Here is a 115343-nt window from a genome sequence, read left to right as displayed (position 1 = left end):
ATCAGGCGAACCGCGGCGCGAACCGTCTATCAGGCAAGAAGTAAAAGAAAAAGCGCCCCATCCTGAGAGCCCCCCCGGAGAGCCATTCGACATGCGCACGACCATCACGCTTGCCGCCAACGAAGCGGTAACGATCACCGAAAAAGAAGCCGGCCACAGCGGCACCTACGCCGAAATCACGCTGGGCCAATACTCGCATTTGATCGTGGACGGGGCCGAAGTGGCCTTCAAGCACATCACGCTGGAACGACTGGGCAGCCGGGTCATCGAGTTGCGCAATGGCGCGCAGCTTCAGGTGGGCGCGCTGGGCTTTGCCAGCATGGGCGCCAGCATCGTGTACCGCATCGGCGAGGGCTGCGCCCTGACCTTCGACGCCAGCCAATGGGACCCGGAAGTGGTCGCCAACACCACCTTCGACTTCGCCAGCCAAGGCAGCGGCGCGCTGAAATATTTTCCGTTCATCAACCCGGAATGGCTCGACTGCCCCAACGTGACCGGCTATTCGGAAGGCGACCTGCTTGAGATCGCGGGGCAAGGCAACGCGCAGCGCTTCCAGGTGCGCGACGGCCGCATCGTGGCGGGCGCCCGTCAGGCGTAACGCGTTGGGCGGCGAATGGCGGCGCAACGCACCGCCATCGGCGACCGCCCGTTCAAAGACTTATTCCTTCGCCAGCGACGCCAGCGCCTCACGCGTGCGCGTCAGGCGCGCATCTGCATCGCCTTGCGCGGCAGCAGGCGCTTCGGCCACCGTCACGCCATCGATGACGGCAGCGTAGCCTTCGCCCGAGGCTTGCAGCACGTCGGCAGCCGGTTCCTCTTGCAGGCGGCGCATCAGCGCGCCCGCTTGCTTGGGATCGGCGAAGCGCTGCGACAACAGCAATTCTTCGCCATCGGCGGCCAGCAGACGGAAGCGGAAGCCGCCCGTTTCATCGCGGAAGCTGACGAAACGCGCGCCCTTGTCCTTGTCTTTCTTGCCTTGCTTGCCCGCCACCGCGCCCGCATTCAAGTTGCGCAGGCCAACCGCCACGCGCAATTCCTGCATCAGCGGCAAGGCCTGCTTGCGCGCCTTGTCGGCGCCGGCCTGAAGAATGTCTTCAATGCGGCCAGGGTTGGCAATCAGGTCCACGTACTTTTCGCGCATCGGCGCCAACTGGTTTTCCAGGTGCTCGTACAGTGCCTGCTTGGCGTCGCCCCACCCCATGCCGTCTTCCAGCTGCTTGCGGAACAAGGCGGATTCGGCGGGCGTGGCGAACGCACGGTACAGCGTATACAGATGCGAGTTTTCGGCGTCTTTGGCTTCGCCCGGCGCGCGCGAATCGGTCACGATGCGCATCACCGACGCGCGCAGCGCCTTGGCGCCGCCTTCGAACAGCGGAATGGTGTTGTTGTAGCTCTTGGACATCTTGCGGCCATCCAGGCCGGGCAAGGTCGCCACGTCCTCTTCGATGGCCACCTCGGGCAGCGTGAAGTAATCGCGGCCGTAAAGATGGTTGAAGCGCTGGGCGATGTCGCGCGCCATTTCCAGATGCTGGATCTGGTCGCGGCCCACCGGCACGCGGTTGGCGTTGAACATCAGGATGTCGGCCGCCATCAACACCGGATACGAGAACAGGCCCATCGTGATGCCGTCATCCGGGTCCACGCCCTTGGCCACGTTCTGATCCACGGATGCCTTGTAGGCATGCGCGCGGTTCATCATGCCCTTGGCGGTGACGCAGGTGAGCAGCCAGCTCAGTTCGGGGATCTCGAGGATGTCGGATTGGCGATAGAACGTCACGCGTTCGTGGTCCAGGCCCACCGCCAGCCATGTGGCGGCGATCTCAAGGCGGGAACGCGCCACGCGGGCCGGGTCGTCGCACTTGATCAGCGCGTGATAGTCCGCCAGGAAGAAGAATGCGTCCACGCCGGGCTGCGTACTGGCCTGCACGGCGGGCCGGATGGCTCCCGCATAGTTGCCGAGGTGGGGGGTGCCAGTGGTGGTAATGCCGGTAAGGACGCGGGTATTCATAAGGCGAAGAGGCGTGTGCTGGGGGAAACGAGCAGTGTAACGTGCGCCGGCGACGCCGAGGGCTGACGGGGCGGCAAATCCCGCCCAGGCGCGCGACCGCGCGATCGCAATGTCGCGCGCCGCTTGAGAGCGGAACCGCCTACGGCAGATCAGGTGTCTGGAGAAAGCCTGCACCAGGGCTGTCGCGGGCCGCCTGTTTTCCGAGCTGCCGAGCGCGGATCAGCACGCTACAGAACAGCCAGCACCGGCGCGGCCAGCGCGCAGATTCCGCCCGTGGTCAGCGCGGCGCGCGGGCGGAAGGTCAGGAACCAGATCAGCAGCAGCCCGGCGATGCTCAGGATGCCGATCCATTCCACGGTGCCGTAGCTCCAGCCCCAGACCGTGGCCGACGCATACAGCGACAGGGCCAACGCGATCCAGCCAAAGAGGCGCAGCGGCACCCGGTGACGGCGCGGCATGGCGCGGTCGAAGAGGTCTTCGTAGTGACGATCCATGCCCAGGCACAGCGCGGAAAAGCCCGCGTAGGCCAGGCAGAAAGCGGCGAGCGTCATGGCGTATCCCCTTGCGTTTCGTATGCGACGGCAGAGACTGCTACAGGCTTGTCGGCCGCCCCGGCAACCGCCGGGGACGACGATTTGGCGGCAAGTGCCGCAACGGGTTCCGGCGCGCCGCTTGCGGGTGCCGGTGACTTGGCTGGCGTATCGGCCTGTCCTTGGGCCGCCCCCTTGGCAGGCCCTCGGCTTGCGTTGTGCGTCCCTTTGCCGGCCCTCTTGGCAGGCGCATGGCGCGCACGCGCCGCCTTGCGCGACATCCAGAAGAACAGCGCGGCGCTGGCCAGGCAGGTCAGGTCAAACCCGGCCATGACCCAATCCCCCTCGGGCAGCGACACGCCAAGATGACGCGACGTCGTCAGGGCGTTGACGACAGGCACCAGGGCCAGCGCGGCGGCAGCGGCAGCCAGCAGGTCCTGCCACTTGCGGCGCTGAAACAGGAAGGCGTAGATCAAGGACAGCGCCCAGGCCGTGAAGAACGCGCGCGATTCCCACAGCTGGCGTCCCGGCATATCGGTCGGGATCAGGCGGTTGGCCAGGAAGAAGACGGCCACGCCCAACACCACGCCCGCGATGGTGCCGGCATTCAGGCCGTCCACCAGGCGCAGCGAAAAGGCTTCGCGCGCACCCTGCGGACGCGCCTTCTGACGCCTCTTGGCGATCCACAACACCAGCCCCGTACCCACCATGCCGGTCCCGGCCAGGCTGACCAGGAAATAGAACCAGCGCAACAGCGGCTCGGCGAACAGGCCCAGATGCAGCCCCGTCACCGTGCCGGCCGTTCTTGCCGTGGCGCCCAATTCGCCCTGGCCCTCGATGAATTTGCCGGTGACGCCATCGAATCGCTGCCACGGCGCCATCAGACCGTAGGACACGCCATCGGCCGCCGCGCGCACCAGCGTCACCGTCGCGCCGGCGTCGCCCGGATTATTGACAGTGACGCGGCCCAGCCGGCCTTGCCACTCCCGCTGCGCCTGTTCGACAAGCGGCGCAAGCTGCACCAGCGGCGCGGGCTCGCCGCGGGGCGGCGTGACCTTGAACGACTTGAAGACATCGTCCGTGTATTGGCGCGGATTCTCGTAGACGGCCTTGATGCCGGCGGGCATGAGCATCACCATGAACAGCACCAGGCCGCTGAAGGTGATCATCAGGTGAAACGGCAGCCCCAGCACCGATAGCACATTGTGCCCATCCATCCAGGCGCGCTGCCCGCCCTTTTTCGGCCGGAAGGTAAAGAAATCCGTGAATATCTTTTTGTGCGTAATGATCCCGCTGATGATCGCCACCAGCATGAACATGCCCGCGATACTGGCCAGCCAGCGCCCCCAAGGGAACGCGGTCTCGAGTTCGAAGTGGAAGCGATAGAAGAATTCGCCGCCGCGCGTTTCTCGACCCTGCACCGCCTGGCCGGTGGCCGGATCCAGCTTCACCCGCACGAATCCGCGCTCGCCGGGCTTGGGCTTGGGCACCTGGTAAAGCAGCAGGATCAACGGCTCGCGGCTGGAGGACGGCGTAATGAACCAGCGCTTGGCATCGGGAGCATGCTCTTCCAGATAGCGCTGCGCGATCTGCACCGATTGCACGGCGGGCGCCTGCTGCACCTGGATTTCAGGCTGCATCCAACGCGTGATCTCCGGCCGGAAGAACGCCAGCGAACCGGTCAGGAACATCGCAAACAGCACCCAGCCGAATATCAATCCGGCCCAGGTGTGCAGCCACGACATCGACTGGCGCAGGCCTTCTTCGCCCTGCGCTTTGACTTTTCCTGCCTTCATGCCATCCCCATCGCGCGGCTGGCCAGGAACAGGCCGCCAAGCAAGGCGGTCGGCACAAGAATGCCGATCCAGGCGCGCCACGCATTGCGCGTGGCGAACACCCAGATCACGCCGCAGGTATAGACGACGAAAGACAACATCAAGGCCGTGGTGACAGCGTCCGCCCGCCCCATGGGCAGCCAGACCGCCAGGCAGGCCGCAGCCGCCGAGGCCAGGGCATAGCCGCCCAGAATGGCGGCGGCCGCCCTGGAAAATACGGCCATGCGATAGCGCATCATGCCTGCGCCGGCTGCGGGAGCTTTCACGGATTCACATTGAAGGTCAGGGTGGAGACGTAGCGGATCTTGGCGTAGGACTTGCCGTCCGCCTCGCCCGCCTTTTCTTGCACGTGCGCGGCTTCCAGCACGTATTGGCCGGGCCACGGCGTGGTGATTTCGATGCGCCCGTTCTCATCGCTCCAGAAGCGCTTTTCCCATTTCGGCGGTCCGAAGACGGTCACTTCCGTCTTGGCCAGCGGCTTGCCTTCGAAATTCAGAACGAAGCTGTTGGCGCCAGCGGCGGTCGGCACGAGTTCCAGGTCCAGCTTGGCTTGCGTGTCGGTGCGGCCAACCTTGGCGCCGTACTTCACCAGCGTTTCCTTGAACTGAATGGGCTGGGCCAGCCGCACGTCGCCCTTGCCCGTCGTCGCGTACTCGAAGAAATCCGCGCCCTTGCCCGAGGCTTTCAACACCGTGCCGTCGGCCGCCGTCACGACCGGCGACACGAGGACCTTGCCCAGCAAGCCGTCCTGCTTTTCGCGCAAGTCATCGGCCCATTCGCCGAAATACACCTTGGCCGGGCCTTCACCCCCCCGTTCCAGCCAAACAAAGTGCGCCTGCGCGGCGCCCGCGCCACCCATCAGGGCGATCGCGACCAAAGTCCTTGCGAATGTCATTGGTTATTTCCTTTAGTCCGATGAAGGGATCAGGTCAGCCCCGCAGCTGATGCCTGTTTTTCATCGGCCTGAATTATAACCATTCTCACTATCAGGCACATCCAAAATCGGGACAGGGCTGACAAACGCTGGTTAACCCTCATTCCTTTAGTTCGTGAATTAAATATATTAGCCATATATTGAAAGCCACCCACCCTACGTCAACCTTGGAGTTCTTCATGACGCACCCTCGTTGGACAGGCATCTTTCCCGCCATCACCACCAAATTCCACGCCGATGAAAGCATCGACGCCGAAGGCACCGCCAAGCACATCGATTTCCAGATCCGCAACGGCATTCATGGCATGGTCACCTGCGGATCCCTGGGCGAAGCCAGCACCTTGACGCTGGAAGAAAAACTCGAGGTCACCAAGATCGCGCTGGACGCCTCGGGCGGACGCGTGCCCGTGCTGGCCAACGTGTCCGAGACCAGCACGCGCGAAGCGTTGCGCTTCATCGAAGGCGCCAACAAGCTGGGCGTGGCCGGCTTCATGGTCATGCCCTCGCTGATCTACGTAGCGGACGCGCGTGAAGCCATGCTGAACGTGCGCACCATGGCCGAGGCCGCCCAGCAGCCCATCATGGTCTACAACAATCCGATCGCCTACCGCGTGGATCTCACCCCCGCCCACATGGCCGAACTGGCCGATTGCAAGTGGATCGCCGCCGTCAAGGACAGTTCTGGCGACACCCGCCGCGTCACCGATCTGCGCAATGTCGTGGGCGATCGCTATCAGATCTTCCTGGGCGTGGACGATCTTGCCTATGAAGGCCTGGCGCTCGGTTGCGACGGCTTGCTAGCCGGCGTGGGCTGCGCGTTTCCGCGCGAGACCGTCGCGCTTTACGACCTGATGAAAGCCGGCAAGTACCCCGAGGCGTTGGCGCTCTATCAATGGATGACCCCGCTGCTGCACCTGGACGTTTCCACCAAGCTGGTGCAGAACCTGAAACTGATCGATGCGCTGGTTGGCGTGGGCACCGAACACGTGCGACGCCCTCGCCTGCCGGTGATCGGCGAAGAGCGCGCGCTGATCGAACGCGTCGTCGCGCACGCCCTGGCCACGCGTCCCGCGCAATATCGATCGGTGCCCTGATCGCCTGGCTTCGTGGGGCGTAGAAGTAATCAGATAACACCAAGGAATTGCCTTCAATGTCATGGAGTTATCGCTGAAACGCCCTATGAAAAAAATGCGTGACGTTGCGGTCACTACGACACGACGCCACGCATTTAATTGCCTAGACTAGCCCGTTGATTCTCGTTCGTTCGCTGGCAAGCCATGCGCTGTCAGGCCGCTTGCTCGCTGCACGTTTTCAACCCCTGCACACAAGGCGCGTCAATGAAGCAGATCCGTGTCATCGACTCCCATACCGGTGGTGAACCCACCCGGCTTGTTGTCTCCGGCTTTCCCGATCTCGGCACGGGCGACATGGCCGAACGGCAACGTCTGCTTGCGGAACGGCACGACGCCTGGCGCGCAGCCACCGTCCTGGAACCGCGAGGCAGCGACGTCTTGGTGGGCGCCTTGCTTTGCGCGCCGCAGAACCCCACCAACGCCGCCGGCGTCATCTTTTTCAACAATGCCGGGTACCTGGGCATGTGTGGACACGGCACCATCGGCCTGGTCGCCACCCTCGCCTACCTGCGCCGTCTCAAGCCCGGCGTACACGGCATCGAAACACCGGTCGGCACCATCCGCGCCACGCTGCACGAAGACGGCTCGGTCAGCGTGCGCAACGTGCCCGCATATCGCTTGCACCAGGCCGTATGCGTCAATGTGCCGGAATACGGCGAGGTCGTGGGCGACGTGGCCTGGGGCGGAAACTGGTTCTTCCTGGTAGGCCAGCACGCGCAACGCGTCGCGCCGGACAACCTCGACGCACTGACCCATTACGCCTGGGCCGTACGGCAAGCGTTGCAAGCGTCGGGCGTCACCGGCCACGACGGCGCTGAAATCGACCACATCGAACTGTTCGCCCCCGATCCCAACGCCGACAGCCGCAACTTCGTGCTGTGCCCCGGCAAGGCCTATGACCGCTCGCCCTGCGGCACCGGCACCAGCGCCAAGCTCGCCTGCCTTGCCGCCGACGGCAAGCTCGCGCCCGGGCAGGTCTGGCGTCAAGCCAGCGTCATCGGCAGCACCTTCCAGGCGAGCTACGAAATGGCAGGCACGCAAGTCATCCCCACCATTCGCGGGCGCGCGCATGTGTGCGCCGAATCCACCTTGCTGATCCAGCCCGACGACCCCTTCGGCTGGGGCATCCGGCTCTAGCGGCCCATGAAGAGCATCGCCATGCCACACCCTCATAAAGACGTGGTGGTCGTCGGCGCCGGCATCATCGGCGCCGCCTGTGCCCATCAATTGGCAAAAGCCGGCCTCTCGGTGCATGTATTGGACGCCCGCCTCGGCGGCGCCACGCAAGCAGGCATGGGACATCTGGTAGCCATGGACAGCAATCCGGCGGAACTGGCATTAAGCGCCGCCTCCATGGAAGCATGGCGGCAATGGGGGCCACGCATGAACGCCACGGACCCCGGTTGCGCTTACACCGAGTGCGGCACGTTGTGGGTCGCCACCGATCGCAACGACATGGCCGAGGCCGAGCGCAAGCACGCCCGCCTGCACGATTGCGGCATATCCGCCACGCTGCTTACCGCCTCGCAGCTGGCGAATGCCGAACCCGGCTTGCGTGCAGGTCTGGCGGGCGGGCTGCATGTGCCCGGCGACGGACTGGTATATGCGCCCAGCGCGGCGCGCTGGCTGCTCACCCACGCGCCCCCGGGCGTGTCGTTCGAGGCCGCGCAAGTCTGCACGATCGACGAAGAAGGCGTCGTCCTTGCCGACGGGTCCCGGCGTAATGCGCAAGCCGTCGTGCTGGCGGCAGGCATGATGGCCACCCGCCTTTGCGACGACCTGCCGCTGCATCCCAAGAAAGGCCATCTGGCCATCACGGACCGCTACCCCACCGGCATCCGCCACCAACTGGTCGAGCTCGGCTACATGGCCAGCACGCATCAGCGCGACGGGGCAGCCGTCGCCTTCAATGTGCAGCCCCGTCCCACCGGGCAACTGCTGATCGGATCTTCCCGGCAGACGGGGCCATCCGATGCCAGCATCGATTCCCTGCTGTTATCTCGCATGCTCAAGCGGGCCATCGAATTCCTGCCGGGCCTTTCCGGCATGAACCTCATCCGCACCTGGACCGGTATCCGCGCCGCCACGCCCGATGGCTTGCCCCTGATCGGCCCACATCCCACGCGTCCGAAGCTCTGGCTTGCGCTGGGCCATGAAGGGCTGGGCGTCACCACCGCGCCCACCACCGCCGCACTGCTGACCGCCTTGATGAGCAACGCGGCCACGCCACTGGCGGCCGCGCCATTCGCACCGTCCCGTTCATTCGACGAGGTCACGCCATGACGTTTCTGCGATCTTCCCCCCGCCTGCGCATCCGCGTCGATGGCCAGCACGTAAGCGTGGTCCCGGGCAGCAGCGTCGCGGCCGCACTGGCCGCACGCGCGCCCGGCAACTCACGGGTATCGGTATCCGGCGAAAAGCGCGCGGCGTTCTGCGGCATGGGGGTCTGCCATGAATGCCGGGTCCTGATCGACGGCCATCTCCGCCTGGCTTGCCAGACCCGCTGCCAGGAAGGCATGTCTGTGGACACGGTCCTGGAATACACCCGCCCAGCCGGTGGCGCCGACGCGCAGAACGGCGATGCCACCGCCTGCGACCTGCTCATCATCGGTGCCGGGCCCGCCGGCATGGCAGCCGCGCTGGCGGCCGCCCCCAGTGGGCGCGCCATCGTACTGGTCGACGACAACGCCGCTCCAGGCGGGCAGATCTGGCGCGATGGGCCCGGCGTCGCCCTGCCAGCCCCTGCCCGCCGCATGCGTGAACAACTGACGCGGCATTCCAATATCACGCTGCTCTGCGACACACGCGTGGTGGGCTTGGCCGGTTTGCCAGGCAAACCCGCGCTGATGCTGGAAGACGCGCGGCGCGGTTGGCCGCAACGCTATGGCGCGCTGATCCTGTGCACGGGCGCTCGGGAACTGCTGCTGCCGTTTCCAGGCTGGACGTTGCCCGGCGTCACGGGCGCGGGCGGACTGCAAGCGCTGGCGAAGGCGGGCGTTGCGCTGCGCGGTCAACGCATCGTCATCGCGGGCACGGGGCCGCTGCTGCTGGCCGCCGCACATTCCGCGCGCAAGGCGGGAGCGCGCGTCGTGCGCATCGCCGAACAAGCCGATTGGCGCACGCTGCTGCGCTTTGCCTATCGCCTGCATCGTTGGCCCGGCAAGGCTCTGCAAGCCGCCACGCTATTCAGCCCGCACTACCGCAGCGCCAGTCACGTACTGGAAGCCACCGGCGACGGACGCCTGCAACACGTGCGGCTGCGCCGTGGCGACGGCGAAGAACACATCGCATGCCATCGTCTGGCCTGCGGTTTCGGCCTGGTGCCCAACATCGAACTAGGCCAGATGCTCGGCTGCAAACTCGACGCGCGGGGCGGCCTGCGCATCGACGACATGCAGCAAACCTCGATACCGGGTGTTTTCGCGGCGGGCGAATGCACCGGCATCGGCGGCAACGAGCGCGCGCGCGTCCAGGGAGCCAGGGCGGGCCATGCAGCGGTCGGCCAACTGACCCAGGCCGCACGCCTGTCGAACGAACTCACGCCGTGGCAGGAATTCGCCGATGCGCTGCGCGCGCCCTTCGCGCTGAACGCGTCGCTGTTGTCGCTGGCTCGACCCGACACCTTGATCTGCCGCTGCGAAGACGTGTCCCAATCCGCGCTGGCCCCGCATCAAAGCTGGACAGACGCCAAGGTGCATACGCGTTGCGGCATGGGCGCTTGCCAGGGCCGCATCTGTGGGGCGGCAACCCGCGTGCTTCATGGGTGGCAGCCGTCGCCCCCCAGGCACCTGCTTGCGCCCACTCGCATCGACACGCTGGCCGACATGGCTCGTTCATCCGGCGACTCTTCCGCATAAGGACTCATCATGACGAACACCCTGGACGCCCACATCGTTTTCGCGCAACGGCTGGCCCAAGAAGCTCGCCAGATGTACGCACCGTACCTGCGCAACGTCGTCAGCGTCGAGGCGAACGTTGGCATGGCCGTATCAACAGCCGTTGGCATGGGCGACGGCACGAGCGACCGCACGCCCCACCCCACGAACGGCGCCATCGACTTGCCCGGCGACGCCCACGCGCACGCCGCGCGGCCCAGCCTGCCGCACACCGAGATCAAACCGGATCGCAGCCTCGTCACGGCGCTGGACCACGCCATCGAAACGCACCTGCGCGCACGTATCGAAGCCACCTATCCGCAGCACGGCATCTACGGCGAAGAAGAAGGCACCGTCCGACTCGATGCCGAACACGTCTGGGTGCTGGACCCTATCGACGGCACGGCGCCCTTTCTTGCCGGCGTGCCCGTCTTCGGCACCCTGATCGCCCTGCTGCAACACGGCACGCCCGTATTGGGCGTCATGGACTTTCCCGCCACCGGCGATCGCTGGGTGGGCGCAACCGGCCGTCCCACACTGCATCACGGCACCCCGTGCAGCACACGTTCCTGCGGCGAACTGGGCGATGCGATGCTCAGTACGAGCAACCCCGATTTCTACGCCCCCGACGAACTGCCCGCGTTTCAAGCGCTGCGAGAACGCACCCGCTGGCGCATCTACGGCGGATGCTGCCTTGCGTATGGCCTGTTGGCCTCGGGCCGCACCGACATCGCCATCGACGCGCGCCTGGCGCTTTACGACTACGCGCCATTCATCCCCGTCATTCAGGGCGCGGGGGGCGTCATCACCGATTGGGACGGCCGCGCGCTCGGACTGCACAACCCCGCCTCGCGCATCCTCGCCGCGGGCGACCCCGCACGCCACCGCGAAGCGCTGCACCTGGTTCGCCGCGCGATGGCTTGATCCTTGCACCCACACTTTCCTTTCGCACCAGGAGCCCCCGGGCATGGACATCCGCATTGAAAACCTCTGCATTTCGTATGGCAATCAGCGCGTCATCGACGGACTAAACCTGGCGATTCCTCCGGGTGCGTTCTTCACCTTGCTCGGCCCCAGTGGTTGCGGCAAGACCACGCTGCTTCGGGCCATCGCGGGCTTTACGCCGGTTGCCTCCGGCAAGCTGCTCTTTGGCGGGCAGGACGTGACCCGCTTGCCGGCGCACCAACGCAACATCGGCATGGTCTTCCAGGATTACGCGCTCTTTCCCAACCGCAGCGTGTTCGACAACGCGGCCTACGGACTGCGTGCAAGAAAGGTGGCGCCCGCCCAGATCAAGCAGAAGGTCACCTCGGCCCTGGAGCGCGTCGGCCTGGGTCCCTATGCGGCAAGGCTGCCCGCCGAACTGTCGGGCGGGCAGCGCCAACGCGTGGCGCTTGCACGAGCGCTGGTCATTCAACCCCAGGTGCTGCTGATGGACGAACCCCTGTCGAACCTGGACGCCAAACTGCGCATCCAGGTGCGCCAGACCATCGCCGAACTGCAACGCGAGGCCGGCATCACCACCGTCTTCGTCACGCATGACCAGGAAGAAGCCCTGGCCCTGTCCGACCAGATCGCGGTCATGCAGCAAGGCCGTGTGGCGCAGCTGGGCACGCCACGCGATATCTACAGCCAGCCGGCCAGCGGATACGTGGCGGACTTCATCGGCGCGGCCAACCTGCTGCCGGTGCAATGCCACGCTTCAGAAAAGGGCCCGGTGCACCTGCACGTGGACGGACACGCGGTGGCGGCGCATGCCCCCGCGCCGCTGGCGGGCGAGGCGGTCCTGGTCGCGCGTCCCGAAGACATCCTGCTGTCCACGACGCCGGGCGCTGGCGTGCCTGCGCGGATCCTGGCGCAACAGTATCTGGGAATCAAGACGAACTACCGGGTCGAACTGCCCAGCGGTCGCCATCTGAACGTAGACGTACACGGCGACACAATCGGGGCCCTTGCGCGTGACGCGCGCGTCGACCTGGTATTCAACCCGCAAAAAACCCTGGTGCTGGCGTCATGAAACGAATGATTCCTCTGCTGAGGTCGCCGTGGACCTGGCTGTCGCTGGCGGTGCTTGCCGTACTGCTGGTGTTCCTCGTCTGGCCGGTGCTGAACATTTTGTCGGCCAGCGTGCTGGCCCGCAACGATGAAGGCCTGTCCGGCTGGCAGGTCATGCTGTCGGATCCGCGCTACCTGCGCGCGATCGGCAACACCTTGCTGCTGGGCATGGGCGTCACGCTGCTGGCCGCCTGCATCGGCGTGCCGCTTGCCTACCTGACCGCGCGCCACCGCTATCCAGGCAAGGCGCTGGTATCGATCCTGCCCTTGATCACGCTCATCATTCCCGAGGTGATCGGCGCGCAGACCTGGCTGATGATCCTGGGCAATAACGGCGTGCTGACGCGCGCGCTGCGCGATGGGCTGGGGCTGGATCCGCCGTCGTTCTATGGCTGGCCGGGCCTGCTGACGGTCATGACCTTCACCTATTACGCGTATATCTACATCGGTACGCTGGCCGCCATCCGTGGGTTTGATGCGCAGCTTGAAGAGGCCGCTCAAAGCCTGGGCACGTCGCCGCCCGTGTCGCGCCTGAAAGTGATGGCCCCGGTGGTGATGCCCGCCGTCCTGGCCAGCGCGCTGCTTGTCTTCACCATGGTGGTGGGCAACTTCGCCACCTCGATGATCCTCGGCCACCGTGTCGAACTGCTATCCGTTCTGACCTATCAAGCATCCGTATCGGAAACCGGCAGCGACCCGGTCATGCAAAGCACGCTGGCCACCACCTCGATCTCGCTGGTGATGCTGGCCCTGTTCCTGCAACGCTGGATCGTGTCTCGCGGGCGATATGAAATCACGCAGGGGCGCGCCGCGCCCGAGACGCCGATACGCGGTCCGGGTGGGTGGGCGATGGCGGTCTCGGCCCTGGCCGTGATGGTGCTGTCCATGCTGCCGCTGGGCACGCTGGCCGTAGGCGCCTTCACGCGCGCCAATGGCCCTGTCATGCGCTGGGGAGAATGGACGGTGGGGCATCTGGAGCGGGTGCTGATCAACGCGCCCGGCCCGGTCTTGAACTCCGTCATGCTGGCGGGCGCGGCAACGCTTATCGCCATCGCCTTCAGCACATTGGCCAGTTATCTGATCGTCAAGAAGCGCAACGCACTGACGCCCTGGCTGGACTATCTCAGCTCCATCCCGCTTGCGCTGTCGGGCACGGTCATCGGTATTGGCCTGTTGATGACCTTCGGCCACGGGGCATTCGATCTGTCCGGCACAGCATCATTGATCGTGCTGGCCTACATCGTGCGGCGGCTGCCCTTCGGCGTGCGCAACGCCTCATCCACGCTATTCAATCTGCCCGATTCCATCGAAGAGGCTTCCATCAGCCTGGGAGTACCGCCGCTGGCGTCCTTCCTGAAGGTGGTGCTGCCGCTGATGGCGCCCGCCATCGCGGCTGCCGCCGTCCTGACCTGGACCACCACCGTTTCTGAACTGAGCGCGTCAGTCATCGTGTATTCGCCAGGCCACGAAACGCTGCCCATCCAGATCTTCCGCCTGATCGACAGCGGGCTGATGGCGCAGGCATCGGCCTACGGCCTGGTGCTGATCACAGTGATCCTGGCGCCGGTGCTGCTGGCCACCCGTGTCTTCAACATCCGGCTCTTTGCCTGAGACCGGCTCATCTCCCCCCTCAACGACCAAGGAATCAACATGATCGCGTCGCCCTCCCTTAATCGCCGTCAGGCGCTCAAGCTGCTGGCCGTCACGGCCGGCATCGGCGCGCTGCCCAGCCAGGTGCTGGCCCAGCGCACCGAAAAGGTGGTGCTGTACACCACGCTGAACGCGCAGTCCGTCGAGACGGCCAGCGACATCGCGCGCGACCTGCTGCCCCACATCAAGCCCAGCACGGTGGCGGGCGGCAGCAGCCAATTGCTCAAACGGATGGAAGCGGAAGCCGGCCAGCCCAAGGGCGATCTGTTCTGGACGTCCAGCGCCAACGTCATGCACGGCTACCGCGACCTTTTCGAACCCTACCGTTCGCCCCAGGCCGCCGCCATTCCCGAGGCCCTGCACGGACCCGATGACCTGTGGATGGCCGCCAACCTCCATATCGTGGTCGGCATGGTCAACGCGCGGCATCTGCCGGGCGCCGCTCCGACGTCGTGGGCAGACCTGACCGACCGCCGCTTCAAAGGCAGGATCATCATTGGCGACCCCGGCAACAGCTCCACCGCGTTCACGGCCTTGTGGGGCATCGAACGCGTGCTGGGCACCGAGGGCCTGCGAGCGCTGGCGCGCAACGTCACCGTCTCCAGCGCGGCCTCCCATGTCGTGCGCAGCGTGGGTCAGGGCGAGTACGCGGTAGGCATTACGTTTGAATCGACCGCCTACCCGTACGTGGCAGGCGGCCAGAAAGAGATTGGCATCATGTACCCCATCGACGGCACCTTCACTGTGGCCGACAACATGGCCATGGTGAAGAACTCGCCCAATCCGCAGGCCGCCAAGCGTATGTATGACTTGCTGCTGTCGCGCGAGATGCAGCTGGCGCTGTTGCAAAACGCCTATCGCCGGCCCAGCCGCAACGATATCGACGTCAGCAAGCACCTGGACATGCCGCCGCTTGCCGACATCCGTATCGTGCCGGTCGACGAAGCCGAAGCATCCGCTGGCCGCGAATCGTTTCTGTCGCGGTGGCGAGCCTTCGTAGCAGCGGCGCGCAGTACTTGATGCGCGGGGGGGGCTGGAGTGGCCCGAGGGGGGCGGCAGATTTGAGTTGCGGGTCTCGGCTCACCGATCCCCGCTCACCGCAAGCACCCCTACAACGTCGCCGTCAGCCGACGCTCGGATTCCAGATATTCACGCGATTGCATTTCAAGAATGCGCGACACGGTGCGATGGAACTCGTTGGCCAGCGCACCTTCCGTGTAGATCTCTTCGGGCTCGCATTCGGCCGACATGATGAGCTTGACGCGGTGGTCATAGAACACGTCGATCAACCACGTGAAGCGACGCGCCTCGGAAGCTTGCCGGGGCCCCATGCGGGGTACACCCGACAGGATCACCGCGTGAAACCGGTTGGCCAGTTCAAGGTAGTCGTTCTGCGAACGCGGGCCACCGCAAAGCGTGGCGAAGTCGAACCACACCACCGAGCCGGCCAGCGCCAGCGCGCGGATTTCCCGATGCTCGATGTGCAGCACAGGCTCTTGCGGCGGCGTGTCGGCCAGGCTGTCGAACGCCTTCTTCAACGCGGCCTGCGCGTGCTCGTCCAGCGGCGAGTGATAGCACTGCACCTGTTCCAGCGAACGACGGCGATAGTCCACGCCAGCGTCCACGTTCATCACATCCATGCGCGACTGGATCAGCGCAATGGCGGGCAGCACGCGGTCGCGGTGCAGGCCGTCGGTATACAAGGTGGACGGTTCGTAGTTCGAAGTCATGATGAACGACGTGCCGTACTCGAACAGCTTGAGCAGCAGGCGGTGCAGGATCATGGCGTCCGCCACGTCCGACACGTGAAACTCATCGAAGCAGATCAGGCGATAGCGCTTGGCGACACGCTTGGCCACTTCGTCCAGCGGATCCTGCATGCCCTTCACTTCTTCCAGCTCGCGATGCACGCCACGCATGAACTCGTGAAAGTGCAGCCGCGTCTTGCGCACCACCGGCACGGTGGCGTAGAAGGCGTCCATCAGAAAGCTCTTGCCGCGTCCCACCCCACCCCACAGATACACGCCGCGCGGCACGTCGGGCCGATTCAGCAGCTTTTTCAGCGCGTTCGAGCGCATCGACTTGAACTTGACCCACTCGTCGTAATAGCGCTGCAAGCGGTCGATGGCCAGCTTCTGCGCGGCATCGGGCTGGTAGCCGCGTTCGGCCAGGGCGTGTTCGTAGTATTCGCGGACGTTCATGGGGCTTTGCTCAACCAACCAAAATGAAAAAAGGGCGGGTTCTTGAACCCGCCCCCTGTCTAGCTCAGTTCAAGCACGCTTAGAAGTTCAGTGCGCGCTTGTCCACGGCCAGAGCGGCTTCCTTCACGGCCTCCGACAGCGTCGGGTGCGCGTGGCAGATGCGGGCGATGTCTTCAGCGGCGCCACGGAATTCCATGATGGTCACGGCTTCCGAAATCAATTCCGAAGCCATCGGGCCCACGATGTGCACGCCCAGGACTTCGTCGGTCTTGGCATCGGCAATCACCTTGGCAAAGCCGGTGGTGTCGCCCAGCGCGCGAGCGCGGCCGTTGGCCAGGAAGGGGAAGCTGCCGGCCTTGTACTCGCGGCCTTCGGCCTTGAGTTGCTGCTCGGTCTTGCCGACCCAGGCGATTTCCGGCGACGTGTAGATGACCCACGGCACGGTGTCGAAGTTGACGTGGCCATGCTGGCCGGCGATGCGCTCGGCAACCGCCACGCCTTCTTCCTCGGCCTTGTGCGCCAGCATCGGGCCGCGCACGACGTCACCCACGGCCCAGACGTTCGGCAGATTCGTCTTGCAATCGCCGTCCACGGCCACGAAGCCGCGTTCGTCCAGCTTCAGGCCCACGGCGTCGGCGTTCAAGCCGCCGGTGTAGGGCACGCGGCCGATCGAGACGATCAGCTTGTCCACCACCAGCTTCTGCTCGGCGCCCTTGGCGTCGACGTAGGGCACGGTCACCGACTTGGCGGTGGCCTTGATCTCGCCGATCTTCACACCCATCTGGATGTTCAGACCTTGCTTCGTGAATGCCTTGAGCGCTTCCTTGGCCACCTGGCCGTCAGCGGCGGCCAGGAATTCCGGCATCGCTTCCAGGATGGTGACGTCCGAACCCAGGCGGCGCCACACGCTGCCCATTTCCAGGCCGATCACGCCAGCGCCGATCACGCCCAGCGTCTTCGGCACGGCGCCGATGTTCAGCGCGCCGTCGTTGGACAGGACAACCTTTTCGTCGAACGGCAGGCCCGGCAGCTCACGCGCCGACGAACCCGTTGCGACCACCACGTGCTTGGCGATCAGGTCTTCTTCGGCGGTGCCGGTGACCTTGATGGCCCAGCCGCCTTCCACTTGGCCGCTGAAGGCGCCCTTGCCATGGAAGAAGGTGACCTTGTTCTTCTTGAACAGGTACAGGATGCCGTCGTTGTTCTGCTTGACCACCGTGTTCTTGCGGCCGATCAGCGTATCCAGCTTCAGGCTCACGCCCTTGACTTCGATACCGTGTTCGGCGAAGTGGTGGTTGGCTTGTTCGTAGTGCTCGGACGATTGCAGCAGCGCCTTGGACGGGATGCAACCGACGTTGGTGCAGGTGCCGCCAGGAGCCGGGCCGCCTTGGCCATTTTGCCAGGCGTCGATGCAAGCGACCGACATGCCCAGCTGGGCTGCGCGGATGGCGGCGATGTAGCCGCCAGGGCCAGCGCCGATCACGACGACGTCAAATTGTTTGGACATAGTGTTCTCGCGGATGAGTGTGGGGTGGAACACGCCCCGCCCGACGCTTGTGAGCCGGAGGCCGGCGAGGGCCGGCCGGGGCGCCGCGAGCCGGAAGGTCCGGTGCGGCGCCCGCGCGAGGCGTCGAGATTACAGGTCCAGCAACAGACGCTGCGGATCTTCCAGCGCGTCCTTCATGGCGACCAGGCCCAACACGGCTTCACGGCCGTCGATGATGCGGTGGTCATAGGACAGCGCCAGGTAATTCATCGGGCGGATGACGATCTGGCCGTTTTCGACAACAGCGCGATCCTTGGTGGCGTGCACGCCCAGGATGGCCGATTGCGGCGGGTTGATGATCGGGGTCGACAGCATCGAACCGAACACGCCACCGTTGGAGATCGAGAACGTACCGCCGGTCATTTCTTCAATGCCCAGCTTGCCATCAGCGGCGCGACGGCCGAAGTCGGCGATGGTCTTTTCGATTTCAGCGATGGACAGCTGGTCGGCGTTGCGCAGGATCGGCACCACCAGGCCACGCGGGCTGCCGACAGCGATACCGATGTCAAAGTAGCCGTGATAGATGATGTCCTTGCCGTCGATCGACGCGTTGATCAGCGGGTACTTCTTCAGGGCGGCAACGGCGGCCTTGACGAAGAACGACATGAAGCCCAGCTTGATGCCGTGTTCCTTTTCGAACTTGTCCTTGTACTTGCTGCGCAGATCGATGACCGCTTGCATGTTCACTTCGTTGAACGTGGTCAGGATTGCGTTTTCTTGCTGCGATTGCAGCAGGCGCTCGGCGATGCGGGCGCGCAGGCGGCTCATCGGCACGCGCTGTTCCGGACGGCCGTCCAGCGACAGCGTGGTCGGGGCCGGAGCAGCCGGGGCCTTGGCCGGAGCAGCCTTGGCGGCGGGAGCGCCAGCAGCCAGGGCGTCGCCCTTGGTCACGCGGCCGTCGCGGCCGGTGCCCGACACGGAAGCGGCGTCAACGCCCTTCTCGGCCAGGATCTTGGAAGCGGCAGGCGATGCCACGCCGGCAGCGGCCGACGAGGCCGGGGCAGCAGCGGCGGGTGCTGCGGCGGGAGCCTGTTCAGCAGCCTTGGAGGCTGCGGCGGGTGCGGTCGCGGCGGCGGCGGCCTTGCCAGCGGTGTCGATGCGGGCCAGCACTTCGCCCGAGGTCACGGTGCTGCCATCGCCCTTGACGATTTCTGCCAGCACGCCCGAGGCGGGGGCCGGCACTTCCAGCACAACCTTGTCGGTTTCGACTTCGATCAGGATTTCGTCCGCTTCAACGGCAGCGCCCGGCTGCTTCTTCCAGGTCAGCAGGGTCGCTTCGGAGACGGATTCGGAAAGTTGGGGGACGACGACGTCGGTAATAGCCATTTTGTTTGTTCCGTAAAGTGTGTGTTCTGGTCACGCGGCGCGGCAAGGTTCGAAACGAGGTTCCAAAACGCTTGCCGCGCGCGGCGCGTGCATCAAGTCAGGGTTACTTCGTCAACATGACCTTGAACTTGGGCGCGAAAGCCGTTTCGATCAGGGCCTTCTGCTGCTCCTGGTGCTTGGCCAGGTAGCCCACGGCCGGCGATGCCGACGCGGCGCGGCCGGCGTAGCCCAGCTTCTGGCCTTCCACCATGTTCTCGTACACGTGATGCTGAACGTAGAACCAGGCGCCTTGGTTCTGCGGTTCGTCCTGAACCCAGATCACTTCGGTGGCCTTCGGGTACTTGCGCAGTTCGGTTTCGAACGACTTGTGCGCAAACGGGTACAGCTGCTCGACGCGGACGATGGCGACGTTGTCGGCGCCACGCTCGCGGCGGGCGTTGATCAGGTCGTAGTACACCTTGCCCGAGCAAGCCAGAACGCGCTTGACCTTGCTGGCGTCGATGGCCTCGTCGACTTCGCCGATCACCGGTTGGAAGCTGCCACCGGCCAGGTCGGTCAGGGGCGAACCTGCATCCTTGTTACGCAGCAGCGACTTCGGCGTGAACAGCACCAGCGGCTTGCGGAACGGGCGGATCATCTGGCGACGCAGAACGTGGAAGATCTGCGAGGCAGAGGTCGGCTGGACCACTTGCATGTTGTTGTCGGCGCACAGTTGCAGGAAGCGCTCGATGCGGCCCGACGAGTGCTCGGGGCCTTGGCCTTCGTAGCCGTGCGGCAGCATCAGGGTCAGGCCCGACTGGCGGCCCCACTTGGCTTCGCCGGAGCTGATGAACTGGTCGATCACGACCTGAGCGCCGTTGACGAAGTCGCCAAACTGGCCTTCCCAGATGGTCAGCGTGTTCGGTTCGGCGCTGGAGTAGCCGTATTCGAAGGCCAGCACGGCCTCTTCGGACAGCACGGAGTCGATGACGGTGAACGGAGCCTGGCCTTCCGAGACGTTTTGCAGCGGAATGTAGGTGCCGTCGTTCCAGCGTTCGCGGTTCTGGTCGTGCAGCACGGCGTGGCGGTGCGTGAACGTGCCCCGGCCCGAATCCTGGCCGGTGATGCGGATGGCGTAGCCCGAGGACACCAGCGTGGCGAAGGCGAGGTGTTCGCCCATGCCCCAGTCCAGGTTCAGTTCGCCCTTGGCCATCGTGCGGCGGTCGTTCAGCATCTTGGCGACCAGCGGGTGCACCGTGAAGCCTTCCGGAACCGTCGTGATGCGTTCGCCGATGCGCTTGAGTTCAGCCAGCGGCACGGCGGTGTCGGCCTGGTCGGTCCACTTGGCGCCCAGGAACGGCGACCAGTCGATCGCGTACTTGCTCTTGTAGTCGGTCAGCACCGGCTCGATCGTGCGCTGGCCGTCTTCCATCAGCTGACGGTAGTCCTTGACCAGTTGATCGGCTTCGCCTTCGGCCAGCACGCCTTGCGTGGTCAGCTTGTCGGCGTACAGCTTGCGCGTACCGGGGTGATGGCCGATGCGCTTGTACATCAGCGGCTGCGTCAGCGACGGGGTGTCTTGCTCGTTGTGGCCCAGCTTGCGGAAGCAAACGATGTCCACGACGATGTCGTGACGGAATTGCAGGCGGTAGTCCAGGGCCAGCTTGGTGACGAACACCACGGCTTCCGGATCGTCGCCGTTGACGTGGAACACCGGCGCTTCGATCATCTTGACCACGTCGGTGCAATACAGCGTCGAACGCGAGTCGCGCGGGTCGGACGTGGTGAAACCGATCTGGTTGTTGATGACGATGTGCAGCGTGCCGCCCGTGCCGTAGCCGCGGGTTTGCGCCAGGTTCAACGTTTCCATGACCACGCCTTGGCCGGCGAAAGCCGCGTCGCCGTGCACCAGCACCGGCAGCACTTGCTTGCCTTCGGCGTCGCCGCGGCGTTCCTGGCGAGCGCGCACGCTGCCTTCGACCACGGGGTTCACGATTTCAAGGTGGGACGGGTTGAACGCCAACGACAGGTGGACCGGACCGCCACGGGTGGACAGGTCGCTGGAGAAGCCGTTGTGGTACTTCACGTCGCCGTCGGTCAGGCCTTCGGCGTGCTTGCCTTCGAACTCGGCGAACAGGTCGCCAGGCATCTTGCCCATGATGTTCACGAGCAGGTTCAGGCGGCCGCGGTGGGCCATGCCGACCACGATTTCCTGGACGCCGTTTTCACCGGCGTGGTTCACCACTTCGTCCATCGAGGCGATGAAGCTTTCGCCGCCTTCCAGCGAGAAGCGCTTCTGGCCGACGTACTTGGTGTGCAGGAAGCGCTCGAGGCCTTCGGACTCGGTCAGCTGCTGCAGGATGTGGCGCTTTTCTTCGGCGGTGTAGGACGGCGCGCCCAGCGTGGTTTCCAGGCGTTCCTGGATCCAGCGCTTGGCGGCGGGGTCGGAGATGTGCGTGAATTCAGCACCGATGCTGCGGCAATACGTGTCGCGCAGCGCCTTCAGGATGTCGCGCAGCGTCATGGTGCTGGCGGTCGTGAAGTAGGTGTTGGTAGCCGAGTAGGTCTGGTCCAGATCGGCTTCGGTCAGGCCGTAGAAGGCGGGATCGAGTTCCGGGATCGGGGGACGTTCCTGGCGCTTGAGCGGATCCAGGTCGGCCCAGCGCGAGCCCAGCGAGCGGTAGGCGGCAATCAGCGATTGCACCGAAACCTGCTTGCTGGCGACGCTCAGGTCGGGTTCGGCTGCGCGTTGCACGAAGGCATTGGCCTTGGCGCGTTGGGCGAACGATTCGACGATGGGAGCGTGGGCCTGGTCGCGAGTGGATTCCTGGCCATCGGTTGCGGGAGCGTGCTGCAACTGGTCGAAATATTCGCGCCAGTTATCAGGAACCGAACCGGGGTTGTCGAGGTAGGCTTCGTAAAGCTCCTCAACATATGGGGCGTTACCCCCAAAGAGATAAGACGTGGATAGAGATTCTATTTCCGAAGACATATCGCTTCACCTTTACGAGTGCTTCACTCGACACGATGCAGGAAAACCTTCCGCGACACGGGCTTCCCGTTTAGCGGATAGCAGGGGCAGAAGGCGCGTACAAGCCTTGAAAGCCGTATGCCGAGCAGTATAACCCTTTGAGTTTACGGGCGTCTTCCCGCTTTTTTGTGCCGCAAAAAGCCCATTCGGAATGCCTGCATGCGGCCGTGGAATGTCCGGCGAACCCCTGACATCGAGCCGTCTACGCGCCATCAATTTCTGCCATTCCAAAATGCCGCAGTGCGTCATTGTTGAGCAGTGTGCAACGCGAGTGTTGTGCTTTAGCCTCGTCAGACCGGCAAAGCCGTGGTCGACAAGATCTCTTTCAACACAAAAAAGGTGCGAATCTGGCGTACGCCAGGCAGCTTGATGATCTCGCCCGCATGCAGCTTGTTGAAGCGTTCCAGGTCGCGGATGCGCAGCATCAGGAAGTAATCGAATTCGCCTGCCACCAGATGGCATTCCAGGCAGCCGCTGATGCCGCGCGCCGCTTCCTCGAAGTCGGTGAAGGAGTCGGGCGTGGAGCGGTCCAGCACGACGCCCACGATGACCAGCGTGGCCATGTCGACGTCGGCCGGCTCAAGTAGCGCCACCGTCTTTTTGATGACACCTTCCGCCTTCAGCTTTTCCACGCGCCGCAAGCAGGCGGCCGGACTCAAGTGAACGCGCGCGCTCAAGTCCAGGTTGGTGATCTGGGCATCCTCTTGCAGAAGGCGAAGGATGTGGCGGTCAATGCGATCAAGCCCGGCGAGTGCGCTCATTTAATGCGTCCCTAAAAATAATATCTCGTTATTTCTTTTATCGTGAAAATAATAAATGGAAATTTATAAACTCAGCTAATTCTAAATGCGCCGATTCTAATAAATACGCAATTGACCACCCATGCCCTTGATTCCTATGATTTTCCATCCGCGCCTGACCTGCCGGCCGGACTCATCATCAGGAGCTCGCATGAATCTGCAACGCTTTCCCCGACATCGCCTGACCTTCGGCGATACCCCCATCGAAAAGCTGGAACGCTTGTCCGCGCACCTGGGCGGCAAGGTCGAGGTCTACGCCAAACGCGAAGACTGCAACAGCGGTCTGGCGTTTGGCGGCAACAAGCTGCGCAAACTTGAATACCTGATTCCGCAGGCGCTGGAGCAAGGGTGCGACACGCTGGTCACCATTGGCGGCATTCAGTCCAACCACACGCGCATGGTCGCCGCCGTGGCCGCCAAGCTGGGCCTGGCCTGCGTGCTGGTCCAGGAAAACTGGGTGGACTATTCCGACGCCGTCTACGACCGCGTCGGCAACATCATGATGAGCCGCCTGATGGGCGCCGACGTGCGGCTGGTGGACCAGGGCTTCGACATCGGATTCCGGCGCAGCTGGGAAGAAGCGCTGGACGACGTGCGCAAACGGGGCGGCAAGCCCTACGCCATTCCGGCTGGCGCGTCGGACCATGAGCTGGGCGGCCTGGGTTATGTGGGCTTTGCAGAAGAAGTGCGGCGCCAGGAAGCCGAGCTCGGCTTCAAGTTCGACTACATCGTGGTCTGCGCCGTGACGGGCAGCACGCAGGCGGGCATGGTGGTGGGATTCGCGGCGGACGGCCGGGCTGACCGCGTCATCGGCATCGACGCGTCGGCCACGCCCGAGCAGACGCGTGCGCAGATTCTGCGGATCGCGCGCCGCACCGCCGACATGGTCGGGTTGGAAGCCGGCATTGCCGACAGCGATGTGGTGCTCGACACGCGTTACGCCTATCCCGCGTATGGCCTGCCGTCGGCAGAAACGAACGAGGCCATCCGCACCTGCGCCCGGCTGGAAGGCATGATGACCGACCCGGTGTACGAAGGGAAATCCATGCAAGGCATGATGGACATGATTCGTCGCGGCGATATCCCGGCAGGCTCGAAGGTTCTGTATGCGCACCTGGGAGGGGTGCCGGCGATCAACGCCTACAGCTTTCTGTACCGCAATGGCTGACGCCGACGAACCGCCCACGGGCTTCGGATCCGTGGGCTGGCCCGCCGGCGATCTGCGTTGACGCGCCCTGCCCGGCTAGCGGGTCTTGGCGCCGGCCTGGAACCAGGCGCCGATCAGCGCGCGTTCGTCATCGGTCATGCCGGTGGAATTGGCCATCGGCATGATTTTCGACACGACCACTTGCTGGTACACGGCCTGTGCATGGACGGCGATCTGCTCAACCGAGTCCAGCCGCACATTCTTCATCTGCACCTGCTCGCCATGGCAAAGCAGGCAGCGCTGATCCAGCACATGGCGCACCTGGGCGAACGCCACCTCGGCCGGCGCCGCCACCGCCGCCGAAGCCGGCACGGGCGCGGGCCGCATCCATACGATGGTCAGCCCCAGCACCGCCACGCCCAACAACATATACGGCACGGGATTGCGCGCATTGCCCAGCTTGAAGCGATGGCGCACCACGAAGAACTGCCGGATCGCCGCGCCGCCCAGCATGATCAGCAGCAGCACGACCCAGTTGTACTGATGGGTATAGGTGAAGCTGTAGTGGTTGCTCATCATGGTGAACACCACCGGCAAGGTGAAGTAGGTGTTGTGCACGCTGCGCTGCTTGCCGCGCTGGCCATGGACGGGATCGACGGGTTTGCCCGCCCGCATCGCGGCAACGTTCTTGCGCTGGCCAGGGATGATCCAGAAAAAAACGTTGCCGCTCATGGTGGTGGCCATCATCGCGCCCACCAGAAGGAAAGCGGCGCGTCCGGCGAACCAGTGGCAAGCCAGCCACGACGCCAGGGCGATGAACACGGCCACCAGCACGCCGACGATCGTGTCGCCATGTTTGCCGCGACCGAACAAGCGACAGATGCCGTCGTAGACGATCCAGAACACGACGAAGAAAGCCAGCGCCACCGCCACGGCCGTGCCGGGCTGCCAGTCCATCTTCGACCGATCGATCAGGTAGGTGCTGGCGTTCCACAGGTATGACACCGTGAACAGCGCGAAGCCGGTCAGCCAGGTGCTGTAGCTTTCCCAGAATGACCAATGCAGGTGGTCGGGCAGCTTCTTGGGCTGGACGGCGTATTTCTGCATGTTGTAGAAACCGCCGCCGTGCACGGCCCATTGCTCGCCGCCCACGCCTTTGTTCAGCGATTCGGCGTCTTGGGGCTTTTCAAGGCTGTTGTCCAGCATCACGAAATAGAACGACGTGCCGATCCATGCGATGCCGGCAATGATGTGGGCCCAACGCAGCAGCAGGTTGACCCAATCCAGGTAATAACTTTCCATACACGCCCCCAGTGGGCGGGCCTTGATAGGCTCCGCCGCACTGCCTACCACCGCGGGCGCTGTAAGCAGAAGATAGATCGCGCACAAGGCTGAGTAGGCCCCGCACCGCTGCGATCAAGATCTGCGAAATTGTATGCAGGTTTTGTCTACAAGGCTATGAATCGCAGCCGCTCGGGCATCAGGAAAACCCTGATTCGGCAAGGTCAGAGACCGGGTTCAGGAGCCGCGATACGTCGAATAACTCCATGGGCTGACGAGCAGCGGCACGTGATAGTGCTGATCCGCGTGCGCCACGCCAAAATCCAGGCTGACAAGATTCAGGAAGTTGGGCTCGGGCAAAGCCACGCCCCGACTCTTGAAGTACCGGGCCACATCGAAGACCAGCCGGTAAGTGCCCACTTTCAAATCCCCGTCGGCAAACAGCGGCTTGGCGCTGCGGCCATCGTGGTTCAAGGTGAATTGCTGGATCAGTACGGCGCTTGCGTCTTGCGTCGCGTATAGCGCCACGGCCATGCCCTCTGCCGGGCAACCGTTCATGGTGTCCAGTACGTGCGTGGTCAGTCCCATGTTGTCTCCTGTAAGGCCAGCCGGGCGCCAGCCGATCTCATGGTTATCCTTAATGATGTACATAAATTGTATACAGCTAATTGCTTTCCAGCTATTGTTTAGCCCATCATGAAACCGTCCGCCCATTCGCGCCTGCCCGACCCCACCGCGACCCGCAGGCTCGCGCGCCGACGTGTACCGCAAACCGCCCTTGGCCTTGTGTCCCGTCAGTCATGAACACCTACGATTCCACGCTGCCCTACCCCCGCGACCTGATTGGCTATGGCCGCAATCCTCCGCATGCGCAATGGCCCGGCCGCGCCCGCATCGCCGTGCAGTTCGTCCTGAACTACGAAGAAGGCGGCGAGAACAGCGTGCTGCATGGCGATGCGGGTTCCGAACAATTCCTGTCGGAAATGTTCAACCCGGCCAGCTACCCCGATCGCCATCTCAGCATGGAAGGCATCTACGAATACGGCTCGCGGGTTGGCGTCTGGCGCATCCTGCGCGAATTTGAGAAACGGCAATTGCCCTTGACCGTGTTCGGCGTGGGCATGGCGCTACAGCGGCATCCGGAATTGACGGCGGCATTCACCGAGCTGGGCCACGAAATCGCCTGCCACGGCTGGCGCTGGGTGCACTATCAGAATGTGGACGAAGCCACCGAACGCGAGCACATGCGCGTGGCGATGCAGGCCATCACGCAATTGACCGGCACACGCCCGCTGGGCTGGTACACCGGTCGCGACAGTCCCCGCACGCGCCGGCTGGTCGCCGACTACGGCGGTTTCGAATACGACAGCGATTACTACGGCGACGACCTGCCCTTCTGGATGCAGGTGCAAAAGAGCGACGGCGAGGTCGTCCCGCAGTTGATCGTGCCCTACACCCTGGACTGCAACGACATGCGCTTCGCCTTGCCCCAGGGTTATTCGCACGCCGATCCCTTCTTTCAATATCTGAAGGACAGTTTCGACGTGCTCTATGCCGAAGGCGACGACGCGCCCAAGATGCTCAGTATCGGCATGCACTGCCGGCTGTTGGGCCGACCGGGGCGCATCACGGCGCTGCAACGCTTCCTGGACCACATCGCCCGTCACGACCGCGTCTGGGTATGCCGCCGCCTGGACATCGCCCGGCACTGGAAAGCCACCCATCCCTTCCTTCCCCCACGTTGAGCGCGACCACCATGCCCCACACGCTGGAACAACTCAATGCCGCCACGCCCGATGCGGCGCTGGCCATGCTTGACGGCCTGTACGAACATTCGCCCTGGATTGCGCGCCAGGCGCTTGAGGCCCGTCCCTTCAAGTCGCTGGCCCACTTGCAGGATCAGTTGCGACAGGTGCTGGACCAGGCCGATATCGAAGCCCAGCTGGCGCTGATCCGCGCGCACCCGGAACTGGCCGGCCGCGCCATGCAGCAGAACAGCCTGACTGCCGAGTCCACGAACGAACAGGACCAGGCGGGGCTGACGAATTGCTCTGCCGACGAGCTGGCGCGCCTGCAACAACTGAATGCCGACTACACCGCCCGTTTCGGATTCCCTTTCATCCTGGCCGTGCGCGGCGCGCGCGGCACGGGTCTGCCGCGCCAACAGATCATCGAAGAATTCGCGCGGCGGCTGGATAACCACCCGGACCTTGAACTGCGCGAAGCGTTGCGCAATATCCATCGCATCGTCGAAATTCGCCTGGCCGATAAATTCGACCGCGACCTGACGCTGGGCAACGACATCTGGGACTGGCACGAACGGCTCAGTATCCACAGCGATCCGGGCTATGCCGAAAAAGGCCAGCTGACCGTCACGTACCTGACCGAAGCGCACCGCGCCTGCGCGCAGCGCATCTCGCACTGGATGCGCGACTGCGGTTTCGATGAAGTCGAGATCGACGCGGTGGGCAACGTGGTCGGCCGCTACCGGGCCCAACAGCCCGACGCCCCCACACTGATGACGGGCAGCCACTACGACACCGTGCGCAACGGCGGCAAGTACGATGGCCGGTTGGGCATCTTCGTCCCGATGGCCTGCGTACGCGAACTGCATCGCCAAGGCCGCCGCCTCCCCTACCACCTGGAAGTCATCGGCTTTGCCGAAGAAGAAGGCCAACGCTACCGCGCGACCTTCCTCGGTTCGGGTGCGCTGGTCGGCGACTTCAAGCCCGAATGGCTGGACCAGAAAGACGCCCAGGGCATCACCCTGCGCGACGCCATGCAGCATGCGGGCCTGTGCATCGACGACATCCCCAAGCTGCGGCGCGACCCGTCGCGCTATCTGGGCTTTGTCGAGGTCCACATCGAACAGGGCCCCGTGCTGTTCGAGATGGGCCTGCCGCTGGGCATCGTCACGTCGATCAACGGCAGCGTGCGCTATCAGGCGCAGATCTTCGGCATGGCCTGCCATGCCGGCACCACGCCAATGAACCGACGCCGCGATGCCGCCACCGCCACCGCCGAACTGGCGCTGTATATCGAACAGCGCGCCGCGCGCGACGGCGATTCAGTCGGCACCATCGGCATGCTTGAAGTGCCCAGCGGGTCCATCAACGTCGTGCCGGGCGAATGCCGTTTCAGCCTCGATCTGCGCGCCCCCAGCGATGCGCAGCGTGATGCGCTGGTGAACGATGTACTGGCCGAGCTTGACGCCATCTGCCAACGGCGCGGCCTGCGCTACGCACTGGAAGAAACCATGCGCGCCGCCGCCGCCCCCAGCCACCCTGCCTGGCAGCAACGCTGGGAACGCGCCGTACAGGCCGTGGGCGTGCCAGTACACCGCATGCCCAGCGGCGCCGGCCATGACGCCATGAAGCTGCACGAAGTCATGCCCCAGGCCATGCTGTTCGTGCGCGGCCAAAACCATGGCATCAGCCACAACCCGCGCGAATCCACCACCCGAGACGACATCCAGCTGGCCGCGCAGGCCATGCAGCATCTGCTGGACGACCTTGCCAATGACATCAAACGCTAACGCCATGACCGACTACACCCGACTGGACGCCTGGGTCGATGCCCATTTCGACGAACAGGTGAGCTTCCTGCAATCGCTGGTGCGCGTGCCCACCGACACCCCGCCCGGCAACAACGCCCCGCACGCGGAGCGCACCGCCGAACTGCTCAAGGCCATGGGGCTGGACGCGGAAGCGCACCCCGTGCCGGCGCAAGCCGTCCAGGACTACGGCATGCAATCCATCACCAACCTGATCGTGCGTCGTGAATACGGCCCCGGTCGGCGCGTGGCGCTGAACGCCCACGGCGACGTGGTGCCCCCCGGCGACGGCTGGCAGCACGATCCCTACGGCGCAGAAATCGACAACGGCAGCCTGTACGGCCGCGCCGCCGCCGTCAGCAAAAGCGATTTCGCCAGCTTCACGTTCGCGGTGCGCGCGCTGGAAGCGGTCGCCAAGCCGACGCATGGCGCGGTCGAGCTGCACTTCACGTATGACGAAGAATTCGGCGGCTTGCTCGGGCCGGGCTGGCTGCTGTCGCAAGGGCTGACCAAGCCCGACCTGATGATTGCCGCCGGCTTCAGCTATGAAGTCGTCACCGCTCACAACGGTTGCCTTCAGATGGAGGTCACCGTGCACGGCAAGATGGCGCATGCCGCGATTCCGTCCACGGGCGTGGATGCGCTGCAAGGCGCGGTCAAGATTCTGAATGCGCTGTATGCGCAGAACGCGCTGTATCAGCGCATCACGTCAGACGTCCCCGGCATCGAGCATCCTTATTTGAATGTCGGACGCATTGAAGGCGGCACCAATACCAACGTCGTGCCGGGCAAGGTCAGCTTCAAGCTGGACCGCCGCATGATTCCCGAGGAAAACGCCGTTGAAGTCGAAGCGGATATCCGTCGGATCATTCAAGAAGCCGCCGCCTCTACCCCGGGCATCACGATCGACATCAAACGGCTGTTGCTGGCCAATTCGATGCGGCCGCTGCCCGGCAACAAGCCGCTGGTCGACGCCATCCAGAAGCACGGCGAAGCGGTGTTCGGCGAGCCGATCCCGGCGATGGGCACGCCGCTCTATACCGACGTGCGCCTGTATGGCGAAGCCGGAATTCCCGGCGTGATCTACGGCGCCGGCCCGCGCACCGTGCTGGAATCGCACGCCAAGCGCAACGACGAGCGTGTCGTGCTTGAAGACCTGCGCCGCGCCACCAAGGTCATTGCGCGCACGCTGCACGACCTGCTGCAACCGGCTTGATCCCAAGGCCGGCTTGATCTCAAGGCCGGCTTGATATCAAGACCCGCTTGATCTCAAGACCCGCCTGACGCCCCCCGGACGTCAGGCAGTCCTGGCTCGCCGCTCGAGCCAGGAAGGACGCGCTTGCGCCGCAGCGCGCATCGGCGTCAGCGGCAACGCGCAGCCGTGCATTTGCCATGTGCCGCCATGCTCTTGGCGCGTTGTCCTTCCCCCCCTCTCTCGCATTCCTGACACCCCGAACATTCCTACATATAGTAACTATATATGTCTATTTGATGCGGGTTTTCCTCTATTTCTAGGAACCCCTGCGCCTGTATACAGTCCTCGTACACAAGAGCCGCTTTTCAGGATTTTCCCGACCGACATCCCACTCCGCCAGGAGACTCTCCCATGCAGGCTGCATCGCCCGCGCCCACCGGCGCGTCTCAAGACCTTCACCCCGTTGACCAGCGCCTGCCCTCCGGCAAGCTCGCGGCGCTGGGCCTGCAACACGTGCTGGTGATGTACGCCGGCGCGGTGGCCGTACCCTTGATCGTCGGACGCGCCTTGAACCTGACGCCCGACGAAGTCGCCATGCTGATCTCCGCCGACCTGTTCTGTTGCGGGCTGGTGACGCTGATCCAGACGCTGGGCGCAACGCAGTGGTTCGGCATCAAGCTGCCCGTCATGATGGGCGTCACGTTCGCGGCGGTTGCCCCCATGGTCGCAATGGCCAACGCCAACCCGGGCCCTGGCGGCGCGCAACTGCTGTTCGGCACCATCATCGGGGCGGGCATCATCTCGATGCTGATCGCGCCGATGATCAGCCGCATGCTGCGGTTCTTCCCGCCCGTGGTCACGGGCACCATCATCACGGTCATCGGCATCACGCTGATGCGCGTCGGCATCAACTGGGTATTTGGCAACCCGTCCGGCCCGACCGCGCCCGTCATCGTGGATCCCATCTATGCCAAGTGGCTGGCGGACGTCACCTCGCCGGGCAGCGCCATCCCGCCCGTTCCGCAGGGTTTCGCCATCATGCCGTCGATGCCCAACCCGCGTTATGGGGACCTGACCGGCTTCGGGATCGCCGTGCTGGTGCTGGCCTCGATCCTGCTGATCGTCAAGTTCACGCGTGGCTTCATCGCCAACATATCGGTGCTGCTGGGCATCATCATCGGCGCCGTCGTGGCATCGGCCACCGGCATCATGACGTTCGAGAAAATCGGCCAGGCGGATTGGTTCGACATCGTGCTGCCCTTCCACTTCGGCATGCCCACGTTCGACCCCATGCTGATCATGAGCATGGCGCTGATCATGGTGGTCGTCATGATCGAGTCGGCCGGCATGTTCCTGGCGCTAGGCGAAATGACCGAACGCGAGATCAGCCAGGAGGACATGGCGCGAGGCCTGCGCACGGACGGCCTGGGCACCTTGATCGGCGGCATCTTCAACACCTTTCCGTATACGAGCTTTTCGCAGAACGTCGGGTTGGTCGCGGTCACCGGCGTCAAAAGCCGCTTCGTGTGCGTCGCGGGCGGCATCATCCTGCTGGTGCTGGGCTTGCTGCCCAAGATGGCCGCGCTGGTGGAATCGCTGCCCACCGTGGTGCTGGGCGGGGCAGGCATCGTCATGTTCGGCATGGTGACGGCCACGGGCATCCGCATTCTGTCCGGGGTGGACTTCAAGACCAACCGGCACAACTCGATGATCGTGGCCGTGTCGATCGGCATCGGGATGGTGCCGCTGATCGCGCCGAACTTCAAACAGTGGATGCCGCATTCGCTGCACACGTTGATCGAATCGGGCATCTTGCTGGCGTCGCTCTCGGCGGTTCTGTTGAACCTGTTCCTGAACGGCGCGACGCACGACCAGCGCGCCATCGTCGCCGCAGCGCTGCAAGCCGATGAGCATTGATGTCAGGTTGACGTCGCGGCCGGCCAGCGCAATCGCGGGCGGGCCGGCGCAAGCCGTTCAAGCGCGGGAATGATGAGACAGCCGGCCTGCCTCGGTAACGACGAGACGGCCGGCCAAGCGCAATGGCGCTGAGGCCGGTCGCGAAGGCGACTGCGCCAAAGGCCTATCGCGACGAGGACGGCTGCATCAAGGCAGGCAGCCAGAAGGCCGGCGACGCTGCGCCGGCCTGCTTCGGTTCAGCGCCTCAAGCCAGACGCATCACGCGTCGCCAGAACAGCACCGCCACTAGAACAAAGACGGCCAGTCCCAGATACGAGGCCGTTACCGCGAAACCTTCGCCCGCAATCGCCAACGGGGCATCCGTGCCCGCCGCGCCGATGATGCCGGCCATCAGCACGCCTACCAGGCTTTCGCCCACGATCAGGCCCGAGGCGATCAGCACACCGCGCCGGTTTGCCGCGTCGGCAAATTGTTCGTAGGGCTTGCCGGCCGCAGCGGCGCGGCGGCGCAAAGCGCGTTCCAACAACCACGCCAACACCGCGCCCGCCACGATGGGCGCCGCCACGGTGGGCGGCAGATAAATGCCGATGCCCACCGCCAGCACCGGGATGCGCGCCACGCGGCAGGTGCGTTTCAGCACTTCGTCCACCACGATCAGCGCCACGCCCACGGCCATGCCGATGAGGATCATCGTCCAGTTCAACTGATGCGTGAAGATGCCGCGCGTAATGGCCAACATCAGCGTCGCCTGCGGCGCTGACAGGGCCTGCGCGGGGTCCATGTCCGCACGCGGCATCGCATCCGCGAAACCATAGGCGTTGTAGAGCAGTTCCAGCACCGGAGAAATCACCGCCGCACCGACCACGCAGCCGATCAGCAAGGCCACCTGCTGGCGCCACGGCGTCGCGCCGACGAGCCAGCCGGTCTTCAGGTCTTGCAGGTTGTCGTTGGAAATGGACGCCACCGCCACCACCGCCGACGTGCTGAAGATCGACAGCGCGATCGCCATCTGCACGCCGTTCTGCGCTTGGAGCAATTCGCCGCCCAGCGCCAGCATCAGCAGCGACACCAGCACGATGGCCACGATGCCCACGCCCGAAATCGGGCTGGTCGACGAGCCCACCAGGCCCGCCATGTAGCCGCAGGCCGCCGCCACCAGAAAGCCGAACACGAACGCAAACAGCACGGCATACGCCACCAGCTTCCAGATCGCGGCGGCCGAGATCGGCGCGCCCGACAGGAACACCTGGAACGTAATCACCAGGACCGCCACCAGCACCAGCGTGACGATTGAAATCCAGCCCGCTGACAGGTCACGCTCGGTTCGGGGCGCCTGCCCGGCCCGGGCGGCGCCCGCATGCGTCAACGCCGAAAACGAGGCTTTGACGCCGCGCGCCATCGGCATGAACAGGGTTGCCAAGGTCCAGATAGCGCCGACGCCGATCACGCCCGCGCCGATGAAGCGAACTTGCGAGGCCCACAGGCCGGTGGCGTATTGCGCCAAGGACTGTCCTGCCGGCATGTCGCCCATCGCGGTCAGGATCGGCACGGCGATGCCCCAGGAAATGATCAGGCCCGTCAACATGGCCAGGCCCGCCACGATGCCGATCAGGTAGCCCGCGCCCAGCAACGCCAGCGAAAAGCCCATGGGCAGCCGGAACACCGCGCCCCCAAGCGCGAACCATCCACTGACGCTATCGCCCAGCACCCGCAAGCCGCTGGCCGCGAAACTAACCACGGCCGCCGCCAAGCCGCCCGCGACGATATCGCCCATGCCGGTTGCCGGTGGCTTGGCCGCCGACCGTGCCGATGCTGCGCTCGCACTGGCGTTCGTACTTCCGGCCGCGCTGCCTGTCACAGGGCCGGCCGCATCGCCGCCCGCACTCTCAGCCGCATCCTGCGCCCGCTCGGCACTGCCCACCCGCAGGATCTCGGCCGCCGCCACGCCTTCGGGATAGGGCAGATCGCTTTGCACCACCATCACGTGGCGCAGCGGGATGGTGAACATCACGCCCAGCATGCCGCCGGCGGCGCAGATACCCAGCGTCTGCCAAAAGGGAAACCCCTGCCAGTGGCCCATCATGACCAGCGCCGGCAGGATGAAAATGATCGAAGACAGGGTGCCCGCCGCCGACGCCTGCGTCTGCACCATGTTGTTTTCGAGGATGTTCGCGTCCTTGAACAGCCGCAATACCGACATCGAGATGACGGCGGCCGGTATCGCGGACGAAAACGTCAAACCGACCTTCAGCCCCAGGAAAACGTTGGACGCCGTGAAGATCACGGTGATCAGGGCGCCAAGCAGGATGCCCCGGAACGTAAGTTCGGGCAGCGTGACGTTTGCCGGGACGCTGACGGGTTGAGTCATTGAAGTCTCCCGTTATGGATACGGATAAACGGCGCATTCTAGCGCTTTGGCGTCCACCCAGTGGTCACCACGAGTAAGCGCGCTTAGACCGCAGAAGCTGCTGGCAAGAGAAATATCGGCAAAAGATTATGCTGAAATCTCGTGGGTCTTCCCCGCAATTTGATGACTCATGCCATCCACACAGGTCTAGGATGGAGCGATAACAGGAGACGACAACCCATGCGCGACCAGAGCCAACCCGCCCCAGGACATGACCGGCCCATCGATGCCGACCCTGCGGAAACCGCCGAATGGCGCGATGCCTTGCAATCGTTGGTCGAGGCCGACGGCGCCGGCCGCGCGGGCTACGTGCTGGACAGCCTGCTGGGGCACGCCGCGTCTCTGGGCCTGCGCGCCAACAGCCAGACGCGCACCGCTTACCTGAACACCATCCCCGCCGACCAGGAACCGCCCTTCCCGGGCAATCTGGCTGTCGAAGAACGCATCGCCCGCATCAACCGCTGGAACGCGTTGGCCATGGTGGTGCGGGCCAATCAGGCCCACGGCGAACTGGGCGGCCATATCGCCAGCTACGCCTCGGCAGCGGACCTGTTCGAAGTGGGCTTCAACCACTTCTTCCGCGCGCAATCTCCCGACGGCCTGGGCGACCTGGTCTACATGCAGCCGCATTCCGCGCCCGGCGTGTACGCCCGCGCGTTCCTCGAAGGTTTCCTCAGCGAAGACGACCTGGCGCACTTCCGCCAGGAAATCACCGCCACCACGCGCGGCCTGCGCGGGCTTTCGTCTTACCCGCATCCCTGGTTGATGCCCGACTTCTGGCAGTTTCCGACGGGCTCGATGGGCATCGGCCCCATCAACGCCATTTACCAGGCGCGCTTCATGCGCTACCTGGAACACCGGTCCCTCGTGCCCGCCAGCGACCGCAAGGTCTGGGGCATATTCGGCGACGGCGAAATGGACGAACCCGAATCCATCGCCGCGCTCACGCTGGCCGCGCGCGAAAAGCTCGACAACCTCGTATTCGTCGTCAACTGCAACCTGCAACGGCTCGACGGGCCGGTGCGCGGCAACGGACGCATCATCGACGAACTGGAAACGCTGTACGCGGGCGCTGGATGGAACGTGATCAAGCTGGTCTGGGGCAGCGACTGGGACGCGCTGCTTCGGCGCGACACCAACGGCGCACTGGCGCGCGCGTTCGCCAATACCGTCGACGGCCAGTTCCAGACCTTCGCCGCCAATGACGGCGCGTTCAACCGCGCACACTTCTTCAATCAGAATCCCGAGCTGGCCGCGCTGGTGGCCGACTGGACCGACGAAGCCATCGACCGCCTGCATCGGGGCGGCCACGACATGGTGAAGATCCACGCCGCCTACCACCGCGCGGCGCGGCACACCGGGCAGCCCACCGTCATCCTGGCGCAGACCAAGAAAGGCTTCGGCATGGGCGCGGCCGGCCAGGGCAAGATGACCACGCACCAGCAAAAGAAGCTGGATGACGAAGCGCTCCTGGCCTTTCGTGACCGCTTCGCCCTGCCGATTTCCGACGCCGACTGCCTGGCGCTCAAGTTCTATCGCCCCGCGCCGGATAGCGCGGAACTGCGCCACCTGCAAGCACGTCGCGAGGCGCTGGGCGGCCATATTCCCCGCCGCCGCACCGAGGCGCCCCGCCTGGCCGCGCCGGCCGTCGAACAATGGGCCCGCTTTGCGCTGGCCGCCGACGGCAAGGAAATGTCCTCGACCATGGCCATCGTGCGGATGCTGACCGCGTTGCTCAAGGACGGCGAGGTGGGCTCGCGCATCGTGCCCATCGTGGCCGACGAAGCCCGCACCTTCGGCATGGCCAATCTGTTCCGCCAAATCGGCATCTATTCCGCGCAGGGCCAGCTGTACGAACCCGAGGACATCGGCTCAGTGCTGTATTACCGCGAAGCGCGCGACGGGCAGATCCTGGAAGAAGGCATTACCGAAGCCGGGGCGATCTCGTCGTGGACGGCCGCCGGCACCAGCTATTCGGTCAACGGCCTGCCGATGCTGCCCTTCTATATCTATTACTCGATGTTCGGCTTTCAGCGCATCGGCGACCTGATCTGGGCCGCCGCCGACCAGCGCACGCGCGGCTTCCTGATCGGCGCCACATCGGGCCGCACCACGTTGGGCGGCGAAGGGCTGCAACACCAGGACGGCTCCAGCCACATCATGGCGGCCGCCGTGCCCAACTGCCGCGCCTACGACCCGGCCTATGCGTATGAAGTCGCCGTCATCGTCGAACACGGCATGCGCCGCATGCTGGACGAGCAGCGCGACGAATTCTTTTACCTGACCGTCACCAACGAAAACCTGGCGCAACCGGACATGCCGGCCGACCCCGGCGTGCGCGAAGGGATCCTGCGCGGCCTGTACCGGCTGCGCCCCGCTCGCAAAGAAGCGCAGGTCCGCCTGCTGGGCGCCGGCCCCATGCTGCGCGAGGCCGAAGTGGCAGCCGAGCGGCTGCACGCCGACTACGGCGTGGATGCCGAAGTCTGGAGCGTGACCAGCTTTTCCGAGCTGGCCCGTGATGGACGCCAGGCCGAACGCGCCCGCGTGCTGGGCCTGGACACGGCCGGCCAAGCGGACTGGGTACGGACCTGCCTGGGCGCGAGCGACGCCCCGGTCATCGCCGCCACGGACTACGTGCGCGCCGTGCCCGAACAGATCCGCGCGTGGGTGCCAGCCTCATACCGCACACTGGGCACCGATGGCTTCGGCCGCAGCGACACGCGCGCCCAACTGCGGGACTTCTTCGAAGTCAGCGCCGACTGGATCGTGCTGTACGCGCTGGACAGCCTGGGCAAAAGGGAAGCCGCTGACGCGCTGCGTCTGCGCCTGAATGCGGCCACGCGGCAGACCCCACCTTGGAAGTTGTAGGCCTGGCGCTGGGGCCTTAGAACAATCCGACGGGTTTTTGACTAAACGCGCCTGATCGCTGCACTGCAACAACCAAGCGCCCGCGCTTTCTGGTGAAATACGGGTGTTCCCTAAGCATTTCGCAAAGAAACCGGCGGGCCGCGAGCCCGCCGTTTGTCATCCCGTTTTCTTTCTCAGTTAGTGCCTCAGAGGCCCCGATCCCATGGACGAAATTCTTACCAAAATGGCGTTGGATTACCACGCCTATCCCACCCCCGGCAAAATCTCGGTCGTCCCGACCAAGACCCTGGCCAACCAGGACGACTTGTCCCTGGCCTACTCGCCCGGCGTGGCGGCAGCTTGCATGGCCATCTTCGACCAGGGTGAAGACGCTGCCTCCAAGTACACCTCGCGCGGCAACCTGGTGGGCGTGATCACCAACGGCACCGCCGTCCTGGGCCTGGGCAACATCGGTCCGCTGGCCGCCAAGCCGGTCATGGAAGGCAAGGGCTGCCTGTTCAAGAAGTTTGCCGGCATCGACGTGTTCGACATCGAACTGGCCGAGAACGATCCGGACAAACTGGTCGACATCATCGCGGCGCTGGAACCCACGCTGGGCGGCGTCAACCTGGAAGACATCAAGGCGCCCGAGTGCTTCTACATCGAGAAGAAGCTGCGCGAGCGCATGAAGATTCCCGTCTTCCATGACGATCAACACGGCACCGCCATCATTTCGTCGGCCGCCATCCTGAACGGCTTGAAGGTCGTGGGCAAGGACATCGGTTCGGTCAAGCTGGCCTGCTCCGGCGCCGGCGCCGCCGCCATCGCCTGCCTGGACCTGCTGGTTCACCTGGGCGTCAAGCGCGAGCACATCTACGTGGTGGATTCGCGCGGCGTCATCTGGGATGGCCGCGACGAAAACATGGAAGCCAACAAGAAGCGCTACGCGCAGAAGACCGACGCGCGCACGCTGGCCGACGTGGTCAACGGCGCCGACGTGTTCCTGGGCTGCTCCACCGCTGGCGTGCTGACGGGCGACATGGTCAAGACCATGGCCGACCGTCCGCTGATCCTGGCGCTGGCCAATCCGGAACCGGAAATCCGTCCTGAAGTGGCCAAGGCCGCCCGCCCGGATTGCATCATCGCCACGGGCCGTTCGGACTACCCGAACCAGGTCAACAACGTGCTGTGCTTCCCGTTCATCTTCCGCGGCGCCATGGATGCCGGCGCTTCGCGCATCACGGAAGAAATGAAGCTGGCGTGCGTGAAGGCTATCGCCGAACTGGCGCAAGCCGAGCAGAACGACGAAGTGGCCCGCGCCTACGCTGGCCAGGAACTGTCGTTCGGTCCCGACTACATCATTCCCAAGCCGTTCGACCCGCGCCTGATCTTCCAGATCGCCCCCGCCGTGGCCCAGGCCGCCGCCGACTCCGGCGTGGCCGCGCGTCCCATTGAAGACATCGAAGCCTACCGCCAAAAGCTGATGGGCTTCGTGTACCACTCCGGCCAGCTGATGCGTCCGCTGTTCGCCCAGGCCAAGAAGGCGCCCAAGCGCGTCATCTATGCCGACGGCGAAGACGAACGCGTCCTGCGCGCCGTGCAAACCGTGGTCGATGAAAAGCTGGCCCGTCCGATCCTGATCGGCCGCCCGTCGGTCATCGAAATGCGCATCACCAAGGCCGGCCTGCGCCTGGTCGCGGGCGAGCACTTCGAGATCGTTGACCCGGAAGACGACAGCCGCTTCAACGAAACCTGGAACGCGTACTACCAGTTGAAGGGTCGTGAAGGCGTGACGCCGGCCATCGCCAAGGCGATGATCCGCAAGCACAACACGCTGATCGGCGCGATGCTGCTGCGCCGTGGCGACGCCGACGCGCTGCTGTGCGGCGTGGCCAGCAAGTACGACAACCAGCTCAAGTACGTCGATGAAATCATCGGCAAGAAGGAAGGCCAGACGTACGCCGCGCTGAACGTGTTGATGCTGCCCGACCAGACGCTGTTCGTCACCGACACCCACGTCAACGAGAACCCGACGGCGGAAGAAGTGGCCAACATCACGATCCAGGCCGCGGACGAAATGCTGCGCTTTGGCGTGGTGCCGAAGATCGCGCTGCTGTCGCACTCGAACTTTGGCAGCCGCGTCACGGAATCGTCCAAGAAAATGGCCGCCGCCAGCAAGCTGGTGCAGGACCGCGCGCCCGACCTCGAAGTGGACGGCGAAATGCACGCCGACGCCGCCCTGTCGGAAAAGATCCGCGTACTGGCCTACCCGGACAGCACGCTCAAGGGTCGCGCCAACCTGCTGGTCATGCCGAACCTGGACACGGGCAACATCACGTACAACATGCTGAAAATGACGGGCAGCAATGGTGTCGCGATGGGTCCGATCCTGCTGGGCGCAGCGCGCCCCGTGCACATCCTGACGACCAGCGCCACCGTGCGCCGCATCGTCAACATGACGGCCCTGGCCGTTGTGGACGCACAGCAGGAAGCCGCCGACGCCGCCAAGAAGCGTCGTTGATCGCAGGCCTGTCTTGACGCATAGGGCGCCCTTCGGGGCGCCCTTTTTCATGGCGCGTATTTGTCGCCGTGGTCTTTATTTCATGAGGTCCGCGCGTCGTCACGACATCGGCCAATGGTAAAACCATGCTTGACCATTTCTCAGGAGTCGACATGCTGGCCGATGCCCTATACGCCTGGTTCCATTACCTTGCGATCTTTGTACTGGTGGTGGTGCTGACCGCCGAAGCGGTATTGCTGCGCCCCGACCTGAACGCCAACGGCGTCAAGCGTCTGGTGATCTACGACCGCCTGTACGGCATCAGCGCTGTCCTGGTGTTGATCACCGGCGTGCTGCGTTTGACGCAAGGCGTGAAAGGCGCCGCGTTCTACATGAGCAGCCCCTGGTTTCACGCGAAGATCACGCTGTTCGTCATCATCGCGCTCTGTTCGATCCCGCCGACGCTGGCGATCTTCCGTTGGGCGAAACAGTCGCGCCAGCAGGCCGGCTTCGTGCCCACCCTGCCCGAGATCAAGCGGGTACGCCGCTGGGTGATGATCGAATCGCACCTGTTCATTTTCCTGCCGCTGTTCGCGGTGCTGATGGCGCGCCACATCAGCGTGTAGCGCCTTCGCCCGTCAACGGGCCGGGTCACTGGCCTGCAAGGGCGCCTGCCAGCCTTGCGCCAGGCATTCGATCAGATAGTCGACGAATGCCCTGGCGCGAGCCGGCAGCAAGCGCGTTTCGGTCACGACATGTACGGGAAACGGCCCTACCGCCCAGTCGGGCAACACGCGGCGCAAATTACCCGATTGTTCAAGCTCGGTTTGGTCTCCGCCCAGCGCGGCAATACCCGCGCCCAACATCGCCAAGCGCCTCGCCATGCCGACTTCGTTCACGGAAAACCGGCTGCCGGGGGCGACGCTGAATTGCTCTGTTCCGCGAACCAGTGGCCAACGGGTGGGCGCGCCATTGGCCTGCGCACGAAATCCGATGCATTCGTGGGCGGCCAGCTCGGCAGGATGCGCGGGCGCTCCGTGCGCCGCCAGATAGTCGCTGGACGCGTACAGATGCACGTGCAGCGCGCCCAGACAACGCGCGATACGCGACGAATCCGGCAGTTGGCCGATCTTGATCGTCAGGTCGCAAGGATCGGCGACGCGATCCGCATGTTCCAGGCTGGCCAGGTTCACATGAAAGGCCACTTCAGGATGCCGCCGCGCAAACCCCATGAAGATATCGGCCATGACATCGGTGGCAAAGGTGGCCGGCATATTCACGCGCAGCAGGCCCGACGGCGTGGCGGTCAAGGCTTGCAGTTCTTCATGCGCCACCTCGGCCTCTTGCACGATGCGCAGACAGCGCTCCAGGTACAGCTCGCCCGCGCCGGTAAGTTCTACCTTGCGGGTGCTGCGGTTCAGCAGGCTCAGGCCGACTGAACGCTCCAATTGCGCCACGCGGCGCGACAGTGTTGATTTGGGCAGCCCCAGCACAAGCGCCGCGCGGCTGAAGCTGCGGGCCTTGGCCACCTCTGCAAACAGCTGCATGCTGTGCAGGCTTCTCACGACGCTCTCATCCGGGGTCACTCCGTCAACAGGTTGACCGGCGCGACACCTCGGCCGGAACAACGCATTGTCGGAGCAGACTTTTAAGAATTTCTTAACGCGCGCCGCGAGCACGGACGCAAATCCGAAGACACCACGCCGCTACGGACAGCGTGCCCTCGCCGCAGCCTTGGGTTCCTCGTTGCCGACAACGAAGGTGGCAAATTTGAAGACGCCGACTTCGTCATTCGTCACGACGCCAGCCAGCGTGCCATCGAACGCCTGCATGACCGACATGCCTTCGGGCACGTCTGCATGGCCTTCATGCCGGGCCACCTGCCCTGCGGACGGACTGAACACCAGCACACCGGGAAACGGTTCGCGTTGCCCATCCTTCACCCGCCTGACGGTCTTGACCTGCGTGCCCTCGGCATAGTCGAACGCGCCCAGGCGCGCGCGGCAGGCAAGCTCTGCGTCGCTGACTCGCAGCAAGTGCCGATCAGCATCCAGGTATAGGCGAGGCTCGCTCAACATCAGTCCGAACACCTTCACGGCGACAGGGTCCTTGATTTCAACGCGCCAGCGGTCAGGGTCGCGCGATCCGTCCACATACACCGTACCGTTCGAGCCATACAGCACCGAGCCCGCCTGGATTGCAATGCCATCGATCGTGTTGCCGCGCCCAAGCTGGCACTGGCTCAGGGCCTTCATCGCGCCGTCGGGCTCGGTATCGAATTCGATGTCGTGCGTACTGTCGCAGCGCCATCCCTGCACGTCCTGATCGCCCTCGCCTGTCAGGATGATGCTGCGCGGATACCGGCGAACCAGCGCATACGTGTCCTTCTCGTATTCAGTGTCCAGATAGCGCCGCGCCCGCTTGGCCTGCACGCCGAAGATGGCGGTGGGCGTGGGGAATTCAGCCTCGACGTAGGTGTCCAGTTGCCCTTCGTCCTGCAATGTCAGCCGGGTGCCCGCCGGCATGGCGACGCCGCCCAGGGTGGCCGCGTGCTCCAGCGTCACATGGCGCGCGGCCTCGGCCCGCTCGCTCTCGCGCTCGATCTGCCAGACGATGGTGTGCACCCACGCGAAGAAGGCAAAGGGCACCGCCAACACCACGAACAGCGCGGCCGACTTCTTCCAGTGCTTGCGAACCGTGCGGCGATGGCCGGGGCTGAAGGCCAGCAGCAAGCCCCAGGCGGCCAGCACAACGCCCGCAATCAGGCCCAGCAAAAGCAGCAGGTAGAAATTGACCGACGGCAATGAAATGGGAATCATGGGCAGCATGATATCCGGATATGCATCGCGTGCCGACCGCTTGCGCGCAGGCAATAAAAAACCGCCCGAAGGCGGTTTTTTGTCGAACGGAAAAGCGGATTAACGCTTGTCCATCGGGGGCACGTCGCGGGTGACCGAACCCGTGAACAGCTGGCGCGGACGGCCGATCTTGTAGTCGGGATCCGACAGCATCTCGTTCCACTGGGCAATCCAGCCCACCGTGCGGGCCAGCGCGAAGATGGCCGTGAACAGCGAGGTCGGGATGCCGATGGCGCGCTGGACGATACCCGAGTAGAAGTCCACGTTCGGGTACAGCTTGCGCTGCACGAAGTACGGATCCGACAGGGCGATGCGTTCCAGTTCCATGGCCAGCTTGAACAGCGGGTCGTTTTCCAGGCCCAGGGCCGAGAGCACTTCCTTGCAGGTTTCCTGCATCAGCTTGGCGCGCGGGTCGTAGTTCTTGTAGACGCGGTGGCCAAAGCCCATCAGGCGCACGCCCGAGTTCTTGTCCTTGACCTTCTCCATGAACTCACCGACCTTGTCGATGCCGCCATTGGCTTGCAGCTCTTCCAGCATTTGCAGGCAAGCTTCGTTGGCGCCGCCGTGAGCCGGGCCCCACAGGCAAGCCACGCCAGCCGAGATGGCCGCGAACGGGTTGGTGCCCGACGAACCGCACAGGCGCACGGTCGAGGTCGATGCGTTTTGCTCGTGGTCGGCGTGCAGGATGAAGATGCGGTCCAGCGCGCGTTCGACGACTTCGTTGACCTTGTAGTCTTCGCACGGCGTGGCGAACATCATGCGCAGGAAGTTGCCCGTGTAGGACAGGTCGTTCTGCGGATAGATGAACGGCTGGCCTTGCGAGTACTTGTACGCCATCGCAACCAGCGTCGGCATCTTGGCGATCAGGCGGATGGCCGAGATGTGGCGATGCTGCGGGTTCGTGATGTCGGTGGAGTCGTGGTAGAACGCGGACAGCGCGCCAACCAGACCCGTCAGCACGGCCATCGGGTGCGCGTCGCGGCGGAAGCCACGCAGGAAGAAGTGCAGCTGCTCGTTGACCATCGTGTGATGGGTCACTTGCGAATCGAAATCGGCCTTCTGTTCCTGGTTCGGCAGTTCGCCGTTCAGGATCAGGTAGCAGATATCCATGAAGTCGCAATTGACGGCCAATTGCTCGATCGGGTAGCCGCGATACAGCAGTTCGCCCTTGTCGCCATCGATGTACGTAATGCCCGATTCGCACGCCGCGGTGGACATGAAGCCGGGGTCAAACGTAAACATGCCCGTCTGGCCATACAGCTTGCGGATGTCGATCACATCCGGACCGACCGTGCCCTTGTAGACAGGGAACTCAATGGGTGCGCTGCCATCCGAGAAGGATAGAGTGGCTTTTTTGTCAGACAGGTTCATGTTTTTTCCTCTCACATTAATCAGAGTGCGCGCATCTGGCCAATAATGCCCCGAAGCCTGGGGGTATCCAGGTCGCCTTCGAGTTCCTTGCGGGCCAGCAGCAGGTCGAGAAGATCGTTGTCTCCCATCTCGAACAGCTGGGTCAATGCGGCAACATCATCATCGGTAAGTTCAGCCTCGTAAGCGTCAAGGTACCGAGTGATGATCAAGTCGTTTTCGAGCAGGCCGCGGCGCGCCCGCCAACGCAGACGCGCCCGCTCCAGTTCAGTTAGCCTGCTCATCGTTACACCATAAAAACAAAAGTCTTCACACCAGAAACTAGACCGTGCGACGAACCATCAGTTCCTTGATCTTGCCGATCGCCTTGGTCGGGTTCAGGCCCTTGGGACAGACGTCGACGCAATTCATGATCGTGTGGCAACGGAACAGGCGGTACGGATCTTCCAGGTTGTCCAGACGCTCGCCGGTGGCTTCGTCGCGGCTGTCGGCGATGAAGCGGTAGGCTTGCAGCAGGCCGGCCGGGCCGACGAACTTGTCCGGATTCCACCAGAACGACGGGCAGGACGTGGAACAGCATGCGCACAGAATGCACTCGTACAGACCATCCAGTTCTTCGCGCGCCTCGGGCGACTGCAGGCGCTCTTTTTCGGGCGGCGGCGCGTCGTTGATGAGGTACGGACGGATCGAGTGGTACTGGTTGAAGAAGTGCGTCATGTCCACGATCAGGTCGCGGATGACGGGCAAGCCCGGCAGCGGACGCAGAACGATGGGTTCTTTCAGTTCACGCAGGTTCGTCGTGCAGGCCAGGCCGTTCTTGCCGTTGATGTTCATGGCGTCCGAACCGCACACGCCTTCACGGCACGAGCGGCGCAGGGCCAGGCTGTCATCGACGTCGTTCTTGATGCGCACCAGCGCATCAAGCAGCATCTTGTCGGTGGGCTGGAGTTCGACGTCCAGCTTCTGCATGTAGGGGCGCTCGTCCTTGTCCGGATCGTAGCGGTAGATTTCGAACTTGACGATTCTCTTGGTGCTCATAATGGGCTCTATCCGGACTTAGAAGGTACGCGCCTTGGGCGGGAAGGACTCAACCGTCAGCGGCTTCATCTGCACAGGCTTGTAATCCAGGCGGCTGCCTTCGGAATACCACAGCGTGTGCTTGAGCCAGTTCTCGTCGTCGCGCGTCGGGTGGTCGTCCAGCGCGTGAGCGCCGCGGCTTTCCGTACGGGCTGCGGCCGACTTGATCGTGGCACGGGCCACTTCGGTCATGTTGGCCAGTTCCAGCGCTTCGACGCGCGCGGTGTTGAACACCTTGGACTTGTCCTTGAAGTAGATATTGTCGGCTTGCTTGGCCAGATCTTCGATCTGCGTCACGCCTTCGTTCAGCAATTCCAGCGTGCGGAACACGCCGCAGTGGCGCTGCATCGAGAAGCGGATGGCGTTGCCGATGTCTTGCGTCTTTTCGCCCGAGGTGCGCGTTTCCAGCTTGTTCACGCGATCCAGCGAGTACTCGACGGCTTCCTTCGGCAGATCCTGGTGAGCGCGCTGGCGCTCGGGATGCGAATTGACGATGTGGTTGCCGGTGGCGCGACCGAACACGATCAGGTCCAGCAGCGAGTTCGTGCCCAGGCGGTTCGCGCCGTGCACGGACACGGCGGCGCATTCGCCCACCGCGTACAGGCCGTTGACGATCTTGTTCTCGCCATTGACGCGCGAGAGCACCTGGCCGTGGTAGTTGGCCGGAATGCCGCCCATCTGGTAGTGGATGGTCGGAACGACGGGGATCGGTTCCTTGATCGGATCGACGTTGCCGAACTTGATGGCGATTTCGCGGATGGAGGGCAGACGCTTGTTGATGACGTCGGCGCCCAGGTGGTCCAGCTTCAGGACGACATAGCTGCCGTCCGGACCGCAACCACGGCCTTCCTTGATTTCCTGGTCCATCGAGCGGGACACGAAGTCACGCGGAGCCAGATCCTTCAGCGTGGGCGCATAGCGCTCCATGAAGCGCTCGCCATCCTTGTTCAACAGGATGCCGCCTTCGCCACGCACGCCTTCCGTGATCAGCACGCCCGCGCCGGCCACGCCGGTCGGGTGGAACTGCCAGAATTCCATGTCTTGCAGCGGGATGCCGGCGCGGGCAGCCATGCCCAGGCCGTCACCGGTGTTGATGAAGGCGTTGGTGGACGCGGCCCAGATACGGCCGGCGCCGCCGGTGGCCAGCACCGTGGTCTTGGCTTCCAGGATGTAGATTTCGCCCGTTTCCATTTCCAGGGCGGTCACGCCGACGACGTCGCCTGCTTCGTTGCGCAGCAGGTCCAACGCCATCCATTCGACGAAGAACTGGGTGCGCGCGGCAACGTTGCGCTGGTAGAGGGTGTGCAACAGCGCGTGGCCGGTGCGGTCGGCGGCGGCACAGGCGCGCTGCACCGGCTTTTCACCGAAGTTGGCGGTGTGGCCGCCGAACGGACGCTGATAGATCGTGCCGTCGGGGTTGCGGTCGAACGGCATGCCGAAGTGCTCGAGCTCGTACACGGCGTTCGGCGCTTCACGGCACATGAATTCGATGGCGTCCTGGTCGCCCAGCCAATCCGACCCCTTGACGGTGTCGTACATGTGCCAGTACCAGTTGTCTTCGCTCATGTTGCCCAGCGAGGCGCTCACGCCGCCTTGCGCGGCAACGGTGTGCGAACGCGTGGGGAACACTTTGGACAGCACTGCAACGGACAGGCCCGCTTGGGACAGTTGCAGCGAACAACGCATGCCGGCTCCACCGGCGCCAACGACCACCACATCAAACTGGCGGCGCGGCAAGGATTTCATGACAGAGACCACGGCTTAAATGCTCCAGAGGATTTGCGCGAAGTAAACGACCGTACCGACCAGCCAGAGGATCGTCAGCACTTGCAGCAGCAGGCGCAGGCCCACCGGCTTGACGTAATCCATCCAGATGTCGCGCACGCCAATCCAGGCATGCCAGGCCAACGCAATGAATGCAAGGGAGGCCAGGATCTGGCCAACCGGAATGATGCCCACGTAGAAAGTGAACAGCTTGACCCAGTGTTCGTACGTGAAGGCGGGCATCATCAAGATGCCAACGAGCAGCACCAGCGTATACACGGCCATGATGACGGCGGTGATGCGCTGGACGATGAAGTCCATGACGCCATAGTGAGCGCCTACGACCAGGCGCTTGGGTCCGTAGTTTTTAGCGGCGGCCATTTACAGCACTCCGAACAGTTTGAGACCGAACACCAGCGTCAGCGCCAGGCTGACACCGAAGACCACGCCGGCGCTTTTCTTGGCCGACAGCTTGTCGATGCCGATGTGCAGGTCCAGCAGCAGGTAGCGGATGCCGGCACAGAAGTGATGCAGGTAGCCCCACATGAGGACCAGGAAGACAAGCTTGACGATCGGGTGGGTCGCAATGGCGGCGATCCAGGCAAACGACTGCGGTGCGGTCACGCTTGCTGCGAACAGCGGCACGATGACCAAGGGCAAACAGAGGAACAGCAAAATGCCGCTGATGCGGTGCAGGATGGACAGCTTGCCGGCCAGGGGCAGGCGATAGGAGAACGCAACTTGGGCAAGCCCAATATTGCGAAACTGCGGACGTGGCTTGGCAGCGGTGTCGGACATGACGGCCTCGGTGTTTCGGAACTAGGGAATCGTGACGGCGAAAGTGCCGTTGCCCTTTCGGGCAAACACGCTATTTTCGCCCAGAGATTGGGTTGGTATCAAATCGTAGTTAAAAAGCTCATCAATTCAGACTATTGCGGTAGTGGTATCGATCGGTCAAGTACAAACCCCGGCGGATTTCCATGGGGCGGTCACCATAGGTGTAAGACACCCGGTCTACCTGCAACAACGGCGTGCCGGCCGGAACATTAAGCAGGGGACAGACTTCAGCCGGCGCGATCACCGCGCGCAGCTTTTCGTCCGCCCGCACCATGCTGACGCCGAACTCGGACTCAAACAGCCCATAGAGCGGCGCCTTGTTGGCGGTCAGCAGTTCAAGGGTGAGGCCACGGAAAATGGAACCGGGCAGCCAGATGTCGTCCACGACGGTGGGCGTCTGCCCCATGGACAGCAGGCGGCGGATCATCACGACGGTTTCGCCGGCGCGCAGGTCCAGGGCGCGCGCAATCTCGGCGGGCGCTCGCAGCCGGCGGCATTCCAGGATGCGGCTTTCGGCGCGACCAGCCTCGCCTTCGTCATCGGCGGCCAGGCGCAGGAAGCGATAGCGCACGCGGGCTTCGTGGTGGGTGGCGACAAAGGTGCCCTTGCCCTGGCGGCGCAACAGCATGTGCTCGGCGGCCAACTCATCGACCGCCTTGCGCACCGTGCCCTGGCTGACCTGGAAACGGGCAGCCAGATCGATTTCGCTGGGGATGAGTTCGCCGGGCTTCCATTCGCCGCGTTCAAGGCTTTGGACAAGCAGATCCTTGATCTGGCGATAGAGCGGACTGAAAGCGGCCCCCTCGCCCGTTGCACGGGCGGCGCGATTGCGTAAGGAGGTTTCGGGCCGGGGCTCTGCCATGGATCTTCTTGAAAGTGTCATGTTCATCCGGATGATGGATGGGCAGCGTGGAAACCTGCGCCTCGCCCACATCCAAAATGCGCGGAAAATAAGGGCATCAACAACTGCCCGCAACGCATTCGAATAAACGCTCTATTGTGGCATATCGGGCCAGACGCTGTCCAACGTCTTATGTCTTATATAAGATAGAAGAGCGTTTGACGGACCCCCGAAATCGTTCTAGGATTCACGGCTGTCAGGGCCCCGCGCCGCCTCCTGCGCACGCGCTGTTTTTGATGCCCCGCCCGATTACACTGATCGGTGAGATTTTTCTCGCCAAACCATTACGGAGAACGTCCATGTCCAAGCCTGCCTTGCGTGTCGCCGTCACCGGCGCCGCCGGCCAAATCGGTTACGCACTGCTATTCCGCATCGCCTCCGGCGAAATGCTGGGTAAAGATCAACCCGTCATCCTGCAACTGCTGGAAATCCCCGACGAGAAAGCGCAAAAGGCCCTGAAGGGCGTCATCATGGAATTGGATGACTGCGCCTTCCCGCTGCTGCAGGAAGTGACCGCCCACAGCGATCCGCGCACCGCCTTCAAGGACGCCGACGTTGCCCTGCTGGTTGGCGCCCGTCCGCGCGGCCCCGGCATGGAACGCAAGGACCTGCTGTCGGTCAACGCCCAGATCTTCACGGCGCAGGGCAAGGCCCTGAACGATGTGGCCAGCCGCAACGTCAAGGTGCTGGTCGTCGGCAACCCCGCCAACACCAACGCCTACATCGCCATGAAGTCGGCCCCGGATCTGCCGGCCAAGAACTTCACCGCCATGCTGCGCCTGGACCACAACCGCGCGCTGTCGCAGTTGTCGGCCAAGTCGGGCAAGCCGGTCGCCGACATCGAAAACCTGATCGTCTGGGGCAACCACTCGCCCACGATGTACCCGGATTTCCGCTTTGCCACCGTCGGCGGCGAATCGCTGACCAAGCTCATCAATGATGACGCCTGGAACCGTGACACGTTCATCCCCACCGTGGGCAAGCGTGGCGCCGCCATCATCGAAGCCCGTGGCCTGTCCTCGGCCGCTTCGGCCGCCAACGCCGCTATCGACCACGTCCGTGACTGGGTCCTGGGCAGCAATGGCAAGTGGGTCACGATGGGCGTTCCGTCGGACGGCTCCTACGGCATCCCGGAAGGCATCATCTACGGCGTGCCGGTCACGACCGAAAACGGCGAATACAAGCGTGTCGAAGGCCTGGAAATCGACGCCTTCTCGCGCGAGCGCCTGGACTTCACGCTGAAAGAGCTCCTGGAAGAGCGCGACGGCGTCAAGGACCTGCTGAAGTAAGCAGCGCTTGAATCAGAATTGGGCCCGTTCATGCGGGCCCAATTCTTCTGTACAGCGATCATGCCGAAACATAAATCTGTCTCTTGGCCCGGCCGCGCCGGGATTGTCGCGTAGGGGACAGATTTATATTCCGGACCCGCGATAAGGTCGTGGGCTAGCCATAAGAACGGAGACCTCCATGTCCAGACCCGAATCGCCCGGCGCCCTCTTCCGCCGCGCCCTTGCCGAAGAAAGCCCGCTGCAAATCATCGGGGCCATCAACGCCAACCACGCGCTTCTGGCCAAGCGCGCCGGCTATCGCGCCATCTACCTGTCGGGTGGCGGGGTCGCGGCGGGTTCGCTGGGCCTGCCCGATCTGGGCATCAACACCATGGACGACGTGCTGACCGACGTGCGCCGCATCACCGACGTGTGCGACGTGCCGCTGGTGGTGGACATCGACACCGGCTTCGGCCCGTCGGCATTCAACATCGCCCGCACCGTCAAGAGCCTGATCAAGTTCGGCGCGGCAGCCTGCCACATCGAAGACCAGGTCGGCGCCAAGCGCTGCGGCCATCGTCCGGGCAAGGAAATCGTCACCACCGAAGAAATGGCCGACCGCGTCAAGGCCGCGGCCGACGCGCGCACGGACAGCGACTTCTACCTGATCGCCCGCACCGACGCCATCGCGTCGCACGGCGTGGATGCCGCCATTGAGCGCGCGCTGGCCTGCGTGGAAGCGGGCGCGGACGCCATCTTCGCCGAAGCCGCCTACGACCTGCCGACCTACGATCGCTTCGTCAAGGCCGTCAAGGTGCCGGTGCTGGCCAATATCACCGAATTCGGCAAGACGCCGCTGTTCACCGTTGAAGAGCTCAAGAGCGTGGGCGTGGGCATGGTGCTGTATCCCCTGTCGGCCTTCCGCGCCATGAACAAGGCCGCCGAGGCCGTCTACACCGCCATCCGCCGCGACGGCCATCAGAAAAACGTGGTCGACCTGATGCAGACGCGCGAAGAACTGTACGACCGCATCGGCTATCACGAATTCGAATCCCGGCTGGACGCGCTTTTCCAAAAGGGCAAGGCGTAATTCCGCAGCCTGTCGGTATCCGGCGTTGCGACACCCTCGCAACGCCAAGCTAGTCCCCCATTGCATCGACCACCGCGAAAGGAAAGGAGTAGAGACATGAGCACGGCTCCCAAGAAGCAAGAAGCCAAGCCGGACGCCAAGCCGGAAGAAAAAGCCGGTTTTAAACCCAAGAAGTCCGTTGCCCTGTCGGGCGTGGTCGCGGGCAACACCGCGCTATGCACCGTGGGCCGCAGCGGCAACGACCTGCACTATCGCGGCTACGACATCCTGGACATCGCCCACACCAGCGAGTTCGAGGAAATCGCCCATCTGCTGGTCCACGGCAAGCTGCCCAACAAGGCAGAGCTGGCCGCCTACAAGCAAAAGCTCAAGAGCCTGCGCGGCCTGCCCGCGCAATTGCAGGTGGCGCTGGAAGCGTTGCCCGCCTCCAGCCACCCGATGGACGTGATGCGCACCGCCGTGTCGGTGCTCGGTTGCGTGCTGCCTGAGAAAGACGACCACAACACCCCGGGCGCGCGCGACATCGCCGACCGCCTGATGGCCAACCTGGGCTCGGCCCTGCTCTATTGGTATCACTACAGCCACAACGGCCGCGTGATCGACGTGCAGACCGACGACGACAGCATCGGCGGCCATTTCCTGCATCTGTTGCACGGCGAAAAGCCCAGCGACGAATGGGTCAAGGCGATGCACATCTCCTTGAACCTGTACGCCGAACACGAATTCAACGCGTCCACGTTCACGGCCCGCGTCATCGCCGGCACGGGCTCGGACATGTTCTCGTCGATCGCCGGCGCCATCGGCGCGCTGCGCGGCCCCAAGCACGGCGGCGCCAACGAAGTGGCGTTCGACGTGCAAAAGCGCTATGACTCGCCGGACGAAGCCGAAGCCGACATCCGCCGCCGCGTCGAGGCCAAGGAAGTCATCATCGGCTTTGGCCACCCGGTCTACACCGTGTCCGACCCGCGCAACAAGGTCATCAAGGAAGTGGCCAAGAAGCTGTCCAAGAAGGCCGGCAGCACCAAGATGTTCGACATCGCCGAACGCCTGGAAACGGTCATGTGGGACATCAAGAAGATGTTCCCCAACCTGGACTGGTTCTCGGCTGTCAGCTATCACATGATGGGCGTGCCCACGTCGATGTTCACCCCGCTGTTCGTCATCGCGCGCACAGCGGGCTGGTCGGCCCACATCATCGAGCAGCGCATCGACAACAAGATCATCCGCCCCACCGCCAACTACGTGGGCCCGGAAGATCAGAAGTTCGTGCCGCTGGACAAGCGCAAGTAAGGCGGTTGCCACCAGAACGAGAACAAGGCGCGGCATGGCCACCTGTATTCACTTCTTCGCTAAGGAGGGTTCGCAATGTCCGCCCCAATCTCAAACGTACGTCCCGATCCCGATCAGGTCCTGGTCGATATCGCGGACTACGTTCTCAACTACGAGATCAAGAGCAGCCTGGCGTATGAAACCGCCCGCAACTGCCTGATCGACACGCTGGGCTGCGGCCTGGAAGCACTGGAATACCCGGCATGCAAGAAGCTGCTGGGGCCGATCGTGCCGGGTACGGTGGTGCCGCATGGCGCCAAGGTGCCCGGCACCTCGTTCCAGCTCGACCCCGTGCAGGCCGCGTTCAACATCGGCACGATCATCCGCTGGCTCGATTTCAACGACACCTGGCTGGCCGCCGAATGGGGCCACCCGTCCGACAACCTGGGCGGCATCCTGGCGACAGCGGATTGGTTGTCGCGCACCGCGGTGGCAGCCGGCAAGCCGCCGTTGACGATGCGCGACGTGCTCACGGGCATGATCAAGGCGCATGAAATCCAGGGCTGCATCGCGCTGGAAAATTCGTTCAACAAGGTCGGGCTGGACCACGTCGTGCTGGTCAAGGTGGCGTCCACTGCCGTGGTGGCGCAGATGCTCGGACTGGACCGCGACGAAGTCATCAACGCCGTGTCGCTGGCCTGGGTCGATGGCCAGAGCCTGCGCACGTATCGCCACGCCCCCAATACCGGCAGCCGGAAAAGCTGGGCCGCGGGTGATGCGACCAGCCGCGCGGTGCGCCTCGCGTTGATCGCCAAAACCGGCGAAATGGGTTATCCCTCCGTGCTGACCGCCAAGACCTGGGGCTTTTACGACGTGCTATTCAAGGGCCAGCCGTTCAAGTTCCAGCGGCCGTATGGCAGCTACGTGATGGAGAACGTGCTGTTCAAGATTTCGTTCCCTGCGGAATTCCATTCGCAGACCGCTGTGGAATGCGCGATGCAGATCCACGCAACGCTCAACGCGCGGGGCTTGCGGGCGGAAGACATCAAGGCCATCACCATCCGCACGCATGAAGCGTGCATCCGCATCATCGACAAGAAAGGTCCGCTGAACAATCCGGCCGACCGGGACCACTGCATCCAGTACATGGTGGCGGTGCCCGTGCTGTTTGGCCGCCTGACGGCCGGCGACTACGAGGACGATGTGGCGCGCGACCCGCGCATCGACGCCTTGCGCGACAAGATCGTGTGCGTGGAAGATCCGGCCTTCACCCGCGACTACCACGATCCGGACAAGCGCTCGATCGCCAACGCCTTGACGGTGGAATTCGTTGACGGCTCCAAGCTGGATGAAATCGTGTGCGAGTACCCCATCGGGCACAAGCGCCGCCGCGCCGAAGGCATCCCCTTGCTGGAGGCCAAGTTCCGCACGAATCTGGCGCGCATGTTCCCTGCCAGGCAGCAGCGCCGCATTCTTGATGTGTCGCTGGACCAGAAGACGCTTGAAGCCATGCCGGTGCACGAATACGTGGACCTGTATGTGATCTAGCGGGCGGCGGCGGGCGACCATCCCGGCGGCCTTACAATGCGGCTTTCCTCGATTGGACACCCGCCATGGCCATGCTTTGGGTCAAGAGCTTTCACATCGTCTTCATCGCTTCCTGGTTCGCCGGGTTGTTCTACCTGCCCCGCATTTTCGTGAATCTGGCGCAGCAGTCCGACGCGTCCGTGCAGGCCACGCTGCTGGGCATGGCTCGCCGGCTGTACCGGTTCACCACCATCCTGGCCGTGGTCGCCATCGTGTTCGGCATGTGGCTGTACCTGGGTTATCGCATCGGCGTCGGCCCGGGCAACGGCTGGATGCACGCCAAACTCTTTTTCGTCCTGCTCGTCATCGGCTACCATCACGCCTGTGGCTTGATGCTGCGTAAATTCGAACAGGGTAAAAACACCCGTTCGCATAAGTTCTATCGCTGGTTCAACGAAGTTCCCGTCTTGCTGCTCTTGGTGGTGGTGGCGCTGGTCGTCGTCAAACCCTTCTGATTCCCCCTACCTTTGCACATTCGCCAGGATTCGTATGTCCTCTGATGAACAGGACCGCCCGCGCAAGACGCTGACGATCAAAAAAACGGCGCGTGACGCCCACGCCGAAGAGGCGCCCAAGCGTACGCGCACGGGCGCTCGCGCCAAGCTCGTCGCGCAGATCTCGCGCACGAAGGAAAACGTCGAACGCCAGAAAGATCCTGAAGGCTACCAACGCCGCCAGGAAGAAGAGTCGCGCCGCAAAACGGGCGCTGGCGCCCGGGGCCAGGCGCCTCGCGGCGGTGGCCAGTACGAGCGGGGCCAAACCGCTCGAGGCGAAGGTCGCGGCCCTGGCGGCCGTGGCGGCGCGGATCGCGGCATGCCTGAAGGCGGCCGATCGGAACGCGGCAGCTATGAGCGCAGGACCGACCGCCCGCCGACGGCTCGCACCCGTGCCGAGGACTCCCACCGCGACGCCGCGCCCAGCGCGCGCTCCGGCCGCACGCCGCAACGCGCACCGCGCCTGCGGGATGACCAATACATTGCGCCGGCCACGCCGGCAGGCCGCTTCTACGATCCGTTCGAGGATGACGGCCCCGCGCCCGACTTCCACGCAGAGCAGCCCGAACAGTCCGTAGAGCCGGACTACACCGAAGAGCGCGAAGACCATCAAGACCGCGCGCCCCACGTCGAAACCCGCAGCCGCCGCCCACGCGAGACCCGCCAGGCGGAAATCTTCACCGTCTTCGCCCCCTGCCCCCAAGGCCTGGAAGAGGCGCTGACGGCCGAAATGCAGGCGCTGGGTTACGAAGACGCCCAGGCCGGCCGCGCGGGCTGCTCGTTCACCGCCGATTGGGCGGGCGTGCAGCGCGCCAATCTGTACTCGCGCCTGGCCACCCGCATCCTGGTGCAGGTGGCGCACGCCGAGATCTCTCACGAAGACGACATCCTGGACCTGGCCCGCGATACCCCCTGGGAACGCTGGTTCGGCGCGGAACAGACCTTGCGTGTGGACACCTCGGCCATCAAGAGCCCGGTGCAAAGCCTGCAATATTGCAATCTGCGCGCCAAGGACGGCATCTGCGACCGCCTGCGCGAGCTGGAAGGCGAGCGCCCCAGCATCGATACGGTGCGCCCCGACGCGCGCGTCCACCTGTTCCTGACCGGCCATACCGCCACGCTGTACCTGGACACCTCGGGTGAATCCCTGTTCAAGCGCGGCTGGCGCCTGGACAAGGGCGAAGCCCCGCTGCGCGAGAATCTGGCGGCCGGCATGCTGGCCCTGGCGGGCTGGGACCCGGCTGCGCCGCTGCTGGATCCGTTCTGCGGGTCGGGCACCATCCTGATCGAAGCTGCCTGGATTGCCTTGGGCGTGCCCCCGGGCATTTCCCGTCCCTTCGGCTTTGAACGCCTGCGCGATCACGACGCCTACCGCTGGCGTGACTTGAAGGACGACGCCCGTTCGCGCATCCTGCCGCAGCTGGACGCACCGCTGGTGGGCTACGATCTGGACCCGCAAGCCATTGAATTTGCTCAGAACAACGCCGAGCGCGCCTGGCTGACCGCCGATTCGATCCGCTTTGAAGTGGGCGACGCGCGCGAGATCACGGCGCCCGCCGACCACGGCTGGATCGTCACCAACCCGCCCTATGGCGAGCGCATGCTGACCGAGCAGGACGCGGACCTGTGGCGCGACTGGGCGACCTGCCTGAAGCGCAACTTCGCCGGCTGGCAGTTGCACGTCATCACCAGCGACATGACGCTGCCCAATCAAATGCGCTTGAAGCCCAAACGTCGTGTGCCGCTGCACAACGGCGCGCTGGATTGCCGCCTGTTCGGGTTCGAACTGGTCGCCGCCGGCTACCGCGACGCCTGAGCAAGACCCCGCCCGGGCGGTTCTCGCCCGGGCAATCCCCCTCCCATGGCCGCTGCGGCGCGTTGTAAAAGCGCCGCAACATCGCGCCGGTATCTTTGCTTATGGTGCCCGGCCGCCCGGTTTTGGGGCATCATCAGCACCAAGGTGTTGCCATGTTGCACCCACTTGCATCTGCCACTTGCACAGTTTCAGGGTAAACCCCTATAATTCGGGTTATCCCTAGTAGCTAAACAACTGAGCAAGCCCGTGGAGGCTATTGTGATCAACCCGAACAACACCATCCGCCTGACCGACGAACTCGAGCGCCAACTGATGCTCCAGGCAATTGAAGAACAATTCCGTCCGCACCCGATGCGGGCGTTGGCCTCCGGCCTGCGTAAGCTGGCCCACGGCGTGAAGGCCCTGGTTGGCAAGACGAGCGCCAAGAACGCGCACTCCGCCGCCTGAAGCTGGATCTGGGCCTGAAGCCTCGGCCCGAACGATTTTCCCCTTGGGGGCTGCATAGCCCCTTTTATAGACCCGCCCTTACCGGCGGGTTTTTTTTTGCGCTTGGAAAGCCTGGATGCGGCGCACCGTGGGGACCACCTTCCCCCGCCGGGCCGTCCCAAGGGGGAAGCGCCCCCTCGGGGGGCAGGAAGCCGCGCAGCCGCGCACCGTGGGGGTCACCTTCCCCCGCAGGGCCGCCCCAAGGGGGAAGCGCCCCCTTGGGGGGCAGGAAGCCGCGCAGCGGCGCACCGTGGGGGCTCCCTTTATTGGATAATGGCGACCCATGACGACCGACGCCTTTCTCGACCAGACCCCCAATCGGCTGCGCCGATTCGCCTGCATGATGTATGAGGCCGTGCTGCTGTTCGGCGTCGTATTTCTGGCGGGCTATCTGCTGGACACCCTGACGCAGAGCAAGAACGCGCTGGAATTGCGGGCGGCTCGCCAAGCCTGGCTGTTCGTGGCGATCGGGGCCTATTTCGTATTGTGCTGGCGCCGACGCGGCCAGACGCTGCCGATGAAGACCTGGAATATCCGGCTGGTGGACCGCGACGGCAACACGCCTGCGACGGCCCGCCTCGTGCTGCGCTATGTGCTGGTCTGGCCGCTGGTGCTGGCCGGTGCGGCCGTGGTGTGGGGCGCCGCGAGCCTGACGGGCTGGGCGTCGATGGACATGTTCATCGTGGCCGCGCCGTTCACGATCTTCATCTGGTCCTGGTTCGATCCGGATGGCCAGTTCCTGCACGATCGCCTGCTGGGCACGCGCCTGCGCAACGCACCGCAACGCCAGAAGGCGCGCTGACGCGATACCTGTGCAGGGCGCCACAGCGCCCCAGCCCCGGCGCCGAGCCCCTGCCAGCGCCTTTGCTCCAGCAGCCCTACCAACGCCCTCCTCTCGCCAGCCCCCACCGTCACAACAGCGTCACGTTAGCTTCACACGCCCGTCATCGCCGGATGATTTGATTCCAAGGCATGACGACAGCCCACATGGAAGCGACCGTGAACGAGATCCGCCCCGCGCACTGGCGTGCCCTCTGGATTTCCGACATACACCTGGGCACTGCCGGGTGCAAGGCGGAATTCCTGCTTGATTTCCTGGACCACAACGACTCGGACACCCTGTATCTGGTGGGCGACATCGTCGACGGCTGGCAGCTCCGTAAGCACTGGCACTGGCCGCGCGCGCACAACGACGTCATCCAGCGCATCCTGCGCAAAGCCCGCAACGGCACGCGCGTCGTGTTCATTCCCGGCAACCATGACGAATTCGCGCGCGAATTCGCCGGCTACGCCTTTGGCGACATCGAGATCCTGGATGAAGACGTGCACGTGACCGCCAAGGGCCTGCGCCTGCTGGTGCTGCACGGCGATCAGTTCGACGGCGTGATCCAGCACAGCCGCTGGCTGGCTCACCTGGGAGACGGGCTCTATCAACTGGCCTTGTGGATCAACCACCATTTCAACCGGCTGCGGCACCGACTCGGTCTGCATTACTGGTCTCTGTCGCAATTCTTGAAGCACAAGGTCAAGAACGCGGTGTCGTTCATCACGGACTTCGAAGAGGCCCTGGCAGGCGAAGCGCGCCGCCGCGGACTGGACGGGGTGGTGTGCGGCCACATCCACAAGGCGGAATTGCGCGACGTCGGCGGCATCCTGTATTGCAACGACGGCGACTGGGTGGAAAGCCTGTCGGCGCTGGCCGAAACCCACGAGGGCCAGTTGCAGCTCCTGGACTGGGCCGCCATCCAGGCCGAACGCCAAGCTGAACCGTCTGCCCGCCCGCCGCGCTCGCTCTCTCTGCCGGCCTTGCCCTCAGCGCTTCGTCGTCAAAGCAAACACCCGTGATAACCCGTATGCGTCCCCATTACGCAACGGGGATATTGCAGTTCACGGCCCTCTAGGTCATGCTTGCAACTGAGCCAACGGGCGAGCCGCCCCGTTCACGCAGCTGCAACATGCTTACAACATAGGGCCATGAACGACCAATATCAGGCGCTCTACCAATCATTCCGCTGGCTGGTACCCACCCAGTTCAACATCGCGGAAGCGTGCTGCCACCGCTGGGCATCCAGTAGTCCGGATGCGCGGCGCATCGCCATCTACTATGAAGACGAGTCGGGCAACCGCGAGGTCTGGACCTATGCCCGCCTTGCCGAAGCCGTCAATCAACTGGCCAACGGCCTGGTGAAGATGGGCGTCGGCCGGGGCGACCGCGTCGGCGTGGTGCTGGGACAACGGCCCGAAACGGTCGTGGCCCATATGGCCATCTACACCGTGGGCGGCGTCGTTCTCCCCTTGTCTGCGTTATTTGGCCCCGAGGCCTTGGAAAGCCGCTTGCGCGATTCCGAAACCCGGGTCGCCATCGTGGACCATGCTTCCAGCGCCAACCTGCTGGCGGTCAGCGAAAACTGCCCCAACCTGCAACAGATCATCGGCATTGGCTTTGCGGACGAACGCGTGCTGCCGTGGCGCAGTCTGCTGGCCCGCCAGCCCAACGAATTCAAGGCCGTCGCCACGCGCTCATCGGACCCGGCCATCCTGCTCTATACGTATGGCACCACTGGCGCCCCCAAGGGCGCATTGCTGCCGCACAGTGTGCTGATCGGCAACCTGCCGGGCTTCGTCGCCTCGCAAGACTGGTTTCCCAAGCCCGCCGACGTGTTCTGGTCGCCGGCCGACTGGGCATGGACCGGCGGCATGATGGACGCGCTGTTGCCGACCCTGTATTTCGGCCATCCGATCGTCGGCACGCGCGGTCGCTTCTCGCCCGAGCGCGCCTTCGAGCTCATGGAGCGCTACCAGGTCACCAACACCTTCCTCTTTCCGACCGCGCTGAAAATGATGATGAAGGCCGTGCCCGAGCCTCGCAATCATTACCAGCTGGCGCTGCGCTCCATCATGAGCGCGGGCGAAAGCGTCGGCGAAACGGTCTTTGAATGGTGCCAGTCGGCGCTGGGCGTGACGCCCAACGAGATGTTCGGCCAGACCGAAATGAATTACGTGGTGGGCAATAGCCAGAAGCGCTGGCCCGCCCGGCCTGGCAGCATGGGCCGTCCGTATCCCGGCCATCAGGTGGCGGTGCTCAACGACGACGGGCAGCCGGTGGCGCCGGGCGAGACCGGCGAAATCGCCGTCAACCGACTGGACATCCACGGCTACCCCGACCCGGTCATGTTCCTGGGCTACTGGCGCAACGAAGCCGCCACCCAGGCCAAGTTCAAAGGCGACTGGTGCCTGACGGGCGATCTGGCAAGCGTCGATGCGGACGGCTACCTCTGGTACGCCGGGCGCGCAGACGACGTGTTCAAGTCTGCCGGTTATCGCATCGGCCCCGGAGAAATCGAAAGCTGCCTGATCGCTCATCCCGCCGTGGCCAACGCCGCGGTGGTGCCCAAGCCGGATGCGGAGCGCGGAGCCCTGGTCAAGGCGTATGTCGTGTTGACCCCCGAGTTCGTTGGCCGTGATCGCAGCGACATCATCGAAAACCTTCAGGAACATGTCCGCGAGCGCCTCGCGCCCTACGAATATCCCAAGGAAATCGAATTCGTCGACGAATTGCCGATGACCACCACCGGCAAAATCCAGCGTCGCATCCTGCGTCTGCGCGAACAGGAACGCGCCCAGGCCGTGGCTCCGGCGCCCGCGCCAGTCGCCCCGCCCGCGCCAGTCGCCCCGCCCGCGCCAGTCGCCCCGCCCGCCCCCGTCGCCCCTGCCGCCCCGGTTGCCCCGGTTGCCCCGGTTGCCCAGGCGGAGCCGGCCGCACCGGGCCCAGAAAAATTATCGGAAACCTAGGCAATGCCCATCTACCAGCTTGACGACCTGATCCCCCGTATCGACCCCGCCGCCTATGTCGCCGACAGCGCCGACATCATCGGCAACGTCACGCTGGAGGCGGGCGTCAGTATCTGGTCGCATGTGTCGATCCGGGGCGACAACGACGCCATCCTGATCCGCCATGGCACCAATATCCAGGAATCCAGCGTCCTGCACGTGGACAGCGGCTGTCCCATGACCATCGGCCCGAACGTCACCGTGGGCCATCAGGCGATGCTGCATGGCTGTACCATCCATGAAGGGGCGCTGGTGGGCATGCAGGCCATCGTGCTGAACAACGCGGTGATCGGCCGCAATTGCCTGATCGGCGCAGGCGCGATCATTCCCGAAGACCGCGTCATCCCCGACAACTCGCTGGTCATCGGCATCGGCAAGATCGTGCGCGAACTCTCGGAAGAAGAAATCGCCAATCTGCACAAGAACACGGCCCACTACGTGGCGCGCGGCCAACACTACAAGACGGCGCTCAAGCGCCTGGCTTGAACGCCCTGGCCACTAGCCGAACCCCTGCTGTCAGCAGGGGGAATTGGCTGCCCTGATCGGCTAAGATTCTCCCCATGACCGATCAGCTCAAAAAATATCTCACCGAAGACCGCAGCGTCCGTATCCAGGCCGTACGCCTGGACGCGACCTGGAAGGCCGTCCAGGCCAACCACGACTATCCGCCCGCCATCACCCACTTGCTGGGCGAACTGGTGGCCGCGTCCACCCTGCTTGCCGCCAACATCAAGTTCGATGGCTCGCTGGTGCTCCAGATCCAGGGCGACGGCCCCATTGCCCTGCTGGTGGTGGAATGCCGCTCTGACCTGAGCCTGCGCGCCACCGTCAAGGTGCGCGAAGGCCACGAAGTCCCCACCGACGGCACCATGCAAAGCCTGCTGAACCCCGGCGGCAACGGGCGCTTCATCGTGGTGCTGGATCCGCAGCGCAAGCTGCCGGGGCAGCAGACCTACCAGGGCATCGTGCCGCTGGAAGGCGACACCGTGGCGCAGGCGTTGCAGCACTACATGAAGGCCTCCGAACAGCTGGACACCCGCTTGTGGCTGGCCGCCGACGCCGATCACGCCGCCGGCATGCTGGTGCAGCGCCTGCCCTTCCACGGCGGCACCGACGCCCCGCTCCTGACCGAGCAGAGTGCCGCTGAAACCTGGGACCGCGTGGTCGCCTTGGCCAGTACGCTCAAGCACGAAGAAGTGCTCGAAGCCGAGATCGACACGCTGATCCATCGCCTGTTCTGGGAAGACACGCTGCTGGCGTTCGACGCCGCGCCCGTCAGCTGGCATTGCCCCTGCACGCGCGAACGCGTGGCCAGCATGCTGCGGTCGCTGGGCGAAGAGGAAGTCAACAGCGTCCTGGCCGAGCGCGGCCAGGTGGATGTGTCCTGTGACTTCTGCGGCAAGCCGTATACGTTCGACGCGGTCGACTGCGCGACCCTGTTCTCGCCCACCCAGCCTGCTGCCGACGACGCACCGCCCACGGTGCACTGACAGCCTGCGTCCCGCCAGGCGGGACGCTTTCGTCACACCGGCTTGTCCCAATCGACAGGCGGTCATGCCCGCGCCAGACTGCGCAGCCATGACCGCCTTTTTCTTTGCCGCCTCGCGCCAGCGCGGAGCCGCCGCCATTGAATTCGCCGTGGCCGGCGCCATGGTGCTGCTTGTGGGCCTGCTGGGCATCGAAGCGGCCCGCTGGCAAGCCGTGCGCCAGATGGCGCAGGTGGCGCTGATGCAAGCCGCGCGCGCGGGCATCACGGCGCATGCTGATCCCACCCGCATGCACGATGCGTTCCTGCAAGGCTTGCTGCCACTGCACGCCGACGCCCAAGGCGAGGCCGGCGCGCGGCGCAGACTGAACCGCGCACATGCCGACATCACCTCGGCGACGGGCCTGACCGCATGGCGAATCGAAGTGCTGCTGCCTGACGCCCGCATGTTCCGGGAGCACGGCCGCACCGGCTTGCGCGTACGAGCGGCGCCCGGCCGACGCGCCATCGACAACGACTACCAGGACCTTCAGCACGCGCGCCGGCCGCCACTGCCCGGTCGCTCCACCATCTTCGAGGCGAATACCCTGCGGCTGCGCCTGACCTATCTGCACAAGCCCTGGCTGTTCCCCGCGCGCGCAGTGCTGGCCGCGTTGGGACGCAACGACGCCAGCTATGCGGGCGTGGCCCGCCAGCATGGCTTGCTGCCGATTCAGGTCGAGCTGGAAATGGAAATGCACTCGCACCCCGTCGATTGGACAGGGGCTTCGGGAACACCAGCGGAAATCGTCGCCCGCGCGTGCCGCGAGGCACATTGCCAACGACGCTAAACGTCAGTGGCGAGGCGTGGTATTGGCAGAGTTGGCAGCCGGCTTGGGCGCGGCATTGGCGCGATTGGCCGGAGGTTTAGCGGCCGGCGCGCTGGTGCGCGCGGGCGTGGCCGGCTTGGCGGCGGCATCGGTCGCCAACGAAGCGCCGGCGGCCGGAGGCTGGGCGTTCTGCGGCAGGATGTGAACGAAGACTTCGCCTTCGCGCATCATGCCGAGCTCACCCCGGGCACGTTCTTCGATGGCGCCGGAACCGCCTTCAAGATCTCGCACTTCGGCCTCCAGCGCCGCATTGCGCGCGCGCAGGCCTTCGTTGGTCTCGCGCTGCTCGGCCACTTGGCGTTGCAGATCCCAGACCTTGAACCAGCCACCTTTACCCAGCCAGAGCGGGTATTGGATCAAGCCGACCAGCACGAACAGCACCAGGAACAACAGGCGCATACGCGAGAACCCTCAGAGCAGTCGTGGCGCGGATGCGATGGCGGCGCCAGGCGTCGCCATCGCGCTTCCCATCAACGCAGGTTGTAGAAAGCTTCCAGGCCAGGATACGACGCCACTTCAGCCAGCTCTTCTTCGATACGCAGGAGCTGGTTGTACTTGGCCATGCGATCCGAACGGGACAGCGAACCCGTCTTGATCTGCATGGCGTTGGTCGCCACGGCGATGTCGGCGATGGTGGAATCCTCGGTTTCGCCCGAACGGTGCGACACGACGGCGGTGTAGCCGGCGCGCTTGGCCATTTCGATGGCGGCGAAGGTTTCAGTCAGCGTGCCGATCTGGTTGATCTTGATGAGGATCGAGTTGGCGACGCCCTTCTGGATGCCTTCGCGCAGGATCTTGGTGTTGGTGACGAACAGGTCGTCGCCCACCAATTGCACCTTCTTGCCCAACTGGTCGGTCAGCAGCTTCCAGCCGTCCCAATCGTTTTCGGCCATGCCGTCTTCGATGGAAATGATGGGGTACTTGTCGCACCAGGTGGCCAGCAGGTTGGTGAATTCCTGCGACGACAGCGAGATGCCGCCTTCGCCGGCCAGCGTGTACTTGCCGTCGCGGTAGAACTCCGAGCTGGCGCAATCCAGGCCCAGGGCGATCTGCGTGCCCGGCTCGTAGCCGGCTTCGGTGATGGCCTTCAGGATCAGCTGGATGGCAGCTTCATGGCTGGGGACGTTGGGCGCAAAACCGCCTTCGTCGCCGACAGCCGTGGACATGCCCTGGCCGTGGATCAGCTTTTTCAGCATGTGGAAGACTTCAGCGCCCCAACGCAGGGCTTCGCGGAAGCTGCCCGCGCCCACCGGCAGGATCATCAGTTCTTGCAGGTCCAGCGTGTTGTTCGCGTGCGCGCCGCCGTTGATGACGTTCATCATCGGCACGGGCATGCTCATGGGGCCGCTGCCGCCAAAGTAGCGATACAGCGACAGGCCCGATTCGTCGGCGGCGGCGCGAGCCACGGCCATGCTGGCTGCCAGGATCGCGTTGGCGCCCAGGCGTTCCTTGGACTCGGTGCCATCCAGCTCGATCAAGGTGCGATCGACGAAGGTCTGTTCCTGGGCATCCAGGCCCATCAAGGCTTCGGAGATTTCCGTGTTCAGGTTTTCAACGGCGCGCAGCACGCCCTTGCCCAGATAACGGCTCTTGTCGCCGTCGCGCAGCTCGATGGCTTCGCGGGCGCCGGTGGACGCGCCGGACGGCACTGCCGCGCGGCCCATGGCGCCGGATTCCAGCAGCACATCGCATTCCACGGTGGGGTTGCCGCGCGAATCCAGAATCTCGCGGCCGATGATGTCGACGATTGCACTCATGACTTTACATTCCCTGAACGATAAACATATTCATGACGGCCGCGCCCTCGCGGGCGTTGCGGGCACGGCGGTACTGCCAGGAGTCGTAGAAGGCCTGGGCGGCGGTCATGGACGGAAACTCCATGAGGACGGTGCGGCCAGGCTTACGGCCCTCAAGGTGCTTGGTCTCGCCGCCTCGCACCAGGACCTTGGCATCGTACGCGCGCATGGCGAGCGTGGACAGACGCTTGTAATCCTCGTATTGCGCAGGCTTGGTCACCGTGACTTCGGCGATGATGTAAGCACTCATGGGGTTCCTTCAGAGCAGTGGCGTTGAAAGGGGTGGGCCGGATACGGCAAGGCCGCCAGTGTCGCGCAAGGCGCCCTGGCGACACATATCCGATGCTAATTGGTTGTATCCGAAAGAAGCGCCGCCGCATAGGGCGGCGCTGGGAAAACGGCCCGCGGCCCCGAGGATCCGCTTACGGAACTCGAGACCGCGAAACCGCATTACGCCCCCTGACCGCGGCGAGACTTCTGCTCGATGGCGGCGCGGATATAGCTGGAGAAGAGCGGATGGCCGTCACGCGGGGTTGACGTGAACTCCGGGTGGAACTGCACGCCCACAAACCACGGGTGGTTGGGCAATTCCATCATTTCCGGCAGGTTTTCGGTCGGCGTACGGGCGCTGATCACCATGCCGGCCTCTTCCAGGCGCGGCACGTAGACGTTGTTGACCTCGTAGCGGTGACGGTGACGCTCGTTCACTTCGTCGCCGTAGATGGTCTGGGCGCGGGTGCCCGGCTTGATCGGCACGCGCTGCGCGCCCTTGCGCATGGTGCCGCCCAGGTCGGACGAGTTGTCGCGCTTTTCGACCTTGCCTTCGCGGTCCATCCATTCGGTGATCAAGGCCACGACCGGGTGCGGCGCGGACGGATCGAATTCGGTGCTGTTGGCGCCGCCCAGGCCGGCGACGTGGCGCGCGAATTCAATGACGGCCAACTGCATGCCCAGGCAGATGCCCAGGTACGGCACGCCGTTTTCACGGGCGTAGCGGATCGCGGCGATCTTGCCCTCGGTGCCGCGCTTGCCGAAGCCGCCCGGAACCAGAATGGCGTCCAGATGCTTCAGTTGGTCGGTACCCCGGGTTTCGATATCTTCCGAGTCGATGTATTCGATATTGATCTTCGAGCGCGTGTGGATGCCGGCGTGAACCAGGGCTTCGGTCAGCGACTTGTACGATTCGGTCAGGTCGACGTACTTGCCGACCATGCCGATCGTCAGCTGATGCTGCGGATGCTCCAGCGCTTCGACCAGGTTGTCCCACATGGACAGATCGGCCGGCGGCGGGGTCAGGCCCAGCGCTTCGCAGACGATGTTGTCCACGCCCTGCTTGTGCAGCATGGCGGGAATCTTGTAGATGGAATCGGCATCCCACACGGAAATGACGGCATCCAGCGGCACGTTCGAGAACATCGAGATCTTGGCGCGCTCGTCGTCCGGGATGGGACGGTCGGCGCGGCACAACAGCGCGTTCGGATAGATACCGATTTCGCGCAGCTTCTGGACCGAATGCTGCGTAGGCTTGGTCTTCAGCTCGCCGGCGGACGCGATGAAGGGCACCAGGGTCAGATGCACGAAGGCCGCGTTGTTGCGGCCCATGCGCAGGCTCATCTGGCGAGCGGCTTCCAGGAAAGGCAGGGACTCGATGTCGCCCACGGTGCCGCCGATCTCGACGATGGCGACGTCCGTGTTGCCGTTCCAGCCGGCTTCCGCGCCACGGGCGATGAAGTCCTGGATTTCGTTGGTGATGTGCGGAATCACCTGGACAGTCTTGCCCAGGTAGTCGCCACGCCGTTCCTTGCGCAGCACCGATTCGTAGATCTGGCCAGTGGTGAAGTTGTTCACCTTGTGCATGCGAGCGGAAATGAAACGCTCGTAGTGGCCCAGGTCCAGATCGGTTTCGGCGCCGTCTTCCGTGACGAACACTTCACCGTGCTGGAAGGGGCTCATCGTGCCCGGATCGACGTTGATGTACGGATCGAGCTTCAGCATGGTGACCTGCAAACCACGCGACTCGAGGATGGCGGCGAGCGACGCAGCGGCGATGCCCTTGCCCAGGGAAGACACCACTCCGCCGGTGACAAATACGTATTTGGTCATCGTAATGAGCACCCGGGACGAGCGGGCGCGTGCGGGAAATTTGGATTATAGCCGGGAGGCGGAAGTTATTTGGGTTTTCCCCTAGCGATGACGCGTAACATTTGGCAGCACTCAAACCGGCGCGGTGGCGCGGCGCTCACACGTGGGCCAAGAGCGCCGTGCTATGTTCGATCCCTAATTTTCGACTGCTGTTTTTTCTCAACATTCATCCCACCGTCGATGAGCCTACCCTCCCCGTCCGATACTCCTTCTCGCGCCTCGCTGGCATGGCGTCTGGCGCTCGTTGCCGTCGTGGTCCGCCTGCTTTACGGCGTGCTGGTGCAAAGCTACACGATGCTGGCGCTGCCGCAGTCAGACCAGATGCGCGAGGTCTACAGCCAACCCCAGTACCTGATGCCCATGTTGGCGAACCTGGCGGCCTCCGTGCTCATGGTGGGCATGACCGTGTGGGGCACGATGCACGGCTGGTTGCGCCGCAACGACACGACAGCGGTGGACGAACCGCGCAAGCTGTTCGGCACGTTCGTCGCCTTGCAGCTGCTCTACACCTTGATGACCTCGGCCGCCACCGCCTACCTGCACAGCGAGGGGATGCAGTACCTGATGACGCATCGCGGCGAACTCACCGAGCGCTTCGGGCTTGAGCTGACGGGCCAGTTCCTGGCCATGGCCATCCTCTTTCGCATCGTCTACATCGCGCTGGAAATCATCGGCATGGTCGTGGTCGTGCGGATCGCCGCGTGGATGGTGCAGCGCCAGGGGCCATATGGTGCGCCCGCCTATGATCGACGCCACGCGGCCTGGATCGCCGGCCTGACGGTGCTGGCCTGGCAGTTGACGGTATCGATCGCGCTGGGCGGCTATCTGCAATTGCAGTATCTGAATGCGGGCTGGCCGTCGTTCGTGCTGGGGTATCTGGCGCTGCCGCTGCTGCTGTCGCTGCTGTGTGCGCTGGCTTGCCTGAAGATGCTGCCGCGCCATATTGGCGGCGCGCGCATGGGCCGAGCCGTCGCGCACGGCAGCTTGGCCTTCTGGCTGACGCAGGCGGCGGGCATCGGCTTGGGCTATCTGGCGATCCGCTCGATGAGCTGGCGCGACCTCGCACGCGCCGGGGAATCTTATGTCGCAGGCGTGACGACGCTGGCCATCTACGCCGCGCTGCTCGTCCTGGGCTGCCTGCTGGGCAGATGGGCGCTGTACCGTTCGGCCAAGCCCGCCACGGTTGGCTGATCGACCAGTGTGAGACAGGAACGGCAACCCGATCTGGCCGCGTGAATGACCGGAACGGACGCGTCAGCGCAACGCTCGCGCTGACGCCTCGACGCCCTTTTACCTACGCGCTGATCGGCGCGGTGCTGCGTTCAAGCCAGGCCAGCGCCTCGCCTTGCACCATCGGCGACAAGCGCTCGAACACGGTCTGGTGATAGTCGTTCAGCCACGCGATTTCATCGGCGCGCATCAGCGACGTTTCGATGCAGCGCGTGTCGATCGGGCACAGCGTCAGCGTTTCAAAGCACAGGAATTCGCCCAGCTCGGACGTCAGCCAGCTACGGTTGGCGACCAGGTTTTCGATACGCACGCCCCAGCGGCCAGGACGATAGATGCCCGGCTCGTTCGAGGTGATCATGCCCGGTTCCATCGCGGTATGCGGGCCCGGCATCGCGCGGTACGAAATGACCTGCGGGCCTTCGTGCACGTTCAGGAAATAACCCACGCCGTGGCCCGTGCCGTGGCCGTATTCCGCCCCGCCTTCCCAGATCGGCGCGCGCGCGATGGCGTCCAGCATGGGCGACGGCGTGCCGCGCGGGAACGACGCGCGCGACAGCGCGATCATGCCCTTGAGCACCAGCGTGAAATCCACCTTCTGGTCCGCGCTGGGCGTGCCCACCGCGACCACGCGCGTGATGTCGGTCGTGCCGCCCAGGTATTGGCCGCCCGAATCGATCAGCAGCAAGCCGTCGCCTTCGATGGTGGCGTGCGCCTGCGGCGTGGCGCGGTAGTGCGGCATCGCGCCGTTGGCGTTGAAGCCGGCGATGGTGGCAAAGCTGGGGCAGACATAGTTCGGACGGCGCGCTCGGGCCGCCGTGATCTGCTCGTCGATCGTCAGTTCGGTGATGGGCTGCTTGCCCACCGCGCCTTCGAACCAGGCAAAGAATTCACAAAGCGCCGCGCCGTCCTGCGCCATCGCCTGACGCACGTGCGCCAGTTCGGCGTCCGTCTTGCGTGACTTGAACAAGGTGGACGGGTTGATCGCTTCGATGCGCGGCACGGCGGGATCCATCGCGTGGAACACGCCGCAGGTCACGCGCGCCGGATCGATCAGCAACGTCTGGTCCAGTTCCAGCGAGGCCAGCGCGTCGGCGGCCTGGGCGTAGTCCGCCACTTCGACGCCATCGGCGGCCAGGGTGGCGCGCAGCGCGTCGTCGATCTTGCCGTCCGCCACGAACAGCGTGGCGTGGTCCAGGCCGATCAACGCGTGTCCCACGAACACCGGGTTGTATTCCACATCGGCGCCGCGCAGATTCAGCAGCCAGGCGATGTCGTCCACGGTGCTGATGAAATGCACGTCGGCGCCGTGCGCGCGCATGGCGTCCCGCACCTGGGCCAGTTTGTCCGCGCGGGCCACGCAGGCCTCGGGCGCGACGTGTTCGTAGATTTTCGCGTCGGGCAAGCCCGCGCGGTCAGTCCAGATCTCGTCCAGCAGATCTTCCCGGATTTCCAGCGTGGCGCCGGACTTGGCGGCAGCCGCCGACAAGGCGCGGAACGCGCCCAGCCCCAGCACCTGGCCGTCGACGCCGATGACGTCGCCCGCGCGGGTGTTGGCGGCCAGCCAGTCGACGTGGCCCGGCGTGGACGCCAGCGCGATCTTCATCAGCTGCACGCCGGTGCCGGCCAGTTGCGCCTCGGCCTGCACCCAATAGCGGCTGTCCACCCACAGGCCGGCGAAGTCGGCCGTGACGACCAGCGTGCCCACCGACCCCGTGAAGCCCGACAGCCAGCGCCGCCCTTGCCAGCGAGCCGGCAGGTATTCGGACAGGTGCGGGTCCGAAGACGGAACGATATAGGCGGACAGGCCGCGGCGGCTCATGGCCTGCCGCAGTTGGGCAATACGGGCGTCGGTGCTAGACATGGGGGATGGGATCCTTAGCGCAACATGAAAGACATGGCGGCCAGGCTGTTCAACGTGCGGACGGCCGACTGCATGCTATCCACGGTGAATCGCAAGGTGACGCCGTCCACGCGTTCCAGCGTGGGCCACATGCAGAACAGGTCGGCCAACGCCGCGCTCTGTGTCTGCAACCGGCATTCTATAGGGGCGGGAATACGGAAAGGAACGGGTTTCGGATCGGAGGACGAGCCGGCCTTGCTTTGCAGCTTGCGCACCGCGGTTTCGGCCGCTGCGGCGATGGCGCGGCGCGAGGCGGCGGGCGACAAGGTCACGCCGCTGCCCTGGCCGTGCGCCACTTTGGTCTGTACCCATTCCGCCCCGAGAAAGGTGTCGCGCGTTTCCGAGATGAACACATCGTCGCCCGTCGCCAGGATGACGGGCACGCCCATTTCGCCGGCCAGCGCGCCATACAGGCCCGCCTCGCCCAGCTCCATGCCGTTGATCAGCACGCGCGCGAACGCAAAGCTGTTGATGGTGTGTGCCAGGATGCCGCGGCCTTGCGAGCGCGAGTGATAGCCGATCATGAAGACGGCGTCGCAGCCCTCTTCCAGACCGCCCATCATGCCCAGGTAACGCGGTTTGCCCAGCACCAGGCGCGCGCGTTCGTCCAGGCCGTCGGGCAGCAGGTTGCGAAAACCGCCGTGCGAATCGTTGACCAGGATTTCTTCAGCGCCGCCGGCAATCGCGCCTTGCACGGCCGCATTGGCCTCGGCGGTCATCCAGGCGCGGGCGCGCTCATATTCGCCGTTGCCGGCGCGGACTTGTTCTGCATGGAAGACGCCGGCGACGCCTTCGATATCGGTGGAAATCAGGATCTTCATGGGATCAGCCTTCAAGAAATTCAGAATGCGGTGTCGGACAACCAGCGTCGCCATTGCGGCGCGGCTTCGCGGATGGCGGCGCGGTGATGGCCGTCGCGCCCGGTCACGCTGTCGGCGTGCCACAGCGCGGCAATGATGGCTTGTTCGCAGGCCTCGGCGGCCGCTTCGAACAGCGGGTCGATTCGGGTTTCGTGCAGCATCGCCAGCGCCGGCATGGGCTGTTCGGCCAACTGCGGCACGGTGTAGGCGGTGGAAAAGGCCAGCGCGATATCGCCGCTGCCATGGCCAAAGACCGAGCCCGTGCGCGCCAGGCCGGCGCCCGCGCGCAGCGACAGCCGGCGCAGTTGGCGCGCGTCCAGCGGCGCGTCGGTGGCCAGCAGCAGGATGATCGAGCCCTTCTCCGGCACGATCACCGCGTTCTCGCCTTGCAGCGCCAGGCCACGGTCCAACTGGTCGGCCAGCCGCCGGCCGAAGGGCCGTCCGGCCACCGTCAGGTTGGGCAGGCGTCCGAAATTGGCCAGCACCATCGCGCCGACCGTATGGCGCAAGCCGGGCTGGATGTCGGCCACGCGCGAGGCCGAACCGATGCCGCCCTTGAATGAAAAGCAGGACATGCCGCGCCCGGCGCCGACCGCGCCCTGGGCGAACGGTTTGGCAGCAACGGCGCAGGCCTCGGCATAGTGCGCTTCCTGCACTGCCAATGCCTGGATGTCGTTCAGATAGCCGTCATTGCATTCAAACACCAGCGGGTTCACGGTCGCCATGTCGCGCCCGATGCCCGGGTTGGCCATCACGGCTTGCCGGATCTGCGCGTTGGCGACGGTGCCCACGCCGAAGGTGTTGGTCAGCGCGATGGGCGTTTCCAGCACGCCCAACTCTTGCACCTGGATCAGCCCCGTGCTCTTGCCGAAGCCATTGAGCACGGTCGCGGCGGCGGGCGTCTTGTTCAGAAAGGGGTCTTCGCCATGCGTGCGCACGACGGTCACGCCCGTCTGCACCGCACCGTCGGCCAGCGTGCAATGTCCCACCGTCACGTCGCCCACGTCGCAGATCGTGTCTAGCGGACCCGACGGCAGCACGCCGATGCGGGGAAAGTCCAGCGCTTGTTTATCCATGGTTTCGCCAAGCTCCTTGATGCAAAACGCCGCCGTCCCGAACCGGGAAGCGGCGGCGAGAGAGACTGCGCCTGCACCGCGTCCTGCGGGCTGGCCGCCCGACATGCGGGCGGCTGGCGGCGCGCCGGTCTCTTACTTGCGGTCGATCTTGGGATCGAGCGCGTCGCGCAGGCCGTCGCCCAGCAGGTTGAAGGCCAGCACCGTCAGGAAGATCGCCAGGGCCGGGAAGATCGCCACGTGCGGGGCGATGACCATGTCGGCGCGCGCCTCGTTCAGCATGGCGCCCCACTCGGGCGTCGGAGGCGATGCGCCCATGCCCAGGAACGACAGGCTGGCGGCGGTGATGATCGAGGTGCCGATACGCATCGTGCCGTACACCACGATCGGCGAGATCGTGCCGGGCAGGATGTGGCGCATGATGATCGTCCAGTCGGACGCGCCCACGCTCTTGACCGCTTCGACATACGTCATCTGCTTGATCGACAGCGTGTTGCCGCGCACCAGGCGGGCGAAGGCCGGCACGCTGAACACGGCCACGGCGACGATCACGTTGACCATGCTGGAACCCAGGATGGCAACCACGCCGATGGCCAGCAGCATGCCCGGGAACGCCAGCAGCACGTCAGAGATACGCATCGTGATGCGTTCCCACCAGCCTTCGTAGTAACCGGCCATCAGGCCCATGAAGGTGCCGACGACGGCGCCCATGGCCACCGACAGGAAGCCTGCCGCCAGCGAGATCCGCGCGCCCATGACGATGCGGCTGAAGATGTCGCGGCCCAGCGAGTCCACGCCCAGCCAGTGGGTCAGCGACGGGCTGGCGTTCAGCGCGTCGTAGTCGAAGAAGTTCTCGGGGTCGAAGGGCACGATCCACGGCGCGAAGGCCGCGACCACGACCAGCAACAGCACGAAGACGCCAGCGCCCACGGCCAGCTTCTGCTTCTTGAATTTGCGCCAGAACTCGGTGGCGGGCGTGCGCACGTCGTTCTTGGGAACGGCGGCAACCATCGTGGCGGGTGTCGTATTGCTCATGGCCGCCTCACTTGTAACGGATGCTGGGATTGATGACGCCATAGAGCACGTCGACAATCAGGTTGATCAAAATGAATTCCAGCGAGAACAGCAGCACCAGGCCCTGGATCACCGGATAGTCGCGCTGGGTCACGGCATCAACCAGCAGGCGGCCAAGGCCGGGCCAGTTGAAGACGGTTTCCACCACGATCGAGCCGCCCAGCAGGAAGCCGAACTGCAAGCCCATCATGGTGACCACGGGAATCAGCGCATTGCGCAGGGCGTGCTTGATGACGACGCGGCGCTCGGTCAGGCCCTTGGCGCGCGCCGTGCGCACGAAGTCTTCCTGGATGACTTCCACGAACGATGCGCGGGTGAAGCGCGCCATGACGGCGGCCACCGCTGCGCCCAGCGTGATCGAGGGCAGGATGTAGTGTTGCCAGGTCGAGGCGCCCACGGTCGGCAGCCAACCCAGGTTCACGGAGAACACCTGCATCAGCATCATGCCCAACGCGAACGCGGGGAAAGAAATGCCTGACACCGCCAGCGTCATGCCAAGCCGGTCGGGCCAGCGATTGCGCCAGACCGCGGACACGATCCCGATGATCATGCCGAAGCTCACCGACCACACCATACTGGCGAGCGTCAGCCACAGGGTGGGCATGAAGCGGTCGGAAATTTCGGTCGAGACAGGGCGCTTGGTACGCAGCGAGGTACCGAGGTCGCCTTGCAGCATGTGGCTGAAGTAGCGCACGAACTGCTGCGGCAGGGGCAGATCCAGCCCAAGTTCCTTGCGCACGAGCTCAACGGTTTGCTGGTCGGCCTCCTGGCCCGCGGCCAGTCGCGCCGGGTCGCCCGGAAGCATGTGCACAAACAGGAACACGACCACGGCTACCAGCAGCAGCGTGGGGATCATGCCCAGAAGACGTTTGACGATGTAGGTCAGCATTGAAATTCCTGCAACATCGGCGGGGGCACCGCGCCCCCGCCGAATGTGGCCTTACAAGGGTCCGAGGACCCCAAGAGTGAAGCGGTTTACTGCTTCAGGTCGATGTCGCCGAACCAGAACGAGGTGTCCGGTTCCACGTACACGCCCGACAGGTTCTTGGACTTCACGTACAGGTTGTTCTGGGTCACCAGGAAGGCCCACGGGGCGTCCTTCCAGATGGTTTCCTGAACGTTCTTGTAGATTTCAGTCTTCTTGGCGCGGTCGGTCGTGGCCAGCGCTTGCTGCACGCCGTCGTCCACCGTCTTGTTCGAGTAGTACGACACGTTGTTGAGCACCGGCGGGAAAGCGGCGGTGGTCAAGAGCGGACGCAGACCCCAGTCGGCTTCACCGGTCGAGGACGACCAGCCGGCGTAGTACATGCGGACCTTGGCGTCTTCCGGCTTTTGCACCTGCTGCACGCGCTGCACGCGTTGGCCCGATTCCAGCACTTCAACCTGCACCTTGATGCCGACTTGCGCCAGCTGCTGTTGCAGGAACTGAACCACCTTCACCGAGGTGCCGTCGTTATAGGCGGACCACAGCTGGCTTTCGAAGCCATTGGGGTAGCCGGCTTCGGCCAAGAGGGCCTTGGCCTTCTTGATGTCGTACGGCCACGGGCCGGTCTTGTGGGCAAAGTCCACGCCTTGCGGCACGACGCCGTCAACGACGGTGGCGTAGCCCGAGAAGGCGACCTTGGCCAGCGCGTCCTTGTTGATGGCGTAGTTGATGGCTTCGCGCACCTTGACGTTGTCGAACGGCTTTTGCTGCGTGTTCATCGACAGGTAGCGGGCCATGATCGAGTTCTGGTGATCGACCACGTCCAGCTTGTCGTTCTTCTTGAGCACGGCGGCTTGTTCGAACGGCACCGGGAAGGCGAACTGCGCCTCACCCGTCTGCACCACGGCGGCGCGGGTGTTGTTGTCGGTCACGGTACGGAAGGTCAGCGTGTCGACCTTCGGGTAGCCCTTCTTCCAGTAGCCGTCGAACTTCTTGACCTTCAGGTATTCGGCCGGCTTCCATTCGACGAATTCGAACGGGCCCGTGCCCACCGGGTGGAAACCGATTTCCTTGCCGTACTTGGCCAGGGCAGCCGGCGAGATCATCATGGCGGCCGGGTGGGCCAGCGCGTTGATGAAGGCCGAGAACGGCTTCTTCAGCGTGATCTTGATGGTCATCGGATCGACCACTTCGGTCTTGTCGATGACGCTGAACTGGATGTAGCGCGACAGGCGGTTGTCCGGGTTGGCCGGACGATCGAAGTTGATCTTGACCGCTTCGGCGTTGAAGTCGGTGCCGTCGTGGAACTTCACGCCGGGACGCAGCTTGAACGTGTAGACCAGGCCGTCTTCGCTGACGGTGTAGTCGGTGGCCAGCACCTTCTGGACCTTCAGGTCCTTGTCGAACTCGAACAGGCCTTCGTAGTAGGCCTTGCCGGCAGCCTGGTTCAGCGTGCTGTTGGTGTTGTACGGATCAAGCGTTTCCAGTGCGATGGAGACGGCAAACGTCACGTCCTTGGCAGCATGCGCCAACGGCGACGCGAGCACGCCGAAGGCCAGCGCGGCGGCGGCCATCAGCTTGGTGGGGCGCAGAACTTTCATCATTGCAACTCCTGGTTCCAAATCGGAATTAGGGGGTTTGGTGGAAGAAAAACATGTACGACAACGGAATCAATACGCGCCGCCGACCGGATGGCGGGCAACGAAGTGATCGGTTCCAACCTGCACCAGCGGCTGCACCACCGGCTCGTCGCCGAGCTTGCGGATCGGGCTGGGAATTTCATCGGACAACAAGGTGCGCTTGAGGTGGCGACGCGCCGGATCGGCGATCGGCACCGCCGACATCAGCTTCTTGGTGTACGGGTGCTGCGGGTTCTCGAAAATGGCGCGGCGCGGCCCGATCTCGACGATCTGGCCCAGGTACATGACCGCCACGCGATGGCTGACGCGTTCCACGACCGCCATGTCGTGCGAAATGAACAGGAACGAAATGCCCATGTCGCGTTGCAGGTCGATCAACAGGTTCACGATCTGGGCCTGGATGGAAACGTCCAGCGCCGACACGGATTCGTCCGCGATCACAACCTTCGGGTTCAGGGCCAGCGCGCGCGCGATACAGATGCGCTGGCGTTGGCCGCCCGAGAATTCGTGCGGATAGCGCTGCGCCATTTCAGGCGGCAGGCCCACGCGTTCAAGCAGCTCGGCCACGCGGCGCTCGGCTTCCTTGCCCTTGGCCACGCCGTGCACCAGCAGCGGCTCCATGATGGAGAAGCCGACGGTCACGCGCGGGTCCAGCGAGGCGAACGGATCCTGGAACACGAACTGGATGTCGCGGCGCAAGGATTGCAGCTCGTTGTTCTTCAGGCTGACAATGTCGCGCCCGCCGAATTTGATCTCGCCGGCCTGGCTGTCGACCAGGCGCAGCAGCGAGCGGCCGGTGGTCGACTTGCCGCAACCGGACTCGCCCACCAGCGACAGCGTTTCGCCGGGGTACAGGTCGAAGCTGACCTGTTCCACCGCGTGCACTCGGCGCTGCACACGGCTCAGGATGCCGCCGCGCAGGTCGAAGCGGGTCACCAGATTGCGCACCGACAGGATCGGCTCGCGCTTGGCGGCCGGCACTTCCTGCGTGCTGACGATGCCGGGCTCGGCCACGGGCTGGGCCTGGCCTTCCACCTGCAACAGGGGGAAGCGCGCGGGCAGGTCGGTGCCTTCCATCGCGCCCAGCTTGGGCACGGCGGACAGCAAGGCCTTGGTGTACGTGTGGCGCGGCGCGGCGAAGACTTGCTCGGACGGGCCTTCTTCGACCTTATCGCCGCGATACATCACCAGCACGCGGTCGGCCACTTCGGCCACCACGCCCATGTCGTGGGTGATGAACACCACGCCCATGTGCATTTCTTCCTGGAGCTGACGGATCAGTTGCAGGATCTGGGCCTGGATCGTGACGTCCAGCGCGGTGGTGGGTTCGTCGGCGATCAGCAGCGCCGGCTTGCACGCCAGCGCCATGGCGATCATCACGCGTTGACGCATGCCGCCCGACAGCTGGTGCGGGTAGCGGTCCAGCACGGACTTGGCTTCCGGAATGCGCACCTGCTCCAGCATGCGCAGCGCTTCGGCGCGCGCGGCGGCGGCGTCCTTGCCCTGGTGCTGGCGAATCGATTCGGCGATCTGGTCACCGGCGGTGAACACCGGGTTCAAGGAGGTCATGGGCTCCTGGAAGATCATGGCCATGTCCGCGCCGCGCACATTGCGCATGACGCGCTGGCTCGAATTGGCCAGATCGATCACGGACCCGTTGCGACGGCGCAGCGCCATGCGGCCCTGGGCGATGCGCCCGCCGCCATGTTCCACCAGTCGCATGAGCGCCAGGGACGTCACCGACTTGCCCGAACCCGATTCGCCCACGATGGCCAGGGTTTCACCCCGGTCCACATGGAACGACAGGTTGCGCACGGCTTCGACCGTGCGCTCCGAACCTACGAAGCGCACCGTCAGGTCGTCGACCTGGACCACGCGGTTTTCCGGCAGCGCCAGGCTGTTTGCGCGATCAACCATCTTTATTAATCCCCAAAATCAAAACAGAACCCGCCACGCTCATCGATAGATGGCGGTGACCGGCTTTTCGCCAACGCGGGCATAACCCCGATACATGCCTTCCGTGTTGAACGGCAAGGCCACATTGCCCTGGGCGTCGACGGCCACCAGGCCGCCCTTGCCGCCGATGGTGGGCAGTTTTTCCATCACGACGCGGTCCGCCGCCTCTTGCAGCGACGATCCGCAATATTCCATCTGGGCAGCTACGTCATAGGCGGCGACCATGCGGATGAACATCTCGCCGGTGCCGGTGGTCGACACCGCGCAGGTCTTGTTGCTGGCGTAGGTGCCCGCGCCGATCAGGGGCGCATCGCCGACGCGGCCGACCTGCTTGTTGGTGATGCCGCCGGTCGACGTGGCCGCGGCCACGTTGCCTTGCGCATCGACAGCCACCGCGCCTACCGTGCCGAACTTCTTGTCGGCGTCCAGCGGGTCGGCCGGCGCGGGCTGGCCGCGCGCAACCATCGCCTGACCATCGTGGTCCAGCACGGCGGCGTCGGGCGTTTCGCGCTGCACGCGCAGCAATTGTTCACGGCGGGCGTCGGTCGAGAAGTACGAGGGATCGACGATCTCCAGGCCTTCCGCCTTGGCGAAGGCTTCGGCGCCCTCGCCCACGAACAGCACGTGCTTGCTGTTTTCCATGACCTTGCGCGCGGCGAACACGGGGTTGCGCACGCAATTGACGTTGGCGATGGCGCCGCTACGCAGCGTGGCGCCGTCCATGATGGCCGCATCCAGCTCGTGGGTGGCGGCGCTGGTGAACACCGCGCCGTGGCCCGCGTTGAACAGCGGGCAGTCTTCCAAGAGGCGCACGGCCTCGGTCACCGCGTCCAGCGCGCTGCCGCCACGGGCCAACACGGCCTGACCGGCCGTCAGGATGGATTCCAGGGCGGCCAGGTATTCCTGTTCTTTCTCGGGCGACATGGCCGCGCGGGACATCGCGCCGGCGCCACCGTGAATGGCAATCACGGGTTGATTCATCGTTTACCTACTCCATGGATGAGCCACGGCATCACGGACTGGGTCACCCCAGCGGCTGCCGCAACGGAATTCTTGGCCCGATAGGCCACGGCCGCGGACAGGGCTTCAATCAAGCCCAGCGCGGCGGTTTCGGAATTGGGGATCAGCTGGCGCGCGGAAAACGCATACAGCACGACGGATGCCGTCGGCGCCAGTGGCGAAGTGGGCTTGTCGGTCAACACCAGCACCGGCACGCCAGCCTGTTTGGCGGCGGCGGCCAACGTCACCGTGTCGGCCAGATAGCGCGGAAAACCGATGGCGATGACCAGGTCATTGGACGTCATGCGCGACATCTGCCGCGCTGCATGCGACACGCCGCCGGGGCCGGCCAGCGATTCGACGGAATGCAGGTGCATGCACAGGCCGCGTTGCAGCAGGCCCGCCAGGAAACCGCTGGCGCCAAAGCCGATGATGAAGACGCGCTCGGCGGCCAGAATGGCCTGCACCGCCTGCTCACAGGCACCCGAATCGAGCGACTGCAAGTTGCGTTGGGCGTTGCGGATGTCTTCTTCCAGCGTGGCGGCGAAGATCTGCACGGCGCTGGCGGAATGCGCCAGTTCGGTGCGCAGCTTTTCGACGGGTTCCAGGGCGGCTTCGAAGCCGCGCGCCAGTTCGGCGCGAAACTGCGGATAGCCCGGCAGGTCCAGGGCGCGCGCAAAGCGGTTGGCAGTGGCGACCGACACACCGACCGCGGCGGCGAATTCGTCGATGGTCATGGTGGCCACGCGGAACTGGTGCGCCAACACGTACTCGGCCATCTTGTGCTGCGTGCGGCTCAACGCGGGTTGTGCCCGGGCGATCCGATCAGCGATCGTGAGTACGGCCTTGTTCATCGTGTCGAAGGGGTGCGTCTTAGCTGGAGTTTGTGTAAATCTGTTTACACGCAAATTTTAAATAAGAAAATTCCTTTTCATACTAAGGGTATACCCGTGAATTTATGTAACAGGGCCAAAAAAGAAACGGGGCCGGTTTGAGTTACGCTATTGGCGCCCGTTTTTCCACCCTGCCGTACTGGACTGCCGCGATGCCCGACTGGATCTGCAAACCCCATCAAGAACTGACCGTTCCCGAGATCTACGCGATTCTCCGGCTGCGCACGGAGGTGTTCGTCATCGAGCAGAACTGCATCTTCCAGGACATCGATGGCAAGGACCTGGTGGGCCAGACCGCGCACCTGATGGCGTGGCAGGACGGGCAGTTGGCGGCCTACTGCCGCATCCTGGATCCGTCGCTCAAGGACGGTCAGATCGAGATCGGCCGCGTCATCACCGCGCCGTGGACGCGCGGCCAGGGCCTGGGGCACGAACTGATCCGCCATGCCATGGCCACCGTGCGCCAGCGCTGGCCGGGCCGCGCGATGTACCTGGGCGCGCAGGCGCGACTGCGCAACTACTACGGCGGCTACGGCTTTGTGCAGGTGACCGAGGAATACATTGAAGACGGCATCCCGCACGTGGGGATGCGGCTGGACGAAGCCGCATAGCGGCTTGCGCGCGGCGGTGCCCCAACGCAACGCTCCTTGGGGCGAAGCCGGACAACAAGCGCCGCATTTGCAGCACCCAATGGAAAACGCCCCTTGCGGGGCGTTTTCGTTTGAACCTGCACGGCCGGTTACTTGACCGCCGACACGTCCAGCTTGGCCTGCGTCTTGGACTGGATTTCGTCCACCGTCACGCCCGGCGCCGTTTCCAGCAGCTTCAAGCCGTTTTCGGTGACTTCCATGACGCCCAGGTCGGTGATGATCAGATCGACCACACCCACGCCCGTCAGCGGCAGGTTGCATTCCGGCAGCAGCTTGATGTCTTCCGTGCCGTCCTTCTTCTTGGCCACGTGTTCCATCAGGACCACGACGCGGCCAACACCGGCGACCAGATCCATCGCGCCGCCCATGCCCTTGACCATCTTGCCCGGGATCATCCAGTTGGCCAGGTCGCCCTTCTCGGACACCTGCATCGCGCCCAGGATGGCCAGGTTGATCTTGCCGCCACGGATCATCGCAAACGAATCGGCCGACGAGAAGATCGACGAGCCGGGCAGCGTCGTCACCGTCTGCTTGCCGGCGTTGATGAGATCAGCGTCGACTTCGGCGTCGGTGGGGAACGGACCAATGCCCAGCAGGCCGTTTTCAGATTGCAGCCACACTTCCACGCCGGGGGGCACGTGGTTGGCCACCAGGGTCGGCAGGCCGATACCCAGGTTCACGTAAAAACCGTCTTGCAGCTCGCGCGCGGCGCGCGCCGCCATTTCATCGCGGGACCATGCCATGTCGTCTTCTCCTTAGGCCGGGCGAGTGGTGCGTTGTTCGATGCGCTTTTCGGGCGTCGTGTTCAACACGATCCGTTGCACATAGATGCCGGGCAAGTGGATCTGATCGGGATCCAGGCTGCCGGTGTCAACGATCTGTTCAACTTCGACCACCGTGAACTTGCCGGCCATGGCGACGTTCGGGTTGAAGTTGCGGGCCGTCTTGCGGAACACGAGGTTGCCGCTGCGATCGGCGATGTGCGCCTTGACCAGCGACACGTCGGGCACCAGCGAACGCTCCATCACATATTGCTGGCCGTCGAATTCGCGGATTTCCTTGCCATCGGCCACGATGGTGCCCACGCCCGTGCGGGTGAAGAAGGCGGGAATGCCAGCGCCGCCAGCGCGCAGCTTTTCGGCCAGTGTGCCCTGCGGCGTGAATTCAAGCTCGAGCTCGCCGGACAGGAACTGGCGTTCGAACTCCTTGTTCTCGCCCACGTACGACGCGATCATCTTGCGCACCTGGCGCGTGTTCAGCAATTGGCCCAGGCCGAAGCCGTCAACGCCGGCATTGTTGCTGATGCAAGTCAGGTCCTTCACGCCCGAATCGCGCAGCGCGGCGATCAGGGCTTCGGGAATACCGCAAAGGCCGAAACCGCCCACGGCGATCATCTGACCGTCCTTGACGATGCCTGCCAGCGCCTCCTGGGCGCTTGCAAAAACCTTGTCCATCGCTCCAACTCCTAGTTAAGGTCTAACCGAAGAGAGCCCGCCCCGCCGCGTGCGCGGTGTGTCCCATGGGGATCAAGAAAGCCGGGGTAAGCCCTGTTTTTCCTTGGAGCGCGGCTGCCGGCGTCGGCACCAGATGGCATCGCAACACTGCCCGATGTCTCTGGGTCGCGGCGCCGAGGGTGGCGCGCCCCTTTATTTCTATTGTGATTTTGCGCTTGATTTTAACGGCATGACGGGCAATTCCGCGCCCTTAATCTCACGCCGCCGGCTGGAATTGCGTGGCCATTTGGGCCAGCACTTCGGGCGGCCACGGTGCGGACGTATTGGCCACGTAGTCCATCCAGACTAGCACGTTGCGCCCACGCGCATAGGGGCCTGCATCGTCGCCGACCTTCTCCAGCAGCAGCTCGAATTCCGCGCTGGAACGGCCGATGCGCGTGACCTTGTGGGTGACTCGCACGGTGGCCGGGTACGTCAGCGGACGCAGAAAATCGCACGAGGCGTGGGCCAGGATGGCGCCGTTGTCGGCGGGCAGCGCAAAGCCCGCGTCATACAGGATCTGCATGCGGGCCTCTTCCATGAGGCGGAAATACAGCGTGTTGTTCAGATGGTTCAAGGCGTCCGAGTCGCCCCAACGCAAAGGCAATTCAGTCTGATGGGTATCGCCCACCGCCAGAATCCGCGCAGACAGATTGTCCGGGTTCACCAATTACTCCTGAAGGCTAAAAGAAATACGAAGGCGTACACGGCCTCCGCCTGCAATACAATCGCCGATATTACTTCCAGCCAAATATGGAATACATACGGGGAGCTTTGCAAATGTCTGAACGCGAGTCGATGGAATATGACGTGGTCGTGGTTGGCGGTGGACCCGCCGGCCTGGCCACCGCCATCCGTCTAAAGCAGCTGGCCGCTGAAAAGAATCAGGAAATCGGCGTATGCGTGCTTGAGAAAGGCGCGGAACTGGGTGCACACATCCTGTCCGGCGCTGTCATGGACCCGCTGGCGCTGACCGAGCTGATTCCCGACTGGAAGGAAAAAGGCGCGCCGCTGAACGTGCCGGTCACGCAGGACAAATTCATGTTCCTGTCCCAGACCGGCGCTCGCACCACGCCGAACTGGCTGCTGCCGCCCTGTTTCCACAACGAAGGCAACTACATCGTCCGTCTGGGCGACGTCGTCAAGTGGATGGGCGAACAGGCCGAGGCCCTGGGCGTGGACATTTTCCCCGGCTTTGCCGCCGTGGAAGTGCTGTACGACGAAAACGGCGCTGTCCGTGGCGTGGCCACCGGCGACATGGGCGTGGCCCGCGATGGCACGCACACCGACCACTACCAGCCCGGCATGGAACTGCATGCCCGCTACACCGTCTTCGGCGAAGGCTCGCGCGGCCAGCTCGGCCGCCAGCTGATCGAACGCTTCAAACTGGACGACGGGCGCAACCCGCAGTCCTACGGCATCGGCATCAAGGAAATGTGGGAAGTCGATCCGGCCCAATCCAAGCCGGGCCTGGTCATCCACACGGCCGGCTGGCCGCTCGATTCCGACACCTACGGCGGTTCGTTCCTGTACCACCTGGACAACAACCTGGTCGCCGTCGGCATGATCGTCGGCCTGGACTACGCCAACCCGTGGCTCTCGCCCTTCGACGAGTTCCAACGCTACAAGACGCACCCGGCCATTCGCGGTACGTTCGAAGGCGGCAAGCGCATCGCCTACGGCGCGCGCGCCATCACCGCGGGCGGCCTGATGTCGCTGCCCAAGCTCACGTTCCCGGGCGGCGTGCTGGTCGGCTGCGAAGCGGGCTTCTTGAATGCGTCGCGCATCAAGGGCAGCCATGCCGCCATCAAGTCGGGCAAGATGGCCGCCGAAGCCGCCTTCGACGCGCTGCTGGCGGATCGCCGGCAAGACGAGCTGGCCGCGTATCCGCAAGCCTTCCAAAGTTCGTGGCTGCACGCCGAATTGAACAAGGCGCGCAACTTCAAGCAGTGGTTCAAGAAGGGCCGCACCATCGCCACCGTGATGACGGGCGTGGAGCAGCTGCTGCTCAAGGGCAAGATGCCCTGGACCCTGCGCCACAACAAGCCCGACCACGCCTGTCTGCAACCGGCGTCGGAATGCGCGCGCATCGACTACCCCAAGCCCGACGGCAAGCTCACGTTCGACAAGCTCAGTTCGGTGTTCATCTCGAACACCAACCACGACGAGAACGAGCCCGTCCACCTGACCTTGAAAGACCCGACGGTGCCCGTGCGCGTAAACCTGGCCAAGTACGGCGGCCCGGAATCGCGTTACTGCCCGGCCGGCGTGTACGAGTTCATCAAGGACGACCACGGCGAGGACCGCTTGCAGATCAACGCGCAGAACTGCGTGCACTGCAAGACCTGCGACATCAAGGACCCCACGCAGAACATCGTCTGGGTGGCGCCGCAAGGTGGCGAAGGGCCGGTCTACAGCGGCATGTAATTTCCCAGGGCAGTTCAACGCCCTGCTTGAAGGCGCCTTCCGGGGCGCCTTTTTCACGAACCAAGGCGGCATCATGACTGAACGCGTACTTCTCATTGGCTGCGGCGACCTGGGTCAGCGCGTGGCCCGGCGCTTCCTGGCGCGCGGCGACCACGTGTACGCACTGCGCCGCCATCCGCCCGCAGACGACAGCGGCATCCAATGGCTGCAAGGCGACATCACGCGGGCCGACACCCTGCCCGCGCTACCCGCCGGCATCACGCGGCTGATCCACGTGCCCGCCCCCGGCGCGCGCGATGCCGACGTCTATCGGGGCGTGTTCGTCGATGGCTTGCGCAACGTGCTGGACGCGCTGGACACCACGCAGCTCAAGCGCGTGGTGTTCGTCTCGTCCAGCGCGGTCTATGGCGAACACCATGGCGACTGGGTCGACGAAGACACCCCGCCCGCGCCGCAAGGCTTCAACGGCCGCGTGCTGCTGGAGGCAGAAGCCGCGCTGGCGGCGCGCGGCCTGTCGTCCACATCGATCCGGCTGGCAGGCCTGTACGGGCCGGGCCGGCTGCAATTGATCGAACGCCTGCGCAGCGGCGCGGCCGGCGCGCCGCGCCAGCCCGAGCACTGGGCCAACCGCATGCACATCGACGATGCCGCCTCGGCGGTGTTCCATCTGGCGCTGCTGCCCGAGGTTGCGCCCGTCTACGTGGGCTGCGACGACACGCCGCTGCCGCTGCACGTCCTGTATGCCGAGCTGGCGTCGATGGCAGGCGCGCCCGAGCCGCGCGATGCGCCCGCGCCTGCCAATGTCGGCAGCAAAAAACTGAGCAATGCGCGTCTGCGCGCCAGTGGCTTCACGTTGCAATGGCCCGATTCCCGGCAAGGCTACGCGGCCCTGCTGAACGAGGCCGCCTGACGCGCATGCAGGCACGGTTCGGCCTGGACCGAATCGTTGCGATTGCGGCTGGCGGATACTGGCAACGCCATTCCCGCCGGCTGCTGCCTTCTGCATGCGTCGGCCTTTTTTCCATGCAGGAGCCCTCGCCATGATCGCCGTGATATTCGAAGTCGAACCCGCCAACGGCGACCCCGCCCCCTATCTCGACATCGCCGCGGGCCTGATCGACGAGCTTCGGACCATCGACGGCTTCCTGTCGGTTGAACGCTTTCAAAGCCTGACCACGCCGGGCAAGCTGCTGTCGCTGTCCTTCTGGCGAGACGAAGACGCGGTCAAGCGCTGGCGGACGCTGGACTCGCATCGCCGTGCCCAGCAGGCCGGACGCGGCGGCGTGTTCCAGAACTACCGCCTGCGCGTCGCGAATGTGCTGCGCGACTACGGCATGAACGAGCGCGACCAGGCGCCCGCCGACAGCCGCGACCGGCACGGCTGACGCCTCACGCGGCGATGGTCTGCGCCAAGGCCACGCCCGCCGCCAACGCGACCCGATGCGTGACGCCGGAGGCGGCAACCGCCGCCATGGCCGGCGCGCCGCCGTCCCCACTGGCGGGGTCGAAGTAATCCGTATCGGCGCGCCCTTCGCCTTCTGGCAGGTCGCGCACCTGCACCCGGAACCCCTGCCGCGCATCGCCGCGCAGTTCGGGCACCGCCTGCAACAGTCGGCGCGTGTAGGGATGCGTGGGACGGTCGAACACCTCGTCGCGCGAGCCTTCTTCGACAATGTGCCCACGCAGCATGACCACCACGCGATCGGCAATCTGCTCGACCACGCCCAGATCGTGCGAGATCAACAGGCACGCAAAGCCGTAAGACCGTTGCAGCGCCATCAACGTTTCCAGCACCTGCTTCTGCACGGTGACGTCAAGCGCCGACACGGGTTCATCGGCGATGATGACTTCGGGCCGCATCACCAACGCACGGGCAATCGCCACGCGCTGGCGCTGGCCGCCCGACAGCTCGTGCGCGTAGCGCTGCGCATAGCCTTCGCCCAGGCCCACATCGTTCAGCGCCTGCTGCACGCGCCGCGCCTGCTCATCAGGCGTGACGCCCTCTTCCAGCCGCAGGCCCTCGCCCACCAGCGCGCCGATGTTCATGCGCGGGTCCAGCGACGAATACGGATCCTGAAACACCATCTGAATGCGGCGGCGCGCGGCGCGCCAGATGCCGCCCTCGCCGCCCGCCGGCAATGGCTGTCCATCCAGCGCAATGCGGCCCTGCGCCTGCGGTACGAGGCCCAGGATCGACATCATGACCGTGGTCTTGCCGCTGCCCGATTCGCCCACGATGGCCAGTGTTTCGCCCGGCGCCACGTGAAAGCTTGCCTGATGCACGGCGCGCACGTAGCGCTTGCGGCGCCAGCCGCCACGCACGGCGTAGTCGATGGCCAACTGATCCACTTGCAGGATCGGCGCGCCGGTGACGGGCGCGCGCGCGGGTCCGCGCTTGGGCAGCGCATCCAGCAAGCTCAAGGTGTACGGATCCGCTGGCCGGGACAGCACCTGCGCGACCTGCCCGGTTTCAACCGCGCGGCCCCGGCACATCACCAGCACGCGCTGCGTGTACGCGGCCACCAGCGCCAGGTTGTGGCTGATGAAAATCAGCGCCGTGCCCTGTTCGCGCGTCAGCTCGCACATCAGGTCCAGCACCTCTTTCTGCACGACGCAATCCAGCGCCGTGGTGGGTTCGTCGGCAATCAGCAGACGCGGCTTGAGCAGCATGACGCCCGCCAGCAGGATGCGTTGCCGCATGCCGCCGGAGAACTCGTGGGGATAGCGTCCCATGCAGGCCCGGGCGTCGCGCACCCGCACGCGCTCCAGCATCTGGATGGCCTCGTCCCAGGCGGCTCGGCGCGTCATGCCCCGGCGCAGGATGAGCGCTTCGATCAATTGCTCGCCCACGCGAAACGCGGGGTTCAACGACACCATGGGTTCCTGGAACACCATGCCGATGCCGGTGCCGCGCGTGGCCTGCCAGTCGCGCGCGCTTTGCGGCAGCACGTCGCGGCCATCGAACAGCACCTGGCCGCCCGTGATGCGCGCGGCGTCGGGCAGCAGGCCCAGCAATGCCTTGCCGATCAGCGTCTTGCCGCTACCGGATTCGCCCACGATGGACAGCGATTGCCCGGCGTGCAGATCGAAGGACACGCGGTTCACCACCGGCGCCGCGTCGCGCTTGCCGGGAAAGCGGATTTCAAGATCGCGCACCGACAGCAGCGGCGCGGCACCCGTCAGGGAAGGGTCGGTCGGGTTCATGCCACCACCCCCCGCATGCGCGGATCGAGCCGATCGCGCACCGCATCGCCCAACAGATTGATGCCCAGCAGGCTCAGGGAAATCATCGCGCCCGGGAACAAGGCCAGCCAGATCGCCTGGTCCATCGCGTTGCGGCTTTCGGACAGCATGCCGCCCCAGGTGGCCAGCGGTGGCGGCACGCCCAAACCCAGGAAGGACAGCGCGCTTTCGGCCAACAGGGCCGAGCCGAATATGGACGTGGCGAAAATCAGCAGCGGCGCCAGGCAGTTGGGCAGCACATGGCGGAACACCGTCCAAAGACCGCTATGCCCCGTGGCGCGCGAAGCGATGACGAAGTCCCGCTGCCGCAGCGACATCGCCGTGCCACGCGCGATGCGCGACACGGACGGCGAATAGGCCAGGCCCAGCGCCAGCACCACGCCCCATTTCGACGGGCCCAGCACCGTCATGATGCCCAGGGCCAGCAAGAGGCCGGGAAAAGCCATCATGGAGTCGACCAGCACGCTGATGCCCCGGTCGACCCAGCCGCCCGCATAGCCGGCGGTAACGCCGATCGTCGTGCCCAGCACCAAAGCCAGCAGCACCGAGAACACGCTGACCGCCACGCTGACGCCCGCGCCCGCCATCAGGCGCGACAACACATCGCGGCCGAACTCATCGGTGCCCAGCCAATACTCGGCCGAAGGCGGCGAAAAGCGCGCCAGCAGATCGCCTTCCAGCGGATCGTGCGGCGTGTACACCAGCCCCACCAGCGCCAGCAGCACCACGCCCGCAACCAGCGCGCCGCCGACGACGGCGTTGGTATGTTTGAAACCCGGATTGAAACCCGTCATGACGTTCCTATTGAAGCTTCACGCGCGGATCGAACAGCGGATACAACAGATCCACCACCAGATTGACCGCCACGTACAACAGCGCGATAAACAGCAGGCAGCCCTGCACCACCGGATAATCCCGCGCATAGATGCTCTCGACCAGCAGCCTGCCGATGCCGGGCAAGGTGAACACGGTCTCGATCACCGCCGCGCCCGACAGCAGATGGCCCAGCATCAGGCCGATGACCGTCAGCGTGGGACCAAACGAGTTAGGCAAGACATGGCGCAGCATCACGCGCTTTTCCGGCAAGCCCTTGGCGCGCGCGTGCGCCACGTATTCCAGCCGCAGCGTCTCGATGGTGCTGGCGCGCATCATCCGCGTGATCGCGGCGATCTCGGTCAGCACGATCGCGCAAACGGGCAGCACCAGGAACTTCGCGGCCGACAGCCCGCCTTGGGCCATGGACTCGAAGCCATACACCGGCAGCCAGTTGAGCTTGACGCCAAACAACCAGATCAGCAGGATGCCAACCCAGAAGCTGGGCATGGACACGAACAGGATCGAGGTGGACACGATGGCCGTATCCGCCCGCCGGTTCTGCCGCCACGCGGCGATCATGCCGGCAGGAATGGCAACCAGGCAGGCCAGCAACGTGGCCGTCAGCACCACCTGCGCCGTCACCGCGAAATGCGTCAGCACCAGATGCGTGACGGGTTCGCGGCGGGCGATGGACATGCCCAGGTCGCCGTGCAGCGCGTTGCCGACCCATATCAGGAACTGTTCGCCCACCGGCCGATCCAGCCCCAGCGCATGGCGCATTTCGGCCAGCAGCGCCGGATTGTCGATGTCGCCGAGCATCAGCGACGCGGGGTCGCCGGGAATGGCGCGGATCATGGCGAATACCAGCACCGTCACCACGATGACCGTGGGCACCGCCGCCGCGATGCGCTTCGTTAGATAACCCAGCACGGCGCCTCAGTTCTTGGTGACGTTGAAGAAGCGCGGCTTGCGCAGCGGCCAACCGGTAAAGCCGTGAAGCTGGCTGGAGACAACCACGTAGCCGGGCTTGTTGTAGGCCATCAACAGCGGCGTATCGCGCAACATCAGCGCGTGCAGCTTGTCGAAGGCCTGCTTGCGCGTGGCGGTATCGGATTCGGCTTCGATGCTTTCGAGGATGGCGGCGGCTTCCGGGCTTTCCCATTGCGCCATCGGCGTCTTGGACTTGTCGCCGATCACGTCGCGGTACATCAGCGCGGGCTCGGTGCGCGCCGAGTAAGCGAAGGCCATCAGCTGGAACTTGCCCTCACGGAAGTTCGTCACCTGAGTGCCCCACTCCAGCATGTCCAGTTCGGTCTTGATGCCCGCCTTGCTCAACAACTGCTGCGTGACGACAGCGACGCGGTACAGATACGGGTAGCGCTTGCTGGCTTGAAGTTTCAGCGTTTCACCGCGATAGCCGGCGGCATCGAGCAGGCGCTTGACCTCTTTCAGGTTCTTCTCGTACCCGACCTTGTCGGCATCCGAGTAGTACACGCTTGCCACGGGCACCAGCGACGGGTTGTACGCGGCCTGGCCGTTGTTGAGCGCGCGGGCGATGCCGGGAAAGTCCAGCGCCAGCGCGATGGCGCGGCGCATGTTGACGTCGGACAGCAGCGGCGCGCGGGTCTGCATCAACACATTGACGGTGTCCAGGCCCTGCTCGGTGATGATGGACCAGCGCGGGTCCTTGGCGGGCAGATTGTCTTCGTCGGCGTTGTACGCATCGACCTGGCCGGCCATCAGCGCTGCCTTTTGCGCGGCGGCGTCGGGGATCACCACGAAGCGCACATTGGCCGCCGCCACTTTCTTGCCGGCCATGCCGCTGGCCGGCTCGCTGCGCGGCACGTAGCCGGCGTACGGTGTCAGCAGCACGTATTGTTCTTTCTTCCACTCGGCCAGCACATACGGGCCGGTGCCGACGGGCTTGATCCATTTGCCATCGGCGTCCACGCTTTTCGGACTGAGCACCGGCATCGGGCATTGCACGCTGGCCATCTGGTCCAGGAACAACGCATAGGGCGCATCCAGCGTGAAGACGACGGTGGCGGGATCTGGCGTCTGCACTTGCACGACCTTGGCGCCCTTGCTGCCGTCGTACAAGTTCTTGCACGCGTATTCGGACTGCGCGCCGGTCAGGTAGTCGTAGCTCCATTTGACGTCCGCGGACGTCATGGGCGAGCCATCGTGAAAACTCACGCCGGCGCGCAGCTTGAAGGTGTAGCTGCGCTTGTCGGCGGACAGCGTCCAGCTGTCGGCAAGCATCGGCCCTACGCTCATGTCGGCGCGCAGCGCCACCAGCGACTCAACGACGTGCGCCAGCACATTGTCGGTGGATGTATTGCGCGAGCGGCCGCCCGGCACGGAAGTGGGCGTGCCCGAGCCTTCCGCGTAACGGATCTCGGGCAGGGGAGCTTGCGCCGCCTGGGTCTGGGTCAGCCCCGGCAGGCCCGTCAAGGCGCCGGCCAGGGCTGCGGAAAACATCAGCGCGCGCTTGCCGCGCAAGGCTATCGTCATCATGGAATGTCCTTAAAGCGCGGCTCAGAACAGCCGGTACTCAACGAAGTTGCGGCCTTCATAGGGCTTGCGGGCGATCCACATCACGCCACTTTCCGGCTCCATCAGCGTGGTGGCCACGGTGGCCGAAATGCTGTCGAAGCTGGCCGGCTTGGGCGAACGCAGCACGCCGTCCGGCGCGGCGAAATCATCGGCCAGGATGCGCTTGACGGTGTCCCAGTCCACCTTGCCGTTGGCGCGCGCCAACATGGCTTCGACGCGGCGTTGGCGATAGATGGAGTCGGGGTTGGCGGCCAGGCCCTTGTCGAACAGCTTGGCGCGCGCGGGTGCGCTGATCCAATGGTTGGCATGCACCAGCAGGCCGTTTTCCGGCGTGATCCAGAAGATCTCGTCGGGTGCGCATTCCAGGTCCACCGCTTCGCCCTCGCCTTGCGCCAGCATCAGGTTGTTCGAGCAGAAGCGGCGTGACGCCCACAGCACCTTCATGGCGTTGCAGATGTTGGTCGCTTCCAGCATCTTGCGGCGCACCAGCACCAGGGGAACGTCGGCCGGTCGCTGGTAATCCTGTTCGCAGGACAGGAAGTTGCCGGACAGCGATACGCCCGCGCCATTGAAGCCATGGCGCGCCAGACTGCCGGCCTCGGTGAACATCAAGAGGTCGGGGCCGTCTTCGCGGCGCATGCGCACCACGATGCCGGTGTCCACGCATTCTTCGCGCCAGTCCCAGTTGTGCGCATGCATCAGCTTGCCGCCGGCGGCGGCCTCGGGCAGCACGATCAGGCCGGTGCAGCCGTCATCCAGGCCCTTGCGGGCGCGCCCGAGTTCGGCGTGGCCGAACATCATTTCGGTGCGGCAATTGATGACGACGATATCTTCCAGCGTCTGGCCCGCGCCGTCCGCGATACCGCGCAGTTCTTCCAGATAGGCAGCGTCGTAATCGCCGACCACCGGCACCATGGCGGCGGCCAGCTCCTTGAGACGCGCGGCGCTCACGCCTCGGCGTTCCAGCTGGCCCCGGTACAGGGCCACGCTGCGCGCCACATGCTCCGGCACCGCCATGCCGTGCTGGCGGCCGCGTTCATAAGGACTGCCCTGGACATCGACCAGGGGAAACGGGGTAGGCATCGTCACGCTAGGAGAACTCCGGGATAAGGCCGATCGGCACGGCCAGGATGAAACGGTCAGATTTGACGGCCAAATTTTGTACTAATATAGATAAAAGTTCAATATTAGGGTTTGCCCAGCCCCGCTTCAAAAACGATGGCGCTCCGGTACCATTGCCCCTTGCCCGCCACCTTGCAGATCCGACGCGCCATGCCCTCCGCCGCCCCCGCCCGCCCCACTCCGCTACAGGTCGATCTGGCGCGACTTATCGCGGCGGACATCGTGGCCCAGCGGCATCAGCCTGGCGCCCATCTGTCTGAAGAAACGCTGGCAGCGGCCTATGAGGTGTCGCGCACGCCAGTGCGCGGTGCGCTACGGCTGCTGGCCGCCCAAGGGCTCATCACGCACCGGCCCAACAGCGGCTACACGGTGTCCGAACATGCCGCGGCAGCGCCGCCGGCCATCGAGGGCGCAGGGCCCACGCAAGAAGAGCTGACGCGAAGGCTGATCGATGACCGGGCCTCCCGCCAGTTACCCGAGACGTTTACCGAACGCGACCTGCTGCTGCGCTACGGCGTGCCCCGCAGCGTGCTGTCCAAGACCCTGCTCCAGCTGTCGGCGGATGGGCTGATCGAAAAGCGCAAGGGGCATGGGTGGCAGTTCGCGCCGTCGCTGGAAAGCGCCGAGGCGCTGAACGAAAGCTATCGTTTTCGCATGACGATCGAATGCGCCGGGCTGCTCGAACCCACGTTCCGGGTGGACAAGCCGGCGCTGGCCCGCATGCGTGCCGCGCACGAGGCGCTGATCCAGCGCGACGACGCAGGCATCTCGGCTACCGAGTTCTTCGGCCTGAACGCATCCTTCCACGAAATGCTGGCGCGCTTCTCGGGCAACCGCTACATCCTGCAAGCCGTGCAGCAGCAGAATCACCTGCGCCGCCTGGAGGAACACGCCGCGTTCTATCGCGACGCCCGTTTCGTCAATTCCAGCAATGAACATTTGCAGATCATCGACGCGCTGGAAGCCGGTGATCAGGAATGGGCATCCCAGCTGATGCGCCGCCACTTGAAGGCTTCGCTCCAGGCCTCCTGACCTCGGCTTCACCCTTGCATGCGCCCGGGCGGGCAGGCATGCGCACGCCCATATCTCGCGCTGCACTCGATACTCGTGTTGTATTTATTATTTAGTTAATACAAAATAGACGAACCTGAACTCCCCTTGAAGCAGGATCGTTCCATGCCCTCGTCACCCCTGACACCTTCCCATTCCGACGCCTATTGGATGCCGTTCACCGCCAACCGGCGGGTCAAGCGCAACCCGGTGCTGTTCGCCGCCGCCGAAGGCATGCATTACATCCGCCCGGATGGCCGCCGCGTTCTGGACGGCATCGCCGGCCTGTGGTGTGTGAATGCGGGCCATCGCCGCCCCGAAATCGTGGAAGCCATTGCGCGCACCGCGCACGACCTGGATTACGCGCCGTCGTTCCAGATGAGCCATCCGCTGGCATTCGAGCTTGCGGACGCGTTGTGCGCCGAAGCGCCAGCCGGCTTTTCCAATGTGTTCTTTTCCAACTCGGGATCGGAAGCGGTGGACACCGCATTGAAGATCGCCCTGGGATATCACCGCGCGCGCGGCCAAGGCCAGCGTGTGCGACTGATCGGTCGCGAACGCTCTTATCACGGCGTGGGGTTCGGTGGCCTGTCGGTGTCGGGCATAGGCGGGCATCGCAAGCCGTTCGGCAATCTGCTGCCCTATGTGGACCATCTGCCCCACACCTATGACCGCCAGCAGATGGCGTACACACGGGGCCAGCCCGACTGGGGTGCGCATCTGGCCGACACGCTGGAGCGCATCGTGGCGCTGCATGACGCATCGACCATCGCGGCCGTCATCGTCGAACCGGTGGCCGGCTCGACCGGCGTGATCGTGCCGCCGCGCGGTTATCTGCAACGGCTGCGCGAGATCTGCGATGCCCACGGCATCCTGCTGATTTTCGACGAGGTGATCTGCGCCTTCGGCCGTATCGACGGCGCTTTCGCCTCGTCCTACTTCGGCGTCAAGCCAGACATCATCACCAGCGCCAAGGGCCTGACCAACGGCGCCATTCCGATGGGCGCGACGCTGGTGCAGCAGCACGTCTACGACGCCTTCATGCAGGGGCCGGAAAGCGCGATCGAGCTATCGCACGGGTACACGTATTCCGGCCACCCGGTGGCGTGCGCGGCGGGGCTGGCCACGCTGGAGATCTGCCGCCGCGACGGGCTGTTCCAACGCAGCCAGGAACTGGCGCGCTATTGGGAAGATGCGGCGCACAGCCTGAAGGGGCTGCCTCACGTGGTCGACATCCGCAACATCGGCCTGTTGGCCGCCATCGAACTGGCGCCACTGGAAGGCCAGCCGGGCCAACGCGCCCAAGCCGTGCACAACGCCTGCCTGGAACGCGGTTGCCTGATCCGGTCGGCGGGCGACACGATGCTGCTATCGCCCCCGCTCATCATCGAACACGCCCAGATCGACGAGCTGTTCTCGGTGCTGGCGGACGTGCTGCGCGCCAGCACCTGACTCGCGGCGCTCAGGCCAGGTGGCGCGCCACGGCCTGGACGATCCGCTGCACGTCGTCGGCGGAGATATCCAGGTGGGTCACCAGGCGGGTGGGCCCGCCGTACACGGCGCGCATCAGGATGCCCTCTTCGCCCAGCGCGGCCGTCAGGGAATCGCAGCGCGCCGGTTCGAACTCCACGAACAGCATGTTCGTGTCCTGGCTCAACACCTTGACGCCCGCGATACCGCGCAGGCCCTCGGCCAGCGCGCGGGCGTTCTCGTGGTCCTCGGCCAGCCGCTCGACGTGATGGTCCAGCGCATACAGGCAGGCCGCCGCCAGGACGCCCGCCTGGCGCAAGCCGCCGCCCAGCATCTTGCGCCAGCGGTGCGCACGGCCGATCAGCTCCTGGCTGCCCACCAGCACCGAGCCCACCGGCGCGCCCAGGCCTTTGGAGAAGCAGATGGAAACGGAGTCGAAGGGCTGGCACATGTCGGCCAGCGGCTTGCCGCTGGCCACTGCCGCATTGAACACGCGCGCGCCGTCCAGATGAGTGGCCAGGCCTTGCTGGCGCGCCCAGTCCGTAGCGGCCTGGATGTAGGCGGCCGGGATCAGCTTGCCGTGAAAGGTGTTCTCCAACGCCAGCAGACGCGTGCGCGCAAAGTGCGGATCGCCTTGGGGCTTGACCGCCGCCGCCAGCTTTTCCAGCGGCAAGGAGCCGTCCGGCGCATGTTCAATCGGCTGAGGCTGAATGCTGCCCAGCACGGCCGCGCCGCCGCCTTCGTACTTGTAGGTGTGCGCCAGTTGGCCGACCAGATACTCGTCGCCACGAGCGCAATGCGCCATCAGCCCCGCCAGGTTGCTTTGCGTGCCGGATGGGAAGAACAGGCCCGCCTCCTTGCCGGCGCGTTCGGCCACGGCGGCCTGCAACCGGATCACGGTGGGATCGTCACCCATCACGTCGTCGCCGAGCGGTGCGGAAATCATGGCCTGCAACATGGCGGGCGTGGGCCGTGTGACGGTATCGCTACGCAGATCGATCATTGGAAAATCCTTGGCGTTGAATGGAAAACCAGAAGCGAATTCAGGAGACGCGGGCGGCGGGCGCTGCGCGGCTGACGACGAATATGCCAGCCAGGATCAGCACCATGCCACCCAGTTCGCCCAACGAGGGGCGTTCGGAAAGCATGACCCAGGCCAGCAGCATCGCCACCACGGGCACGCCCAGGCTGGACAGACCGGCGATGGACGCCGGCACGCGGCGCACCACCTGAAGCCACAGCAGCCAGCCGGCCGCCGTGGCGATCAAGACGATGTAGGTCATGCCGGTCCACAACTGCCAGCCCCATTGGGCGGTGATCTGCGGCACCAGGTACGCGACGGGCGCCATGACCAGGCCGCCCAGCAGCATCTGCCAGGCCGTGAAGGTCATGACGTCAGGCGCGTGGCGCTCGAACATGCGCTTGGACAGCACCGTGCCCACGCCCCAGCACAGGCCGCTGCCCAGGCCCAACAGCACGGGCCGGATATCGCCAAGCCCATTCCAGGGTTCCACGAAACAGATCAGTCCGATGGCCGCCAGGCCGATGCCCACGGCATGCTTGACCGACGGGCGCTCGCCCAGCAGCCACCACGCGAACAGCACCACCCAAAACGGCATGGTGTAAGCCATCAGCGACACCTTGCCGACGCCGCCGGACACCAGCGCCGTCTGCACGAAACCCTGAAAGCCCGCGGTCTGCGTCAGTCCGATCAACAGAGTCAGTTTCCAGGGCGGCATGCCCAGCGGCCGCCGCGTGGCGATGGCCAGTGCGAACAGCACCACGCTGCCCGTGACATATCGAAGCGCCACGAAGTCAAACGGGCCGATGTAGGGCACGATCAGTTTCATCGCTATCCAGCTGCCCGCCCAGACCACGATGGTGCTGAACATCAGGGCTAGCCCTGCGCGATCGAAACTGCTGCGGCTCACGTCCATGGCTCCGTCTTGTGAGGGGAAAAAGAAAAGACGCCCGGACCGGCGCTTACCGGTGCGGGCGTCTGACATTATGCTCCTAGCTCCAGGCGGTCGATCCGCCCTTCATTGCCGGACGCAATTACAGCGGTTTGGCGAGCTGTTCCAGGATGGCCGGGTTCTCCAGCGTGGACACGTCCTGCGTGACTTCCTCGCCCTTGGCCACCACGCGCAGCAAGCGGCGCATGATCTTGCCCGAACGCGTCTTGGGCAGGTTGTCGCCAAAGCGGATGTCCTTGGGCTTGGCGATGGGGCCGATTTCCTTGGCCACCCAGTCGCGCAACTGCTTGGCGATGGCTTGCGCCTGCTCGCCTTCGGGACGCGCCTGCTTGAGCACCACGAAGGCCACCACGGCTTCGCCGGTCGTGTCGTCAGGACGGCCGACCACGGCGGCTTCCGCCACCAGCTCGTGCGCCACCAGAGCCGATTCGACTTCCATCGTGCCCAGGCGGTGGCCCGACACGTTCAGCACGTCGTCGATGCGGCCCATGATCCAGAAATAGCCGTCCGCATCGCGCTGCGCGCCGTCGCCGGCCAGGTAATAGCCGCGCAGCTCGGACGGGAAGTAGCTTTTCTTGAAGCGCTCGGGGTCGCCCCAGATGTTGCGGATCATGGCGGGCCACGGGCGCTTGATGACCAGGAAGCCGCCATTGCCCTTTTCGACGTCGCCGCCCGTTTCATCAACGATGGCCGCCGCGATGCCCGGCAACGGCAGCGTGCACGAGCCCGGCTTGGTGGGCGTGGCGCCCGGCAGCGGGGTAATCATGTGGCCACCGGTTTCGGTCTGCCACCACGTGTCGACGATGGGGCAGCGTTCGCGGCCGATGTTCTTGTGATACCACATCCACGCTTCGGGGTTGATGGGCTCGCCCACCGTGCCGATGATGCGCAGGCTGTCCAGGTCGTAGTGCTTCGGGTGCGCGTCGGGCGTTGCTTCCGAGGCCTTGATCAGCGAGCGGATCGCCGTGGGCGCCGTGTAGAACGTGGTGACCTTGTGGCGCGCGATCATGTCCCAGAAACGGCCCGCGTTGGGATAGGTGGGCACGCCTTCAAAGACCACCTGCGTCAGCCCTGCCGCCAGCGGGCCGTAGGTGATGTAGGTGTGGCCGGTGACCCAGCCCACGTCGGCCGTGCACCAGTAGACGTCGTCCTTGCGGGCGTCGAAGGTCCACTTCACCGTCAGCAGCGCCCACAGCAGGTAGCCTGCCGACGAGTGCTGCACGCCCTTGGGCTTGCCGGTGGAGCCGGAGGTGTAAAGGATGAAGAGCGGGTGTTCGGCATTGACCGGCACGGGCTCGCAGGTGTCGGGTTGCTTGGCCTCGACATCGTGCATCCAGAGGTCGCGCGCGTCGTTCCATTGCACTTTGCCGCCGGTGCGGCGATACACGATCACCTTGGACACGGCTTCGCAGCCGCCCATGGCGATGGCGTCTTCCACGGCGGGCTTGAGCGGGATGGTCTTGCCGCCGCGCACTTGCTCGTCGGCGGTGATGACCAGCGATGCGCCCACGTCGACGATGCGCTCTTGCAGGCTCTTGGCCGAAAAGCCGCCGAACACCACCGAATGCGTCACGCCCAGGCGCGCGCAGGCTTGCATGGCGACGACGGCTTCGATCGACATGGGCATGTAGATGATGGCGCGGTCGCCCTTCTTGTAGCCCAGTTCTTTCAGACCATTGGCGAAGCGGCACACGCGCGCCAGCAGTTCGCGGTAGGTGACCTTGTTCACCGTGCCGTCATCGCCTTCGAAGATGATGGCGGTCTTGTCGGCGTTGCCGTTGGTCAGGTGCACGTCCAGGCAGTTGGCCGAGACGTTCAATTCACCATCGCCGAACCAGCGATAGAACGGCGCATCCGATTCGTCCAGCACCTGGGTGAACGGGCGGGTCCATTGCAGGTTGTCGCGGGCCTGGCGGGCCCAGAAGCCGTCGAAGTCGCTTTCCACCTCGGCGCACAGTGCGTTGTAGGCGTCCATGCTGGGAATCGCCGCCCCTTGGGCCGCGCGCTCGGGCGGCGGGAAGACGCGGGTTTCTACCAAGACGGACTCAATTGCATTCGACATGATCTTGTCTCCAAACGGTGATTTTGTTGTTGATGCCGCTGTTTTGCCTTGGCCGCCGAACCGCAAGCTTCATGAAGCCAGTGCAGCGCAGGGACAATTTCTTTATCTACCCACCACCGTATCGCCACGCTCTTACGGGCACCTTACGCAAAATGCGGGCCAGAGCCCGCAATGCCGTGTCCCGCAGTCCCGTTGCAACGCGGCGGCAGCCGCCATGAGGCGCAACGCCAGCAATCAACGCAAGGCATCGCGCATCGCGCGCAATGCCTTGAAGGCAGTCCATAAGGATAGCAGCCCGACAGCGCCGTGGCGGGCCGCTGGCGGGGGAAAAGTCAGGCGGCGTGACGACGCGCAAGACCGCGCTGCATATCCACGCGCGACAACAGGATGAGGCCGCCGACGAAGAACAGGCCGGTCACCAGGATGGCCAGCCGGTGATTGCCTTCGGTGCCCCACGTGACCAGGCCGTAGGTCAAGGGGCCGATCACCGCAGCCAGCTGCACGGCGAACGTCCAGAGCGAGAAGAACTCGGCCAGCCGGCCGGCAGGCGCGAGCGCGCCGGTCATGGCGCGGCCGGCGCTCTGGGTGGTGCCCATGCAAAGCCCGGCCAGGGTGGCGGCTACCCAGAACACGGGCGCGGTGACGGCCGCATAGGCCACCAGCACCATCACGATCCAGCCGCACAAAGTAATGGCCAGCGCGGGCTTGTGGCCGATGCGGTCCTGCACATAGCCAAACGAAAACGCCCCTGCCGCCGCGCCGATGTTCACCGTGAACACCAGCAGCATGATCTGCGGCGTGGAAAAGCCCATGACTTCGGATGCGTAAACGGCGGCCAGCGTAATGACTACCGAAATGCCCGCCTGGTAGCAGGCGATGCACATCAGCAGACGGCGGAATTCAGGAAAATGCTGACCGGTTTCGCGCCAGGCATAAGCCAGGCGGCGCAGCATGTGCAGCGCCTGCGGCTTGACCGCCTCGGGCCGGGCCCGCTCTTTCAGCAACAGGAAGGAAGGCAGCGCGGCCAGCGCGAATACCGAGCAGGTGACCACAATGACCCAGGGCACGAAATGTTCGGCGGTCATGCCGCGCCCTTGCGCCCAGGTCACGACCAGCAACGACAAGCCCAGCGTTAGCATCCCGCCGCAATAGCCAAAACTCCAGCCCCATCCCGATACGCGCCCCAGCGCTTTGGGCCGTGCAAGTTCGGGCAGGAACGCCGCCACCACGGATTCACCCACGCAGTAGCAATAGTTGGACACCACGATGGCGGCAAGCGCCAGCCAGACGTCGCCGGGGCCCGCTTGAGTCAGCACCAGCGTAGCCGCCACGCAGCCGATGGTGCTGGAATACAGCAGACGCCGCTTGCTGCCGCTGGCGTCGGCGCGCGCGCCCAGCGTCGGCATAGTCAGCATGATGAGCAGATAGGACAGCGACAGTGCGGCGGTCCAGGCCAGCGTGGCCCACGGAGCACCCCCGCCCACCACGCCAACGAAATAGGTACTGAACACCGCCGTGAGAATGACGGTGGTGTAGCCGGAATTGGCGAAGTCGTACATGGCCCAGGCCCAGACTTCGCGCTTGGCCACGCCGGGGTTCAAGGCGCTTTCGCGCCCTGCCCCGGCTTGCGGGCTGGAACCGCCCGAAGGCGATTCCGGCAATTGCGCCTGACTCACAGACCCAGCGCGGCAATGCCCGCTTGGGCGATCAGCACGTCTTCGGTCGACTTCACGCCCGACACGCCGACCGCGCCCACCACGTGGCCGTTGACGGTGACCGGCACGCCGCCTTCCAGCATGCCTTCGATCAGCGGGGCCGACAGGAACGACACGCGGCCGTTATTGATCATCTCTTCGTAGATGCGCGATTCGCGGCGGCCCAGCGCGGCGGTCTTGGCCTTGGCGGGCGCGATGTGCGCCGAGATGGGGGCCGCGTCGTCCAGGCGCAGCATGCCAAGCAGGTGGCCGCCGTCATCGACCACCGAGATGGTCACGGCCCACTTGTTCTGCACGGCGTGTGCTTCGGCCGCGGCGAGGATCTTCTTGACGTCTTCGGCGCTCAGCACGGGTTTGGTATTCATTGCAGCGACTCCTTGATCTGTTCCAGGGCGGATGGGTCTTCGATGGTCGTCAGGTCTCCGGGATCGCGGCCTTCGCACACGGCGACGATCGCGCGGCGCAACACCTTGCCGGAACGGGTCTTGGGCAGTGCGCCCACAAACCGGATCCTGGCGGGCCTTGCGACCGCTCCCAGCTGATCTTCCACCAGCCGCATGATATCCGCTTCCAGCTGCTTTGCCCCGTCGGGCGTCTCGGCCCCGGCGGGATTCTTCAACACGGCGAACGCCATCGCCACCTGGCCCTTCAACGCATCGGCCACACCCACGACCGCGCACTCGGCGATGGCGCTGTAGCTGTTCACCGATTCCTCGATCTCGCGCGTGCCCAGCCGGTGGCCTGCGACGTTGATCACGTCATCGGTGCGACCCAGGATGAACCAGTAGCCGTCTTCGTCCACCCGCCCCCAATCGAACGTGGAATACACCTGGCGCCCGGGGATGGAGGTGAAATACGTCTGCACGAAGCGCGCGTCGTCGCCCCAGATGGTCGACATCGCGCCGGGCGGCAAGGGCGGCACGATCGCCACCACGCCCTTTTCCTCGGGACCCAGGTCTTCGCCCGTGGCCTCGCTGACGATGCGCGCGTCAAACCCATAAACGGGAAACGAGGGACTGCCGAAGCGGGTCGGCACGTTTTCCACGCCCGGCTGCGCGGAAAGGATCGGCCAGCCGGACTCCGTCTGCCAGTAGTTATCGATGATGGGCTTGCCCAGGCCCTGCGATATCCAGGTGGCCGTAGGCTCGTCCAGCGGTTCGCCGGCCAGGTAGACCGCGCGCAGGCTGGACAGGTCATGGCGCTTGAGCAGCGCGGGGTCCTGCCGCTTGAGCACCCGCACGGCAGTGGGTGCCGAAAACAGCGTATTCACCTCGAACTGCTCGACCAGCTTCCAAAGAATGGCGCCATCGGGACGCACGGGCGTGCCTTCATAGAGCACCGTGGCCTGCCCGCCGATCAGCGGGCCGTAAACAATATAGGAATGGCCGACCACCCAGCCGATGTCGCTGGTGCAGAAGAACGTGTCGCCCGCGCGGCCGTTGAACAGGTATTCCATGGACGAGGCCAGCGCCACCGCGTAGCCGCCGGTATCGCGCTGCACGCCCTTGGGCTTGCCGGTGGTGCCGGAGGTATAGAGGATGTAGCTGGGTTCGGACGATTCCAGCCACGCCACCGGCACGTGGGCGCCCCGGTGGCGTTCGCGCAGCGTGGCGTAGTCGTGGTCGCGGCCGTCGACCGGTACGAATGGCGACAGGCCCCGGTCGAACACGACGACCGAGGCGGGCGGCGATTTGGCCAGGGTCAAGGCCTTGTCCAGCAAAGGCTTGTACGGCACCACCTTGCCGCCGCGCGACCCGCCATCCGTGCACACCACCACCTTGGGCGCGGCGTCGTCGATGCGCTGGGCCAGGTTGACCGACGCGAACCCGCCAAACACGACCGAATGCACCGCGCCGATGCGGGCGCAGGCCAGCATCGTGAACACGGCTTCGGGCACCATCGGCATGTACAGCAGCACGCGGTCACCGCGCGCCACGCCCAGCTCGCCGAGCATGGCGGCGGCGGCATTGACCTCTTCGTAAATTTCCTGCCGGGTATAAATGCGTTCTTGCTCGACCTCGGTCGACACCCAGATCAGCGCAGGCTTGTCGCCCTGAGTCGGCAGCCACCGGTCGACCGCGTTGTAGCAAAGATTAGTCGTGCCGCCCACGAACCACTTGGCGAATGGCGGACGCGAGAAATCCAGCACAGACTGAAAGGGCGTGTCCCAGTGCACGCGCCCCGCCTCCTCACGCCAGAACGCATCGCGGTCATGCAATGATCTGTAATGGAAATCCCGGGTTTTTTGCATTTGTGTCTCCTGGTATTGTTCGTACGCCTTAAGGCTGATTGATTTCTAGCGAATCGTTTGGTCATTCTGGTAGGCAAACCTTGCACGAGGCTTGCCACAAGTCAAAAAGTTCTGCCAAATTTCCACGCGGCATGGAACCATTTCCGATCAGGCAATGATTGGTAATGAAAGTTTGGTAGAATCCCCGCGAAGTTGTAGATAATTGTTGATTCTGCTGACATTTCGGCCTGATCCACGGCTAATCCCGTGGCTTTTGCTGTCAAAACGCAGGTCATCCCAGGCGAATGCATCGACACTCCATACTCGCGCGATTCAAATCATCCACTGACCAGGCAACGCGCGGTCTGCGTAAGCTCGCGCTGCTGGCTTGTGTAGCGAGTCTTGCAGGTTGTGCAGGCACTGGGCAAAAGTCAACCGCCCATACGTCCGAGATAGATCCGTACGAAATGGAGTGGGTAGCCACCGCCGATGACCCCATCGGCCTGCTGGTTACGCAAAAATTCAAACGCGACCGCCAAAACGCCAAGGGCATCAGCTCGGGCGTCAACGGCGACAACGCCATGGTCAGCGAAGCCCTGAACTACCTGGGCATCCGCTACCGATTCGGCGGCAGCACCCCCGACACCGGTTTCGATTGCAGCGGCCTCGTCGCCTATTCGGCAGAACGTTCGCTGGGCCTGAAGCTGCCCCGCAACGCCGCCGAAATCGCCCAGCAAGGCGTCTCGGTCGACAAGAACGAATTGAAAGCTGGCGATCTGGTCTTCTTCAATACGATGGGCCGCCGCTATTCGCACGTGGGCATCTACCTGGGCGACGACCGCTTCGTGCACTCGCCCAGCGCCGGCGGCGTGGTGCGCGTGGAAAGCATGACCATGGCTTACTGGACCAAGCGCTACAACGGCGCCCGCCGCCTGGACAACAGCTTGATGGCTTCGGCACGCGCCGCCAACAACTGACCGCCTCGCATTCGATATCGGGGCATCCTCGCACAAGCGGCCTGCCCCGCGCCATCCTCCAAAAGCAAAACGCCGCCAGACTGTGAAGTCTGGCGGCGTTTTTCATTGCTTGGTGTTCGATGCTCTTTCGCGGCCTGAAGGCCGCAGGCCGTGTTGGCCTCCCCAGTTTTTTTTGGTCCAGCTGCAAGCGGCGGTTCAGTGCACCGTCCCTGCTTGCGAGCACAGGCCGCATTGTTGCAGGGCTTGCTGCATGCTGCACACCGAACGGCGACAAGCCACGACCCGGATGCCGCCACGCTGCGCGGCGTTGCGGAAAGTCTTCATGACGTTGTGGCCGAGGAAATCGGTCAGCAAGATCACCAGTTGCGTGCCCGAGGGCAGTTGTAGCGTCTTCTTCTGATGCGAGGGATCACGGCCGCTGATGTGATGCGTGATCGAAATGTTGTGTCCCTTAAGCAGATCCGGGATATTTCCCAGGCGATCCGCGCCAACCACTACTGCACTGAGTCCTGCCGTCATGATGAACCTCACTGGTTGTTGAGCGTGGATGTAATGATATTGATTCCTATTTTTTAGTCAACTTAAATGAGATCGGTTCTTATTTAATTATTTATATGAGCTCGCTCGAAGGGATAGCGAGATTTGCTATCGCCCCAGGGAACTCGCGGCTTTGCGCCCGGTCCGGCCCGTCAGCCAGGTGCTGTGAGCGCGCAAAAAAAAAGCGCGCCGTCCGAAAGACGCCGCACTTTTCTTATGGGACCGCCAGGCTTACTTGGGCGCGCCCTGCACTGCCTCGGTCACCACCGCACGGGTCAGCGACGGGGCCAGCATTTCCAGGAAGGTATAGACGTAGTCGCGCAGGAACACGCCGGACTTCACCCCCACCCGCGTGGTGTGCGTGCCGAACAGATGGCCCACGGGCAGCCCCACCAGATTGGAATCGCGCCGGGGGTCGTAGGCCACGCCTGCGATGATGCCGATACCCAGCCCCACGTCCACGTAGGTCTTGATGACGTCGGCGTCGATGGCTTCCAGCACGATGTCGGGATGGATGCCCTGGTTGGCGAAGACTTCGTCGATGGTGCTGCGGCCCGTGAACGCGCGGTCATACGTAACGATGGGATGTTCTGCCAGCTGCGCCAGCGACAGGCGCTTGGCGGCGCTGGAAGTCAGTTCGGCCAGCGGGTGATCCGGCCGCACCACGACGGTGTGTTCCCAGGCGTAGACGGGCAAGGTCGCCAGGCCGGGCGTCAACGCCAGCGATTCGGTGGCCAGCGCCAGGTCGGCCTGTTCGTGCAGCACCATCTCGGCCAATTGCGCGGGGCTGCCTTCAGCCAGGGACAGATGCACCTTGGGAAACTGCTTGCGGAACGCGGGAATCACGCGCGGCAACAGATAGCGTGCTTGCGTGTGGGTGCAGGCGATGACCAGGCCGCCTTCGTCGCGGCGGGCGAACTCATCGCTGACTTTTTTCAGATTGTCGACTTCGCGCATGATGCGGTCGATGACTTGCGACACGGCCAGGCCCGGCTTGGTCAGGCCCTTGATGCGCTTGCCGTGGCGTTCGAAGATCTTGATGCCCAGCTCGTCTTCGAATTCGATGATGGCCTTGGACACTCCAGGCTGCGAGGTATAGAGCATCCGGGCGGCCTCGGTCAGGTTGAAGTCGCGCCGGATGGTTTCACGCACAAAACGAAATTGCTGGAGGTTCATACATTGGCCCCTGATAGATCGGCCAATTATAAGTAATAAGGACGCCTAACTATATGACTTATTGGTATAAGCTTAAGAGCAAGGCGTCCCCCTTTCAGCGCATCGAAATCGTGGTGTTCACGGTCTTGGCGTGAGCGGACCAGCGCGCCGTCACCGTCTTGGTCTGCGTCCAGAACTGCACCGCCTGCTTACCGTTGGGGCCCAGGTCGCCCAGCTTGGAGCCGCGCGAACCCGTGAAGCTGAACCACGCCACCGGCACGGGGATCGGCACGTTGATGCCCACCTGCCCCACGTCGATGTTGTTCTGGAAGTAGCGCGCCGCGCCGCCGTCCTGGGTGAACAGCGCCACGCCATTGCCGTTGGGGTTGCGATTGATGAAGGCCACGGCGTCTTCCAGCGTTTCCACGCCGACGCAGCACAGGACCGGCCCGAAGATCTCTTCGGTGTAGATCGTCATCTCTTCATTGACGCCGTCGAAAATCGTCGGGCCCACGAAGTTGCCCTGCTCGAACCCCGAGACCTTCAGGTTGCGGCCGTCCAGCAGCAGCTTGGCGCCTTCGTCCACGCCCTTTTGAATCAGGCTTTCGACGCGCTTCTTGGCGTTGGGCGACACCAGCGGGCCCAGGTCCGCTTCACGGTCGGTGCCGGAATTGACCTTCAGCTTTTTCGAGCGCTCGACAAAGTCGGGCAGCCAGTTACGGGCCTCGCCCACCAGCACGGCGACCGACGAGGCCATGCAACGCTGGCCAGCCGCGCCAAAGGCCGCGCCCACCAGTTGGTTCAACGCCACTTCGGGGTCTGCGTCCGGCAGGATCACGCAATGGTTCTTGGCACCCATCATCGACTGGCAACGCTTGCCCGCCGCCGACGCGCGGTTGTAGATCTCGGTGCCTACGCGGGTCGAGCCGATGAACGATACGGCCTTGATGTCCGGGTGTTCGCACAGGCCGTTGGCCGTGTCCGGACCACCGTGCACGACGTTCAGCACGCCCGGCGGCAGACCGGCTTCCAGTGCAAGCTGGGCCAGGAACAGCGACGCGGTCGGATCCTGCTCGGAAGGCTTGAGCACGAAACTGTTGCCGCACGCCACGGCGATCGGGAACATGAAGCAAGGCAGCATCACCGGAAAGTTGAACGCGGTGATGCCGGCGCACACGCCCAGCGGCTGGATCAGGGTGTAGACGTCGATGCCCGATGCGGCGTTCTCGGCGTATTCGCCCAGTTGCAGATTGGCGATCGAGCAGGCGTGTTCGACCACTTCCAGACCGCGCCCGATCTCGCCTTCGGCGTCAGGCAGGGTCTTGCCATGTTCGCGCGTGATCATCTCGGCCAGCTTGCCGGTGTTGGCGCGCAGCAGCTCCTGAAATTTCAGCATGACGCGCATGCGCGTGCCTTGGCCGCTGTTGCGCCAGGTCTTGAAGGCTTCCTTGGCGTTGGAGACGGCAAGGTCCAGTTCTTCGCGTGTCGCGAAGGGCACCTTGGCAACGACCTCCTGGGTGGCGGGGTTGATCACGTCTCGCCATTCGGTGGACTTGGACTGCACGAGCTTGCCGCCGATCAATAGCGGAACGCGGGGGACTTCACTCATTTGATGCTCCTCACACTGCGTAGTCGATGCGGATGGAATCCGCGTTCTTGGATAGGGCCGCGCGCCGGCCGGCAAGAGCCGCGCCGGCGCGCCGGCTTATTTCTTCACCAGCGGGCAGGTGGAGTCGGCGAGGGGCTGGAAGGCTTCGGCCGCCGGAATGGTGGCCACCAGCTTGGAATAGTCCCAGCCGCCCTTGGAGTCCGCGGGCTTCTTCACTTCGTACAGGTACATGTCGTGGATCACGCGGCCATCCGGACGGATCGATGCGTTGCGCATGATCGGATCCTTGATCGGCAGTTCGCGCATCTTGTCGGCCACGACCTTGCCGTCGGTGCTGCCGGCCGCCGCCGTCGCGCGCAGGTAATGCAGCACGCTGGAATACACGCCGGCCTGGGTCATCGTGGGCTTCAAGCCTCGGAAGGCCTTTTCGAAACGCGCGGACCATTGCCGCGACGCGTCGTCGTAATCCCAATAAAAGCCGTCCACATACGACAGCCCCTGCGCGCTTTCCAGCCCCAGCGCACGCAGGTCGGACAGGAAGATCAGCAACGACACCAGGCGTTGTCCGCCCGAAACAATGCCGAATTCGCGCGCCTGCTTGACCGCGTTGACGGTGTCCTGCCCGCCGTTGGCCAACGCCACCACCTGCGCTTTCGAACTTTGCGCCTGCAACAGATAGGACGCGAAATCCGGCGCGTTCAGCGGGTGTCGCACGCTGCCGACCACCGTGCCACCCAGCGCCTTCACCGCCTTGGCCGTGTCGGCCTCCAGCGAGTGTCCGAACGCGTAGTCCACCGTGATGAAGTACCAGGACTTGCCGCCCGCCCGCACCGTGGCCTTGGCGCCGCCGGCCGACTGCGAGTACGTGTCGAACATCCAGTGGAACCCGACGGGCGAACATTCCTTGTTGGTCAGGGCCGTGGTGGCCGGACCGGAGAACATCACCACCTTGTTTTTCTCGCGCGCGATGCCCTGCACCGCCAGCGCCACGGCAGAGTTGGTCAGGTCCGCAATGGCCGTGACGCCGTCGCGGTCAAACCATTCGCGCGCTTTCGCGGCGCCCACGTCCGCCTTGTTCTGGTTGTCGGCGGAGACCAGGTCGATCTTCATGCCCTTGCATTCCGCGGCCAGGCAGTCGTCGATGGCCAACTGCGCCGCCGCCACCGATCCCGCCCCACCCATCCCGGCATAAGTGCCGGACATGTCCGTCAGGATGCCGATCTTCACTGGCGGCTTGTCGGCCGCCTGCGCCTGGCTCACCAATAACGCGCCCAGACACAAGCCTGCGGCCAGCCCGCGTGCGTGCAATTTCATGGATTTGTCTCCTGAGTGTTATGCGCTGATCAATAGCGTGATGCCGTCTTTGCGGCCTGAGACTCCCAGGGCAATGCCCCGAGGCCTGCCGACCCAGTGTAGATGTGTGAAAATCAACAAGCAACACTAGAAATGCACATTCCTTGTGCATTCATGCACAATCAAAAAACGCCCCGCCTGACGTGCCGGCGTGCGGCATTCGGAGAACGAAATCGTGTTGGATTGGGACAGCCTGCGGTACTTCCTGGAGGTGGCTCGCACCCAGCGGGTCAGCGCGGCGGCGCGCAAGCTGGGGGTCGAACACACCACCGTGTCGCGCCGCATCCGGGCGCTGGAAACCGAGCTGGACACCCTGCTATTCGAAAAGTCGCGCAGCGCGGGGTTCGTGCTGACCGACGATGGCCAGCGCCTGTTCGTGCATGCGGAACAGATGGAAAGCACGGTGCATACCGCGCGTGAGAACCTGTCGGGCATCGGTCAGGCCTTGTCGGGACATCTGCGCATCGGCGCCACGGAAGGGTTCGGCAGCTATGTGCTGACGCCGCTGGCGGCTGACTTCCAGCGCCGTTATCCCCACATCACGCTGGACATCCTGCCCGTGCCCCGCTTTGTCAGCCTGTCAAAGCGCGAAGCCGATCTGGCCATCACCATCGAGCGGCCGCAGCGCGGTCCCTATGTATGCAGCAAGCTGTGCGATTACACCTTGCGCCTGTATGGCACGCCCGGTTATCTGGCCCGGCACGCCCCCATCGAAACGCGCGCGGACCTGGCCCGGCACACGTTCATCGGCTATGTCGACGAACTGCTGTTCAGTGAACGCCTGCGCTATCTGGAAGATCTGTTGCCGGCCAGCAATGTGGTGTTGCGCAGCACCAGCGTGGTGGCGCAATATCACGCGGCGCTGCAAGGCCAGTCGCTGGCCGTGCTGCCCTGCTTCATCGCCGCGCAGGACCCGCGCCTGAAACCGGTGCTGCAAAACGATATCGAGATCACGCGGTCGTTCTGGATGTACTGCCACGAGGACCTGCGCAAGCTCAAGCGGGTGACGGTGCTGTGGGAATTCATTCGCAAGTCCGTGCTGAAGAACGCCGACCTGCTGGCCGGCAAGCGCGGCACGATGAAGTACCTGCCCTGATGCAAAGCGGGGGCCTCGTCGGCCCCCGCGTCGGGTCAGTCTGTTGGGCCGTCTAGCGTTCGGCCGCTGCCAACCTCAGGCTGGCTTGACGTCCTTGGGCGCCTTCACGCGCAGGCGGCGCATCAGCAGGAATACGGTCAGCAAGGCCACCGCGCCGTGAATCGCCCACACCCCCACGCCAAAACTCAGCTTGCCATTGGAAATCCAGGCGCGCGAAAGGTTGATCAGGTTCATGTAGAGCAGGCCGACCAGACCCGCGATGAGCAGGTCGCCCGAGCGGCCCAGGCGCGGATTCACCGCGCCCAGCGGAATGGCCAGCAGCGCAAGGTTCAGCGCGGCCAGCGGCAAGGAAATGCGCCACATCACCTGCGACCAGCTGCTGTCCGTGTTGTCTTCGACCAATTGCATCGTGGTGCGCGCCTTGGACGAACGCTCGGCGGCGGCGCGTGCTTCGGCAATGGGGTCGCCCCCTGCCTTGCTTTCCAGCCGCAGCCCGTATTTGTTGAAGTGCACGAGACGGATCTCGGGCGTACCCGGTTTCAGATCGTAGCGATGGCCTTCGCCCAGCACCAGGAAGCGGTCGCCATTAGGCAGCGTCTCGCTGTGTGCGCTGCTTGCCGTCAGCACGCTCAACCATTCCGGGCCCGTTTCGCGCGCGAATACGTTGCCCAGCTCATCGGTTGGCGTGACCGGGTCTTCAGAGAAGAACACGCGACTGCCGCCCGACGATTCCGCGAATTGCCCCGCGGTGACTTTAGACAGGTCGGAGCGCTGCTCGAAACGCTCGTGGTATTCGCCAATCTGCCGATACGCCCACGGCGCGGCCACCAGCGTCAAGCCCGCCACGGCCAGGGCCACGGGCACGGCGACGCGCAACACGGGCTTCAACCAGTCAGCCAGGGACAAGCCGCTGGCAAACCACACCACCATTTCGGATTCGCGGTAGTTGCGCGTGACGGTCGTCAGCACGGCAATGAAGATGGACACGGCCAAGATGGTCGGCAACGCCGTGATGGTGGACAGCGCGGCCAGCACCAGGACGACGTCGGCTCCGATGTTGCCGCCCGCCGCCTCACCGAGCAGGCGCACGAGAAGCACGCTGAGCCACACGATGAGCAACGTGGAAAAGACAACGCCAGCGTGACTGGTGATCTCGCTGACGACAGAGCGTTTAAATAGAGACATGGGAGAATATGCGGGATAATCGACCGCATCATACACAGACGCACACGGGAAACCCTCATGGAATTTAGCACACAGACCACTGCTTCCCTGCACCAGGTTAAAACCGCCGCCCTGGCTGTCGGGGTGTACGCGGATGGCGTGTTGAGCCCCGCCGCGGACATCATCGACCGCGCTTCCAACGGCGCCGTGCGCGCCGTGGTCAAGGCCGAGTTCCGCGGCCGCGCCGGCTCCACGTTGACGCTGCGCACGCTGCCCGGCGTCACCGCCCAGCGCGTGGTGCTGGTGGGTCTGGGCAAACAGGACGAATATTCGGCCCGCGCCCACGCATCGGCTGAACAGGCATTCGCCTCCGCCTGCGTGGCCGCGCAACTGACGGAAGGCGTATCCACGCTGGCAGCCAACCCCATCGCCGACGTCGCCATCATCGCCCGCGCTCGCAGCGCCGCCATCGCGGCCGGCGCCGCCACCTATCACTACGACGCCAGCTTCGGCAAACCGGATCGCGACGCGCGTCCCAAGCTCAAGAAGATCATCCAGATCGTCGAGCGCGCCGACGCCGCCCAGGCCCAGAAAGGCCTGCGCGAAGGCGCCGCCATCGCCAACGGCATGGAACTGACCCGCACGCTGGGCAACCTGCCCGGCAACATCTGCACCCCCACCTACCTGGGCGACACGGCAAAGCGCCTGGCGCGCGAATTCAAGTCGCTGAAAGTGGAAGTGCTGGACCGCAAGCAGGTCGAGGCGCTCGGCATGGGCTCGTTCCTGTCCGTGGCCAAGGGTTCGGCCGAAGCGCTGCGCTTCATCGTGCTGCGCCACGCCGGCGCGAAGGCCGCCAAGAAAGGGGCAAAGAGCGCCCAGGGTCCGATCGTGCTGGTCGGCAAGGGCATCACGTTCGATGCCGGCGGCATCTCGCTCAAGCCCGCCGCCACGATGGACGAAATGAAGTACGACATGTGCGGCGCCGCCAGCGTGCTCGGTTCGTTCCGCGCCTTGGCCGAACTGGAGTTGCCGCTGGACGTAGTCGGCCTGATCCCGGCCTGCGAGAACCTGCCCAGCGGCACCGCCAACAAGCCGGGCGATGTCGTCACCAGCATGGCCGGCCTGACCATCGAAATCCTGAACACCGACGCCGAGGGCCGCCTGGTCCTGTGCGACGCACTGACCTACGCCGAACGCTTCAAGCCGTCGGCCGTGATCGACATCGCCACCCTGACCGGCGCTTGCGTCGTGGCACTGGGCAATGTCAACAGCGGCCTGTTCTCCAAGGACGACGCATTGGCCGACGCCCTGGCATCGGCCGGCCGCAAGTCGCTGGACACGGCATGGCGCATGCCGATGGACGACGCCTACCAGGAACAGCTCAAGTCCAACTTCGCTGACCTGGCCAACATCGGCGGCCCCCCGGCCGGCGCGGTGACCGCCGCCTGCTTCCTGTCGCGCTTTGCCAAGGCCTATCCGTGGGCGCACCTGGACATCGCCGGCACAGCCTGGCGCGGTGGCAAGGACAAGGGCGCCACCGGCCGCCCCGTGCCGCTGCTGATGCAGTACTTGCTGGATCAGGTTTGAAACTGCTGCAACGGAACCGGGCATGACGCGAATCGATTTCGCCTTTGGCGCGCCCGACCGCTTGCGCACGGCCTGCCAGGTGGTGCGCAAGCGCTTCCTGGCGGGGCAACGGCTGGTGGTGTACTGTAAAGACGGCTCGCGCCTGGCCGCGTTCGATCGCATGCTGTGGGCGTTCGACGACACCGCTTTCGTCCCCCATGTGCTGGCCAACGACCCGCTCGCGCCCGAAACGCCGGTGGTGTTGACGGCCGGGGACCCTCAGCAGGCCGCCCAGGCGGCCCAACCCGACGCCGGGCCGGATGCCCCGCCGCTGTGGCTGCTGAATCTGGACAACGACTGCCCGCCCGGGTTCGAGACTTTCGAGCGGCTGCTTGAAATCGTGTCGGACGACCCCGATGACAAGCAGGCGGCCCGTCAGCGCTGGCGCGTCTACCTGAACGCGGGCCATACGCCGCAAAGCCACGACCTCAGCCGCCAACCGGCCAGCGGTTGACCCGCCCAATCCGTCCGGGCGGGCCCTGCGTCCGCTCTGGCCCCTAGATATATTCGGGAGTCTCCATGCCCTCTCGCCCCAACGACCCCGGCATCCCCACCCTGACCCAACGGGCCGAACCGACGCTTTATGCGCCGCTTCCGCCCGACGAGCCTGACACCCCCGTGCTGACCGAACTGGCCGACGACGCCAGCGACGTCGACGCCGATGACGCGTTTCCCCTGCTTACGGACGTCGCCGACGACCCCGACTGGAACGTGGATGAGGCCCCCGCCGTTCATGCGGGTGTCGCGTCGCCACCCGCCCGCGCCCTGCCCGACGCCACGGTATTGAGCGCCCGGCTGCAGGCGGAAGTCGAACAACTCATGCGACGTGCACTGGCGGATGCGGTCGAGCAGCTCCAGGCACGCATGGACAAGGAATTACCGGGTATCGTTTCCCGGGTATTGAACGAAGTGCGGCCCGGCTGAAACCGTCTTTTTTGGCGCCGCGCCTCAATCTTCAAAAACTGGATTCTTCAGGGAACTGTAAGGTATCCTTCGCATCTAAGCTTTCACGCAATCATTTTTGGCGCATACAGGAGTTCTCCATGAACGAATATCGTCCGTCCCCTTTTAATCGTTCCGGCGCGGTCGCTGGCGCGCCGGGCGAAGTCGCTCGCAACCAGGTCCTGCGCAACACTTACTGGCTCTTGGCCCTGTCGCTGATTCCGACGGTGCTGGGCGCAGCGGTCGGCATGTACACCGGCATCAACCGAGTCATGGGCGCCAGCCCCGGCTTGTCCGCCATCGTTTTCCTGGTGGGCGCGTTCGGCATGATGTTCGCCATCGAGAAAAACAAGAACAACTCGATGGGCGTGGTGCTGCTGCTTGCCTTCACGTTTTTCATGGGCATCATGCTGTCTCGCCTGCTGGGCTTCGTCATGGGCTTCAGCAACGGCTCGCAGCTGGTCATGACCGCGTTCGGCGGCACGGCAATCGTCTTCGGCACGATGGCCACGCTGGCCACCACCATCAAGCGCGATCTGTCAGGCATGCAGAAGTTCCTGTTCATCGGCGCGGTCGTGATCCTGATCGCGGCGCTGGCAAACATCTTCCTGCAACTGCCCGCGCTGATGCTGACCATCTCGGTCATGGCCATCCTCGTGTTCTCGGCCTTCATGCTGGTTGACCTGCAACGCGTGGTCAATGGCGGTGAAACCAACTACGTGTCCGCCACGCTGGCCATCTACCTGGACGTCTACAACGTCTTCTCGAACCTGCTGATGCTGCTGGGCATCTTCGGCGGCAACCGCGAGTAATCGCGCACCGCTAGTCCGGTACAAAGGCCTACATTCACGTGTAGGCCTTTTTCTTTTGGAGCGCCTCCGATGCACGACCGCCGCCGCTTCCTCCAGACCGCCGCCTGCGCCGCCTTGCTGGGGCCGGCGGGCGCCGCTCAGGCCCTGAGCATGAAACAAGCCATGCTGACCCGGGCCATTCCGTCATCGAAAGAGCTGATCCCCGTTATCGGCCTTGGCACGGCGGACACGTTCAACGCCTCTCCCACCGACGCCGCAGCCATGGAACCGCTGGCGCAAGTGCTGGACATCTTCACGAAGGAAGGCGGTTATCTGATCGACACGGCACCCAGCTACGGCCAGGCCGAAGCGGTAGTCGGCGCGCTGCTGGCGCGCCAGGCCGCGACGACGCCCCCGTACTTCCTGGCGACCAAGATCGGCACGCAGGGCCACGAGTCCGCCATGGCGCAGATCCGACAATCGCAGCAACGACTGCGCCGCGACAAGCTCGACCTGATCCAGGTGCACAACCTGATCGACACCCGCAACCAATTGGCGCTGCTGCGCGAACTGAAGCAGCAGGGCGTCACGCGCTACATCGGCATCACGCATTACACCGATTATGCGCACGACGAACTGACCGAACTGGTCGAAAGCGAAAAGCTGGACTTCCTGCAAATCAATCTGTCGGTCGGCGCGCGCAACGCGGAAAAGCGCCTGCTGCCGGCTTGCCAGGCCAACGGCGTCGCCGTGCTGATCAACCGCCCCTTCCAGGACGGCGCACTCTTTCGTCAGGTCAAAGGCCGCCCCCTGCCCAGCCTGGCCGCCGAGATCGGTTGCACCTCCTGGGCGCAGATCTTCCTGAAATTCATCATCGGGCATCCCGCCGTCACCGCCGTCATTCCCGCCACGTCCAAGCCGGTCAACATGGCCGACAACGTGCAGGCAGGATTCGGGCGGCAACCCGACGCCGCGCTGCGCGAACGCATCGCCGCCCTGCTGGCGTAACGCCATGGCCTACGCCGGCCTTCCCCGGCTACGCGCGCGCGCAGCCCTGGCGCTGGGCATCCACGAAGATGAAATCGCGCCCGCCGCCTGCGGCTTCGCCTTCTTCTTCTTTTTGTTCTGCGGCTATTTCATGCTGCGCCCCATCCGCGAGACGATGGGAATCCAGGCAGGCGTCAATCAGCTGCAATGGCTGTTCACCGCCACTTTCGTCGCCACGCTGGCGGTCGTGCCCCTGTTTGGCGCCTTGTCCGCCCGGGTGCGGCGCGAAACCCTGCTGACTTGGGTGTACAGCCTCTTTGCGTTGACCATGGCGGGGTTCGCCGCCCTGTTGTATCTGCAACCCGGCAGCGTATGGGCGGCACGCGCTTTCTACGTGTGGCTGTCCGTCTTCAATCTGTTCGTCGTGTCGATCGCGTGGAGCCTGATGGCCGACGTGTTCCGGATGGACTCGGCCAAGCGCCTGTTCGCATTGATCGCCGCCGGCGCCAGCGCGGGTGGGCTGTGCGGGCCGCTGCTGGGCGCTTTGCTGGCGGGTGCCTTGGGTCCCGCCGGCCTGCTGCTGCTGTCGGCGCTATTGTTGACCGCTACGTTGCCGCTCAAGCAATGGCTGCTGCGCTGGCGCGCCGCCACGCGCCCCGAATCGGATCTGCAAGACATGCAGCGCCCCATCGAAGGGGCCATGCTGGACGGCATCGCGCGCATCTTTCGTTCGCGCTACCTGCTGGGCATCTCGCTGTTGGTGGTGCTGCTGGCCACGCTGAACACCTTTCTGTACATGGAGCAGGCTCGCCTGGTCGCCGATACGTTTGCGGACACCGCCCAGCGCATCCGCGTATTCAGCGCGCTGGACGTCACCGTGCAGACCCTGGCGCTGCTGTCTCAGGTGTTCCTTACCGGCCGCGTGGCGGCGCGCCTGGGGCTGCGCTTCCTGTTGACGGCGGTGCCGTTGGCGGTGGGGCTGGCATTCCTCGCGCTTGCCGCCTTTCCCGTTTTTGGCGTGCTGGCTGCGGCAATGATCCTGCGCCGGGCCGGCGAATAC

99 protein-coding genes (1 of these 99 cut by a window edge) are annotated in these 115343 nt (G+C 64.5%); 45 read left to right on the top strand and 54 right to left on the bottom strand.

Annotated features, from left to right (window positions below; all coding sequences use genetic code 11):
* The first annotated feature begins 91 nt into the window (after positions 1-91).
* On the top strand, positions 92-598 hold the full coding sequence (locus API01S_RS10565; protein ID WP_006218164.1) for a hypothetical protein: 507 nt from the start codon (positions 92-94) through the stop codon (positions 596-598).
* A 60-nt stretch (positions 599-658) separates the two neighbouring features.
* Here the strand turns inward: API01S_RS10565 and API01S_RS10560 are convergent, their stop codons facing one another.
* The 5 genes from API01S_RS10560 to API01S_RS10540 form a co-directional block, all read right to left on the bottom strand.
* Positions 659-2008 (bottom strand): tryptophan--tRNA ligase, encoded by a 1350-nt coding sequence (locus API01S_RS10560; protein WP_061304412.1) that lies wholly within the window; start codon positions 2006-2008, stop codon positions 659-661.
* A 227-nt stretch (positions 2009-2235) separates the two neighbouring features.
* Positions 2236-2559: a DUF3325 domain-containing protein gene (locus API01S_RS10555; RefSeq protein WP_006218162.1), complete on the bottom strand. Its 324-nt coding sequence runs from the start codon at positions 2557-2559 to the stop codon at positions 2236-2238.
* Positions 2556-4334, bottom strand: coding sequence for a PepSY-associated TM helix domain-containing protein (locus API01S_RS10550; RefSeq protein ID WP_061304411.1), 1779 nt, complete (start codon positions 4332-4334; stop codon positions 2556-2558). Before API01S_RS10550 ends, API01S_RS10555 begins: the two co-directional genes overlap by 4 nt.
* Positions 4331-4612 carry a DUF3649 domain-containing protein gene (locus API01S_RS10545; protein WP_006218160.1) on the bottom strand — a complete coding sequence of 94 codons (282 nt, stop codon included), beginning with the start codon at positions 4610-4612 and terminating at the stop codon, positions 4331-4333. The genes API01S_RS10550 and API01S_RS10545 overlap by 4 nt, the downstream gene beginning before the upstream one ends.
* A 23-nt stretch (positions 4613-4635) precedes the next feature.
* Positions 4636-5268: a DUF4198 domain-containing protein gene (locus API01S_RS10540; RefSeq protein ID WP_061304408.1), complete on the bottom strand. Its 633-nt coding sequence runs from the start codon at positions 5266-5268 to the stop codon at positions 4636-4638.
* Positions 5269-5486: 218 nt separating this feature from the next.
* Between API01S_RS10540 and API01S_RS10535 the strand changes: the two genes are divergently transcribed.
* The 8 genes from API01S_RS10535 to API01S_RS10500 all read left to right on the top strand — a co-directional run bounded on the left by API01S_RS10535 (position 5487) and on the right by API01S_RS10500 (position 15040).
* Positions 5487-6401 (top strand): dihydrodipicolinate synthase family protein, encoded by a 915-nt coding sequence (locus API01S_RS10535; RefSeq protein WP_039883972.1) that lies wholly within the window; start codon positions 5487-5489, stop codon positions 6399-6401.
* Positions 6402-6644: 243 nt separating this feature from the next.
* Positions 6645-7577 carry a 4-hydroxyproline epimerase gene (locus API01S_RS10530; RefSeq protein WP_061304407.1) on the top strand — a complete coding sequence of 311 codons (933 nt, stop codon included), beginning with the start codon at positions 6645-6647 and terminating at the stop codon, positions 7575-7577.
* A gap of 21 nt (positions 7578-7598) precedes the next feature.
* Positions 7599-8723: an NAD(P)/FAD-dependent oxidoreductase gene (locus API01S_RS10525; protein WP_231689321.1), complete on the top strand. Its 1125-nt coding sequence runs from the start codon at positions 7599-7601 to the stop codon at positions 8721-8723.
* On the top strand, positions 8720-10297 hold the full coding sequence (locus tag API01S_RS10520; protein WP_084802408.1) for an FAD-dependent oxidoreductase: 1578 nt from the start codon (positions 8720-8722) through the stop codon (positions 10295-10297). The genes API01S_RS10525 and API01S_RS10520 overlap by 4 nt, the downstream gene beginning before the upstream one ends.
* A 9-nt stretch (positions 10298-10306) precedes the next feature.
* Positions 10307-11239, top strand: a complete 933-nt coding sequence (locus API01S_RS10515; RefSeq protein ID WP_061304404.1) for an inositol monophosphatase family protein — start codon at positions 10307-10309, stop codon at positions 11237-11239.
* 43 nt (positions 11240-11282) lie between these two features.
* Complete coding sequence (locus tag API01S_RS10510; RefSeq protein ID WP_061304402.1) at positions 11283-12332, top strand: ABC transporter ATP-binding protein; 1050 nt, start codon at positions 11283-11285, stop codon at positions 12330-12332.
* A 5-nt stretch (positions 12333-12337) separates the two neighbouring features.
* The gene (locus API01S_RS10505; RefSeq protein ID WP_061304400.1) at positions 12338-13981 is read left to right on the top strand and encodes an ABC transporter permease; all 1644 of its coding nucleotides are present in this window, start codon (positions 12338-12340) and stop codon (positions 13979-13981) included.
* Positions 13982-14020: 39 nt separating this feature from the next.
* Positions 14021-15040 carry an extracellular solute-binding protein gene (locus API01S_RS10500; protein ID WP_061304398.1) on the top strand — a complete coding sequence of 340 codons (1020 nt, stop codon included), beginning with the start codon at positions 14021-14023 and terminating at the stop codon, positions 15038-15040.
* Between the two features lie 89 nt (positions 15041-15129).
* On the opposite strand, the gene zapE is transcribed toward API01S_RS10500, so the two are convergent.
* From zapE to API01S_RS10475, 5 genes are all read right to left on the bottom strand, one after another.
* Positions 15130-16221 (bottom strand): cell division protein ZapE, encoded by a 1092-nt coding sequence (gene zapE / locus API01S_RS10495; RefSeq protein WP_006218150.1) that lies wholly within the window; start codon positions 16219-16221, stop codon positions 15130-15132.
* Positions 16222-16300: 79 nt separating this feature from the next.
* Positions 16301-17728, bottom strand: a complete 1428-nt coding sequence (lpdA, locus tag API01S_RS10490) for a dihydrolipoyl dehydrogenase (RefSeq protein ID WP_039882937.1) — start codon at positions 17726-17728, stop codon at positions 16301-16303.
* Between the two features lie 129 nt (positions 17729-17857).
* Positions 17858-19093, bottom strand: a complete 1236-nt coding sequence (gene odhB / locus API01S_RS10485; protein ID WP_006218148.1) for a 2-oxoglutarate dehydrogenase complex dihydrolipoyllysine-residue succinyltransferase — start codon at positions 19091-19093, stop codon at positions 17858-17860.
* A 103-nt stretch (positions 19094-19196) separates the two neighbouring features.
* Positions 19197-22064, bottom strand: a complete 2868-nt coding sequence (locus API01S_RS10480) for a 2-oxoglutarate dehydrogenase E1 component (protein ID WP_006218146.1) — start codon at positions 22062-22064, stop codon at positions 19197-19199.
* A 329-nt stretch (positions 22065-22393) separates the two neighbouring features.
* A complete protein-coding gene (locus API01S_RS10475; RefSeq protein ID WP_006218145.1) occupies positions 22394-22864 on the bottom strand; it encodes an Lrp/AsnC family transcriptional regulator in 471 nt (156 codons plus the stop codon).
* 190 nt (positions 22865-23054) lie between these two features.
* On the opposite strand from API01S_RS10475, the gene API01S_RS10470 reads away from it, so the two are divergent.
* Positions 23055-24071, top strand: coding sequence for a 1-aminocyclopropane-1-carboxylate deaminase (locus API01S_RS10470; RefSeq protein ID WP_061304396.1), 1017 nt, complete (start codon positions 23055-23057; stop codon positions 24069-24071).
* Positions 24072-24146: 75 nt separating this feature from the next.
* Here the strand turns inward: API01S_RS10470 and API01S_RS10465 are convergent, their stop codons facing one another.
* Complete coding sequence (locus API01S_RS10465; RefSeq protein WP_061304394.1) at positions 24147-25352, bottom strand: urate hydroxylase PuuD; 1206 nt, start codon at positions 25350-25352, stop codon at positions 24147-24149.
* 216 nt (positions 25353-25568) lie between these two features.
* Positions 25569-25919: a hydroxyisourate hydrolase gene (gene uraH, locus API01S_RS10460; protein WP_061304392.1), complete on the bottom strand. Its 351-nt coding sequence runs from the start codon at positions 25917-25919 to the stop codon at positions 25569-25571.
* 212 nt (positions 25920-26131) lie between these two features.
* Here uraH and puuE point away from each other — a divergent pair, with 212 nt between their 5' ends.
* The 4 genes from puuE to API01S_RS10440 all read left to right on the top strand — a co-directional run bounded on the left by puuE (position 26132) and on the right by API01S_RS10440 (position 31996).
* Complete coding sequence (gene puuE / locus API01S_RS10455) at positions 26132-27076, top strand: allantoinase PuuE (protein WP_050727812.1); 945 nt, start codon at positions 26132-26134, stop codon at positions 27074-27076.
* Positions 27077-27087: 11 nt separating this feature from the next.
* Positions 27088-28866: a 2-oxo-4-hydroxy-4-carboxy-5-ureidoimidazoline decarboxylase gene (gene uraD / locus API01S_RS10450; protein WP_061304642.1), complete on the top strand. Its 1779-nt coding sequence runs from the start codon at positions 27088-27090 to the stop codon at positions 28864-28866.
* Positions 28867-28870: 4 nt separating this feature from the next.
* Positions 28871-30100, top strand: a complete 1230-nt coding sequence (locus tag API01S_RS10445; protein WP_061304390.1) for a M20 family metallopeptidase — start codon at positions 28871-28873, stop codon at positions 30098-30100.
* A 390-nt stretch (positions 30101-30490) separates the two neighbouring features.
* The gene (locus API01S_RS10440) at positions 30491-31996 is read left to right on the top strand and encodes a nucleobase:cation symporter-2 family protein (RefSeq protein WP_006218137.1); all 1506 of its coding nucleotides are present in this window, start codon (positions 30491-30493) and stop codon (positions 31994-31996) included.
* A 244-nt stretch (positions 31997-32240) separates the two neighbouring features.
* Here the strand turns inward: API01S_RS10440 and API01S_RS10435 are convergent, their stop codons facing one another.
* Positions 32241-34364: an OPT family oligopeptide transporter gene (locus tag API01S_RS10435; protein ID WP_061304387.1), complete on the bottom strand. Its 2124-nt coding sequence runs from the start codon at positions 34362-34364 to the stop codon at positions 32241-32243.
* 219 nt (positions 34365-34583) lie between these two features.
* On the opposite strand from API01S_RS10435, the gene mdeB reads away from it, so the two are divergent.
* From mdeB to API01S_RS10420, 3 genes are all read left to right on the top strand, one after another.
* Positions 34584-37271 (top strand): alpha-ketoglutarate dehydrogenase, encoded by a 2688-nt coding sequence (gene mdeB, locus API01S_RS10430; protein WP_061304385.1) that lies wholly within the window; start codon positions 34584-34586, stop codon positions 37269-37271.
* Positions 37272-37473: 202 nt separating this feature from the next.
* On the top strand, positions 37474-39771 hold the full coding sequence (locus API01S_RS10425; RefSeq protein ID WP_006218133.1) for an NADP-dependent malic enzyme: 2298 nt from the start codon (positions 37474-37476) through the stop codon (positions 39769-39771).
* A 152-nt stretch (positions 39772-39923) separates the two neighbouring features.
* On the top strand, positions 39924-40376 hold the full coding sequence (locus API01S_RS10420; protein WP_039882934.1) for a DUF2214 family protein: 453 nt from the start codon (positions 39924-39926) through the stop codon (positions 40374-40376).
* 12 nt (positions 40377-40388) lie between these two features.
* On the opposite strand, the gene API01S_RS10415 is transcribed toward API01S_RS10420, so the two are convergent.
* The 9 genes from API01S_RS10415 to API01S_RS10375 form a co-directional block, all read right to left on the bottom strand.
* Positions 40389-41297, bottom strand: a complete 909-nt coding sequence (locus tag API01S_RS10415) for a LysR family transcriptional regulator (RefSeq protein ID WP_061304383.1) — start codon at positions 41295-41297, stop codon at positions 40389-40391.
* A 159-nt stretch (positions 41298-41456) separates the two neighbouring features.
* Entirely contained in the window at positions 41457-42578 is a 1122-nt protein-coding gene (locus API01S_RS10410) for a hypothetical protein (RefSeq protein WP_254598560.1), read from the bottom strand.
* Between the two features lie 90 nt (positions 42579-42668).
* Positions 42669-43979, bottom strand: a complete 1311-nt coding sequence (locus API01S_RS10405; protein ID WP_006218129.1) for a citrate synthase — start codon at positions 43977-43979, stop codon at positions 42669-42671.
* Between the two features lie 20 nt (positions 43980-43999).
* Positions 44000-44260, bottom strand: a complete 261-nt coding sequence (locus API01S_RS10400; RefSeq protein WP_006218128.1) for a succinate dehydrogenase assembly factor 2 — start codon at positions 44258-44260, stop codon at positions 44000-44002.
* A 37-nt stretch (positions 44261-44297) separates the two neighbouring features.
* A complete protein-coding gene (locus API01S_RS10395) occupies positions 44298-45014 on the bottom strand; it encodes a succinate dehydrogenase iron-sulfur subunit (RefSeq protein ID WP_006218127.1) in 717 nt (238 codons plus the stop codon).
* An 18-nt stretch (positions 45015-45032) separates the two neighbouring features.
* Entirely contained in the window at positions 45033-46811 is a 1779-nt protein-coding gene (sdhA, locus tag API01S_RS10390) for a succinate dehydrogenase flavoprotein subunit (protein WP_006218126.1), read from the bottom strand.
* Between the two features lie 3 nt (positions 46812-46814).
* Positions 46815-47198: a succinate dehydrogenase, hydrophobic membrane anchor protein gene (gene sdhD, locus API01S_RS10385; RefSeq protein WP_006218125.1), complete on the bottom strand. Its 384-nt coding sequence runs from the start codon at positions 47196-47198 to the stop codon at positions 46815-46817.
* On the bottom strand, positions 47199-47615 hold the full coding sequence (gene sdhC, locus API01S_RS10380) for a succinate dehydrogenase, cytochrome b556 subunit (protein ID WP_006218124.1): 417 nt from the start codon (positions 47613-47615) through the stop codon (positions 47199-47201). It abuts the gene before it with no gap.
* Between the two features lie 121 nt (positions 47616-47736).
* Complete coding sequence (locus tag API01S_RS10375) at positions 47737-48516, bottom strand: GntR family transcriptional regulator (RefSeq protein WP_006218123.1); 780 nt, start codon at positions 48514-48516, stop codon at positions 47737-47739.
* A gap of 338 nt (positions 48517-48854) precedes the next feature.
* On the opposite strand from API01S_RS10375, the gene API01S_RS10370 reads away from it, so the two are divergent.
* The 13 genes from API01S_RS10370 to API01S_RS10305 all read left to right on the top strand — a co-directional run bounded on the left by API01S_RS10370 (position 48855) and on the right by API01S_RS10305 (position 62712).
* The gene (locus API01S_RS10370; protein WP_006218122.1) at positions 48855-49844 is read left to right on the top strand and encodes a malate dehydrogenase; all 990 of its coding nucleotides are present in this window, start codon (positions 48855-48857) and stop codon (positions 49842-49844) included.
* A gap of 178 nt (positions 49845-50022) precedes the next feature.
* Positions 50023-50913, top strand: coding sequence for a methylisocitrate lyase (gene prpB, locus API01S_RS10365; RefSeq protein ID WP_006218121.1), 891 nt, complete (start codon positions 50023-50025; stop codon positions 50911-50913).
* Positions 50914-51009: 96 nt separating this feature from the next.
* The gene (gene prpC, locus API01S_RS10360; RefSeq protein ID WP_006218120.1) at positions 51010-52203 is read left to right on the top strand and encodes a bifunctional 2-methylcitrate synthase/citrate synthase; all 1194 of its coding nucleotides are present in this window, start codon (positions 51010-51012) and stop codon (positions 52201-52203) included.
* A gap of 75 nt (positions 52204-52278) precedes the next feature.
* A complete protein-coding gene (locus API01S_RS10355) occupies positions 52279-53730 on the top strand; it encodes a bifunctional 2-methylcitrate dehydratase/aconitate hydratase (protein WP_061304381.1) in 1452 nt (483 codons plus the stop codon).
* A 65-nt stretch (positions 53731-53795) separates the two neighbouring features.
* Positions 53796-54224, top strand: a complete 429-nt coding sequence (locus tag API01S_RS10350) for a CopD family protein (protein ID WP_174544671.1) — start codon at positions 53796-53798, stop codon at positions 54222-54224.
* Between the two features lie 358 nt (positions 54225-54582).
* Entirely contained in the window at positions 54583-56079 is a 1497-nt protein-coding gene (locus tag API01S_RS10345) for a THUMP domain-containing class I SAM-dependent RNA methyltransferase (protein WP_409360606.1), read from the top strand.
* A 258-nt stretch (positions 56080-56337) separates the two neighbouring features.
* On the top strand, positions 56338-56526 hold the full coding sequence (locus API01S_RS10340; protein WP_039882929.1) for a hypothetical protein: 189 nt from the start codon (positions 56338-56340) through the stop codon (positions 56524-56526).
* A gap of 322 nt (positions 56527-56848) precedes the next feature.
* Positions 56849-57367, top strand: coding sequence for an RDD family protein (locus tag API01S_RS10330; RefSeq protein WP_006218114.1), 519 nt, complete (start codon positions 56849-56851; stop codon positions 57365-57367).
* Positions 57368-57537: 170 nt separating this feature from the next.
* Entirely contained in the window at positions 57538-58410 is an 873-nt protein-coding gene (locus tag API01S_RS10325; RefSeq protein ID WP_156487097.1) for a UDP-2,3-diacylglucosamine diphosphatase, read from the top strand.
* A gap of 129 nt (positions 58411-58539) precedes the next feature.
* Complete coding sequence (locus tag API01S_RS10320) at positions 58540-60357, top strand: acyl-CoA synthetase (RefSeq protein ID WP_061304377.1); 1818 nt, start codon at positions 58540-58542, stop codon at positions 60355-60357.
* 3 nt (positions 60358-60360) lie between these two features.
* A complete protein-coding gene (locus API01S_RS10315; protein WP_006218111.1) occupies positions 60361-60882 on the top strand; it encodes a gamma carbonic anhydrase family protein in 522 nt (173 codons plus the stop codon).
* A gap of 74 nt (positions 60883-60956) precedes the next feature.
* A complete protein-coding gene (gene hslO / locus API01S_RS10310; protein ID WP_006218110.1) occupies positions 60957-61886 on the top strand; it encodes an Hsp33 family molecular chaperone HslO in 930 nt (309 codons plus the stop codon).
* An 88-nt stretch (positions 61887-61974) separates the two neighbouring features.
* Positions 61975-62712 carry a TadE/TadG family type IV pilus assembly protein gene (locus API01S_RS10305; RefSeq protein WP_061304375.1) on the top strand — a complete coding sequence of 246 codons (738 nt, stop codon included), beginning with the start codon at positions 61975-61977 and terminating at the stop codon, positions 62710-62712.
* 3 nt (positions 62713-62715) lie between these two features.
* On the opposite strand, the gene ftsB is transcribed toward API01S_RS10305, so the two are convergent.
* From ftsB to API01S_RS10285, 4 genes are all read right to left on the bottom strand, one after another.
* Positions 62716-63150 carry a cell division protein FtsB gene (gene ftsB, locus API01S_RS10300; RefSeq protein ID WP_061304374.1) on the bottom strand — a complete coding sequence of 145 codons (435 nt, stop codon included), beginning with the start codon at positions 63148-63150 and terminating at the stop codon, positions 62716-62718.
* 71 nt (positions 63151-63221) lie between these two features.
* The gene (gene eno, locus API01S_RS10295) at positions 63222-64508 is read right to left on the bottom strand and encodes a phosphopyruvate hydratase (RefSeq protein ID WP_006218107.1); all 1287 of its coding nucleotides are present in this window, start codon (positions 64506-64508) and stop codon (positions 63222-63224) included.
* 4 nt (positions 64509-64512) lie between these two features.
* Entirely contained in the window at positions 64513-64797 is a 285-nt protein-coding gene (locus API01S_RS10290; protein WP_006218106.1) for a DUF1330 domain-containing protein, read from the bottom strand.
* Positions 64798-64997: 200 nt separating this feature from the next.
* Complete coding sequence (locus API01S_RS10285) at positions 64998-66650, bottom strand: CTP synthase (protein WP_039882927.1); 1653 nt, start codon at positions 66648-66650, stop codon at positions 64998-65000.
* 219 nt (positions 66651-66869) lie between these two features.
* Here API01S_RS10285 and API01S_RS10280 point away from each other — a divergent pair, with 219 nt between their 5' ends.
* Positions 66870-67880: a hypothetical protein gene (locus API01S_RS10280; protein ID WP_061304372.1), complete on the top strand. Its 1011-nt coding sequence runs from the start codon at positions 66870-66872 to the stop codon at positions 67878-67880.
* A 103-nt stretch (positions 67881-67983) separates the two neighbouring features.
* On the opposite strand, the gene API01S_RS10275 is transcribed toward API01S_RS10280, so the two are convergent.
* The 9 genes from API01S_RS10275 to API01S_RS10235 all read right to left on the bottom strand — a co-directional run bounded on the left by API01S_RS10275 (position 67984) and on the right by API01S_RS10235 (position 79200).
* Complete coding sequence (locus tag API01S_RS10275) at positions 67984-69780, bottom strand: aminopeptidase P family protein (RefSeq protein ID WP_061304369.1); 1797 nt, start codon at positions 69778-69780, stop codon at positions 67984-67986.
* Positions 69781-69794: 14 nt separating this feature from the next.
* Positions 69795-70640, bottom strand: coding sequence for a M55 family metallopeptidase (locus API01S_RS10270; protein WP_061304637.1), 846 nt, complete (start codon positions 70638-70640; stop codon positions 69795-69797).
* Positions 70641-70660: 20 nt separating this feature from the next.
* Positions 70661-71860, bottom strand: coding sequence for a DmpA family aminopeptidase (locus tag API01S_RS10265; protein WP_409360604.1), 1200 nt, complete (start codon positions 71858-71860; stop codon positions 70661-70663).
* Positions 71861-71887: 27 nt separating this feature from the next.
* Complete coding sequence (gsiD, locus tag API01S_RS10260; protein ID WP_061304367.1) at positions 71888-72787, bottom strand: glutathione ABC transporter permease GsiD; 900 nt, start codon at positions 72785-72787, stop codon at positions 71888-71890.
* Between the two features lie 7 nt (positions 72788-72794).
* On the bottom strand, positions 72795-73715 hold the full coding sequence (gsiC, locus tag API01S_RS10255; protein ID WP_006218099.1) for a glutathione ABC transporter permease GsiC: 921 nt from the start codon (positions 73713-73715) through the stop codon (positions 72795-72797).
* Between the two features lie 86 nt (positions 73716-73801).
* Complete coding sequence (gene gsiB, locus API01S_RS10250) at positions 73802-75355, bottom strand: glutathione ABC transporter substrate-binding protein GsiB (protein ID WP_061304363.1); 1554 nt, start codon at positions 75353-75355, stop codon at positions 73802-73804.
* A 66-nt stretch (positions 75356-75421) separates the two neighbouring features.
* A complete protein-coding gene (locus API01S_RS10245; protein WP_006218097.1) occupies positions 75422-77308 on the bottom strand; it encodes a dipeptide ABC transporter ATP-binding protein in 1887 nt (628 codons plus the stop codon).
* 39 nt (positions 77309-77347) lie between these two features.
* Positions 77348-78328: an isoaspartyl peptidase/L-asparaginase family protein gene (locus API01S_RS10240; protein ID WP_061304361.1), complete on the bottom strand. Its 981-nt coding sequence runs from the start codon at positions 78326-78328 to the stop codon at positions 77348-77350.
* Positions 78325-79200 carry a MurR/RpiR family transcriptional regulator gene (locus tag API01S_RS10235; RefSeq protein ID WP_006218095.1) on the bottom strand — a complete coding sequence of 292 codons (876 nt, stop codon included), beginning with the start codon at positions 79198-79200 and terminating at the stop codon, positions 78325-78327. The genes API01S_RS10240 and API01S_RS10235 overlap by 4 nt, the downstream gene beginning before the upstream one ends.
* Positions 79201-79391: 191 nt before the next feature.
* Here API01S_RS10235 and API01S_RS10230 point away from each other — a divergent pair, with 191 nt between their 5' ends.
* Complete coding sequence (locus API01S_RS10230) at positions 79392-79850, top strand: GNAT family N-acetyltransferase (RefSeq protein ID WP_061304359.1); 459 nt, start codon at positions 79392-79394, stop codon at positions 79848-79850.
* A gap of 128 nt (positions 79851-79978) precedes the next feature.
* Here the strand turns inward: API01S_RS10230 and API01S_RS10225 are convergent, their stop codons facing one another.
* The 3 genes from API01S_RS10225 to API01S_RS10215 all read right to left on the bottom strand — a co-directional run bounded on the left by API01S_RS10225 (position 79979) and on the right by API01S_RS10215 (position 82049).
* Complete coding sequence (locus API01S_RS10225) at positions 79979-80632, bottom strand: CoA transferase subunit B (protein ID WP_006218093.1); 654 nt, start codon at positions 80630-80632, stop codon at positions 79979-79981.
* A gap of 12 nt (positions 80633-80644) precedes the next feature.
* Positions 80645-81343 (bottom strand): CoA transferase subunit A, encoded by a 699-nt coding sequence (locus API01S_RS10220; RefSeq protein ID WP_006218092.1) that lies wholly within the window; start codon positions 81341-81343, stop codon positions 80645-80647.
* Positions 81344-81599: 256 nt separating this feature from the next.
* A complete protein-coding gene (locus API01S_RS10215) occupies positions 81600-82049 on the bottom strand; it encodes an acyl-CoA thioesterase (RefSeq protein WP_050727829.1) in 450 nt (149 codons plus the stop codon).
* Positions 82050-82162: 113 nt separating this feature from the next.
* Between API01S_RS10215 and API01S_RS10210 the strand changes: the two genes are divergently transcribed.
* The 3 genes from API01S_RS10210 (at position 82163) to API01S_RS10200 (ending at position 85194) form a co-directional block, all read left to right on the top strand.
* Entirely contained in the window at positions 82163-83809 is a 1647-nt protein-coding gene (locus API01S_RS10210) for an electron transfer flavoprotein-ubiquinone oxidoreductase (RefSeq protein WP_061304357.1), read from the top strand.
* A gap of 73 nt (positions 83810-83882) precedes the next feature.
* Positions 83883-84719, top strand: a complete 837-nt coding sequence (locus tag API01S_RS10205) for an NAD-dependent epimerase/dehydratase family protein (protein WP_050727831.1) — start codon at positions 83883-83885, stop codon at positions 84717-84719.
* Positions 84720-84849: 130 nt separating this feature from the next.
* Positions 84850-85194, top strand: a complete 345-nt coding sequence (locus API01S_RS10200; RefSeq protein WP_061304354.1) for an antibiotic biosynthesis monooxygenase family protein — start codon at positions 84850-84852, stop codon at positions 85192-85194.
* A 4-nt stretch (positions 85195-85198) separates the two neighbouring features.
* Here the strand turns inward: API01S_RS10200 and API01S_RS10195 are convergent, their stop codons facing one another.
* From API01S_RS10195 to API01S_RS10175, 5 genes are read right to left on the bottom strand one after another with little or no spacing between them, the layout of a single operon-like run.
* Complete coding sequence (locus API01S_RS10195) at positions 85199-87013, bottom strand: dipeptide ABC transporter ATP-binding protein (protein ID WP_061304352.1); 1815 nt, start codon at positions 87011-87013, stop codon at positions 85199-85201.
* Complete coding sequence (locus tag API01S_RS10190; RefSeq protein WP_050727834.1) at positions 87010-87846, bottom strand: ABC transporter permease; 837 nt, start codon at positions 87844-87846, stop codon at positions 87010-87012. Before API01S_RS10190 ends, API01S_RS10195 begins: the two co-directional genes overlap by 4 nt.
* Before the next feature lie 7 nt (positions 87847-87853).
* Complete coding sequence (locus API01S_RS10185) at positions 87854-88798, bottom strand: ABC transporter permease (RefSeq protein WP_006218084.1); 945 nt, start codon at positions 88796-88798, stop codon at positions 87854-87856.
* Between the two features lie 6 nt (positions 88799-88804).
* A complete protein-coding gene (locus tag API01S_RS10180) occupies positions 88805-90385 on the bottom strand; it encodes an ABC transporter substrate-binding protein (RefSeq protein WP_061304350.1) in 1581 nt (526 codons plus the stop codon).
* Positions 90386-90406: 21 nt separating this feature from the next.
* Positions 90407-91507 carry a C45 family autoproteolytic acyltransferase/hydolase gene (locus API01S_RS10175; RefSeq protein ID WP_050727836.1) on the bottom strand — a complete coding sequence of 367 codons (1101 nt, stop codon included), beginning with the start codon at positions 91505-91507 and terminating at the stop codon, positions 90407-90409.
* Between the two features lie 189 nt (positions 91508-91696).
* Between API01S_RS10175 and API01S_RS10170 the strand changes: the two genes are divergently transcribed.
* Complete coding sequence (locus tag API01S_RS10170; RefSeq protein ID WP_050728166.1) at positions 91697-92578, top strand: FCD domain-containing protein; 882 nt, start codon at positions 91697-91699, stop codon at positions 92576-92578.
* 144 nt (positions 92579-92722) lie between these two features.
* Positions 92723-94048: an omega-aminotransferase AptA gene (locus tag API01S_RS10165; RefSeq protein WP_061304636.1), complete on the top strand. Its 1326-nt coding sequence runs from the start codon at positions 92723-92725 to the stop codon at positions 94046-94048.
* 10 nt (positions 94049-94058) lie between these two features.
* On the opposite strand, the gene ltaE is transcribed toward API01S_RS10165, so the two are convergent.
* The 6 genes from ltaE to API01S_RS10135 form a co-directional block, all read right to left on the bottom strand.
* Entirely contained in the window at positions 94059-95069 is a 1011-nt protein-coding gene (gene ltaE / locus API01S_RS10160) for a low-specificity L-threonine aldolase (RefSeq protein WP_061304348.1), read from the bottom strand.
* A gap of 40 nt (positions 95070-95109) precedes the next feature.
* Positions 95110-95997 carry a DMT family transporter gene (locus tag API01S_RS10155; protein ID WP_156487095.1) on the bottom strand — a complete coding sequence of 296 codons (888 nt, stop codon included), beginning with the start codon at positions 95995-95997 and terminating at the stop codon, positions 95110-95112.
* 124 nt (positions 95998-96121) lie between these two features.
* The gene (acs, locus tag API01S_RS10150) at positions 96122-98101 is read right to left on the bottom strand and encodes an acetate--CoA ligase (RefSeq protein WP_050727838.1); all 1980 of its coding nucleotides are present in this window, start codon (positions 98099-98101) and stop codon (positions 96122-96124) included.
* A gap of 332 nt (positions 98102-98433) precedes the next feature.
* A complete protein-coding gene (locus tag API01S_RS10145) occupies positions 98434-99777 on the bottom strand; it encodes an MFS transporter (protein ID WP_006218076.1) in 1344 nt (447 codons plus the stop codon).
* Positions 99774-100181, bottom strand: a complete 408-nt coding sequence (locus API01S_RS10140; protein WP_006218075.1) for a heme-binding protein — start codon at positions 100179-100181, stop codon at positions 99774-99776. The genes API01S_RS10145 and API01S_RS10140 overlap by 4 nt, the downstream gene beginning before the upstream one ends.
* Positions 100178-102106 (bottom strand): propionate--CoA ligase, encoded by a 1929-nt coding sequence (locus tag API01S_RS10135; protein WP_255221299.1) that lies wholly within the window; start codon positions 102104-102106, stop codon positions 100178-100180. Before API01S_RS10135 ends, API01S_RS10140 begins: the two co-directional genes overlap by 4 nt.
* Before the next feature lie 245 nt (positions 102107-102351).
* Between API01S_RS10135 and API01S_RS10130 the strand changes: the two genes are divergently transcribed.
* Complete coding sequence (locus API01S_RS10130) at positions 102352-103023, top strand: C40 family peptidase (RefSeq protein ID WP_039882917.1); 672 nt, start codon at positions 102352-102354, stop codon at positions 103021-103023.
* A gap of 195 nt (positions 103024-103218) precedes the next feature.
* Here API01S_RS10130 and API01S_RS10125 read toward each other — a convergent pair whose 3' ends face one another.
* From API01S_RS10125 to API01S_RS10110, 4 genes are all read right to left on the bottom strand, one after another.
* Positions 103219-103542, bottom strand: a complete 324-nt coding sequence (locus API01S_RS10125) for a DUF2325 domain-containing protein (RefSeq protein ID WP_061304633.1) — start codon at positions 103540-103542, stop codon at positions 103219-103221.
* 249 nt (positions 103543-103791) lie between these two features.
* Positions 103792-104736 carry a CysB family HTH-type transcriptional regulator gene (locus API01S_RS10120; protein WP_006218069.1) on the bottom strand — a complete coding sequence of 315 codons (945 nt, stop codon included), beginning with the start codon at positions 104734-104736 and terminating at the stop codon, positions 103792-103794.
* Positions 104737-104830: 94 nt separating this feature from the next.
* Positions 104831-106324, bottom strand: coding sequence for a CoA-acylating methylmalonate-semialdehyde dehydrogenase (locus API01S_RS10115; protein ID WP_006218068.1), 1494 nt, complete (start codon positions 106322-106324; stop codon positions 104831-104833).
* Positions 106325-106420: 96 nt separating this feature from the next.
* Positions 106421-107638 (bottom strand): ABC transporter substrate-binding protein, encoded by a 1218-nt coding sequence (locus API01S_RS10110; protein ID WP_006218067.1) that lies wholly within the window; start codon positions 107636-107638, stop codon positions 106421-106423.
* Between the two features lie 214 nt (positions 107639-107852).
* Between API01S_RS10110 and API01S_RS10105 the strand changes: the two genes are divergently transcribed.
* Positions 107853-108773: a LysR family transcriptional regulator gene (locus tag API01S_RS10105; RefSeq protein ID WP_050728168.1), complete on the top strand. Its 921-nt coding sequence runs from the start codon at positions 107853-107855 to the stop codon at positions 108771-108773.
* A 75-nt stretch (positions 108774-108848) separates the two neighbouring features.
* Here the strand turns inward: API01S_RS10105 and lptF are convergent, their stop codons facing one another.
* The gene (gene lptF, locus API01S_RS10100) at positions 108849-109958 is read right to left on the bottom strand and encodes an LPS export ABC transporter permease LptF (RefSeq protein WP_006218064.1); all 1110 of its coding nucleotides are present in this window, start codon (positions 109956-109958) and stop codon (positions 108849-108851) included.
* A gap of 57 nt (positions 109959-110015) precedes the next feature.
* On the opposite strand from lptF, the gene API01S_RS10095 reads away from it, so the two are divergent.
* The 6 genes from API01S_RS10095 to API01S_RS10070 form a co-directional block, all read left to right on the top strand.
* Positions 110016-111524 (top strand): leucyl aminopeptidase, encoded by a 1509-nt coding sequence (locus API01S_RS10095; protein ID WP_050727841.1) that lies wholly within the window; start codon positions 110016-110018, stop codon positions 111522-111524.
* 22 nt (positions 111525-111546) lie between these two features.
* Complete coding sequence (locus tag API01S_RS10090; protein ID WP_006218062.1) at positions 111547-112017, top strand: DNA polymerase III subunit chi; 471 nt, start codon at positions 111547-111549, stop codon at positions 112015-112017.
* A 65-nt stretch (positions 112018-112082) separates the two neighbouring features.
* Positions 112083-112487 (top strand): hypothetical protein, encoded by a 405-nt coding sequence (locus API01S_RS10085; RefSeq protein ID WP_061304344.1) that lies wholly within the window; start codon positions 112083-112085, stop codon positions 112485-112487.
* A gap of 119 nt (positions 112488-112606) precedes the next feature.
* Positions 112607-113317, top strand: coding sequence for a Bax inhibitor-1/YccA family protein (locus tag API01S_RS10080; protein ID WP_006218060.1), 711 nt, complete (start codon positions 112607-112609; stop codon positions 113315-113317).
* Positions 113318-113386: 69 nt separating this feature from the next.
* On the top strand, positions 113387-114304 hold the full coding sequence (locus API01S_RS10075) for an aldo/keto reductase (protein WP_061304342.1): 918 nt from the start codon (positions 113387-113389) through the stop codon (positions 114302-114304).
* 4 nt (positions 114305-114308) lie between these two features.
* Positions 114309-115343, top strand: the 5' portion of a protein-coding gene (locus API01S_RS10070; protein ID WP_050727844.1) for an NTP/NDP exchange transporter. 258 nt of this gene lie beyond the right edge of the window; only the first 1035 of its 1293 coding nucleotides appear in the window; the start codon lies at positions 114309-114311; the stop codon falls past the right edge of the window.

This window comes from Achromobacter piechaudii NBRC 102461, assembly GCF_001571245.1.
Taxonomy (GTDB): Bacteria; Pseudomonadota; Gammaproteobacteria; order Burkholderiales; family Burkholderiaceae_B; genus Achromobacter; species Achromobacter piechaudii.
Note: the sequence above shows the minus strand (reverse complement) of the source record. Positions and strands in the feature narration are given on the sequence as shown.

Excerpts from the sequence above, each read along its gene's own strand:
- API01S_RS10565 (WP_006218164.1), top strand. The coding sequence starts at position 92 with ATGCGCACGACCATCACGCTTGCCGCCAACGAAGCGGTAACGATCACC.
- API01S_RS10560 (WP_061304412.1), bottom strand. The coding sequence starts at position 2,008 with ATGAATACCCGCGTCCTTACCGGCATTACCACCACTGGCACCCCCCAC.
- API01S_RS10555 (WP_006218162.1), bottom strand. The coding sequence starts at position 2,559 with ATGACGCTCGCCGCTTTCTGCCTGGCCTACGCGGGCTTTTCCGCGCTG.
- API01S_RS10550 (WP_061304411.1), bottom strand. The coding sequence starts at position 4,334 with ATGAAGGCAGGAAAAGTCAAAGCGCAGGGCGAAGAAGGCCTGCGCCAG.
- API01S_RS10545 (WP_006218160.1), bottom strand. The coding sequence starts at position 4,612 with ATGATGCGCTATCGCATGGCCGTATTTTCCAGGGCGGCCGCCGCCATT.
- API01S_RS10540 (WP_061304408.1), bottom strand. The coding sequence starts at position 5,268 with ATGACATTCGCAAGGACTTTGGTCGCGATCGCCCTGATGGGTGGCGCG.
- API01S_RS10535 (WP_039883972.1), top strand. The coding sequence starts at position 5,487 with ATGACGCACCCTCGTTGGACAGGCATCTTTCCCGCCATCACCACCAAA.
- API01S_RS10530 (WP_061304407.1), top strand. The coding sequence starts at position 6,645 with ATGAAGCAGATCCGTGTCATCGACTCCCATACCGGTGGTGAACCCACC.
- API01S_RS10525 (WP_231689321.1), top strand. The coding sequence starts at position 7,599 with ATGCCACACCCTCATAAAGACGTGGTGGTCGTCGGCGCCGGCATCATC.
- API01S_RS10520 (WP_084802408.1), top strand. The coding sequence starts at position 8,720 with ATGACGTTTCTGCGATCTTCCCCCCGCCTGCGCATCCGCGTCGATGGC.
- API01S_RS10515 (WP_061304404.1), top strand. The coding sequence starts at position 10,307 with ATGACGAACACCCTGGACGCCCACATCGTTTTCGCGCAACGGCTGGCC.
- API01S_RS10510 (WP_061304402.1), top strand. The coding sequence starts at position 11,283 with ATGGACATCCGCATTGAAAACCTCTGCATTTCGTATGGCAATCAGCGC.
- API01S_RS10505 (WP_061304400.1), top strand. The coding sequence starts at position 12,338 with ATGATTCCTCTGCTGAGGTCGCCGTGGACCTGGCTGTCGCTGGCGGTG.
- API01S_RS10500 (WP_061304398.1), top strand. The coding sequence starts at position 14,021 with ATGATCGCGTCGCCCTCCCTTAATCGCCGTCAGGCGCTCAAGCTGCTG.
- zapE (WP_006218150.1), bottom strand. The coding sequence starts at position 16,221 with ATGAACGTCCGCGAATACTACGAACACGCCCTGGCCGAACGCGGCTAC.
- lpdA (WP_039882937.1), bottom strand. The coding sequence starts at position 17,728 with ATGTCCAAACAATTTGACGTCGTCGTGATCGGCGCTGGCCCTGGCGGC.
- odhB (WP_006218148.1), bottom strand. The coding sequence starts at position 19,093 with ATGGCTATTACCGACGTCGTCGTCCCCCAACTTTCCGAATCCGTCTCC.
- API01S_RS10480 (WP_006218146.1), bottom strand. The coding sequence starts at position 22,064 with ATGTCTTCGGAAATAGAATCTCTATCCACGTCTTATCTCTTTGGGGGT.
- API01S_RS10475 (WP_006218145.1), bottom strand. The coding sequence starts at position 22,864 with ATGAGCGCACTCGCCGGGCTTGATCGCATTGACCGCCACATCCTTCGC.
- API01S_RS10470 (WP_061304396.1), top strand. The coding sequence starts at position 23,055 with ATGAATCTGCAACGCTTTCCCCGACATCGCCTGACCTTCGGCGATACC.
- API01S_RS10465 (WP_061304394.1), bottom strand. The coding sequence starts at position 25,352 with ATGGAAAGTTATTACCTGGATTGGGTCAACCTGCTGCTGCGTTGGGCC.
- uraH (WP_061304392.1), bottom strand. The coding sequence starts at position 25,919 with ATGGGACTGACCACGCACGTACTGGACACCATGAACGGTTGCCCGGCA.
- puuE (WP_050727812.1), top strand. The coding sequence starts at position 26,132 with ATGAACACCTACGATTCCACGCTGCCCTACCCCCGCGACCTGATTGGC.
- uraD (WP_061304642.1), top strand. The coding sequence starts at position 27,088 with ATGCCCCACACGCTGGAACAACTCAATGCCGCCACGCCCGATGCGGCG.
- API01S_RS10445 (WP_061304390.1), top strand. The coding sequence starts at position 28,871 with ATGACCGACTACACCCGACTGGACGCCTGGGTCGATGCCCATTTCGAC.
- API01S_RS10440 (WP_006218137.1), top strand. The coding sequence starts at position 30,491 with ATGCAGGCTGCATCGCCCGCGCCCACCGGCGCGTCTCAAGACCTTCAC.
- API01S_RS10435 (WP_061304387.1), bottom strand. The coding sequence starts at position 34,364 with ATGACTCAACCCGTCAGCGTCCCGGCAAACGTCACGCTGCCCGAACTT.
- mdeB (WP_061304385.1), top strand. The coding sequence starts at position 34,584 with ATGCGCGACCAGAGCCAACCCGCCCCAGGACATGACCGGCCCATCGAT.
- API01S_RS10425 (WP_006218133.1), top strand. The coding sequence starts at position 37,474 with ATGGACGAAATTCTTACCAAAATGGCGTTGGATTACCACGCCTATCCC.
- API01S_RS10420 (WP_039882934.1), top strand. The coding sequence starts at position 39,924 with ATGCTGGCCGATGCCCTATACGCCTGGTTCCATTACCTTGCGATCTTT.
- API01S_RS10415 (WP_061304383.1), bottom strand. The coding sequence starts at position 41,297 with ATGCAGCTGTTTGCAGAGGTGGCCAAGGCCCGCAGCTTCAGCCGCGCG.
- API01S_RS10410 (WP_254598560.1), bottom strand. The coding sequence starts at position 42,578 with ATGCTGCCCATGATTCCCATTTCATTGCCGTCGGTCAATTTCTACCTG.
- API01S_RS10405 (WP_006218129.1), bottom strand. The coding sequence starts at position 43,979 with ATGAACCTGTCTGACAAAAAAGCCACTCTATCCTTCTCGGATGGCAGC.
- API01S_RS10400 (WP_006218128.1), bottom strand. The coding sequence starts at position 44,260 with ATGAGCAGGCTAACTGAACTGGAGCGGGCGCGTCTGCGTTGGCGGGCG.
- API01S_RS10395 (WP_006218127.1), bottom strand. The coding sequence starts at position 45,014 with ATGAGCACCAAGAGAATCGTCAAGTTCGAAATCTACCGCTACGATCCG.
- sdhD (WP_006218125.1), bottom strand. The coding sequence starts at position 47,198 with ATGGCCGCCGCTAAAAACTACGGACCCAAGCGCCTGGTCGTAGGCGCT.
- sdhC (WP_006218124.1), bottom strand. The coding sequence starts at position 47,615 with ATGTCCGACACCGCTGCCAAGCCACGTCCGCAGTTTCGCAATATTGGG.
- API01S_RS10375 (WP_006218123.1), bottom strand. The coding sequence starts at position 48,516 with ATGGCAGAGCCCCGGCCCGAAACCTCCTTACGCAATCGCGCCGCCCGT.
- API01S_RS10370 (WP_006218122.1), top strand. The coding sequence starts at position 48,855 with ATGTCCAAGCCTGCCTTGCGTGTCGCCGTCACCGGCGCCGCCGGCCAA.
- prpB (WP_006218121.1), top strand. The coding sequence starts at position 50,023 with ATGTCCAGACCCGAATCGCCCGGCGCCCTCTTCCGCCGCGCCCTTGCC.
- prpC (WP_006218120.1), top strand. The coding sequence starts at position 51,010 with ATGAGCACGGCTCCCAAGAAGCAAGAAGCCAAGCCGGACGCCAAGCCG.
- API01S_RS10355 (WP_061304381.1), top strand. The coding sequence starts at position 52,279 with ATGTCCGCCCCAATCTCAAACGTACGTCCCGATCCCGATCAGGTCCTG.
- API01S_RS10350 (WP_174544671.1), top strand. The coding sequence starts at position 53,796 with ATGGCCATGCTTTGGGTCAAGAGCTTTCACATCGTCTTCATCGCTTCC.
- API01S_RS10345 (WP_409360606.1), top strand. The coding sequence starts at position 54,583 with ATGCCTGAAGGCGGCCGATCGGAACGCGGCAGCTATGAGCGCAGGACC.
- API01S_RS10330 (WP_006218114.1), top strand. The coding sequence starts at position 56,849 with ATGACGACCGACGCCTTTCTCGACCAGACCCCCAATCGGCTGCGCCGA.
- API01S_RS10325 (WP_156487097.1), top strand. The coding sequence starts at position 57,538 with ATGACGACAGCCCACATGGAAGCGACCGTGAACGAGATCCGCCCCGCG.
- API01S_RS10320 (WP_061304377.1), top strand. The coding sequence starts at position 58,540 with ATGAACGACCAATATCAGGCGCTCTACCAATCATTCCGCTGGCTGGTA.
- API01S_RS10315 (WP_006218111.1), top strand. The coding sequence starts at position 60,361 with ATGCCCATCTACCAGCTTGACGACCTGATCCCCCGTATCGACCCCGCC.
- hslO (WP_006218110.1), top strand. The coding sequence starts at position 60,957 with ATGACCGATCAGCTCAAAAAATATCTCACCGAAGACCGCAGCGTCCGT.
- API01S_RS10305 (WP_061304375.1), top strand. The coding sequence starts at position 61,975 with ATGACCGCCTTTTTCTTTGCCGCCTCGCGCCAGCGCGGAGCCGCCGCC.
- ftsB (WP_061304374.1), bottom strand. The coding sequence starts at position 63,150 with ATGCGCCTGTTGTTCCTGGTGCTGTTCGTGCTGGTCGGCTTGATCCAA.
- eno (WP_006218107.1), bottom strand. The coding sequence starts at position 64,508 with ATGAGTGCAATCGTCGACATCATCGGCCGCGAGATTCTGGATTCGCGC.
- API01S_RS10290 (WP_006218106.1), bottom strand. The coding sequence starts at position 64,797 with ATGAGTGCTTACATCATCGCCGAAGTCACGGTGACCAAGCCTGCGCAA.
- API01S_RS10285 (WP_039882927.1), bottom strand. The coding sequence starts at position 66,650 with ATGACCAAATACGTATTTGTCACCGGCGGAGTGGTGTCTTCCCTGGGC.
- API01S_RS10280 (WP_061304372.1), top strand. The coding sequence starts at position 66,870 with ATGAGCCTACCCTCCCCGTCCGATACTCCTTCTCGCGCCTCGCTGGCA.
- API01S_RS10275 (WP_061304369.1), bottom strand. The coding sequence starts at position 69,780 with ATGTCTAGCACCGACGCCCGTATTGCCCAACTGCGGCAGGCCATGAGC.
- API01S_RS10270 (WP_061304637.1), bottom strand. The coding sequence starts at position 70,640 with ATGAAGATCCTGATTTCCACCGATATCGAAGGCGTCGCCGGCGTCTTC.
- API01S_RS10265 (WP_409360604.1), bottom strand. The coding sequence starts at position 71,860 with ATGTCGGGCGGCCAGCCCGCAGGACGCGGTGCAGGCGCAGTCTCTCTC.
- gsiD (WP_061304367.1), bottom strand. The coding sequence starts at position 72,787 with ATGAGCAATACGACACCCGCCACGATGGTTGCCGCCGTTCCCAAGAAC.
- gsiC (WP_006218099.1), bottom strand. The coding sequence starts at position 73,715 with ATGCTGACCTACATCGTCAAACGTCTTCTGGGCATGATCCCCACGCTG.
- gsiB (WP_061304363.1), bottom strand. The coding sequence starts at position 75,355 with ATGATGAAAGTTCTGCGCCCCACCAAGCTGATGGCCGCCGCCGCGCTG.
- API01S_RS10245 (WP_006218097.1), bottom strand. The coding sequence starts at position 77,308 with ATGGTTGATCGCGCAAACAGCCTGGCGCTGCCGGAAAACCGCGTGGTC.
- API01S_RS10240 (WP_061304361.1), bottom strand. The coding sequence starts at position 78,328 with ATGAATCAACCCGTGATTGCCATTCACGGTGGCGCCGGCGCGATGTCC.
- API01S_RS10235 (WP_006218095.1), bottom strand. The coding sequence starts at position 79,200 with ATGAACAAGGCCGTACTCACGATCGCTGATCGGATCGCCCGGGCACAA.
- API01S_RS10230 (WP_061304359.1), top strand. The coding sequence starts at position 79,392 with ATGCCCGACTGGATCTGCAAACCCCATCAAGAACTGACCGTTCCCGAG.
- API01S_RS10225 (WP_006218093.1), bottom strand. The coding sequence starts at position 80,632 with ATGGCATGGTCCCGCGATGAAATGGCGGCGCGCGCCGCGCGCGAGCTG.
- API01S_RS10220 (WP_006218092.1), bottom strand. The coding sequence starts at position 81,343 with ATGGACAAGGTTTTTGCAAGCGCCCAGGAGGCGCTGGCAGGCATCGTC.
- API01S_RS10210 (WP_061304357.1), top strand. The coding sequence starts at position 82,163 with ATGTCTGAACGCGAGTCGATGGAATATGACGTGGTCGTGGTTGGCGGT.
- API01S_RS10205 (WP_050727831.1), top strand. The coding sequence starts at position 83,883 with ATGACTGAACGCGTACTTCTCATTGGCTGCGGCGACCTGGGTCAGCGC.
- API01S_RS10200 (WP_061304354.1), top strand. The coding sequence starts at position 84,850 with ATGATCGCCGTGATATTCGAAGTCGAACCCGCCAACGGCGACCCCGCC.
- API01S_RS10195 (WP_061304352.1), bottom strand. The coding sequence starts at position 87,013 with ATGAACCCGACCGACCCTTCCCTGACGGGTGCCGCGCCGCTGCTGTCG.
- API01S_RS10190 (WP_050727834.1), bottom strand. The coding sequence starts at position 87,846 with ATGACGGGTTTCAATCCGGGTTTCAAACATACCAACGCCGTCGTCGGC.
- API01S_RS10180 (WP_061304350.1), bottom strand. The coding sequence starts at position 90,385 with ATGATGACGATAGCCTTGCGCGGCAAGCGCGCGCTGATGTTTTCCGCA.
- API01S_RS10175 (WP_050727836.1), bottom strand. The coding sequence starts at position 91,507 with ATGCCTACCCCGTTTCCCCTGGTCGATGTCCAGGGCAGTCCTTATGAA.
- API01S_RS10170 (WP_050728166.1), top strand. The coding sequence starts at position 91,697 with ATGCCCTCCGCCGCCCCCGCCCGCCCCACTCCGCTACAGGTCGATCTG.
- API01S_RS10165 (WP_061304636.1), top strand. The coding sequence starts at position 92,723 with ATGCCCTCGTCACCCCTGACACCTTCCCATTCCGACGCCTATTGGATG.
- ltaE (WP_061304348.1), bottom strand. The coding sequence starts at position 95,069 with ATGATCGATCTGCGTAGCGATACCGTCACACGGCCCACGCCCGCCATG.
- acs (WP_050727838.1), bottom strand. The coding sequence starts at position 98,101 with ATGTCGAATGCAATTGAGTCCGTCTTGGTAGAAACCCGCGTCTTCCCG.
- API01S_RS10140 (WP_006218075.1), bottom strand. The coding sequence starts at position 100,181 with ATGAATACCAAACCCGTGCTGAGCGCCGAAGACGTCAAGAAGATCCTC.
- API01S_RS10130 (WP_039882917.1), top strand. The coding sequence starts at position 102,352 with ATGCATCGACACTCCATACTCGCGCGATTCAAATCATCCACTGACCAG.
- API01S_RS10125 (WP_061304633.1), bottom strand. The coding sequence starts at position 103,542 with ATGACGGCAGGACTCAGTGCAGTAGTGGTTGGCGCGGATCGCCTGGGA.
- API01S_RS10120 (WP_006218069.1), bottom strand. The coding sequence starts at position 104,736 with ATGAACCTCCAGCAATTTCGTTTTGTGCGTGAAACCATCCGGCGCGAC.
- API01S_RS10115 (WP_006218068.1), bottom strand. The coding sequence starts at position 106,324 with ATGAGTGAAGTCCCCCGCGTTCCGCTATTGATCGGCGGCAAGCTCGTG.
- API01S_RS10110 (WP_006218067.1), bottom strand. The coding sequence starts at position 107,638 with ATGAAATTGCACGCACGCGGGCTGGCCGCAGGCTTGTGTCTGGGCGCG.
- lptF (WP_006218064.1), bottom strand. The coding sequence starts at position 109,958 with ATGTCTCTATTTAAACGCTCTGTCGTCAGCGAGATCACCAGTCACGCT.
- API01S_RS10095 (WP_050727841.1), top strand. The coding sequence starts at position 110,016 with ATGGAATTTAGCACACAGACCACTGCTTCCCTGCACCAGGTTAAAACC.
- API01S_RS10090 (WP_006218062.1), top strand. The coding sequence starts at position 111,547 with ATGACGCGAATCGATTTCGCCTTTGGCGCGCCCGACCGCTTGCGCACG.
- API01S_RS10085 (WP_061304344.1), top strand. The coding sequence starts at position 112,083 with ATGCCCTCTCGCCCCAACGACCCCGGCATCCCCACCCTGACCCAACGG.
- API01S_RS10080 (WP_006218060.1), top strand. The coding sequence starts at position 112,607 with ATGAACGAATATCGTCCGTCCCCTTTTAATCGTTCCGGCGCGGTCGCT.
- API01S_RS10075 (WP_061304342.1), top strand. The coding sequence starts at position 113,387 with ATGCACGACCGCCGCCGCTTCCTCCAGACCGCCGCCTGCGCCGCCTTG.